Annotated in this window: 100 protein-coding genes and 6 tRNA genes (1 of these 106 running past the window's edge); 62 read left to right on the forward strand and 44 right to left on the reverse strand. The window is 34.6% G+C overall.

The window, feature by feature from the left end; genetic code table 11:
• Positions 1–84: 84 nt before the first annotated feature.
• The 9 genes from thrS (at position 85) to CGC48_RS08485 (ending at position 8424) form a co-directional block, all read left to right on the forward strand.
• A complete protein-coding gene (thrS, locus tag CGC48_RS08445; protein WP_098029227.1) occupies positions 85–2025 on the forward strand; it encodes a threonine--tRNA ligase in 1941 nt (646 codons plus the stop codon).
• Between the two features lie 122 nt (positions 2026–2147).
• Positions 2148–2645, forward strand: coding sequence for a translation initiation factor IF-3 (infC, locus tag CGC48_RS08450; RefSeq protein ID WP_111995082.1), 498 nt, complete (start codon positions 2148–2150; stop codon positions 2643–2645).
• A 72-nt stretch (positions 2646–2717) separates the two neighbouring features.
• Complete coding sequence (rpmI, locus tag CGC48_RS08455; protein ID WP_018279187.1) at positions 2718–2915, forward strand: 50S ribosomal protein L35; 198 nt, start codon at positions 2718–2720, stop codon at positions 2913–2915.
• A gap of 131 nt (positions 2916–3046) precedes the next feature.
• Positions 3047–3391, forward strand: a complete 345-nt coding sequence (rplT, locus tag CGC48_RS08460) for a 50S ribosomal protein L20 (RefSeq protein ID WP_018279186.1) — start codon at positions 3047–3049, stop codon at positions 3389–3391.
• A gap of 218 nt (positions 3392–3609) precedes the next feature.
• Positions 3610–3912, forward strand: a complete 303-nt coding sequence (locus CGC48_RS08465; protein ID WP_098029228.1) for a hypothetical protein — start codon at positions 3610–3612, stop codon at positions 3910–3912.
• Between the two features lie 106 nt (positions 3913–4018).
• The gene (locus CGC48_RS08470; RefSeq protein ID WP_098029229.1) at positions 4019–6304 is read left to right on the forward strand and encodes a TonB-dependent receptor; all 2286 of its coding nucleotides are present in this window, start codon (positions 4019–4021) and stop codon (positions 6302–6304) included.
• A 126-nt stretch (positions 6305–6430) separates the two neighbouring features.
• Positions 6431–6619 (forward strand): hypothetical protein, encoded by a 189-nt coding sequence (locus tag CGC48_RS08475; protein ID WP_157909895.1) that lies wholly within the window; start codon positions 6431–6433, stop codon positions 6617–6619.
• A 71-nt stretch (positions 6620–6690) separates the two neighbouring features.
• Positions 6691–7479 (forward strand): hypothetical protein, encoded by a 789-nt coding sequence (locus tag CGC48_RS08480; RefSeq protein WP_157909896.1) that lies wholly within the window; start codon positions 6691–6693, stop codon positions 7477–7479.
• A gap of 24 nt (positions 7480–7503) precedes the next feature.
• Positions 7504–8424: a hypothetical protein gene (locus CGC48_RS08485; protein WP_041989796.1), complete on the forward strand. Its 921-nt coding sequence runs from the start codon at positions 7504–7506 to the stop codon at positions 8422–8424.
• 82 nt (positions 8425–8506) lie between these two features.
• Here CGC48_RS08485 and CGC48_RS08490 read toward each other — a convergent pair whose 3' ends face one another.
• The 5 genes from CGC48_RS08490 to CGC48_RS08510 form a co-directional block, all read right to left on the reverse strand.
• Positions 8507–11362, reverse strand: coding sequence for a M16 family metallopeptidase (locus CGC48_RS08490; RefSeq protein WP_098029232.1), 2856 nt, complete (start codon positions 11360–11362; stop codon positions 8507–8509).
• 135 nt (positions 11363–11497) lie between these two features.
• On the reverse strand, positions 11498–13627 hold the full coding sequence (locus CGC48_RS08495) for a TonB-dependent receptor (RefSeq protein WP_098029233.1): 2130 nt from the start codon (positions 13625–13627) through the stop codon (positions 11498–11500).
• A 296-nt stretch (positions 13628–13923) separates the two neighbouring features.
• Entirely contained in the window at positions 13924–14637 is a 714-nt protein-coding gene (locus CGC48_RS08500) for a ZIP family metal transporter (RefSeq protein ID WP_098029234.1), read from the reverse strand.
• 34 nt (positions 14638–14671) lie between these two features.
• Positions 14672–15796: a GTP cyclohydrolase gene (locus CGC48_RS08505; protein WP_098029235.1), complete on the reverse strand. Its 1125-nt coding sequence runs from the start codon at positions 15794–15796 to the stop codon at positions 14672–14674.
• Positions 15781–16725, reverse strand: coding sequence for a transporter (locus CGC48_RS08510; protein ID WP_098029236.1), 945 nt, complete (start codon positions 16723–16725; stop codon positions 15781–15783). The genes CGC48_RS08505 and CGC48_RS08510 overlap by 16 nt, the downstream gene beginning before the upstream one ends.
• 621 nt (positions 16726–17346) lie before the next feature.
• Here CGC48_RS08510 and CGC48_RS08515 point away from each other — a divergent pair.
• Positions 17347–17886, forward strand: a complete 540-nt coding sequence (locus CGC48_RS08515; RefSeq protein WP_098029237.1) for a hypothetical protein — start codon at positions 17347–17349, stop codon at positions 17884–17886.
• 125 nt (positions 17887–18011) lie between these two features.
• Positions 18012–18290 carry a DUF4834 family protein gene (locus CGC48_RS08520; RefSeq protein ID WP_098029238.1) on the forward strand — a complete coding sequence of 93 codons (279 nt, stop codon included), beginning with the start codon at positions 18012–18014 and terminating at the stop codon, positions 18288–18290.
• Here the strand turns inward: CGC48_RS08520 and lipB are convergent.
• From lipB to ruvB, 3 genes are read right to left on the reverse strand one after another with little or no spacing between them, the layout of a single operon-like run.
• Positions 18287–18997, reverse strand: coding sequence for a lipoyl(octanoyl) transferase LipB (lipB, locus tag CGC48_RS08525; protein ID WP_098029239.1), 711 nt, complete (start codon positions 18995–18997; stop codon positions 18287–18289). The genes CGC48_RS08520 and lipB overlap by 4 nt on opposite strands.
• A 10-nt stretch (positions 18998–19007) precedes the next feature.
• Entirely contained in the window at positions 19008–20987 is a 1980-nt protein-coding gene (locus CGC48_RS08530; RefSeq protein WP_098029809.1) for a putative porin, read from the reverse strand.
• 51 nt (positions 20988–21038) lie between these two features.
• Positions 21039–22061 carry a Holliday junction branch migration DNA helicase RuvB gene (gene ruvB / locus CGC48_RS08535; RefSeq protein ID WP_018279172.1) on the reverse strand — a complete coding sequence of 341 codons (1023 nt, stop codon included), beginning with the start codon at positions 22059–22061 and terminating at the stop codon, positions 21039–21041.
• A 134-nt stretch (positions 22062–22195) separates the two neighbouring features.
• Between ruvB and CGC48_RS08540 the strand changes: the two genes are divergently transcribed.
• Positions 22196–22657 carry a GAF domain-containing protein gene (locus CGC48_RS08540; protein ID WP_098029240.1) on the forward strand — a complete coding sequence of 154 codons (462 nt, stop codon included), beginning with the start codon at positions 22196–22198 and terminating at the stop codon, positions 22655–22657.
• Positions 22658–22748: 91 nt separating this feature from the next.
• Here CGC48_RS08540 and CGC48_RS08545 read toward each other — a convergent pair whose 3' ends face one another.
• Complete coding sequence (locus CGC48_RS08545; protein ID WP_098029241.1) at positions 22749–24233, reverse strand: cellulose synthase family protein; 1485 nt, start codon at positions 24231–24233, stop codon at positions 22749–22751.
• Between the two features lie 328 nt (positions 24234–24561).
• On the opposite strand from CGC48_RS08545, the gene CGC48_RS08550 reads away from it, so the two are divergent.
• From CGC48_RS08550 to CGC48_RS08600, 11 genes are all read left to right on the forward strand, one after another.
• Complete coding sequence (locus tag CGC48_RS08550; protein WP_098029242.1) at positions 24562–26010, forward strand: SGNH/GDSL hydrolase family protein; 1449 nt, start codon at positions 24562–24564, stop codon at positions 26008–26010.
• A 60-nt stretch (positions 26011–26070) separates the two neighbouring features.
• Positions 26071–27597, forward strand: coding sequence for a LysM peptidoglycan-binding domain-containing protein (locus tag CGC48_RS08555; RefSeq protein ID WP_098029243.1), 1527 nt, complete (start codon positions 26071–26073; stop codon positions 27595–27597).
• Positions 27598–27618: 21 nt separating this feature from the next.
• A complete protein-coding gene (locus tag CGC48_RS08560; protein WP_098029244.1) occupies positions 27619–29304 on the forward strand; it encodes an MBOAT family O-acyltransferase in 1686 nt (561 codons plus the stop codon).
• Positions 29305–29396: 92 nt separating this feature from the next.
• Positions 29397–29888, forward strand: a complete 492-nt coding sequence (locus CGC48_RS08565; protein ID WP_098029245.1) for a lipocalin family protein — start codon at positions 29397–29399, stop codon at positions 29886–29888.
• Between the two features lie 125 nt (positions 29889–30013).
• Positions 30014–30220: a Sec-independent protein translocase subunit TatA/TatB gene (locus CGC48_RS08570; protein WP_018279166.1), complete on the forward strand. Its 207-nt coding sequence runs from the start codon at positions 30014–30016 to the stop codon at positions 30218–30220.
• 95 nt (positions 30221–30315) lie between these two features.
• Entirely contained in the window at positions 30316–31356 is a 1041-nt protein-coding gene (mutY, locus tag CGC48_RS08575) for an A/G-specific adenine glycosylase (protein WP_098029246.1), read from the forward strand.
• Between the two features lie 44 nt (positions 31357–31400).
• Positions 31401–31811: a single-stranded DNA-binding protein gene (locus tag CGC48_RS08580; protein WP_098029810.1), complete on the forward strand. Its 411-nt coding sequence runs from the start codon at positions 31401–31403 to the stop codon at positions 31809–31811.
• Positions 31812–31924: 113 nt separating this feature from the next.
• The gene (locus CGC48_RS08585) at positions 31925–33235 is read left to right on the forward strand and encodes a gliding motility-associated protein GldE (RefSeq protein ID WP_098029247.1); all 1311 of its coding nucleotides are present in this window, start codon (positions 31925–31927) and stop codon (positions 33233–33235) included.
• A 19-nt stretch (positions 33236–33254) separates the two neighbouring features.
• The gene (gldD, locus tag CGC48_RS08590; protein WP_098029811.1) at positions 33255–33821 is read left to right on the forward strand and encodes a gliding motility lipoprotein GldD; all 567 of its coding nucleotides are present in this window, start codon (positions 33255–33257) and stop codon (positions 33819–33821) included.
• A 40-nt stretch (positions 33822–33861) separates the two neighbouring features.
• Entirely contained in the window at positions 33862–36051 is a 2190-nt protein-coding gene (locus CGC48_RS08595) for a glycoside hydrolase family 97 protein (RefSeq protein WP_098029248.1), read from the forward strand.
• A gap of 219 nt (positions 36052–36270) precedes the next feature.
• On the forward strand, positions 36271–36525 hold the full coding sequence (locus CGC48_RS08600; protein ID WP_098029249.1) for a GlsB/YeaQ/YmgE family stress response membrane protein: 255 nt from the start codon (positions 36271–36273) through the stop codon (positions 36523–36525).
• A 95-nt stretch (positions 36526–36620) separates the two neighbouring features.
• Here the strand turns inward: CGC48_RS08600 and CGC48_RS08605 are convergent, their stop codons facing one another.
• Together CGC48_RS08605 and CGC48_RS08610 are read right to left on the reverse strand one after the other, a co-directional pair.
• Complete coding sequence (locus tag CGC48_RS08605; protein ID WP_098029250.1) at positions 36621–39041, reverse strand: YfhO family protein; 2421 nt, start codon at positions 39039–39041, stop codon at positions 36621–36623.
• Positions 39042–39126: 85 nt separating this feature from the next.
• Positions 39127–40287 (reverse strand): THUMP domain-containing class I SAM-dependent RNA methyltransferase, encoded by a 1161-nt coding sequence (locus CGC48_RS08610; RefSeq protein ID WP_098029251.1) that lies wholly within the window; start codon positions 40285–40287, stop codon positions 39127–39129.
• A gap of 513 nt (positions 40288–40800) precedes the next feature.
• Between CGC48_RS08610 and CGC48_RS08615 the strand changes: the two genes are divergently transcribed.
• From CGC48_RS08615 to thrA, 3 genes are all read left to right on the forward strand, one after another.
• Positions 40801–42075, forward strand: a complete 1275-nt coding sequence (locus tag CGC48_RS08615) for an O-acetylhomoserine aminocarboxypropyltransferase/cysteine synthase family protein (protein ID WP_098029252.1) — start codon at positions 40801–40803, stop codon at positions 42073–42075.
• 127 nt (positions 42076–42202) lie between these two features.
• Complete coding sequence (locus CGC48_RS08620) at positions 42203–43168, forward strand: alpha/beta fold hydrolase (RefSeq protein ID WP_098029253.1); 966 nt, start codon at positions 42203–42205, stop codon at positions 43166–43168.
• 11 nt (positions 43169–43179) lie between these two features.
• A complete protein-coding gene (gene thrA / locus CGC48_RS08625) occupies positions 43180–45597 on the forward strand; it encodes a bifunctional aspartate kinase/homoserine dehydrogenase I (RefSeq protein WP_098029254.1) in 2418 nt (805 codons plus the stop codon).
• 87 nt (positions 45598–45684) lie between these two features.
• On the opposite strand, the gene CGC48_RS08630 is transcribed toward thrA, so the two are convergent.
• From CGC48_RS08630 to CGC48_RS08650, 5 genes are all read right to left on the reverse strand, one after another.
• Positions 45685–46767, reverse strand: coding sequence for a bifunctional 3-deoxy-7-phosphoheptulonate synthase/chorismate mutase type II (locus CGC48_RS08630; protein ID WP_098029255.1), 1083 nt, complete (start codon positions 46765–46767; stop codon positions 45685–45687).
• Between the two features lie 83 nt (positions 46768–46850).
• Positions 46851–47690 carry a prephenate dehydrogenase gene (locus CGC48_RS08635; RefSeq protein ID WP_098029256.1) on the reverse strand — a complete coding sequence of 280 codons (840 nt, stop codon included), beginning with the start codon at positions 47688–47690 and terminating at the stop codon, positions 46851–46853.
• Between the two features lie 37 nt (positions 47691–47727).
• Positions 47728–48555, reverse strand: a complete 828-nt coding sequence (locus CGC48_RS08640; RefSeq protein WP_098029257.1) for a prephenate dehydratase — start codon at positions 48553–48555, stop codon at positions 47728–47730.
• A gap of 310 nt (positions 48556–48865) precedes the next feature.
• Positions 48866–49114 carry a hypothetical protein gene (locus tag CGC48_RS08645; protein ID WP_098029258.1) on the reverse strand — a complete coding sequence of 83 codons (249 nt, stop codon included), beginning with the start codon at positions 49112–49114 and terminating at the stop codon, positions 48866–48868.
• Positions 49115–49186: 72 nt separating this feature from the next.
• On the reverse strand, positions 49187–49879 hold the full coding sequence (locus tag CGC48_RS08650) for a ComF family protein (RefSeq protein WP_098029259.1): 693 nt from the start codon (positions 49877–49879) through the stop codon (positions 49187–49189).
• 145 nt (positions 49880–50024) lie between these two features.
• Between CGC48_RS08650 and CGC48_RS08655 the strand changes: the two genes are divergently transcribed.
• The gene (locus tag CGC48_RS08655; RefSeq protein ID WP_098029260.1) at positions 50025–51569 is read left to right on the forward strand and encodes a glycine--tRNA ligase; all 1545 of its coding nucleotides are present in this window, start codon (positions 50025–50027) and stop codon (positions 51567–51569) included.
• Positions 51570–51623: 54 nt separating this feature from the next.
• On the opposite strand, the gene CGC48_RS08660 is transcribed toward CGC48_RS08655, so the two are convergent.
• The 3 genes from CGC48_RS08660 to CGC48_RS08670 form a co-directional block, all read right to left on the reverse strand.
• Positions 51624–52049 carry a DUF2141 domain-containing protein gene (locus tag CGC48_RS08660; protein ID WP_098029261.1) on the reverse strand — a complete coding sequence of 142 codons (426 nt, stop codon included), beginning with the start codon at positions 52047–52049 and terminating at the stop codon, positions 51624–51626.
• 12 nt (positions 52050–52061) lie between these two features.
• Complete coding sequence (locus CGC48_RS08665) at positions 52062–53075, reverse strand: NAD-dependent epimerase/dehydratase family protein (RefSeq protein ID WP_098029262.1); 1014 nt, start codon at positions 53073–53075, stop codon at positions 52062–52064.
• A gap of 190 nt (positions 53076–53265) precedes the next feature.
• Complete coding sequence (locus CGC48_RS08670) at positions 53266–54414, reverse strand: serine hydrolase domain-containing protein (protein WP_098029263.1); 1149 nt, start codon at positions 54412–54414, stop codon at positions 53266–53268.
• A 222-nt stretch (positions 54415–54636) separates the two neighbouring features.
• Here CGC48_RS08670 and CGC48_RS08675 point away from each other — a divergent pair, with 222 nt between their 5' ends.
• The 5 genes from CGC48_RS08675 (at position 54637) to CGC48_RS08695 (ending at position 60181) form a co-directional block, all read left to right on the forward strand.
• Complete coding sequence (locus CGC48_RS08675; RefSeq protein WP_098029264.1) at positions 54637–55941, forward strand: anthranilate synthase component I family protein; 1305 nt, start codon at positions 54637–54639, stop codon at positions 55939–55941.
• Positions 55942–56061: 120 nt separating this feature from the next.
• Positions 56062–56994 carry a malate dehydrogenase gene (gene mdh, locus CGC48_RS08680; RefSeq protein WP_041989884.1) on the forward strand — a complete coding sequence of 311 codons (933 nt, stop codon included), beginning with the start codon at positions 56062–56064 and terminating at the stop codon, positions 56992–56994.
• A 182-nt stretch (positions 56995–57176) separates the two neighbouring features.
• On the forward strand, positions 57177–58943 hold the full coding sequence (gene sppA / locus CGC48_RS08685; protein ID WP_098029812.1) for a signal peptide peptidase SppA: 1767 nt from the start codon (positions 57177–57179) through the stop codon (positions 58941–58943).
• Between the two features lie 94 nt (positions 58944–59037).
• Complete coding sequence (locus CGC48_RS08690) at positions 59038–59235, forward strand: hypothetical protein (RefSeq protein ID WP_018280379.1); 198 nt, start codon at positions 59038–59040, stop codon at positions 59233–59235.
• Between the two features lie 130 nt (positions 59236–59365).
• Positions 59366–60181: a TrmH family RNA methyltransferase gene (locus CGC48_RS08695; RefSeq protein ID WP_098029265.1), complete on the forward strand. Its 816-nt coding sequence runs from the start codon at positions 59366–59368 to the stop codon at positions 60179–60181.
• Positions 60182–60199: 18 nt separating this feature from the next.
• Here the strand turns inward: CGC48_RS08695 and CGC48_RS08700 are convergent, their stop codons facing one another.
• Entirely contained in the window at positions 60200–61300 is a 1101-nt protein-coding gene (locus CGC48_RS08700) for a pseudouridine synthase (RefSeq protein ID WP_098029266.1), read from the reverse strand.
• A 180-nt stretch (positions 61301–61480) separates the two neighbouring features.
• Positions 61481–63970 carry a zinc-dependent metalloprotease gene (locus CGC48_RS08705; protein WP_098029267.1) on the reverse strand — a complete coding sequence of 830 codons (2490 nt, stop codon included), beginning with the start codon at positions 63968–63970 and terminating at the stop codon, positions 61481–61483.
• Positions 63971–64098: 128 nt separating this feature from the next.
• On the opposite strand from CGC48_RS08705, the gene hisS reads away from it, so the two are divergent.
• Entirely contained in the window at positions 64099–65475 is a 1377-nt protein-coding gene (gene hisS, locus CGC48_RS08710; protein ID WP_098029268.1) for a histidine--tRNA ligase, read from the forward strand.
• Between the two features lie 50 nt (positions 65476–65525).
• Here the strand turns inward: hisS and CGC48_RS08715 are convergent, their stop codons facing one another.
• Positions 65526–68255, reverse strand: a complete 2730-nt coding sequence (locus CGC48_RS08715; RefSeq protein ID WP_098029269.1) for a VPS10 domain-containing protein — start codon at positions 68253–68255, stop codon at positions 65526–65528.
• Between the two features lie 160 nt (positions 68256–68415).
• Between CGC48_RS08715 and CGC48_RS08720 the strand changes: the two genes are divergently transcribed.
• From CGC48_RS08720 to CGC48_RS08765, 10 genes are all read left to right on the forward strand, one after another.
• A tRNA-Arg gene (locus CGC48_RS08720) sits at positions 68416–68487 on the forward strand.
• Positions 68488–68642: 155 nt separating this feature from the next.
• Entirely contained in the window at positions 68643–69845 is a 1203-nt protein-coding gene (locus CGC48_RS08725) for an HU domain-containing protein (protein WP_098029270.1), read from the forward strand.
• 9 nt (positions 69846–69854) lie between these two features.
• On the forward strand, positions 69855–70379 hold the full coding sequence (locus CGC48_RS08730; protein WP_098029271.1) for an acyl-CoA thioesterase: 525 nt from the start codon (positions 69855–69857) through the stop codon (positions 70377–70379).
• A 90-nt stretch (positions 70380–70469) separates the two neighbouring features.
• Entirely contained in the window at positions 70470–71129 is a 660-nt protein-coding gene (locus CGC48_RS08735; RefSeq protein ID WP_018280387.1) for a metal-dependent transcriptional regulator, read from the forward strand.
• Between the two features lie 25 nt (positions 71130–71154).
• The gene (locus tag CGC48_RS08740) at positions 71155–71892 is read left to right on the forward strand and encodes a DUF3298 and DUF4163 domain-containing protein (RefSeq protein WP_018280388.1); all 738 of its coding nucleotides are present in this window, start codon (positions 71155–71157) and stop codon (positions 71890–71892) included.
• Between the two features lie 109 nt (positions 71893–72001).
• Positions 72002–72706 carry a phosphoadenylyl-sulfate reductase gene (locus CGC48_RS08745; RefSeq protein WP_098029272.1) on the forward strand — a complete coding sequence of 235 codons (705 nt, stop codon included), beginning with the start codon at positions 72002–72004 and terminating at the stop codon, positions 72704–72706.
• 24 nt (positions 72707–72730) lie between these two features.
• Positions 72731–73768 (forward strand): hypothetical protein, encoded by a 1038-nt coding sequence (locus CGC48_RS08750; protein WP_098029273.1) that lies wholly within the window; start codon positions 72731–72733, stop codon positions 73766–73768.
• Positions 73769–74199: 431 nt separating this feature from the next.
• Positions 74200–74880: a DUF6261 family protein gene (locus CGC48_RS08755; protein WP_157909897.1), complete on the forward strand. Its 681-nt coding sequence runs from the start codon at positions 74200–74202 to the stop codon at positions 74878–74880.
• A gap of 197 nt (positions 74881–75077) precedes the next feature.
• A complete protein-coding gene (cysD, locus tag CGC48_RS08760) occupies positions 75078–75986 on the forward strand; it encodes a sulfate adenylyltransferase subunit CysD (protein WP_338121104.1) in 909 nt (302 codons plus the stop codon).
• An 80-nt stretch (positions 75987–76066) separates the two neighbouring features.
• Entirely contained in the window at positions 76067–77308 is a 1242-nt protein-coding gene (locus tag CGC48_RS08765) for a sulfate adenylyltransferase subunit 1 (protein WP_098029275.1), read from the forward strand.
• 71 nt (positions 77309–77379) lie between these two features.
• On the opposite strand, the gene CGC48_RS08770 is transcribed toward CGC48_RS08765, so the two are convergent.
• Together CGC48_RS08770 and folK are read right to left on the reverse strand one after the other, a co-directional pair.
• Complete coding sequence (locus CGC48_RS08770; RefSeq protein WP_098029276.1) at positions 77380–78039, reverse strand: uroporphyrinogen-III synthase; 660 nt, start codon at positions 78037–78039, stop codon at positions 77380–77382.
• On the reverse strand, positions 78036–79184 hold the full coding sequence (gene folK, locus CGC48_RS08775) for a 2-amino-4-hydroxy-6-hydroxymethyldihydropteridine diphosphokinase (protein ID WP_098029813.1): 1149 nt from the start codon (positions 79182–79184) through the stop codon (positions 78036–78038). Before folK ends, CGC48_RS08770 begins: the two co-directional genes overlap by 4 nt.
• An 89-nt stretch (positions 79185–79273) precedes the next feature.
• Here folK and upp point away from each other — a divergent pair, with 89 nt between their 5' ends.
• The gene (gene upp, locus CGC48_RS08780) at positions 79274–79930 is read left to right on the forward strand and encodes a uracil phosphoribosyltransferase (protein WP_098029277.1); all 657 of its coding nucleotides are present in this window, start codon (positions 79274–79276) and stop codon (positions 79928–79930) included.
• Here the strand turns inward: upp and CGC48_RS08785 are convergent.
• The 7 genes from CGC48_RS08785 to CGC48_RS08815 form a co-directional block, all read right to left on the reverse strand.
• A complete protein-coding gene (locus tag CGC48_RS08785; RefSeq protein ID WP_098029278.1) occupies positions 79883–80812 on the reverse strand; it encodes a DUF6427 family protein in 930 nt (309 codons plus the stop codon). The genes upp and CGC48_RS08785 overlap by 48 nt on opposite strands.
• Before the next feature lie 47 nt (positions 80813–80859).
• Entirely contained in the window at positions 80860–81372 is a 513-nt protein-coding gene (locus CGC48_RS08790; protein ID WP_098029279.1) for a hypothetical protein, read from the reverse strand.
• Between the two features lie 22 nt (positions 81373–81394).
• A complete protein-coding gene (locus CGC48_RS08795) occupies positions 81395–82009 on the reverse strand; it encodes a porin family protein (protein ID WP_098029280.1) in 615 nt (204 codons plus the stop codon).
• A gap of 42 nt (positions 82010–82051) precedes the next feature.
• The gene (locus CGC48_RS08800; protein WP_018280400.1) at positions 82052–82282 is read right to left on the reverse strand and encodes a ferredoxin; all 231 of its coding nucleotides are present in this window, start codon (positions 82280–82282) and stop codon (positions 82052–82054) included.
• A gap of 179 nt (positions 82283–82461) precedes the next feature.
• Entirely contained in the window at positions 82462–83118 is a 657-nt protein-coding gene (locus CGC48_RS08805) for a hypothetical protein (protein WP_042345923.1), read from the reverse strand.
• A 218-nt stretch (positions 83119–83336) separates the two neighbouring features.
• Positions 83337–84593, reverse strand: a complete 1257-nt coding sequence (locus CGC48_RS08810; protein ID WP_098029281.1) for a peptidase U32 family protein — start codon at positions 84591–84593, stop codon at positions 83337–83339.
• A 111-nt stretch (positions 84594–84704) separates the two neighbouring features.
• Positions 84705–85169 (reverse strand): DUF6132 family protein, encoded by a 465-nt coding sequence (locus tag CGC48_RS08815; RefSeq protein ID WP_098029282.1) that lies wholly within the window; start codon positions 85167–85169, stop codon positions 84705–84707.
• 93 nt (positions 85170–85262) lie between these two features.
• Here CGC48_RS08815 and CGC48_RS08820 point away from each other — a divergent pair, with 93 nt between their 5' ends.
• On the forward strand, positions 85263–86507 hold the full coding sequence (locus CGC48_RS08820) for a type IX secretion system plug protein (protein WP_098029283.1): 1245 nt from the start codon (positions 85263–85265) through the stop codon (positions 86505–86507).
• Between the two features lie 178 nt (positions 86508–86685).
• Here the strand turns inward: CGC48_RS08820 and CGC48_RS08825 are convergent, their stop codons facing one another.
• Entirely contained in the window at positions 86686–87294 is a 609-nt protein-coding gene (locus CGC48_RS08825; RefSeq protein ID WP_098029284.1) for a DUF417 family protein, read from the reverse strand.
• A 110-nt stretch (positions 87295–87404) separates the two neighbouring features.
• Positions 87405–88220: a helix-turn-helix domain-containing protein gene (locus tag CGC48_RS08830; RefSeq protein ID WP_098029285.1), complete on the reverse strand. Its 816-nt coding sequence runs from the start codon at positions 88218–88220 to the stop codon at positions 87405–87407.
• Positions 88221–88359: 139 nt separating this feature from the next.
• On the opposite strand from CGC48_RS08830, the gene CGC48_RS08835 reads away from it, so the two are divergent.
• The 4 genes from CGC48_RS08835 (at position 88360) to CGC48_RS08850 (ending at position 92003) form a co-directional block, all read left to right on the forward strand.
• Positions 88360–90402: an HD family phosphohydrolase gene (locus CGC48_RS08835; RefSeq protein WP_098029286.1), complete on the forward strand. Its 2043-nt coding sequence runs from the start codon at positions 88360–88362 to the stop codon at positions 90400–90402.
• 33 nt (positions 90403–90435) lie between these two features.
• Positions 90436–91014 carry a Maf-like protein gene (locus CGC48_RS08840; protein ID WP_098029287.1) on the forward strand — a complete coding sequence of 193 codons (579 nt, stop codon included), beginning with the start codon at positions 90436–90438 and terminating at the stop codon, positions 91012–91014.
• 63 nt (positions 91015–91077) lie between these two features.
• A complete protein-coding gene (locus CGC48_RS08845; RefSeq protein WP_098029288.1) occupies positions 91078–91509 on the forward strand; it encodes a 2TM domain-containing protein in 432 nt (143 codons plus the stop codon).
• Complete coding sequence (locus CGC48_RS08850; protein WP_098029289.1) at positions 91506–92003, forward strand: dihydrofolate reductase; 498 nt, start codon at positions 91506–91508, stop codon at positions 92001–92003. The genes CGC48_RS08845 and CGC48_RS08850 overlap by 4 nt, the downstream gene beginning before the upstream one ends.
• A 31-nt stretch (positions 92004–92034) precedes the next feature.
• Here CGC48_RS08850 and CGC48_RS08855 read toward each other — a convergent pair whose 3' ends face one another.
• From CGC48_RS08855 to CGC48_RS08905, 11 genes are all read right to left on the reverse strand, one after another.
• Positions 92035–92631, reverse strand: a complete 597-nt coding sequence (locus CGC48_RS08855) for a DUF2911 domain-containing protein (RefSeq protein ID WP_198537135.1) — start codon at positions 92629–92631, stop codon at positions 92035–92037.
• Positions 92632–92659: 28 nt separating this feature from the next.
• Positions 92660–93376: a type IX secretion/gliding motility protein PorT/SprT gene (gene porT / locus CGC48_RS08860; RefSeq protein ID WP_098029290.1), complete on the reverse strand. Its 717-nt coding sequence runs from the start codon at positions 93374–93376 to the stop codon at positions 92660–92662.
• 1 nt (position 93377) lies between these two features.
• Positions 93378–94124 carry a bifunctional demethylmenaquinone methyltransferase/2-methoxy-6-polyprenyl-1,4-benzoquinol methylase UbiE gene (gene ubiE / locus CGC48_RS08865; protein ID WP_098029291.1) on the reverse strand — a complete coding sequence of 249 codons (747 nt, stop codon included), beginning with the start codon at positions 94122–94124 and terminating at the stop codon, positions 93378–93380.
• A gap of 123 nt (positions 94125–94247) precedes the next feature.
• Positions 94248–94946: a DUF3784 domain-containing protein gene (locus CGC48_RS08870; RefSeq protein ID WP_157909898.1), complete on the reverse strand. Its 699-nt coding sequence runs from the start codon at positions 94944–94946 to the stop codon at positions 94248–94250.
• Between the two features lie 16 nt (positions 94947–94962).
• Positions 94963–97236: a GH92 family glycosyl hydrolase gene (locus CGC48_RS08875; protein WP_098029293.1), complete on the reverse strand. Its 2274-nt coding sequence runs from the start codon at positions 97234–97236 to the stop codon at positions 94963–94965.
• A 19-nt stretch (positions 97237–97255) separates the two neighbouring features.
• Complete coding sequence (gene serC, locus CGC48_RS08880) at positions 97256–98317, reverse strand: 3-phosphoserine/phosphohydroxythreonine transaminase (RefSeq protein WP_098029294.1); 1062 nt, start codon at positions 98315–98317, stop codon at positions 97256–97258.
• 112 nt (positions 98318–98429) lie between these two features.
• Complete coding sequence (locus CGC48_RS08885) at positions 98430–99491, reverse strand: acyl-CoA reductase (protein ID WP_098029295.1); 1062 nt, start codon at positions 99489–99491, stop codon at positions 98430–98432.
• Between the two features lie 79 nt (positions 99492–99570).
• Positions 99571–100479 carry a hypothetical protein gene (locus CGC48_RS08890; protein ID WP_098029296.1) on the reverse strand — a complete coding sequence of 303 codons (909 nt, stop codon included), beginning with the start codon at positions 100477–100479 and terminating at the stop codon, positions 99571–99573.
• Positions 100480–100684: 205 nt separating this feature from the next.
• The gene (locus CGC48_RS08895; RefSeq protein WP_098029297.1) at positions 100685–103027 is read right to left on the reverse strand and encodes an oligopeptide:H+ symporter; all 2343 of its coding nucleotides are present in this window, start codon (positions 103025–103027) and stop codon (positions 100685–100687) included.
• A gap of 91 nt (positions 103028–103118) precedes the next feature.
• Positions 103119–103775 (reverse strand): hypothetical protein, encoded by a 657-nt coding sequence (locus CGC48_RS08900; RefSeq protein ID WP_098029298.1) that lies wholly within the window; start codon positions 103773–103775, stop codon positions 103119–103121.
• 536 nt (positions 103776–104311) lie between these two features.
• Positions 104312–106093 (reverse strand): glycoside hydrolase family 13 protein, encoded by a 1782-nt coding sequence (locus CGC48_RS08905; RefSeq protein ID WP_098029299.1) that lies wholly within the window; start codon positions 106091–106093, stop codon positions 104312–104314.
• Between the two features lie 421 nt (positions 106094–106514).
• Between CGC48_RS08905 and CGC48_RS08910 the strand changes: the two genes are divergently transcribed.
• The 13 genes from CGC48_RS08910 to rpoB all read left to right on the forward strand — a co-directional run.
• A tRNA-Thr gene (locus CGC48_RS08910) sits at positions 106515–106588 on the forward strand.
• A gap of 30 nt (positions 106589–106618) precedes the next feature.
• Positions 106619–106703: transfer RNA gene (locus tag CGC48_RS08915), tRNA-Tyr, on the forward strand.
• 8 nt (positions 106704–106711) lie between these two features.
• Positions 106712–106784 (forward strand) — tRNA-Gly (locus CGC48_RS08920).
• Positions 106785–106808: 24 nt separating this feature from the next.
• Positions 106809–106880 (forward strand) — tRNA-Thr (locus tag CGC48_RS08925).
• 59 nt (positions 106881–106939) lie between these two features.
• Positions 106940–108127 (forward strand): elongation factor Tu, encoded by a 1188-nt coding sequence (tuf, locus tag CGC48_RS08930; protein WP_041989985.1) that lies wholly within the window; start codon positions 106940–106942, stop codon positions 108125–108127.
• Positions 108128–108201: 74 nt separating this feature from the next.
• Positions 108202–108272, forward strand: a tRNA-Trp gene (locus CGC48_RS08935).
• 16 nt (positions 108273–108288) lie between these two features.
• Entirely contained in the window at positions 108289–108474 is a 186-nt protein-coding gene (gene secE / locus CGC48_RS08940) for a preprotein translocase subunit SecE (protein WP_018280432.1), read from the forward strand.
• A gap of 13 nt (positions 108475–108487) precedes the next feature.
• Positions 108488–109039, forward strand: a complete 552-nt coding sequence (nusG, locus tag CGC48_RS08945) for a transcription termination/antitermination protein NusG (RefSeq protein ID WP_098029300.1) — start codon at positions 108488–108490, stop codon at positions 109037–109039.
• 101 nt (positions 109040–109140) lie between these two features.
• A complete protein-coding gene (gene rplK / locus CGC48_RS08950) occupies positions 109141–109578 on the forward strand; it encodes a 50S ribosomal protein L11 (RefSeq protein ID WP_018280434.1) in 438 nt (145 codons plus the stop codon).
• A gap of 11 nt (positions 109579–109589) precedes the next feature.
• A complete protein-coding gene (gene rplA, locus CGC48_RS08955; RefSeq protein WP_018280435.1) occupies positions 109590–110279 on the forward strand; it encodes a 50S ribosomal protein L1 in 690 nt (229 codons plus the stop codon).
• 22 nt (positions 110280–110301) lie between these two features.
• A complete protein-coding gene (rplJ, locus tag CGC48_RS08960) occupies positions 110302–110817 on the forward strand; it encodes a 50S ribosomal protein L10 (protein ID WP_018280436.1) in 516 nt (171 codons plus the stop codon).
• Between the two features lie 50 nt (positions 110818–110867).
• Positions 110868–111242 (forward strand): 50S ribosomal protein L7/L12, encoded by a 375-nt coding sequence (rplL, locus tag CGC48_RS08965; RefSeq protein WP_018280437.1) that lies wholly within the window; start codon positions 110868–110870, stop codon positions 111240–111242.
• A 510-nt stretch (positions 111243–111752) separates the two neighbouring features.
• Positions 111753–115343, forward strand: the 5' portion of a protein-coding gene (gene rpoB, locus CGC48_RS08970) for a DNA-directed RNA polymerase subunit beta (RefSeq protein WP_098029301.1). 219 nt of this gene lie beyond the right edge of the window; only the first 3591 of its 3810 coding nucleotides appear in the window; its start codon is at positions 111753–111755; the stop codon falls past the right edge of the window.

Genomic DNA, 115343 nt, shown 5'->3' on the forward strand with positions numbered 1-115343 from the left:
AAGAGAGGTTTAAATTTCTTTTCGAAAATGATAAAAAAATTGATTTAATTTTAATACATTTGCTGTTTCAAAAACTATAAATATATGATTAAAATTACGCTACCAGATGGTTCGGTTAAGGAAGTTGTTAAAGGAACGACTCCTTATGAAGTTGCTTTGAGCATTAGTGAAGGGTTGGCAAGAAATATATTGTCAGCAAGTTACGATGGAAAAACGATTGAAACCACGACCCCCCTAACCACCGATGGAAGTTTAGTTTTATACACTTGGAATGATGCTGAGGGCAAAAAAGCATTTTGGCATTCGTCTGCCCATATTTTGGCTCAGGCTTTGGAAGAAACTTTTTCGGGTATCAAATTGACTATCGGTCCTGCTATTGATAACGGATTCTACTATGATGTAGACTTTGGGCAGCATAGTTTTTCTGAAAAAGATATTCCAGAAATTGAGAAGAAAATGCTTGAAATTGCCAAAGGGAAGCACACTTTTTCAATGCGTTCTGTAAGTAAAAAAGACGCATTAGAGCTTTACAAAGAAAATCCATATAAAACAGAATTGATTGAAAATCTGGAAGATGGCTCAATTACATTCTGTGATCATTCCACTTTTACAGATCTTTGTCGTGGAGGGCATTTGCCTAATACGGGTTTTGTAAAAGCGGTGAAAATATTGAGTATCGCAGGAGCGTATTGGCGTGGTGATGAAAAAAACAAGCAGTTAACGCGTGTTTACGGAATTTCGTTTCCAAAACAGAAAGATTTGACGGAATATTTAGCCCTTTTGGAAGAAGCTAAAAAGCGAGACCACAGAAAGTTAGGCAAAGAGTTAGAGTTGTTTACTTTTTCAAATAAGGTTGGGCAAGGACTTCCGTTGTGGTTACCCAAAGGAGCAGCACTTCGTGAGCGTTTAGAACAATTCTTGCGGAAAGCACAAAAACAAGCTGGATATGAGCAGGTTGTGTCTCCGCATATTGGACATAAAGATTTGTATGTAACTTCAGGGCATTGGGAAAAATATGGTAAAGATAGTTTTCAACCTATTGCGACGCCTAACGAAGGTGAAGAATATTTACTAAAACCGATGAACTGTCCGCATCACTGCGAAATTTACAATTCAAAACCTTGGAGTTATCGCGATTTGCCTAAGCGATTTGCCGAATTTGGAACGGTGTATCGTTACGAGCAAAGTGGTGAACTTCACGGACTTACTCGCGTACGTTGCTTCACTCAAGACGATGCCCACATTTTTTGTACGCCAGAACAATTGGACGAGGAATTCAAAAATGTGATTGATTTGGTGTTGTATGTATTTGGTTCGCTTGGTTTTGAAAATTTTACAGCGCAAGTTTCGTTGCGTGACCCCGAAAATCCAGTTAAATATATTGGTTCCGATGAAAATTGGCAAAAAGCAGAACAGGCAATTATCAACGCTGCCAAAGAAAAAGGGTTGAATTACGTGATTGAAACGGGCGAAGCGGCTTTTTATGGTCCTAAGTTAGACTTTATGGTCAAAGATGCTTTGGGAAGAAGTTGGCAGCTTGGAACAATCCAAGTAGATTATAACTTGCCAGAGCGTTTCGATTTGTGGTATAAAGGTTCTGATAATGAATTGCATAGACCTGTTATGATACACCGAGCACCTTTCGGAAGTATGGAGCGTTTTGTGGCGATTTTGTTGGAACATACGGCGGGTAATTTCCCGCTTTGGTTGATGCCAAATCAGGCGATAATTCTTTCTTTGAGTGAAAAATATGAAAAATATGCTCAAAAAGTTTTGAATTTGTTGGAAAATTTCGAAATTCGCACACTGATTGATAATCGTAATGAAACCATTGGCAAAAAAATCCGTGAGGCAGAAACTCAAAAAATTCCGTTTATGCTGATTGTGGGTGAAAATGAGGAAAAAGAAGCCACAGTTTCTGTCAGAAAACATGGGGGAGAAAGCTTGGGAAGTATTTCTGCTGAAGCATTTGTTAAAATTGTTCAAGCAGAGGTTGATAAAAGTATTAAGAAGTTTAAGGAATGAAATTAGAAAATCAGAATTTTGATGAATTTTGATTTTAGATTAATAGATTACTAATCAAAAAATAAATAGTTATTAATAAGAGAGTTAACACACAGGGTAGAGACGACAAACAACCTCATAGAATAAATCGTGATATTCGAGTTCCAGAGGTGCGTTTGGTAGGGGAGAATGTCGAGACAGGCATATATCCTACTCGTAAGGCATTGGAAATTGCTGAAGAATTAGAGTTAGATTTGGTTGAAATATCACCAAATGCAACACCTCCTGTTTGTAAGGTAATTGATTACAAAAAATTTCTTTACGAACAGAAAAAACGTGAAAAGGAAATTAAGGCAAAAGCTACAAAAGTAGTTATCAAAGAGATTCGTTTTGGGCCTCAAACTGATGAACACGATTATGAATTTAAGAAAAAACACGGCGAAAAGTTCTTGAAAGAGGGCTCAAAAGTGAAGGCGTATGTGTTTTTCAAAGGACGCTCAATCATTTATAAAGACCAAGGTGAAATTCTGTTGTTGCGTTTGGCAACTGACCTTGAAGAATTTGGAAAAGTTGAGCAAATGCCAAAGTTAGAAGGAAAAAGAATGACAATGTTTCTTGCTCCCTTGCCTAAAAAGAAATAATTTGTATATTTGCACCCGCTTAAAAAGCGATTAGTTAATAATGAGATAATATCTAAAAAAATCAAAAGCAAAATGCCAAAAATTAAAACCAAATCTGGGGCTAAGAAACGTTTTCAAGTTACAGGCTCAGGGAAAATTAAAAGAAAGCATGCTTACAAAAGTCACATTCTGACTAAAAAATCAACAAAACGTAAGCTAAAATTAACACACACCACATTGGTTCACGCCAATGATGAAGCAAGTATCAAGAGACAATTAGGTTTGAAATAAATCTTTTGTAAATGATGCTACGGGGTATTTCAAAGTAGAGATACTTTTAGCCCCAAAGGGAATTTAATAACCATGGAGTTAGGTAATAAAAGAGTTTGAAAAAACCACCTACTACAAAAATTTAAAATTTTATGCCAAGATCAGTAAATGCAGTAGCTCGTAGAGCTCGTAGAAAAAAAATAATGAAGCAAGCCAAAGGTTTCTTTGGTCGCAGAAAAAACGTTTGGACGGTAGCTAAGAATGCTGTTGAGAAAGCAATGCAATATGCTTACAGAGACCGCCGTAATAAAAAGAGAACATTCCGTGCTTTGTGGATTGTGCGTATCAACGCAGGAGCGAGACTTCACGGGTTGTCATACTCTCAATTTATGGGGAAATTGAAAGCTAATAATATTGAGCTTAATCGTAAGGTTCTTGCTGATTTAGCAATGAATCATCCGGAAGCTTTTAAAGCTATTGTTGAAAGAGTAAAATAAACGTTTAATTAAGATATTATTTCATTAAAAAAAGTCTGGTGGGATTTCCATCAGGCTTTTTTTATTTTACTGAATAAAATAATTTATTCGTGATAAATATATTTTTTATACCTTTGTGGGCTGTCTTATTGTTGATGAGCAAATTTAGAAGAGAGTTAACTTAATTGAAATTACAAAAATCATATAAGCATTTCATTACTTTCTGCTTACTTTTCAGTATGTTGAAGGTTGCTTTTCCGATTGGTGAGTTCTTTCACGAACATCATTGTCACCATTCGGCAGAGGAAATGTGTACTCTCGCAACAGGACAAGAATGTCATCACGAAGCACATTTTTCTCACTCACACAAGCATCATCACGATTGTATTTTTCATCAACTTCACACGTTTTTTATACAATCGTACTTTATTTATAGTATACCTAATGAAAATTCCGTTGTTGAGTTTTTTACCACAAAAGATGATACAACGAGTTTTGATGTCTATATTTCTACACGAGGTCCGCCTTCTCAAATTATTTAGTAATAAATAGATAAAAACTATGTCGTTATTCCGACATAACTTTTCGTGCCTTTGTGTTTCAACACATTGAGCATATGCTTCATTGTACTTTTAATAGAAATAATTTATGCAAAATATTTTTTGTCTTTTGATTTTCAGTTTGTGTTGTTGTATTTACGGACAACAAACACTTCGGCTGAAAATTGAAGATGAACAAAAACAACCACTTATCGGGGCAGTAATTCATTTTGCTGGGAAACACTATGTTTCAGATAGTCAGGGGAATGTTTCTATTTCGAATTTGAAAAAGCAAACATATTTTCTTAAAGTTACTTATCTGGGATTTGAGGATTATCAAACAAAAATAGAAATTCCTCAGAAAGAACAGTTGGTAATTCAATTGAAAGAAAGTGTTAATCAATTAGATGAAACTGTCATTTATCTGCAAAACCGAATGACATCTCGCAATAATGTTGCTTCTGTTTTGGGTAAAGATGACCTACAAAAGAAATCAGGGGAATCATTAGCCGAATTACTTGCTTCAGTTCGGGGAGTGTCGATGATACAAACCGGAGCCACTATCGCAAAACCCGTAATTCACGGGCTACATAGCAACCGAATTCTCATACTTAATAATGAAGTTCGGCAAGAAGGGCAACAGTGGGGAGCAGACCACGCGCCTGAAATCGACCCTGCGATGGCAAATCGCATTGCTGTGGTGAAAGGTGCCGATGCTGTCCGATATGGTTCCGATGCTTTGGGAGGCGTTGTTGTTATTTCGCCTGAAAAACTTCCGTATGGCGATGCTCTTCACGGAGAAGTTTCTCCTTCGTGGGCATCTAACGGACGAAAAATGGCAACTTCCTTGAAGCTCGAAACAGCTGTGCCAAGTCTTCCGCAATGGGCGTGGCGAGTTCAGGCAAGTGCGAAACGTTCTGGAGATGTTCAGACGGCAGATTATCATCTTAATAATACCGCTCAGCAAGAAAAAAACTTTTCTGTAGCAACTGGTGTGGAAAAGGAGCAATGGGGCGTGGAGGCTTTTTATAGTCGGTATTACAATGAAACGGGTGTTTTTTATGGTTCGCATATTGGGAATTTAGATGACCTACTTGCCCGATTTGAAATCGGACGTCCGCTAACGACTTATCCGTTTTCCTATCAGATAGAAGCTCCTAAGCAAGAAGTTACGCATCATTTGCTGAAAGTAAAAGGATTTGTGCGACTTCCTTTCGGAGGAAAGTTCACAGCTCAGTATGCTTTCCAAGATGATATCCGAAAAGAATTCAACGTTCGCCGATTGGAGCGAACACGTATCCCAGCGTTGAATATGGAACTTTCAACACATTTATTCGATGCTTCGTGGGAGAATCATTATGGCAAATGGAAGTCTCATCTTGGAGCAAGTGCCTCACAACAGGTCAATTATAATTCACCTGGTACGGGAGTTGTTCCAGTGATTCCGAATTTTGCCTCTTTCGGATACGGAGGTTTCGCCATTCAAAAGTATGATGGTGGAGCTTGGGAAATAGAAGGCGGACTTCGGTACGATTATAAATCATTCAATGCCGATGGTTACAACGCTTTTTCGCAACGTTACGGAGGAAATCATTCATTTCACAACATAACGTACTCTGTTGGAGGAAGCTATGCTCCAAGTGAACAATGGTCATTCACATCTAATGTAGGAGTGGCGTGGCGTTCGCCTCACGTGAGCGAATTGTATAGCAATGGGCTTCATCACGGGGTAGGAACGTACGATATTGGCGATGAAAATTTACAATCGGAGCGAGGCGTAAAATGGATTACTTCGGTAAAGTTCGAGCAGGAAAAATGGTCGCTTAATGTGGATTTCTTTGCACAACTTATCAGAAACTATATTTACGATGCACCGACTGGAGAGACCAAAACGCTTTTTTCAGGAGTATATCCGATTTTTCGTTACGCACAAGCCGATGCTTTCTTTCGCGGGGTGGATTTAGAGATGAGCTATCAGTTTTTACCTCAATGGAAGTATGGTTTGCAAGGTTCGGTGGTGTATGCTAATGAACTCAAAACGAAGCGGTATTTTCCTTTCATTCCTTCGGAGAGAATCCAACAGGAGTTGCATTGGGAATTACCGAAGATGGGAAGGCTTCATAATGTGTACATTTCGGCAAAGCATACGTTTGTTGCAAAACAACTGCGTTTCGACCCGAAACAAGAGTTGGTAAGCACAACCCCTGATGCGTATCATTTGCTCGATGTGGAGGGAGGTTTCCGCTTTCCGTTTGGACAAACGCAATCACTTGCGGTACATTTTTCCGTTGAGAATCTTTTTAATAAATTGTACAAGGAATACACCAACCGCTTCCGATATTATGCTCACGACTTAGGGCGAAACGTGCAACTTCGATTGACTTATAAGTTCTAAATGAAGAATGAAATAAACGATGTGGAGTGAATAATGAACGATGTCGGTCAGATTGTTTCTTATATCGGAAAGGAAGTTTTTCATCTTGCGGAAAAGATTTCTTAACTGCGGAAAGTGATTTCCGAAGTGAAGCAAACAGTTTCCGAAGTGAAGCAAGGAGTTTCTGAAGTGAAGCAAGGAGTTTCTGAAGTGAAGCAAGGAGTTTCTGAAGTGAAGCAGGTAATTCCCGATGTGGAGCAAATGGTTTTCTGTATGAAGCAAGTTGTTTCTTTTAAAAGAAAAGATGATTTTAATGTAAAAAGGAATGTTTTTTAACTGAAGAATACTATTTCGGTAATAGAAACTTTCAAAACAAATTTAATAACAAATAAAAGTAAAATTAAATAATGAAAAACATAGTTAGATTTAGCTTTGTAGTAGTAATGTTTGCTACTTTAATAATGAGCTGTAGCAAGGATAATTCTTCGGAAGTAGATAAGCCTTTTGTAAAAGAAAAAGAAGAGTTTACCTTTGATGCAACGGTTTATCCCTTGAATGTTTTGCAATTGAACATTTTGAATAATTATATAGGGAAACCAAAAATGGAATTTATCGATAAATTGAAAGCCGATAAAGTTGCTTTTGTAAAGAATGAAGATGAATTGGAAGAAGCCGATGAAGATATTACAGAATTGACCTTTATAGCTGAGGCAAAAGAATCTCCTTTCAATAAATATGAAGTTAAAGCACATTTTCAAAATGTAGCTGATTTGGATCAACTTCCATATACTTTGTACGATGGAGTTTCGTATTTTGAAATAACACCATTAGATGATGCTGGAATGAAAGCGACAAGTACCGAATTTAAAAAAGTTTTTGATTATTTTCACGTGCGTTTCAGTGCTTTACAACCTTCCAAAAAGGCGTTTCAGTATGTTCGTAAAAAGGCAGGAAATCCTCCCTATTTTGTGGAAAGAGATGATTATGCAGATTTTTTACAATCAATGGATAACCCTAATATTGAAGCAGATGGACTAATATTTTGGATAAATAATCCAAAACCTTTGGCAAGTAATAGCTCAAAGGCTAAGAATACTCCGAAAATATCAATGGAATACGATTATGAAAGTAAAACATACAGTATTGAAATAGCTTTCAATATGCCTAGTGATTTCTTCAAAAATATAAAAAGATAATAATATAATTAAAATTTTAAATCAATGAAAAAGTTTATAAAAACATTAAAAACAGGAATTTTAGCGTTTGTAACAGTGGCGCTTGTAAGTTGTGAAAAAGATGCACCAGCTCCAATCGATGAGCGAAATGATAAAGGACACGATGAGTGGAGTAAAGTAACTTTTACCATCCGAAGAGGACACTTACACGGGCAGAATTTTCACGCTAATCCTGAAAATTTGTTATATCCAACTCAGGAATTCATTTTTGAAACTGATGGAACAAATATTGTTCGTAAGAATAAAGCTGGGAAGGTGTTGGCACAAGGTGAAGAGCCAATATTGATGATTTCAGGGGGACAATATGCTATGGAAATAATCTACTATAATGCGAAAGGTGAGCGAATGAATAAAGAATTTACAAATTCTGAAATGTTGCCTATCCATCAACATTTCTTTACTGTAAAAGATTATTTAAATACTAAAACGAATCAAACTTCTTCTGAAACATCTGAATTAATAAGTTACGTATATCGTGATACTAATCCTGAAGATGTTATGTTGGGAAGCTTTATTGATAAGAGAAATAGTACTAAAAAATCAGAATTGTCAAATGATGCACTAGGATTAAAAGGATATTTCACACCTAACATTCCGTATGCAAAATTTGATTTGAGAGTTCGATTACTTCACGTTCAAAGGGGAACAAAATATATCAATAACGATAAAAGTAAAGGTAGTTATCCTTTTAATGCTCCATCAGATGATTTATTGGTTCGTAGTGGAACAGACTTTGATCAGTATTTGCCTGTGCATGTTTTAACATCACCTTCATCAGGTGAAGAGGGAGATTATGATCGTTTTGTGAAGGATTTGGCTGATTATTTCAAAAAAACAACAGATGAAATTAAACAAATTTTGAGAGAATCAAACGAACAACAGGAAAATTCTAATTATTGGATGTAAGATAAAAAGAAAGGTACAAACATGCTGTTTGTACCTTTCTTTTTACGTGAGATTTTTTTAATTTATTTATTGTTAAATGAAATTACTTCACGTTATCAGGAAGTAAAATGAATTCAAATAAACTATTTTCTTTAAGATACTTATTAGCAACTTTTTGTACAGATTTACTTGTAACTTTTTTCAGGTCTTCTAAGTATTTATTAGGTTCTCTTAGTGGTTTTTCTAATTGATACCCATCTAAAATATATCTACTCCAGAAAGAATTTTCTTTTACAATGAGCTCCATTTGGCGTTCTTGCTCAATTTTAAATTTATCCAAATCTTCCTGTGTTGGTCCGTTCTTTTTAATTTTTTCAATTTCTTCAAAAGCAGACTTGATTAAAGATTGATACTTATCAACTGCTGTACCGAAAGCAATTTCAACAGAATATCTATTTTTTGGAAATTTAGAATACGAAACGTTTGCTCCTGTACCATACACGCCGCCTTCTTCTTCACGCAGACGCTCCAATAATCTTAAAGTTAAAACGCTTTCTAATGCCTGCATATTGATATTTTCCATATCGTTGTATTTGTAATCTCCAATATATGAAAGAATTACAGATACTTTCTCCTCTTTTCCTTTTTTGGTAGTATGTTTGAAGCCTTTTTTAGGTTCGTAAAGCCCCAAATCTTTCCCTTTTTCGCTACGTTTTAGGTTAGGAAGAGCAGCTAAATAATCTTCTAAATAAGGTTTAATTTCCTCTTCAGTAAATGAACCTGTAATAACAAAAGTAAAGTCAGAAGCATCTGCAAAACGGTCTTTGAAAATGCTCAAAGCACGATTTTTATCAACTTTCTTCAGGTTGGCTTCTGTAATAGGGGTACGACGAATACTTCCGTTGTACAAACGTTTTAACATATCTCTTTGGAAAACAAAGTTAGGGTCATTTTCCTGATTTGCCATAGAAGAGATGCTTCGCGCAATAATACTTTGGAAAACATCATCATCAATTCGTGGTTCAGTAAAGAAAGCATAGATTAATTCAAAAGCTGTTTTAAGTCCTTCTTTATCACTTTGACCTGAAATACCTTCGCTAAGCTCCCCAATGTAGGCACTAACTGATACGTCTTTACCTGTCATATATTTTGTCAGCTCAACAGAGTTTAATTGACCTAATCCACTTGTATTTACCAAACTACTTGCATAAGAGGCAGAGAAATAATCATTATCTCCATATAGTGAAATTCCTCCTGGGCTATATGAACTAATCAATATTTGGTCATTTTTGAATGTTGTAGGCTTAAGAACAACTTTCACACCATTACTTAGAGTAAGCTCTTTAGCTTTAACTTCCGCTAGTTCTTTGCTAGAGATGATATTTCCTTTTTGAGGTTGTTTTGAAAGTAAAGGTAGGTCTGAAACTTTATCTTCGTAAGCAGCAATAGCTTCTGATTCAACCTCGGAAATCCACTTATTAACTTGACTTTCATTAGGTAATGAGTTTTTATCCTTCTCAGGAGCCATTATCAGAATGTCACGATTGATGTCTGCATAATAGTGTCTTCCCAAAGCTTCAACTTCTTTTAGTGTAAGTGTAGGAAGTAATTTTTTTGTAAGTTGATAGCTATCCTCATTACTCATAGCTGGTTGACCTTCAAGATAGTAATTTAAGTATCGGTCTACGTACTCTCCTGATGTTTTCTTATCACGTTCAGTATACGAAGTCTCGTTTGATTTTTGGATACTAGTGATAACTCTATCAAACTCTGTTTTTGTAAATCCGTGTTTTTTGATGCGTTCAAGTTCACGTACCAAAGATTTGAATCCCTTTTCAAGTTCGTTAGGTTTTGCCATCACGGTTGCCCCGTACATATCCAAACCTCCAAGGAAGCCACTAATGCTAACGTGTGCTCTTAAGAAAGGTGTATTTGCAGACTGAAGCAATTCTCCTAAACGAGCGTTTAACATTTGTCCGTAAACTGACCTCATAAGCAACTGACGATAATCTCCTATAGTTTTAGCTTTCATCTCAGGATGTTTTATCATAATTTGAGCCACAGTAGCAGTCATTTCAGGGTCAGTTACTACCATAAACTGATTTTTGTTCAACAAATCAACTTTGTAAACTTCTCTTTTAGGAGCATTTGAAGATGTTCTCATATCGGAAAACAAACGTTTAATTTCTTTTTCGATATAAGCCTCATCAATATCTCCAACTACAATAAGAGATTGTAAGTCAGGTCTATACCAGTCTCTATGAAATTTTCTTAATTCTTCATAAGGGAAATTACTAACAATAGGTTCTGTTCCTATAGGAAGACGATTAGCATAGCGAGAGCCATTGAAAACCATCGGGAAATATTGGTCGCGCATACGCTGATGAGCACCTCTTCCTCCTCGCATTTCTTCCAAGATTACACCTCTTTCTTTGTCAATTTCTTCAGAAGTAAGCAATGCATCTTGTGCCCAGTCTCGCATTACTTGCAATCCGTTTTTAAGTAACTCAGGATCATCAGAAGCTATGGGTAGCTGATACACTGTTTGGTCGAATCCAGTATAAGCGTTTAAGTCTCCACCGAATCGAACTCCTGCTTTTTGTAAGTAATTAACTAATTCATTTTTAGGGAAATGTTTTAGTCCGTTGAAATTCATATGCTCTAAAAAGTGGGCTAATCCTAATTGGGACTCTGTTTCCAAAATAGAACCTACTTTGAAAGCTAAATACATTGTAACCCGATTTTTAGGCTCTACATTTTTACGGATAAAATACTGGAAACCATTAGGTAATGTTCCTGTTTTTACCTCATTATCAAAAGGCAAAGCTTTTTCGAGAGATAAAGAATCTTTTGGCATAACATATGTGCCATTATTTTTTTCCAAAGAACTGGCTTCAGCACTCTGGAAAAGCATTGTGCCTAAAAAAGCCAACGCCGCCGATTTTACAAACTTCTGCATACAGTAAAATATTTAACTTAAATGTTTTGAGGCAAATGTATGCATATAAAACAGATAAAACAAATTTTTTTAAATATGAAAAAGTACCTCTTCTTTAACAGAAAAGGTACTTTGAGTCATGATTAAAATTATTTTCTAAAATGATAGCGTTAACCCTGCCAGATAATTGATTTCGGCTTGAGGGAAGTAAGCAGCTTGTCCATCTTCAAAAGTTCCGTTGGCTACATATTTTGCATTCAAAATGTTGTTTCCGGTAACTGAAATCACTATTGATTTACAGAATTTTAATGGATTTATTTCATACGATAAGTGCAAGTGGTTAACAAAGTAAGATTTCAATTTTGAATTTTCTTCGTTAATGTTGCTCATATATTGCTCTCCTACGTATTTGGTTAACAATGTTGCACCAAAGTTTGGTATAGGTTTGAAAGTTAATGAGCTTGAAGCCACAAATTCAGGAGAATATGATAGTTTGGTGTTTCCTATATTTACCGATTTCCCTTCTTTTATAGTATGAAAATCAATGTTTTTATTTCTGCTGACAGATACATTTGGTTGCCAAATCCATTTGTTGGAAAGTAGTAAAGTAGCATCTACTTCAAGTCCAGCTCTGTAGCTATCTCCGCTGTTATCACGAATAGGATACCCTTTGTCATTCAAACGCCCAGTTAGCACCAATTGGTCTTTATAAAGCATATAATATAAATTCGTATTGATTTTTACTTTTGGGGTGTTGTATCTCCAACCTAATTCAAAATCGTTCAATTTTTCAGGTCGAGGTTCTCTTATTGTTGCGGAAGGGTCTGTCTTTTTGGCTTTTTTATACTCTTTGTGTGCCGCTTTGTAGTCGCTACGATTCGGCTCCTTAGTGGCTTTGGCATATGATAAGTAAAAATAATTATTTTCGTTTAAGGAAAAACTTACTCCTATTTTAGGATTGATAAAATTAAATGCTTTGTCAGCTTTGTATTCATCGGCTTTGTAGTGAACGTATCTGTATTGAATATCAGCGAATAAATCCCACTGAGGAGCAAATTTCCAAGTCATTTTAGCAAAAGCGGAACCATCTTTTTTATATCCCCAATTTTCGTCTACAATTTCTTGATAAGGTTTTGAAGCTTCTTCCGACCATACTCTTTCATCGAAATGCAATCCGTCATATTTGTTGAAAGCACCTCCAAATATCAAATCAATAGTGTTTTTCTTGAAATTAGAAGATAATGTAGCTCCGTAGAAATCGTTATCTAAGGCGTATCGTGTGATTTGGTGTTTGTCATAGGTTGCACCTCCCCAAGTTTCGTACATTTCCCAATGACCACGACCTTTGGTGTAATGAAAAGCCAAGTTGGTTGTCCAAAAAGGAGACCATTTTTCTACCCAATGCAGTTGAGCGTGGTCTTGTTGGTAATTATCCGTTTCATTGTCGTAGAAACGAGTGTTGCCCTCTGCATCTTTGTATTTTCCAGCAGGATTGTATTTTCTGTTTTTGTTCAAAGTTACCTCGTCAATCCCCATCCAAGTGAGTTGTGTTTTTTCTTTTCCACCAAAAACTAGAGCTTTAATCAGCGTATTTTTGTAAGAATAAGCTCCTTGTAAGAAATAGGATTTCAAATCAGACGATGCTCTGTCTCTGTATCCGTTAGAATTGATTTTTGAAAAACGTCCCGAAAGCTCAAAACGCTCATTGATTTTTCCTGTCGAAAGTTTTACCATATGCTTATGCGTATTGTAACTTCCGTAGAAATTTGCAATTTCGGCATATGGATTCTCCGAAACGGCATCAGTAAGTACATTCAAACTTGCCCCAAAAGCTCCCGCACCATTAGTAGATGTACCTACACCACGTTGAAGTTGAATATTCTCTGCGGAAGAAGCAAAATCAGAAAGATTGTACCAAAAAGTTCCTTGTGATTCTGAGTCATTGTACGGAATACCATTGATAGTCACGTTGGTTCGGTAAAGGTCACTTCCACGGACAGAAAGGTAGGTCGCTCCGAAGCCTGTTCCGTCTTCCGAATATGAAACTACGTTAGGCAAGTTCCCTAAAAGCATCGGGATTTGTTGTCCTTGATTGCGTTTTGCGATGTCTGATTTCGATAAATTGGAGAAAGTTACTGGCAAAGTTTGTTTTGCCCTTACTGCCGAAACCAGTACTTCGTCTAATTTGATGGTTTTTAGTTCTGTAGAATCTTTTTCAGACTCGATTGTTTGAGCATAAGCCGAAGTAATAAGGCTCATCGCTCCCATAAAAAATAATTTTTTCATCAGTAAAATGAAATTTTTACAAAATAAAAGAGGTAATTATTTTATGGAATGAATAAAAAAGCCTGTTCCTGCTACCCAAAAAGCAAAAACAAGCCACTTATTATTGACTTCGTTTCCTTAGACTGCATTACCAGCCCAAGTTCTATGGGTATAATCTCAGCCGCAAACGCAGCACCCCTTTGAGACGAGTGCAAAAGTATAAAAAAAAGTTAAAATAGAAAATAATTCATTTCAAAATTTCTTAACGAAGAAAATACTGAAAATATTATTTTTATAATCAATTGTAAATCATTTGATTATGTGAAATACGCTGCTATAAATCCTAAAATGATTGTACCAAGTTTGATGTGGTTAAATTTATGATTTTCAGATGTTTCAAATAAAATGACTGATGAAATATGCAAGAAAATTCCTATAACAATTGCTGATACCTGAATATGATAACGTCCTAATTGTGGAATGAATTCAGCAAGTAATGTTCCAAAAGGAGTCATTAAAGCAAATAATATCAAGAAAATAAAAGTTTTCTTAAGTCCTATTCCAGAATCTAAAAAGAAGATAGTCAATACCATAGCAATAGGTAAGTGGTGTATGAAAATTCCATAAACCATATGATGGTGATGATGTAAAGGGAAACCTTCCAAAATAGAATGAATACTCAAACTAATAAACAGAGACCAAGGAAATGCATTTTTAAGCTCGGAATGGGGATGATGCATATGCCCGTGTTCCGCACCTTTTGAAAAGAACTCTAAAATAATTTGTAGTAAAATCCCTATTACAATCCAAAGTCCGATTTTTTTACCTGTATTATGGTCGTGAATATTGTGTTCGTGGGAGTGTTCTAAGGAGTGAAAAACTTCTGGAATGAGCGTAAAAACTGTCATTGCAAGTAAGAAAGCCCCACTGAAGGCTAATAATAATTTTATATTTCTTTGGTTTTTAGGCTTGAAGATAAGAACAGTTCCAAAACCTATTACGATAGATAAAAATGGAAGAATGTAATTCATTTTAATTTATTAATTTCTATATTTTTTTAGTTAATTAAATTTCTTTTTTGTAAGTAGCTCTTTTTGCGTATGTTACAGGGTTAAAGCTTTTCCAAAGTTGTTGAATGGCAAGGTTGTCTTCCAGCTCAGGAGTTATTATGCATTTATGGATTCCATTTCTTTGAAAAACAGGGTGATAGTAATCAAAAAGCAATGCAGGAATTCCTTTGCTTTGATACTCAGGAGCTACCCCAATTAGGAAAAACTCTACCATATCGTGATTTTTTTTTGCTTTTAGCAAATGCCAAAATCCGAAAGGGAATAAACTTCCTTTTGCTTTTTGTAAAGCCTTTGCAAAAGAGGGAAGAACAATAGCAAAACTGATTAATTTTCCTTCTTTATTTTCAATAAAACGAATATACTCAGGATTTATGAACGGAATATATTTCTTCTTAAAATAATTCTTTTGGCGTTCAGTAACAGGAACATATGACGATAATTTTGAATAACTTTCGTTGTATAAATCGAACATTGCGTCCACGTATTTCAGAACTTCCTCTTTTGTGTTCGTAGGAATAACACGAACTTGGTATCGTTTTCGGATTGCTTCAGCGGTTTTTTTAAATATCTCCGCATTTACACTACTCAATAAAAAGTAAGTTTCTACAAATCCCTTTTCTTTTATCATTCCCAACCTTTCCAAATGTTCTTTATAATATGGAAGATTGTACCAAGTTATTGTGCTGGCAATGTGGTCATAGCCCTCTGTCATAACACCTACTTTATCCATATTGGAAAAGCCCATAGGTCCTTCCATATATTTCAGTTGATGTTCCCTACCTTTTTCGGAAACTTTATCAAGTAAAGCTTTAGTTACATTTATATCATCAATCATATCAAGCCATCCAAAACGTATTTTGGCAATATTCTGGCTTATATCATACTGATTTATAATAGCAACAACACGACCTACAATTTCATTTTTCTGATTGTAAGCCAAATAGAAGAAGGCTTCTGCATTGTCAAAAGCAGGATTTTTAGTTTTATCGAAAGAAGCCAATTCTTCATCAATAAGAGGAGGAATCCAATATGGGTTATTTTTATATAGCGAGAAAGGGAATTTTACAAATTGTTTTAAATCTTTTTTAGAAAATATTTCTTTAACTAAAATATCAGCCATTTTTTCTCTTTTTTCGGTTTTCTCTGTCTTTTTATTTTGGTAGGTTTTAGTTTTTCTTCCTGATGTGATTTTACAAATTTTTTGTGATTATCAATACGATACGAAAAACCGAGTAAAGCTGAATATCGCGAAGGAGTATTTTTCCAACTTGCTCCTAAATCAACATTTACTTGAATATCTTTGGTAAATAAGTAAGCACCACCTAATCGTGTAATTTGGTCACTGTAGTAACCACTCTGGATACCTTCTGACTCTACAAAAATGCTAAACCGACCATTATCCAAATTGTGTGTCAAAGTCAAAATATAACCTAATTCAGGATATTTACTTAGAAAACGATTTGCTATTAAATTTCCGACCAAAACCACACGAGATGAAGGTTGACTTTGAAGCGAAACAACCACTTTTGGAGAAAGCCTGTCAACTTCTTCGTAAAAGTAACGTTTGTTTGGCAAAAAATTCATTCCAGCATAAATTCCCACTGCAGGAATTAATCTTCGCCAATGAAAAGAATTGTTTGCTTTCCAGCTGTAGATGTTGGGTTTGTCATCTGTATTTGGGGTATAAATTAAGTATTTAGCTCCGATAGTGTTATTTACAAAGCCAAAATTGTTAGTTCTTTCATTTATAAAACGATAATAGTGAACATTATCATAAGCGGCTGTACCATTGAACATTAACTCCAGTCTGTCTGACAGAATGCCATATCTCACGGAATAATTTACTCCCAAAATAGTCATATCGGTAAATATTTCCTTATGGTTACGCTGCTCAATCCACAAACCGCCCTCAAATTGCAAAACGCGTCCGCCAACCGAATAGGCACTTTGTGAGTTTCCTGGTAAGTTTGAATTAATGATATCTGTATATTGCCCCTGTACAGAAATGGGTAATATAATGATTAAGAGTGTTATAAATAGGCGAATCATATCACAACGAATTTCAGTAAAAAGAAAAATTATAACTAAATAACAATTAAATTTATTTATTATTTTCTTTTTTGAATTTGAACTGCAAAGATACTCTTATCTGTTTAAAAAACAATACATTTTGCTATAAAAACAGGATTAAATCATAAGAATAGGTCAAAAGATGTAATACACATATAGTAAGTGATTTAATTTATCATTGGGAAAATATTGAAAAGCAAATATAAGAAGACTTGATAAGTAAAAGGTAAGTTAGGTTAGTAAATTGTTGCTTAAGTGTTATTTTAAATAAAAATAGGTAACGATGATTTTTTTAAGGCTGACTTTTAAATTACGTTTTGAGAAGCTCAAAATATTTTCAGTATTTTGAACTCACTTGTCTTTATTATTACTGATTTTATGGCTTTTATTTTCAAAAGAATAAATTTCTTTTAAAATATTATCAATAATACAAAAAATAGCTTTAGTTTTGTTTTTGATTTTTTTCAGGCTATTGATTTTGTGTTTATTATGTAATTTAGAGATTTACCCCAAAATGTTGATTAGATTTTACGAAAAAAATCAATAATGATAGTTATTTGAAAAGTTAAAAGAGACTATTTTTTATAAAAGAATACTTTAATGGAAAACAATAAAAAAGAGAAAAAATATGTGCTAAGGCGATTTTTTATGTATTGTCATTTGTTTATCGCAATTTTAGCATTGTTGGTTGAATTTGCCAATGATTTTAGAGGTTTAAAATTGATTTTGTATTCAAGAAATTTTACTGATAATTTTGTTGTGAAAAAATATTATTATGTGGGGAATAATTCATACAGAAAATCAACAAGTAGTTATGTTTATGGTTTTTTGGAGGGAGATACAAAATATAATCAAAATAATACAAGGTCTTTTCTTATGAACAGATACAACATTGGTAGAAATTTTAAAGAAGACGAGCAAGGAGAAACATTTTTAGAGGTTTGGTATTGCCCTAAATTGGATTATGTAGTTTCATTTGCCAATCAAATAAAGTCCAGACCTACATTTTATGATGAATTTCTATCTTATACTCTCTTTATAATTTGGATAATCCCTGAAATTTGGTATTTAGTCATTTTAAGACGAAGAGAACGGCGAGAAAAATTATTGGAGAAAAATAATAGTAACTTAACTTGTTAGTTTATTTTTTTGTTATTTTCTAATAAAAATGATAATTCTATTTGAGGGAAGATTTTTATAAATTTTGTCATTGTATTGTCAATTGCTGATTATTTTTCCTATTTTTGCCCGAAACTTACAAAAAAATGATTGCAGAGGCTTCTTTTTCAGGGTTTATAAAAACCTTGTTTATTATTATTCTGATTATTTTTGGCTTACGTGTTCTGATGCGAGTTTTGGCTCCGTATATGATGAAGTATTTTCTAAAGAAAATAGGAGAGAAATTTGGAGGGCAATTCCAACAGGCTCAAAGTCAGTATCAACGGAAAACACAAGAAAGCCAAACGATAAATAACAATTCACAAACAAACCCACAATCTAAAAAGAAAGTGGGTGAGTATATTGATTATGAGGAAGTTGATTAGTTTTGTGTTCTAATAAATTCAGCTTCAAATAGTTGTTGAAAATATCTTGTGATTTTTTCTTTTACTTCACCTATGGGAATTTCGTTCTTACCAAGTTCTACATTAAGTGAGGTAACGGCTTTACCACGTATGCCGCAAGGAATAATATTGTCAAAATAACCCAAATCTGCATTGACATTAAAGGCAAATCCGTGCATTGTAACCCAGCGAGAACTTCTTACACCCATTGCACAAATTTTTCTTGCGAAAGGTGTTCCTACATCAATCCAAACGCCTGTTTCTCCTTCACTACGAGTAGCTTCTATGCCATAATCTTTCAAAGTTAGAATGATAGTTTCTTCTAAAAGACGAAGGTATTTGTGAATATCCGTGAAAAAATTGTCTAAATCCAGAATTGGATACCCAACAATTTGTCCTGGTCCGTGATAAGTAATATCGCCTCCTCTGTTTATTTTATAGAATTTAGCACCCTTTTTTTCAAGTGTTTTTTCATCTATTAGCAGGTTGGATATGTCTCCACTTTTTCCTAATGTGTACACGTGTGGATGTTCCACAAACAGAAAATAATTAGGAGTTGGGAGCTGAGTGTTTTCGGCTCTATTTTTTTGTTTCACCTCTATAATTGATTGAAAAAGAGATTCTTGGTAATCCCAAGTTTCTTTGTAATCTTTATTGCCTAAATCTTTAAATAGTATTTTTTTATTCATTTTTTTAATGTTAAGAAAATAAATTCCAAGAAATACCCAATCGCAGAATTAAATCACGATAAGGTTGCTGAGGTGCAGAGTAATAATTATAATATTGTTTTCCGAATATTGAATCCATTATAAATGGATTAAAATGTTCTACTGAGAAAAATATACGCATAGTTCGCACTTTTGCATTCAAAAAGAAATCAAACATTGGGAAACCTCCTGTTTTTTGTGTGTTTTGTACCTCAAATTCGGCTAATAACGGGTTATATCGATTTGAGTAATATTTGGTGAAATAATTAAAACCAATTCCCGTTTGCAAAAACATTGCTTTGTTAAATAAATCTGACTCAAAATAAAACGTATTTCGTGTGACAAGTGTGGGCACATTCAGTATTTGCTGCGCATCTTGTGCAATACGTTGTAATAGAAGAGTGTTATCCAATCGGAATTTCCCTAAAGCAAATTCTTTTTGGAATTTGAGTTTTATATACTGGATATTTCCTGAATATTGTGAAGGAATTGATTGTCCTCTTTCTTTATCATTGATAGGGTTTTGTACCTGAAAAAATGTGTAATTTTTTATGTTTGAAATACTTGCAGATACATTTCCCCATTGTGTTTTCAATTCTCCAAAAATTGTTTGAATTTGTTCCTTATCAAAGTGGTTGTAGTTGTTCCAATTGTAGTTTTTGTAATCACTTTGGTAAAGCAAAAAGTTGAAATTTGGCATAGAAGAACGTAAACTTACTCCTGCCAAAATGCTATTCTTTTCATTAAAATTATACGATAACTTTCCATTTAATTTTGTTCCAGTTATCTTTCCGATAAAGGTTTGTTCTCCTTCTGCATCAATTGAAAAACCACCTACTTTTTTGTTCCACTGGAGAGCTAAACTCAGGTCAGTATCCTTTATTTGATGTCGTTGTAACTCACCCGAAACGTAGAAAGCATTTCGGAAGAAATAATTATAAAAGTAAGCATTTCCGTATACGAATGTTTTTCCCAAATAAGGTAATTCAAGCTCAGCACCTACTGTGTTAATCATCTTTTGAAGTTGCATTCGGTCACTGATGTTTTTTGTGACAAAAGCATCTCCAAAGTATTGATTTATATTGCTTTGATTGAATTTATAATATTCAGTTTCATATAAGAATTTGTGGCGAAAACGTATTTGTTTGTAAGATGACAAAGTATCTTTATTTCGTAAAAAGGCATAATCGTGCTGAAGGAAATAGCGTTTGCTTTCACGGAGATTTTCAGCATCTTGAAGAAAAACATCAATTACAGCTCTGTTTTTGAATTGTTTGTCGCCTGTTTCAAATTGTTCTGTAGAAGTAATTCCTCCATTTTCTTGGCTCTCAATGTCGTGACCTGCATAGTGAGCAAAAAGAGTGTACTTTTTATTAGGAGAAACATATGATAATCCCAATCGCAAATTTCCGTTGCTTACTAAAATTCGCTGATATTTTCCTAACGAACGAAGCCCTTTATAGCCTATAAAAATATTTAGAGTTGGTTTTAAATTTACTGAAAATAAAACATTTACCATTTGTCCTTGCTCCACTCCTGTTTTATAGGTTATGTCGGTTAGGGGAGTTGGTGATTGATAATATTTGACTTCTTCAGGTGTTAGGTAAAGTTGTTTTTTAGCATCAGCCCCCATTGAAGGTAAATAATCTTTCTCCGAAAAGTCGAACATCATCGTGTTGTAAGGTTGCCCCATATTTGAAAAAGGCATCTTTCCGAACATATCTTTTTGCCAAGCATTACTTTTGTAGAATTTTTGAATGGTAAGCGAGGTGTCAACGGCTGTTGTATCACGCAGATAAGAGATTATTTTATAATCATTTGCTGTAAAAGTAATACTATCTTTCTTCTTTTTAGGACGTACTGATTTAAAAGAAATTCCTCCTTTTTTAGATGCTTTGTCTTCTTCCTGCCCCATCACTAATGCGGGGAGAAATAAGAACAAAAGGAAGAAATATTTTATGAGTTTTTTCATAACGTATTTACGATTCATTTGATTTAGAACGACTTTTAACTTATTACAATGTTAAAAGAGAGTTCCCTGAGTGTTCGGATTTATTTTACCTAAATGTTTGTAAGCCAGTTCTGTGGCTTCTCTCCCGCGTGGCGTTCTAACAACAAATCCTTCTTGAATTAAGAAAGGTTCATAGACTTCCTCAATGGTTTCTGCACTTTCTGAAACAGCAGTTGCAAGAGTGGTAATTCCCACAGGTCCACCTTTGAATTTATCAATAAGCGTTGTCAGAATTTTATTATCCATTTCATCTAACCCGTGTGCATCTACATTAAGGGCTTTCAAACCAAATTGTGTGATTTTTATGTCAATCTTTCCATTTCCTTTGATTTGAGCGAAGTCACGGATTCGTCGCAACAAAGCGTTGGCAATACGAGGTGTTCCTCTGCTACGACTGGCGAGTTCTATGGCGGCTTCCATTGAAATAGGAACTTTTAAGATAGAGGCACTCCGTTGCACGATGTCAGCAAGTAATTCTGTTGAATAGTATTGCAAACGACTTTGAATACCAAACCTTGCTCTCATTGGTGCGGTTAACAATCCTGAACGAGTCGTTGCTCCAACTAATGTAAACGGATTCAAATTGATTTGTACTGTTCGGGCATTTGGTCCTGATTCAATCATTATGTCAATTTTGTAATCCTCCATTGCTGAATACAAATATTCTTCAACTATTGGACTCAGACGATGAATTTCATCAATGAACAGAACATCTCTTTCTTGTAAATTAGTGAGTAAACCTGCCAAATCGCCTGGTTTGTCAAGCACTGGTCCTGAAGTTATTTTAATGCCAACCCCCAATTCGTTCGCTAAAATGTGAGCCAATGTTGTTTTTCCCAGTCCAGGAGGTCCGTGAAAAAGCGTGTGGTCAAGAGCCTCGCCACGCATATTTGCTGCCTTTACAAATATTTTCAGATTTTCCAAAACAGCCTCTTGTCCAGCAAAATCATCAAACGATAATGGACGTAAAGCTCTCTCTATATCAAGTTCTTGAGCAGAATAATTTTCTTTATTTGGGTCTAAATTTTTATTCACTTCTTTGTTAGTAATTCGAAAATTTGAATGCTATTTATTCGAAGCTACAAAGATATTATATATTATTGGGAAATACAAAATATCAATTATTATTATCTTTTTTATTATTTTTGCCAATAATTTTTAGAAAAAAGATGAGTATATTTAAAGATTTAGAGCCAAAAATTGTGTTTATCTGTGAAAATGAAACGGATTCACGAGATGTAAAAATGCAAAAAATTTGTGATTTGCTTCAGGCTGAAGTTTCTCATTATAACTGGGCAGGATTTTACTTTGCTAATCACGAAAGCAAAACATTACATTTAGGAGCTTTTGCAGGAGAACCAACCGACCACACTGTAATTCCTTTTGGTAAAGGTATTTGCGGACAAGTGGCTGTTTCAAATCAAAACTTCGTAGTTCCTGATGTAAAAGCTCAAGATAACTACATAGCTTGTAGCATTACTGTAAAATCAGAAATTGTTGTGCCTTTGTTCGTTAATGGAATAAATATTGGACAAATTGACATAGATTCACATACGTTAAATCCTTTTACTAAAGAAGATGAAACTTTTTTAGAATTTGTAAATAAGGAGGTTTCTAAATTGTTTAGCTAACAACAAAAAGGCCTTGAAAATTGACTTTCAAGGCTTTTTGTTGATTTTTAAATCTTAAAATAAGATATGATACAAATAATAATTAATCAAACTACGCTTTTGAAGTTAAGGATTTGAAAAACACAAAACCAAATCCCAAAGTTAGCATACAATGGAAAGGAAACATTCCAAAATCATTGAGCCTTACAGCACTATATAATCCAAAGATGAAATAAACCATCAACATAAATTCAAAAATCATATTTGGAGAAAGTTTTGTGTTGATGTATTTATTATTTTTCCAACTGTCTGATAATGTGCTGATATTGAATTTTGGAGTACGAACGAATTCACTTTTCTTACCTGTGTGTCCTTCTAAAACAGCAATCGTATTGTGGAAAGAAAAACCTAAAGCCACTGAAAAGAAAGTGAAAAATAGTTTTACGTAATCAAGAAAATCATCGAATGTTTTGCCTTGTAAATTTTTGTAAGTTACCCAGTAACAGATAAATAGGATGATGGTGCTTATTACAAAGAAGCTTGTTACTTCAAAAACCCAACCTAAATGTCCATACGTATTTTTGATATAAAGCATCGGGATACTTAATATGGAAACAACGAAAACCCATAAAAACATTGAGCTATTAAGAAGATGCATCACGCCGTGAAATTTCGTTTTCAAACCTATGTTTTTGGCTGAAAGCACTCTCGATACCGATTTTCTGAAGTTTTCAGCTCCACCTTTGTTCCAGCGGAATTGTTGTGAACGTGCAGCCGAAATCACTACGGGAAGTTCTGCTGGAGTTTCTACATCTTCTAAGTATTTGAATTTCCAGTTTTTAAGCTGAGCTCGATAACTCAAATCCAGATCTTCTGTTAAGGTATCGCCCTCCCAATTTCCTGCGTCGTAAATACATTCCTTACGCCAAATACCTGCAGTTCCGTTAAAATTAATGAAATGCCCCTTTGAGCTTCTTCCAACTTGTTCCAATGTGAAGTGAACATCTAAAGCAAGAGCTTGTATTTTTGTTAGAATGGAATAATCACGATTCAAATGTCCCCAACGAGTTTGAACAACACCAATTTCAGGATCTTTAAAGTATATCACTGTTTTTTTCAACCAATCGGGTTGTGGCATAAAATCCGCATCAAAAATGGCTATGAAATCTCCTTTTGCAATGGCAGTTCCTTCCTTCAAAGCTCCTGCTTTGAAGCCTTTACGATCTTCCCTGCGAATATGTTGTATGTCTAAACCTGTTTTTTGTAAATTCTGAATAATTTCGGCAGTTTCGGTAATAGATTCATCTGTAGAGTCATCTAAAACTTGAATTTCCAATTTATTCTTTGGATACTCCAATTTTGCAATATTCTCCAGTAAACGTTTAACTACATATTTCTCGTTGTAGAGAGGTAATTGAATAGTAACGTAAGGGATTTCTTTGGGGTCGAGCAAGTTGAACTTTGGTGCTTCACTGTTTTTCTTTCTGTGTTTTAGATAGTTATAAAGCAAGTTCAACATCGAAAGGCTGTACAAAAAAATGAGAAGTAGTGCTAAACAATAAATTGTGATAATAGTGTAGTTGATTATCATTCCCATACTAATTTTATCTGAAAAAGAATATTCGGCAAAGATATAGTATTTTTTTTAGCTCGGAATAAATTGGAGCCTATTTTTTGTGTTAAAAAAAGTATTTTGGTGTAATGGGTTTATTTTTAATGTTTTATGAAGAATGAATTTTAGTGAGTTATTTTCATAAAACTCCGAAAATAAAGATGTTTAAAGAAATAAGAGAGCTAAAAGCTGAATACAAATTTTATTGTACATTTCATAGAAATGATTACTTTTGCACCCCAAAAATAATTTTGAATATTAGGTGAACAAATCCTACTTCATACAAGCCTTTTTGATAATTTTATTCGCCGCTATGTTTTTCATAGGGTTTAAAGAAATATTACCCAAACGAATTTTTCCTGAAACTTCAAATCTCACAGAAAATGTGATTGTAGATAGCTTAATGTTGGAAGCAATATCTGATTCTGAGGTTGTTGAAAAAATAGAAGAACCTGTGTTGGATACTCTTGTTGTTGTGGAAGATAGTAATTTTCTTGGTGCATTTTTCAAAAAACTTCAGGAACTTGAGACCTCAGGAAAGGGAAGTGTGCGTATTGGCTATTTTGGAGATTCTATGACTGATGGAGATTTTATTGTACAAGATTTGCGACAACTTTTCCAAGATGTTTATGGAGGCTTAGGAGTCGGTTTTTTGTCAATTACTTCAGAATCAGCGGCTACAAGAGCAAGTGTTAGACATTCGTATTCTAATAATTGGAAAACTCAATCTTTTGTGAATGTGAAAAATCCCAAAAGTCCCTTTGGGGTAAGTGGAAGAGTTTCGTTCGTAAAAGATTCAACAGGAGTTTCTTGGCTTGAATACAAAGCTTCGGGACAAAAACATATTACAGAAATTTATTCACCTGTATTGTTCTATGGAAATTCAAAAAATAAAAATGCTTCCGTTGAAATTTCGTATACTGGTGATACGACTAAAGTGGTTAAACCTCTTACTACGGATAAAAAACTTAATGCCTTAAGCCTTTCAAATAACGATGTTAAGGGGTTGAAAATAAGGTTTATGGGGGCAGATTCCATTCCTTTTTATGGAATTAATTCGGATAACAAAAAAGGAATTCATATTGATAATTTTTCCAGTAGAGGAAATTCAGGATTACCACTATCGCTCCTGAATGCTTCCTTGATGCAAGAGTTTGAAAAATACTTAGGTAACTATGACTTAATAGTACTTCATTTTGGAGCTAATGTGTTGAATTATGGTAAGTTAGACTATTCTTGGTATGTAAAAGGAATGACAAAAGTGGTTAATCAAATTAAGACTTGTTTTCCTAAGGCTTCTGTATTAATTGTTTCTTCTGCCGATAAATCAACTAAATATGAAATGGAAATGAAAACTGACTTGGCAGTTGTTCCATTGGTTGAAGCACAGCAGAAATATGCTGAAGAAACACAATCAGGATTTATCAACTTATACGAGCTTATGGGAGGAGAAGGCTCAATGGTAAAATGGGTTGAAGCAGAGCCATCATTGGCAACGAAGGACTATACTCACTTCAACGCACGAGGTTCCAAAAAGGTGGCTCAACTGATTTATGATGAATTGATGAAGAAATATCAGCAATTTAAGGAGACCAAGACCTCAAGAAATATCAGTACAAACACAATTGAAGAGGTTATTGAAGAAAAGGAAATTGATACCACAGAAATTAAAGAAGATTTAACTATATCAAAAGATACAATTGAGATAAAAACAGATAGCATTTTCATTCCAAAAGAAAAAGAAGTTGAAAAAGTAGAATAGAAATTGCTATGGAACAATTCTTTTGGATTAAGAATTGTTTTTTCAATCAAAGATACAAAGATGAATATAGATATAAAAGGTATAAAAATAATTGGCTCAATAGTTTTACTAATTGTAACTATATCTCTGTATTTCAGAGTTTTTTATAAAGTTTTTTATATAGAAACAGAGGCATCGACTGAAATTAATTCTGTTGTGGATAATGCCATTCAAATGGATATGTCTTATCGTCAGTTGGCATTGCTCGATGAGAGTTTTATGAAGGAAGATACACTTCATTCTCCTTCCGAAAATCAGAATTTATACAATTTTGAAGTACTAAAACCATTCTTTGAAAAACTTGCTGCTTTAGAAACATTTAATGACCGTAAACTGAATATCGTACATATTGGAGATTCTCATATTCAGGCAGATGCAATGACCAATCTTATACGACAAAGATTTCAGCAACAATTTGGAAATGCAGGATTGGGTTTTGTTTTCCCTTATTCCTTGATGCGTACTAATGGAGGGCGTAATGTTCGTTTTTCATCAAACATATCTTGGGACAATAAAAAAATAACGGAAATTAAAAAAAATGGTGACGTAGGTCTTTCAGGATATTCTTTCACGACACAGAAAAATAACTTTTTGATTGAACTGGAGCTGAAAAACAAAGAGTACAGCTTTAATACGCTGAAAATCATTACTCCTTCAAATCAACAAATGTTTGAATTGGCAACCAATAAAGGTGAGGTGTCACTCAAACCAACTCAACCCAAAACGATTTCTCACAAAGTTAAGAAGGGAGAAACTCTTTATGCCATATCCAGAAAATATAAAACGACAGTGGCAAAAATTCAGTCCAATAACAAATTGAAAAACAATAAAATAAAAGTTGGTCAAATTTTGAAAATTCCAACTTCTCAAATGGAATCGAAGCCTGTTGATTTGTCAAACTTCAATATTTTAGCTAATACTTCTCCTCAATTGTTTAGCTATTATATGTACGAAAATTTAGACGTTTCAGATAAAATTTATTTAACTCCTAATCCTAAGGGTAATAATTTTACCCTCAGTGGAATTATATTGGAAAATGACCAGTGTGGAGTAATTTATCACAATATTGGTGTGAACGGAGCCCACATCTCGGACTATAATAAGTCTCAATTGTTTTTTGAACAGCTAAAAGCTCTAGAACCAGATTTAATCGTTATTTCTTTGGGAACCAATGAGAGTTTTGGGAAATTATCTGCTTCGGAGTTTTATGCTCAAACAGAACGTTTTATGAATTTAATTCGTACCAATTATGGGCAAACCCCAATGATTTTAACGTCACCTCCGCCATCACTTCTGAAAAAACAAAATCCGAATCCTCTGTTAATTGAATATACAGATGTCTTGATAAATAATTCTGTATCAAGAAATTATGCTGTTTTTGATTTGTATAAAGCTATTGGAGGGCAAAATTCGATGGAACGATTAATAAATCTCAATTTGATTGCCAAAGATAGAATTCACTACACAAAAAATGGCTATGAAGAGCAAGGTGCATTGTTTTTTCAATCACTGATGAGTAATTACGAAAAATCAAAAATTGCAAACTAAAGATAAAAGAAACTAAAAACATTGAATATAACAAATCTACAAAATTGGTTTTTTGAACATTTGAATTTCACTTCAGAACAGGTTAAAAGTTGGTTCATTTATGACCCAAATAATCCATTACTTTTCAATAGTGGTTTGTTTTTGGGAATGTTTTTGATATTTTATCTGGTTTACATTATTACCAAGAAGCACTCGCATTTTCGCACGACTTATGTTATTTTATTTTCATTATTTTTCTATTACAAAGCAGGAGGAAATTATTTTATTCTTCTGTTGATTTCTTCAGTTTTGGACTATTTTTTCGCAGGACAAATCTACAAAAGTGAAAATAACCAAAAGCGGAAATTGTTCCTGATAATCAGTATGGTAGTCAATCTTGGGTTGTTAGGATATTTTAAGTACACTAACTTCCTGATAGATAGTTTTAATAATCTGTTTGAGGGTAGTTTAGCTTTCCAAGATATTATTTTGCCTATAGGGATTTCGTTTTATACTTTTCAAACGATGAGTTATACAATTGATGTTTATCGAAGGGAAATTGAACCAGCAAAATCCTTTTTAGATTTTACTTTCTTCGTTTGTTTTTTTCCTCAACTTGTCGCTGGACCAATTGTACGTGCCAAAGATTTTATTCCTCAGATTTACAGAAAGATAGAACTTACAAAACAAGAAACTTCTTTGGCGTTGTTTCTCATAATTGGAGGATTGCTCAAAAAAGCTGTGATTTCGGATTATATCTCGTTAAATTTTGTTGATAGAGTTTTTGAATCTCCAAATAACTATACTTCGTTCGAAAACTTGATGGCTGTTTATGGATATTCCTTACAGATTTACTGCGATTTTTCAGGATATTCCGATATGGCTATAGGTTTGGCTTTACTTATGGGGTTTACTTTGCCTACCAATTTCCGAACACCTTATCAATCGCAGAATATTACAGAATTTTGGCGTAGATGGCATATTTCGCTCTCCACTTGGTTGAAGGATTATTTGTATATTTCAGTAGGAGGAAATAGAAAAGGTACTTTTTGGGGATACTTTTTCCCTATTTTGTTTTTTGCCTCTACGTTGATATGGGGATTTTCGCAACTTGAGCATAGTAAAATTCCGCTAGTTATTGCTGGTGGGAGCTTTCTTGTTTTTCTTCTTACTTTACTGATTTCCAAAAATAAGAAAAAAACAATGTACTCTAACTTTAATCAGATGACCACAATGTTGCTTGGAGGATTGTGGCACGGAGCAAGTTTACGTTTTATCGTTTGGGGAGCTTTGCACGGATTGGCTTTGGCAATACACAAAACGTTCGCTGAGTTTTTTCCAAACAAGAATTCAAATGATAAAAAAGGTTTTAGTTGGTTTTCGAAGATTCTTTTTACTTTCGTGACTTTCCATTTCGTAGCTTTTTGCTGGATATTTTTCCGTTCAAAAGACTTTGGAATAGCTATGGATGTGATTAATAACATAGGTAATCTTTCTTTTGAATGGCAGCAATGGTTGGTAATTGCAGAAGGTTACAGGAATGTATTTTTACTTTTGTTAATTGGTTTTGTATGGCATTTCTTCCCTCAAAGTCTGAATGAAAGATTGAAAAACTTCTTTGGTAAATTGCCTCTTTTGATAAAGGCTTTAGTTGTGGCATTCGTTTTTTGGATTGTTTATGCAACAGCTTCCAGCGGGGCACAACCTTTCATATATTTTCAATTTTAAGGTAAGTAGTTCTGTTAATATTTAGTTAATTAAGATTTTTCTTGAAACTATATTTGTAGATTTGCAATTGACATACTTTTTTGAAATTTAAGATGAGAAAAGTTATATTTTTTGTATTTGTTTCACTATTAGCTTCTTGTGCTGGTTTTTCGGTTGTTTCAAATCCAAAGCAAGATAAAACTAAGGTGACAAGTAAGATAATTGATGGAAATTGGATATTGGAGTCTGTTACTCATAATCAGAGAGGTGAGTTTGAAATTACATTGTTGAACGATACTTCTAAGGAATGTTTTGAGGGAAGCACTTGGGAGTTTACTCCGAGTAATAATCGTGGTGTATATAATATTGTTAAGGAAGATTGTTCAACGGGAGAGCGAAATTTTGTGTTTGTTATTCAACGAAAAGTAGAATCTTCAGGGTATTATGATTTTATGCTAAAACCAACAAACGAAAATTATCAATCTGAAATAAATAAAGGAATTACCTTACGTTTAGCCCATCTTTCCGAAAAAACAATGATTTGGGAACAAACGGTAAATGCTGATGGCAAAACATTTGTAATATCAATGAATTTTGTAAAATAGGTTTTTTTATCTTTCTGTAAATCAGGTTTTTGTGTTGATTTCTTAATTTAAAACGATTAATCTATACTTTTTAAGAAATAAAATTTATATATTTGCCTTTCAAAAGGGTATAAAAATTGAATATTATGACTTTATTGAATATATCTCTGTTTATTAGTAAATTAGGAGCTCCTGAAATTATTCTCATTATCGTTGCACTTCTGATACTTTTTGGAGGAAAGAAAATTCCTGAATTGATGAAAGGCTTGGGAAGTGGTATCAAAGAGTTTAAAAATGCCTCAAAGGAGGAGAATAAGAATGATTCTACTGCTATAGAAAAGAAAGAAGAGTAATAGTTTCAAAAATCTGGAAAAAATCTAAAGAGCCGAAGTTTTTTAATTTTGGCTTTTATTTTTGTGTTTAATTACGTTGTATTCTAATAATTATTTTGGATAACCAATTTTTTAAAAATCAGCTTGTTGAATGGTATAAAAACCAACGAAGAGATTTGCCTTGGCGTAAGACAAAAGAACCTTACAAAATTTGGCTGTCTGAAATTATCTTGCAACAAACTCGTGTAGTTCAAGGGCTTCCTTACTATGAGCGGTTCATTCAAAATTTTCCTACCATTTTTGATTTAGCAAAAGCTGATGAAGAGCAAGTTATGAAATTATGGCAAGGTTTGGGCTATTATTCCCGAGCCAAAAATTTGCATCATACAGCTAAAAAAATTGCATTTGAATTTGATGGAGTTTTCCCAAAATCATATAAAGAATTAATCAAACTAAAAGGCATTGGAGATTACACGGCAAGTGCGATTGCTTCTATCTGTTATTCAGAACCTTGTGCAGTTGTAGATGGAAATGTATATCGCGTTTTGGCTCGTGTGTTCAATATTGAAATTCCGATAAATACTTCTGAAGGAATTACTTACTTTAAAGATTTGGCAAACAATCTATTAGACAAAGAAGATGCAGGTACATACAATCAGGCATTAATGGATTTTGGTGCAATTCAATGTAAACCTCAATCTCCTGATTGTCAATCTTGTATATTTTTAGATAAATGTTTAGCAAATTCTCTGAAAAAAGTTAGTGAACTGCCTAAAAAAGCTGGAAAGATAAAAATTAAAAAAAGGTATTTCAACTATTTGGTTTTTATTGATAATAAAGGGTTTACGTCGTTAATCAAAAGAGTTGAAAGAGATATCTGGCAAGGACTTTATGAATTTCCTCTTATTGAAAGTAATACCGAAATATCTAAAGAAGAATTAATTGAGAAATTAAGTGATTTATCTATTTCTTTTTCAGATGTTTGTGTTTTGAGTGAAAAACTCATTGTTCATAAATTATCGCACCAACATATATATACTCAATTTTGGATAGTTCAAACTGAAGAAATTTTAAATTATCGTATTGATATTAAGGATGTAACATCTTATCCTGTGTCTGTATTAACTGCAAATTTCATTAAAGAATTTTGGTTTTAGAAAAATAAATTCTATTTTTGGAAAAAATTAAAGAACTGCTTGTTATGAATGGAACGCTAAATAAAGTAATGCTCATTGGTCGTTTGGGAGATAATATCAAACTAACCTATTTTGAAGGCGGAAACTGCATTGGGCGTTTCCCCCTGGCTACCAATGAGGAATATGTGAATAAGGTTACTAATGAAAAGGTTGTTGAAACGGATTGGCACACGATTGTTGTGCGAAACAAACTGGCTGAGGTTATCGAAAAATACACAACAAAAGGAGATTTAATTTATGTTGAAGGTAGATTAAAAACTCGCCAGTGGCAAGCAGAAGACGGTTCAATGCGTTATACTACTGAGGTTTATGTAACCGATATAAATTTATTACCCAATCGAAGGGAAAATCAAAATTCTCCGTCTTCTCCTTCTGAAGGTAATTTTAGCAAAGAGGATAATGGAATGCCTTTTTAAATGACATTTTTTAATTTTTGCTTCAAAAGTTGTTGATGAAGCTAAATATTGTTTAACTAATTTATATAAATTTGGACTTAGAGCCTCCCCTTAATTTATTTTTCACTTTTTTGATGCCCTTTAATCAAATCGTATTGTCACTTGGCGTTATTGATTTTTCGATTATCGTGCAATTTCTTGTTTTTCTGATACTTCTGTATTGTTCTGCCTTAATTTCGGGTTCGGAAGTGGCTCTTTTTTCGCTTTCTCCAACAGAAGTGAATAATGAAAAGGAAAGCAACTCTCCTTCAGGAAAAATCATCACAAAATTGCTTTCTGACCCTAAAAAATTATTAGCGACTATTCTGATAGCTAATAATTTAGTGAATATATCAATAGTTCTTCTTTTTGTGGATTTGGGTGACTTTATATTTGGAAGTATTGAAAGCGAATTGATTAGAGCTATTTTAGATGTAGGGCTTGTTACATTTATGATTTTGCTTTGTGGAGAAATTTTGCCTAAAATATATGCTAATCGCAATAATATTTCGTTTGCAAAAAAAGTAGCTTATCCGCTTTATGTGTTGGACGTGATTTTGACGCCATTAAGCATTCCTATGAAAAATTTCACAAGTTCAATTCAAAAACGATTCGGAAAGAAAACAACAAATTTCTCTGTAGGTCAATTATCTCAAGCTCTGGAGCTTACATCTTCTGATGATACAACACACGAAGAGAAAAAAATATTGGAAAGCATCGTTTCCTTTGGTAATACTGAAACTCGGGAAGTAATGGTGCCTCGCATAGATATTTTTGCTTTAAATGAGGAGATTTCTTACCAAGAAGTTCTCGCAGAAATTGTAAAAATTGGTTATTCTCGCATTCCTGTATACAAAGAAAGTTTAGATAATATTACTGGAATTGTTTACATTAAAGATTTACTTCCGCATTTAGAAAAGGCTGATTTTGATTGGAATAGTGTGAAAAGAAAGGCTTTTTTTGTTCCTGAAAATAAAAAATTAGACGATTTGTTGAGTGAATTTCAGGAGAAGAAAATACATTTGGCAGTGGTTGTCGATGAATATGGAGGAACTCGTGGTATTATCACTTTGGAGGATATTATTGAAGAAATTGTAGGAAATATTAATGACGAATTTGATGATGAAGATGTTACGTATTCAAAAATAGATAATAATACTTTCGTTTTTGAGGGGAAAACCACTTTGAAGGATTTTTATAGAATACTTCAACTAACTGATGAAGAAGAATTTATTTTTGAAGAAAAACGTGGAGAAGCAGAAACTTTGGCGGGATTTTTGTTGGAAGTTTCAGGGAATTTTCCACAGAAAAACATTCCTATTTCTTTTGAAAATTATGTTTTTACGGTGGAAGCTTTTGATAAAAAACGAATCAAACAAATTCGAGTTCGTAAAACAGATAAATAATTTTGTTCTATTCTGGAAAATGAAAAATATTCTATTTATATTATTGATATTCATTGGTTTGTTTCTTAGTTCCTGTGGTGGGGAGGCTTTTCCGAAACCCAAAGCAGCTCTTCGCTTGGAGTATCCAGAGGCTCAATACAAAATGTATTCTGGTAATTCTGATTGCTCCTTTACATTCGATGTGAATTCACTCTCAAACATAAAGCCTAAAGGAAAATCTTGTGACTTAGATATAGAATATCCAAAAATGAAAGCTACTATCTATTTGTCTTACAAGAAAGTAAATAATAATATTCGTAATTTGTTGCGTGATGCACAAAAATTTACATACGACCATACAATCAAGGCGGATAATATAGCCTCGAATGTTTTTGTGAACGATACTACTCGAGTTTATGGAATGTTTTATCAGGTTTACGGAAATGCGGCTTCCCAAGCTCAGTTTTATGTAACGGATAGTGTTTCAAATTTTATTTCAGGTTCGGTTTACTTTAAAGTCATACCCAATTATGATTCTATTCAACCAGCCAGTAATTATTTGGAAAAAGATGTCCGTCGAATTATGGAAAGTCTGAGATGGAATTAATTCAATTTTTGTTTTTGAGAAATATATAAAAATAGTATTTATGAAAAAATTATCCATTATTTTGGCGTTAATTACAACGATGTCAATTAATGCACAACAATCTTTAAAATCTCCTGACGGAAATTTGCTTCTGAATTTTTCCGTTCAAGGAGGAAAGCCTCAATATTCTCTTAATTACAAAGGGAAGGAAGTTATTAAACCAAGTTTTTTGGGATTAGAACTCAAGGGAGAGAATAAAATGGAGTTCGGTACAGAAATCAACAGAAATGATAACAATGCCGAAAATTCATTGTATGATAACTTTAAGTTGGTTTCAAGCAATACTTCTACTTTTGATGAAACTTGGGTGCCTGTTTGGGGTGAAGAAAAACAGATTCGTAATCATTATAATGAATTAGAAGTTTCTTTGAATCAGGAGGTTATAGATAGGAAATTGATTATTCGTTTTCGTTTGTTTAATGATGGATTGGGATTTCGGTATGAATTTCCTGAGCAAAAAAATCTAATTTATTTTGTTATTAAGGAAGAAAAAACGCAATTTGCGATGTCTGAAGACCTAACTGCTTTCTGGCTGGCAGGTGATTACGATACGCAGGAGTATGATTATACTACTTCTAAGTTGTCGGAAATCAGAGGTTTGCATAAAACTGCAGTGACTTCAAATGCTTCACAAAAAGTATTCTCCGAAACAGGTGTGCAAACTCCATTGATGCTGAAATCAAATCAAGGAAAATTGTACATTAATATTCACGAAGCAGCGTTGATTGATTATTCAGCTATGAATTTGGATTTAGATGACTCTAATTTTGTATTTCAAACTTGGCTTACACCTGATGCACAAGGAAATAAAGGGTATATTCAAGCTCCTTCTCAATCGCCTTGGAGAACAATTGTGGTAAGTGATGATGCACGTAATATATTGGCTTCTAAACTTATTTTGAATTTGAATGAACCTTGTGCAATTGAGGACACTTCTTGGATAAAGCCCGTTAAATATATGGGAGTTTGGTGGGAGATGATTACAGGAAAAAGTTCTTGGGCATATGCCGACGTGCCAAGTGTGCAGTTGGGAGTTACTGATTTTTCAAAATTAAAACCTAATGGAAAACACGCAGCTAATAATGAGAATGTAAAAAAATATATTGATTTTGCTTCAAAACACGGATTTGACCAGTTGTTGGTAGAAGGTTGGAACGTAGGTTGGGAAGATTGGTTTGGAAAGTCAAAAGATTATGTGTTTGATTTTGTAACTCCTTATCCTGATTTTGATGTAAAAATGTTAAATGAATACGCTCGAAGTAAAAATATGAGACTACAAATGCATCACGAAACTTCGAGTTCTATCCGAAATTATGAACGTCATTTGGATAAAGCCTATCAATTTATGGTAGATAATGGTTATAATTCTGTGAAAAGTGGTTATGTAGGTGATATTATTCCTCGTGGAGAACATCATTATGGGCAATGGATGGTAAATCACTATTTGTACGCCATTAAAAAAGCTGCTGAATACAAAATTATGGTCAATGCTCACGAATCAGTTCATATGACAGGATTACACAGAACCTATCCTAATCTATTAGCACAAGAATCGGCTCGTGGTACTGAATTTCAAGCCTTTGGAGGAAGTAAGCCTAATCATACTACCATTTTGCCTTTTACTCGATTGATGGGAGGTCCTATGGATTATACACCTGGTATTTTTGAAATGCAAATCAGTAAATTAAATCCAGAAAATAATTCGCACGTAAATACAACTTTATGTAACCAATTGGCTTTGTATGTAACAATGTACAGCCCTTTGCAAATGGCAGCAGATTTGCCTGAAAATTATGAACGTTTTTTAGATGCTTTCCAATTTATTAAAGACGTTGCAGTGGATTGGGATAGAAGTATTTACTTAGAAGCTGAACCAGGAAAATACATCACTGTTGCCCGAAAAGCAAAAGGTACAAATAATTGGTTTGTTGGAAATGTGGCAGGTTATGAGCGTTTTAATTCAAAAATAAAATTAGACTTTTTGGATTCAAATAAACAATATATTGCTACTATCTATAGTGATGCTCATAATGCAGACTATAAAACCAATCCACAAGCGTATACCATCCGTAAAGGAATTGTTACATCAAAAACGAAGTTAAATCTCACTTCTGTTCCAGCAGGAGGATATGCAATTAGTATCACTGAAGTAACTGATAAAAGTCAGTTGAAAGGGCTAAAAAAAATGTAATTTGCTTTGTAACTGCAATTTATAATTTTAAGAATGATTTTAGATTCAAAAGATATTGATTTTCAGTGTCTTTGTTTCTAAAATCATTTTTTATTGGAAGATAAGTAGTTGCCTAAAATTGACTTTTTTTACTGTTTTTAAATTGTTTTTTGTAATAAAATTTGTGTATTTCAATCATTTTTTTTATATTTGTAAAAATTAATAAAAAAAATAAAATTTATGGGCATTATTGCAACACTTGTTATTGGAGCCATCGCAGGATGGTTGGGAGGTACTATCTATAAGGGTAGTGGATTAGGACTTATCGGGAATATCATCGTTGGTATTCTTGGAAGTAGTGTAGGTTCTTGGCTTCTAGGAGGTGTATTTAACATTTCGCTCGGAGAGGGATGGATTGGTTCTATCTTAACAGGAGCTATCGGGGCTATTATTATCTTATTTTTAATAAATTTGATATTTAAAAAGAAGAAATAATTAGGAATTTATATTTGATATAAAGAGCGGATATTTTTAATATCCGCTCTTTATTTTTTATACTGAGGGTAAATAGAATGTGTACTCTTAATGATTTATTTCAAATTTTCCTTTTTTGCTTTAATTTCCCAAACAAGACCTCCTAAAAGTAGTAAAACGAGCAAAATATTTCCGATTAGTGAAATTTTACTTCCTGTTTTAACCACTTCAGGTTCAAATTCAAAAACAATTATATGTTTTCCGGCAGGAATAGGCATTCCACGCAATAGGTAATTTACGCGATAGTATTCGCTCTCTTTCCCGTCAATAGTTGCTTTCCAACCGTGAGGATAGTGCATTTCCGAGAAAACAGCAAATCCTGAGTTTTTGTTATCACTTTCATAAACCAATTTGTTTGGCTGATAGCTCTTTAGTGAAATTGTGGCTGTGCTATCAGTTACAAATTCAGGTTTTGTTTTGAAAGAAGATTCAACGTTGTCATCAGTCAAAATGATAGCCTCTTCTTTAGGATTAAATTTAGTGAGATTTGCCATCATTTCGTCATTAGTTTTGACAGTTTTCAACTTAGAGACAAACCAAGCATTTCCTAAAGCATCTTCATTTTGCATCGGACGTGTTTGTCCCTTTTCGTCTTTAAGCAATACATATTTTACATTGAGCATATTAAGAACTTCCATATTTCCTTTAGAAATCTGATAGTCAAAAAGTTCTTGCAATCTTTTCGGCTTGGCTGCGTGATATCCTCCGATAGAATGATGAAAATACGAAGTTCTGGCTCCATTAATGCCTACTTCGGGCTCGTAGACTCGGTAATAAGTTTCATCTTCAAGTATTTGAGTGTCTGCTTGTGTGGCTTGGAAAGGTTGAAGCATTTGTCGAGCTTGAACAAAATCGGAACTATTCACATATCGATTTGCGACTCCTCCCAAATCCAGAATGATGAGAAGCAGCAAAGTGAGTTGCATTCCCCATTTTGGTATTTTCGAATTTTGATATAAAAATAATGCTAATGCAGTTAATAAAATGAAGAAGAGAGTTCTTAAAATATCTGATGTATAGATAGCTTGACGGTCTTCCACAATCATTGCCATAACTTCTTTTCCGTAGTATTTTTCATAAATAGCGTCTGTCGTGGCTGTAAAATCGAAAAATCCTTTTGCTAAAAAAAGTAGTAATAAAATTCCCAAAGAAATATACAATGAATAAAGTAGAGGCTTTTTATTTTCTTCAGCCGTATTTTTTAAAAATTGATACAAACCGAGCATTGCCAAAATTGGTACACATAATTCTAAAATTACTTGAATGGACGATACCGCACGGAATTTATCATATAAAGGAAAATAATCAATCATAAAATTGGTTAAGAAACCGAAATTTTTTCCCCACGAAAGCAATAATGCCATAATAGTTCCACCCAAAAGCCACCATTTTTTGTGGTCTTTTACCAAAAATAAAGACAACACAAAAAGGAAAAAAATAACCGCTCCGATATAAGCAGGAGCAGCAACTATGGGTTGGCTACCCCAATAGGTAGGAAGTGCATTGGCAAAATCAAGAGCTTGTGAAGAAGGTACTCCTTGTTTACTTAAAAATTGATAGGTGTGTGAACTTTCTCCCAGAACCTCATTGTTAGAACCTCCAAATAATCTCGGAACAATTAAATTGAGTGATTCTGCAATTCCGTAGCTATATTCGGTTATGTATTCTTTTGATAATCCGCTATTTGCTTTAGGGTTTCCATCAGGGGTGATTGTTAGTTCAGATTTTCCTCTTGTACTCCATTGAGCATATTCTTGTGTAGCCAATAAAGAAGTAGCATTGGAAAGTAGGCTCAGAATTACTGCGACTAAGAGTACGCCTGATGATTTTAAAAAGTGAGGAATAGTTCTGTTTTTTATTGATTTATGTAGCATAAATCCGCCTAAAATAAGCACTAAAAGCATCAGATAATACGTCATCTGGAAGTGGTTGGCGTTAATTTCAAGAGCCAGAGCCAGAGCCGTGAGTAACCCTCCCCAGAAATATTTTTTGTTGAAAACGAGTAAAATACCTGCTAAAATAGGTGCAAAATAGCCAACTGCGTGTGCTTTGGCGTTATGCCCAACACCCAGAATAATAATTAGATAGGTAGAAAAACCAAAAGCAACGGCACCTAAAAAGGCAGTTCTTATATCAACTTTTAGAGTTAATAACAAAATGTAAAATCCTATGAAATAAAGGAATAAATAATCAGCTGGACGAGGTAAAAAACGAATGGATTTATCTACTTTTTTGATAAAGTCATACGGATAATTTGCTCCAAGCTGATATGTTGGCATTCCGCCGAAAGCACTATTTGTCCAGTATGATTCTTCTTTCTCGGAAGCTCGAAAATCATTACGTTCCTTTGCCATTCCCGTGTATTGTACAATATCACTTTGGAAGATGGCTTTTCCTTGTAAAACAGGATAAAAGAAAGCTAACGAAATAACAATAAATAGCCCAATGGCTACGAAATGAGGTATTAATTTCTTCATTTTTAAAAACTTTACCCTGCGAAAGTAATTAAAAAAAAGGAATCCTAAAAATTATTCTTTAGGATTCCAGAAAGTTCGTTTTATTTTACTGATTGTATTTTCCTTTTTTGCTTCCTTCGTACATTTTGTAGTTTAGGAGTCGGCTTTCTAATTTTCCATTGAATAATTTGATTTTCCTCGAAGGACGAAGTCCCACATATTTTAAAGATTCCAAGTTGGAAGTGATAAACCAAGCATCTGTATTTGGATAATTGTTTTTCAATGTATTACCGACAGATTTGTAAAATTTTGGAATATCAATTTGCAGTCGTTCATTATATGGTGGATTGAAAACCATATGCAAAGGAGAATTTTTGTTTTCTTTCTCGCTTTCAAAGAAATTTTTTTGTTTTACTTCAATATAGTCGGAAAGATTAGCGTTTTTTAGATTTTCCTTAGCTTTAGTCACTGCCGATGGAGCTTTGTCGTAACCCACAATAGAATGATGAAATTCACGAGTTTTTTTCAAACAGCTATCGAAAATTGTTTCAAACAAATCAGCATCGAAATCGTTCCATTTTTCAAAAGCAAATTCTTTACGATGAATATTTGCAGGAATGTTACAGGCAATCATTGCTGCTTCTATAAGAAAAGTACCACTCCCACACATCGGGTCGAGAAAGTCCGACTGACCATTCCAACCACTCAATAACAAAATACCTGCTGCCAACACTTCGTTGATAGGAGCAATGTTGGTGGCTGACCGATATCCTCTGTGATGTAATGAAGCTCCAGAGCTATCTAAAGAGACGATGACCTCATTTTTTTGGACGTGAATATGTAGTTGTAAATCAGGGTGTAGTGTATCCACATTAGGGCGTTTTCCTGTTGTGTTTCGAAATCTATCCACAATAGCATCTTTGGCACGTAAGGCTACATATTGTGAATGATTGAAAAGTTCTGTTTGCAGAGTTACAGAAATAGCAAAAGTTTGTTTTACATCAAAATATTTTTCCCACTGAAAATCATATAATTTTTGATAATAATCTTTTTCATTGCGAACGAAAAATTTATGAATTGGTTTTAGAATTTTTAACGCAGTTCGTAAACAAAGGTTTGCCTTGTACATAAAGCCTTTATCTCCTTCAAACGAAACATTTCTTACGCCTTTTTGTACATTTATAGCACCTAATTTTAGTAGTTCAGTAGCTAAAATGTCTTCAAAACCAAAAAAGGTTTTAGCTAACATTGGATAGTTTTTTTCCATAAGAATACAAATATGAGCGCAAAGATAAGTTAAAAAATTAATTGAGATACTTGGTGGGATATAATCTGTACAACGAATGTACATTTTTTGATACAAATATGCCGAAACTTAAAAGATATGAAGTGTCAGAATATTTTTTATAACTTCAGACTACAAAACAATTAATGTAAGTTTATCAAATTGATTTTTTAGCTGTGTGTTCAGGCGTATAGTTATTTTTTTAATTATGTTCTATTTGCAATAAAAATAACTTTAAAAAGTAAAAAATATAGAATTATTTTTTGTTTGATGCAAAAAAGTGTTTATATTTGCACCGTTAAAAACTGATGTAATGAAAAAATATACTTTTAAAATGATATCTATGATGATGTGCGGAGAAAATTCGGCAGAGCTATTCGTTTTGTAAAGTGAAATATAAAACTTGAATAAAACCTCTGCTTATGTAGAGGTTTTTTTGTATCAAAGAAATAAAAAAATCTTAGTTAATTATAAATTGTAAAAAAAGAAGAAATTATGAGTAAATTTAAACCAGCTACACAGGCACTACACGCAGGATATGATGTTAAACAACACGGTGGAAACAGAGCTATCCCGATTTATCAAACCGTTTCGTATGTTTTTGAAAATAGTGATCAAGCTGCTGCCCGATTCAACCTTTCGGAAAGCGGATACATCTACACCCGATTGAACAATCCTACTAACGATATTTTGGAACAACGTTTGGCAGCCTTAGAAGGCGGTGTTGGGGCGGTAGTTACCGCATCAGGAACGGCGGCTCTTTCTACCACATTTTTGACTCTATTACGGGCAGGTGACCATATTGTTTCGTCCAATAGTTTATACGGAGGAACCTACAATTTGTTGAATGTTACGTTGCCACGATTGGGTATCACAACTACTTTTGTTGACCCACAAAATCCGCAAAATTTTGAAAAAGCGATTCAAGAAAATACCAAATGTATTTTTATCGAAACTTTAGGCAACCCAAAATTAGATGTGCTTGATATTGAAGCTATTGCCAAAGTAGCACAAAAGCATAATATTCCGCTAATTGCTGATAATACAGTAGCATCTCCTGCTTTACTTAATCCGATTAAATATGGAGCGAATATTGTAATTCATTCATTAACAAAGTATATCGCTGGAAATGGAACAGCACTCGGAGGGGCTATCATTGATGGTGGAAATTTTGATTGGAGTAGCGGAAAATTTCCTGAATTCACTGAACCTTCAGCTGGTTATCACGGATTAGTTTTGCACGAAGCCTTAGGAAACTTGGCTTTCATCGCTAAGGTGAGAATTGAGGGGCTTCGCGATTTTGGAGCTGCACTTAGCCCGTTTAACGCTTTTCAAATTCTTCAAGGTTTGGAAACGCTGGAAATCAGAATAAAACGACATAGCGAAAATACTTTAGCTTTGGCAAAATGGCTTTCACAGCAACCCGAAGTAGCTTGGGTAAATTATCCAGGTTTGGAAAATAGTTCATATAAATCTTTAGCGGACAAGTATTTACCTAACGGACAAAGTGGTTTGCTAACTTTTGGATTGAAATCAGGGTATGAAGGAGCGAAAAAAGCGGTGGATAATGTTAAAATCATTTCTCTTTTGGCGAATTTAGGTGATACCAAATCGCTGATAATTCATCCTGCAAGTACTACACATCAGCAACTTAGCGAAGAATCACAACGATTAACGGGAGTAACCCCTGATTTGATTCGTCTTTCTGTAGGTTTGGAAGATATCGAAGATTTAAAAGCTGATTTAAAGGCTGCTTTCACAAGTAATTAGTGTTAGTTGTTGGTTATCAGTTGTATTTCTGATGTCAAAATATAGATTTTTTGTTTGAAAGTTTTGTAACTGCCAGAAATTCAGTTGAAAAAGTATCCATTAGTGTATGAAATCTAAAAATTAAAAAATGTCAAGCCTTCCTTACATAGAAATATCGAATTTTGAAACGCTTTCGGGAGGAAAATATCCAAAAATTCACTTGCAGTATCAAGTTTTTGGAAAAAAATTAGGAGATGTCCCTCTAATAGTAGTCAATCACGCACTTACAGGAAATTCGCAAGTTACGGGCGAAAATGGTTGGTGGAATGAAGCCGTAGGCAAGGGGAGACCTATTGATACTGAGCAGTATAGTGTTTTGGTTTTTGATATTCCAGGTAACGGGTATAAAAATTCATTTTTTATTGAAAATCCAAAAGAGTGGATAGCACGTGATGTGGCTCGGCTTTTTTTGCTGGGACTTAAAGCGTTGCATATTGAACAAGTTTTTGCTCTTGTCGGGAATTCAGTGGGTGGAGGTATCGCTTGGGAAATGATTGCCCTTGCCCCCAATTTGTTCAGTCATTTGATAGCAGTAGCAACCGACTGGAAATCATCGGATTGGATTATTGCAAATAGTCTCATTCAGGAGTCTATTTTACAAAATTCAGCCAACCCACTGCACGACGCTCGTTTACACGCAATGCTTTGTTATCGTTCTCCTCAATCCTTCAAAATGAAGTTTGAACGCAGTTTTAATCTTGAGAAACTACCGCTTCGTAATGTAGAAACTTGGCTTTTGCATCACGGCGAAAAATTGGAAAAACGTTTCACATTTTCCGCCTATAAGCTTATGAATCAGCTGGTAAAAACAATTGATATTGCTGAAGGAAGAACGAGTTTTGAAAGTGCAATGAAAGACGTTCAGACAGAAATTCACATCATTGGCACAAATTCAGATTTGTACTTTGTTCCTGAGGAAAATCGGCAGACTTACGCTGTTTTACAGAAAATGGGTAAGAAAGCCACCTATCACGAAATCGATTCCATTCACGGACACGATGCGTTTTTGATTGAATATCAGCAGTTAGATGAAATTTTAAGAACTATAATTTAAGAATCAATACAATGAAAATATTAAAATTTGGAGGAAAATCATTGGCTAACGGCAAGGGGCTGGAAACCGTGCTTGAAATCGTCGAACAAAAAATAAACAAAGGCGAACATATCGCTTTGGTAGTTTCAGCACGAGGAAATGCCACAGATGATTTGTTAGCGATATTGGAAAAAGCCACCTCAGGAGAGTCATATCTTCCTATTTTTGAAGATTTTAAAACCTATCAAAAAGCCTATGATTTGGATTTTCCAGAGGAGTTCGCCTTACTTGAAAAACTTTTTGAAGGGGTGTCACTTTTAGGAGATTACAGCGATAAAATCAAAGACCAAATCGTGGCTCAAGGCGAAATCATTTCGGCAAAATTGGTTACTTATCTTCTTGAAAAAAGAGGAATTAACGCTGTTTTTTTAGATAGTAGAAAACTTCTGGTAAGCGATGACCATTTTGGAAATGCCCAAGTAAAGGAGGCAATTTCTCAGCAGAAAACCCAAACTTTTTTTGAGCAACTTCCTAAGAGGGTAGTAGCGGTAGTCACTGGATTTATCGCAGCAACCGAAAAAGGCGAAACCACTACTTTAGGACGTAACGGAAGCAATTATTCAGCGGCTTTATTTGCGAATTTTCTCCAAGCGGAAGAATTACAGAACTTTACACACGTGAATGGGATATATACGGCTAATCCTGATTGGGTTTCGGAGGCTCAAATCATTCGTCATTTATCCTATCAGGAAGCTAATGAATTGGCAAATTTTGGTGCCACGATTCTACACGCCAAAACAATTATTCCGTTGATTTCCAAAGATATTTCACTTCGTATTCTCAACACGTTTAATGCCAATGATGCTGGAACATTGATTCATTCGCAAACTGCTGAAAAGGGTATACGTTCGTTATCGGTTTTGGAAGGAAATGCGTTGATAATTCTCGAAGGAAGAGGATTGCTGGGACAGGTTGGGGTTGATGCTCGGATTTTCAGAGCTTTAGCACAACGCAATATCAGTGTGAGCATCATTTCTCAGGGTTCGTCGGAGCGTGGAATTGGTTTTTTGGTAGCAAATCAAGATGCTGAAAAAGCTAAAAAAGCTTTGGAGGAAGAGTTTGAGTCCGACTTTTATACCAAAGACGTAAGTGAAGTTTCTGTGGTGAAAAATGTGGGAGTAATTTCTATCGTGGGGCAAGATATGGCAACTTTTCATAAGCCTTACAATGCGTTGATTCGCAATCAAATAACCCCACTCCTAATCAATAATGCCGTCACTGGAAATAATGTGAGCGTGGTAGTGTATAACCATCAGTTACAGAAGGCTTTAAATGTTATCCACGGCGAAATTTTTTCAATTTCAAAACGAGTGAATTTGGTAATTTTCGGAAGAGGAACCGTAGGCGGAACACTTGTGAAGCAAATATTTGACGCTCAAGAGTCTATATTGTCAAGAAAGAACATTAGTTTGCGAATTGTTGCGGTAGCAAATTCGAGCAAATGTCTTTTCAATCCGAAGGGAATTACTTCTGATGTATATCAAAATTTTGAAACTCTCGGTAAACAATATCAACTGGAAGACATCTTCAATTTTGTTAAAAAACATCATCTTGAAAATTTGATTGCAGTAGATGCAACTGCAAGTAAAACATTTGTAGAAAATTATATTCCGCTCATTGAGAATGGATTTGACTTAGTTTCAGCAAATAAAATAGCCAATACGGTTTCGTATGATTTCTATCAGAAATTAAGACAAGTACTTAAAGATAATCAAAAGCAATACTTGTATGAAACCAATGTTGGAGCAGGGCTTCCGTTGATTGACACCATTAAATTACTACACCTCTCAGGAGAAAACATTACACGTATTAAAGGGATATTTTCTGGAACGCTTAGCTATCTGTTCAATACATTTTCGGACAGCGACCAACCTTTCAGTCAGGTGCTTCAAACCGCCATCGATAGTGGCTATACCGAGCCTGACCCACGTGAAGACCTTTGCGGAAATGATGTTGGACGAAAATTACTTATTCTGGCACGTGAACTGGATTTGGAGAATGAATTTGATGAAATAGCTATCCAAAATTTAATTCCTGAGCATTTACGTCAAGGAAGTGTAGCCGATTTTTTATCTCGGTTGAATGAATTTGATGTTGAATTTCAGAATGTTAAACAGAATCAAGAACCTAATCACGTTTTGAGATATGTGGGTGACCTGCACGGAAATTTAAGTCAAACTCAAACTTCTCGTCTTGAAGTGAAGTTAGTTTCCGTTCCGAAAGAAAGTGCGTTGGGGCAGGTAAAGGGAGCCGATTCTATTTTTGAGATTTATACCGAATCATACGGAAATCACCCTATTGTAATTCAAGGAGCTGGAGCTGGAGCCGCCGTAACAGCACGAGGCATATTCGGAGATATATTACGACTGGTGGAAAGAGATAGAAATTAGAAGAAAATGTATTATAAAAAAACAAACTGCTTGAAAATACATATTTCAAGCAGTTTGTTTATGATAGAGTCAGATTACGAAAATAACTTACCCTTTTATAATTCTCTCTTGTCGGTTGATAGATTCTTGATGGATAGCTTTGAACAGATGTGTTATGAATTCTTCACTGAGTCCGCGTTGTTGTCCTTCCAAAATCATTTTTCCTAAAAGGGCATACCAACGTGAATTTTGAAGTACAGCAACGTTCTTCTCTTTTTTAAGTTTCCCAATATTGTCCGAAGCGGTCATTCTCTTTTTTAGTAAATCAAGAAGTTGGTCGTCCAAAACATCGATTTTTGAACGCAATTCGCTTAGCTGACTTTGGTAATCTTCTTCCGAGGTGGTTTGTTTACGAATTCGTAAATCTTTCATTATCTGAACCAAAGTTTCGGGGGTAACTTGCTGAGCAGCATCGCTCCACGCTTGGTCCGGCGAAATATGCGTTTCAATCATTAAGCCGTCAAAATTCAGGTCAAGGGCGGTTTGTGAAACGTCAAAAATCATATTACGTTTGCCTGTAATGTGTGAAGGGTCGCAGATGAGCGGTAATTCTGGAAATTTATTTTGAAGTTCGATAACTAACTGCCATTCAGGAATATTTCGGTATTTTGTTTTTTCATAAGTAGAAAAACCACGATGAATGACGCCCAGATTTTTGATTCCCGCTCGTTGCAGACGCTCCAAAGCTCCAATCCAAAGTGGTAAATCAGGGTTTACAGGATTTTTTACCAAAACGATTTTATCGGTATTTTCCAATTCGTCGGCAATTTCCTGAATAATAAACGGACTTACAGTAGAACGGGCTCCAATCCAAAGCATATCAATGTCGTGTTCTAACGCTAATTTTACGTGGTCTTTGTTGGCGACTTCGGTGGCAACTTTCATTCCTGTTTCTTCCTTTACGCGTTGTAACCACTTCAAACCCAAAGCTCCCACACCTTCAAACATTCCTGGACGTGTACGAGGTTTCCAGATTCCTGCCCGAAAATAATTCACATCGGTATCTTTCAATTGATGGGCAATTTTTAATACTTGTTCTTCGGTTTCGGCACTGCAAGGACCTGCAATCACCAGAGGATGTGATAATTGCAAATCAGTTAACCATTTTTTATTTTCTGCTGTTATTTCCATAGGTTTCAAATATATTGTTATTTTTTGAATATTTGTTTTATAGCTTGAAATTCAGTTATTTATGGGTGAAATAAAAGAAAAATCTATTTTAAAATTTTCTTGATATAATTGATTTCTTTGATTGTTTTTCGGATTTTTTTGTCTTCTTGGTTTTGAATAAGCGTTCTGAATTCTTCTAAATTTTTGATGTATTCATCAAGGGATTTTAGTACGTTCTCTCTGTTTTCCAGAAAGATAGGACACCACATTGCGGCATCGCTCTTGGCTAATCTTACGGTGGAGGCAAATCCTGTACTTGCCAAATCGAAAATGTTTTGTTCGTCTTTTTCTATTTCCAGAACGGTTTTTCCAAGCATAAACGAACTCACGTGTGATAGGTGCGACACGTAAGCCGTGTGGCGGTCGTGGGCTTCGGGCGATAGTATTTTGATTCGCATATTCAGCTTTTGAGCGAATTCAATTGCCTTTTCTACCAGATGTTTATCGCTTTTTTCTGTCTCACAAAAAACCATCACTTTGTGGTCAAACAGATTGTAAATTGCTGCTTCTGGACCTGAAAATTCTGTTCCTGCCATTGGATGACTTGCTACAAAATTTTTTCTGTTTGGGTGATTCTCAACAGATTTGCAAATACTTCCTTTTACTGACCCCATATCCATAACTACGGTCTGTTCTCCTGCGTAATTGAGGGCTTTTTGTAATACTTTGGGGATAATATCTACTGGCACAGCCACAATTGCCATATCCGCATTTGTGATGTGGTTGTAATCGACTATTTTATCTATGATGTTCAAAGCCAATGCTTTTTGTGCATTTTCGGCGTTGGCATCAATTCCCCAAATTTGGTATCCGCAACGTTTGCGAAGTTCAAGAGCCATTGACCCTCCGATAAGTCCTAAACCGATAATGACTGCTGTTTTCATATTTTGTAAATGGGTTGATTTTTCTACTTAAAATGAATTATATCAATGCATTTTTATAAATTCCTAAAACTTTAAAATCCTCTGCCATAATGGATAATAATTTCTGTGCTTTTTCAAAATCTTCATAATTTTCAAATACAATATCCACAAAAAAGGCGTATTTCCAAGGAGTTTCAATCACAGGAAGTGACTGAATTTTAGTCATATTGATTCGGCAATCGCTGATTACATTCAGAACGGTGGCGAGGCTTCCGCGTTTGTGGTGTACTTGAAATTTTAGAGAGGCTTTATTAACCTGATTTCGGTCGATTTTTTCCTCTTTTGTGGTCAGTATTACAAAGCGAGTGGCATTGACTTTCATCGTTTGGATACTATGGCGAATAATGTTCAAATTATACAATTCTGCTGCTGATTTTGAGCCGATTGCACCAATTCCTAAAAGTTGTTTTTGATGAATACGTTGGGCAGTACTTGCCGTATCAGTATCTTCAACCAATTTGATATGTGGGTAATTTTCAAAGAATTGTTTGCATTGTAGTAGAGCCATCGGGTGAGAGTGAACTTCTTTAAGGTCATTGAGGTCTTGCCCTGAAAGAGCCATCAAATTTTGCTGAATATCAATGTAATGCTCTCCAATAATATTGAGCTTCAATCGGTCAATGAGAGCATAATTAGGCAAAATGGAACCTGCTATGCTATTTTCGATAGCCATTACCCCCAAATCGGCTTCATTCTTAAGCAAACTTTGGGCTACTTTGTCAAAGGAGTTGCATTCAATAATCGTAATTTGATTGCCGAAATATTCCTGAGCAGCCTGATAATGAAACGACCCTTTTATTCCTTGAATTGCTATTTTTTGTTGCATATCTTAGTTGATGCTATCAAAACATAAAAAAAGCCCCGCTATTACCCGAGACTTTTCATTGTTTAACCTTAAAATTTATTTATATTACTATATTTACACAAAGCCTCGATTTTTATTTAGAAAAATAAAATAATAAAAACCGAAATATGTGTTGTTAATTGTCATTAAATTTGATATAAATGTTCCGCAAAGGTAAGAATTAAATTGTAAAACCAAAGTTTTTTAAAAAAAATATTAGATGTTAATGCAAAAAAGAATCTCGGCTACTTGCTGAGATTCCTTCATTAAATTTAAAAAATAAATGGAAAAGTTATTTTTTCTCTTTTTTATTTTTCTTACAACAAGATTTTTTACTTTCTTTTGAGCAAGATTTTTCGTCTTTGCTACATTCTTTTTTACCTTCCTTATTTTTGCAGCAAGATTTTTTCTCCTTTTCTTGTTTTATCCCGTCTTTCTCTTGTACAATTTGTACTTCTTGATTGAAACTTATCACTTGAGCATTTGCATTGAAAGCAAACATCAAAAAGGCAACCGCCATCATTTTTAAAGAGTTCTTCATCTTTTTTAAAATTAAATTAATATCAAAATTACCTATTATCTTTTTACTTAGATTTTATTTTTACTAAAAGGTTTAATTGTGTAATAAAGAATAAGCCATTGTTGCTAAGCCAATTTTTACATTTTTTATTTTAACTAATTGATTATAACAACTTTCAATGGTTGCTCCTGTGGTAATCAAATCATCTACGAGTAAGATGTTTTTTCCTTCTAGTTTTTGTGCATTTTGTATAGCAAAAATATCTTTACTATCATTAAAACGGGACCATAAATCTTTCTTAGTTTGTGTGGTGTTTGTTTTAATCTTTACAAGTACATCATCAACATATTCCACCCGCAAAATTCGAGCCAAAGTTTTTCCAAAGAGAGCAACTTGATTGTATCCACGTTTATTTAACTTGCTTTTATGTAGAGGGACAGGAACAACAACGTTGGCCTTTTGGAAATCTGGTATGTTTTTTATTTTTTCGCCGAGCCAATTTCCCAACCAAGTGCCAATTTCTTCTTTACCTTTGTATTTTAATTGATGGATTAAATTCTGTACGACGCTATCCTTGTGAAAATAGAAAAGTGAGGTAGCACAAAACAAATCACACTGACCGTAAAGGCGTTTCGTTATTCGATTCTCTTTTTGTAAATGCATCTGTGTTTCAATAAGTTCTCCTCTACAAGAAATGCATAAAAAAGATTCTTTACGATTCAATATACAGCCACATCCGATGCAATAGTCTGGCAATATTACGGAAAGTAAATCTGAAAAAATCATAGTAAATGATTTATTTTCAGCCAAAGGTAGATATTTTTTGAGATATTTCGTTACCTTTGCCGTTATAATCAGTGTGGTTGCTAAAAATAATCTGATATATATTTGAAAGTTAGATGATTAATTGAGTAATTTTGTTGTTAAAACTATGATAAATCAAGAGGATTTTTTTAAAAAAGTGATTTCTCACGCAAAAGAATACGGATATATATTCCAATCAAGTGAAATTTATGATGGGCTAAGTGCCGTTTATGATTACGGACAAAATGGTGTTGAGCTGAAAAAAAATATCCGTGAGTATTGGTGGAAAGCAATGGTGCAAATGAACGAAAACATTGTAGGAATTGATGCTGCCATCTTTATGCACCCCACCACGTGGAAAGCGTCAGGACACGTAGATGCATTCAATGACCCTTTAATCGATAATAAAGATTCTAAAAAGAGATACCGAGCCGATGTTTTGGTAGAAGATTATGTTGCCAAAATTGAAGCTAAAATTGAAAAAGAGGTAGCGAAAGCCGAAAAACGCTTCGGAGAAGCCTTTGATAAAGAACAGTTTATCACAACCAATGCTCGTGTAGTTGAATATAAAAACCAAGCCGATACCATTTTGAAACGTTTGGCAAAATCGCTTGAAAATGAAGATTTAGCGGATGTAAAAGCCTTAATTGAAGAACTGGAAATTGCTTGTCCTGAATCGGGTTCAAAAAATTGGACAGACGTAAAGCAATTCAACTTGATGTTCGGAACAAAACTGGGGGCAACTGCCGATACTGCAATGGATTTGTACCTTCGCCCTGAAACAGCACAAGGGATTTTTGTTAATTTCTTGAACGTACAAAAAACAGGACGTATGAAAATTCCGTTTGGAATTGCTCAAACTGGGAAAGCTTTTCGTAATGAGATAGTTGCACGTCAGTTTATTTTCCGTATGCGTGAGTTTGAACAAATGGAAATGCAGTTTTTCATCAAACCAGGAACTCAAAAAGAATGGTACGAACATTGGAAAGAAGCCCGACTCAAATGGCATTTGTCATTAGGAATGGGGAGCGAAAATTATCGTTTCCACGACCACGAAAAATTAGCACATTATGCCGATGCGGCTTGTGATATTGAATTCCGTTTTCCGTTTGGTTTCAAAGAGTTAGAAGGAATCCACTCACGTACTGATTTTGATTTAGGAAACCACGAAAAATATTCAGGAAAAAAATTACAATACTTTGACCCAGAGGAAAATAAAAGTTACGTTCCGTATGTGTTGGAAACCTCTATCGGACTGGATAGAATGTTCTTGGCGGTGCTTTCAAATTCTTTACAAGAAGAAACCTTGGAAGGTGGCGACACACGTACTGTACTTCGTCTTCCTTTTGTATTAGCACCGACGAAAGTAGCTGTACTTCCGTTACTTAAAAAAGACGGATTACCAGAAATCGCTCGTGAAATTATAGATGAACTAAAATTCGATTTTAGTGTTTCTTATGATGAGAAAGATGCTGTTGGGCGTCGTTATCGTAGGCAAGATGCGGCTGGAACGCCTTTCTGCGTAACAGTTGACCATCAAACTAAAGAAGACCAAACTGTTACTTTGCGTCATCGCGATACGATGGAGCAAGTTCGTATTCCAATATCAGAGCTAAGAAGTGTTATTTCTAAAGAAGTAGATATGCGGGATTGGTTACAGAAGATAAAATAGAAATCATAAAATAATTAAAAACGCTCAAAAAGTTATCTTTTGAGCGTTTTTTGTTTAAATTAGAGATATGTAAATATCTTCATCGCCTTTTATAAAAAATTTCACCTGTTCAAACGTTGGAGCAGAAAGTTTTGGACGAAAATTGTTCGAGAACCCATAACGCTCCTGTGGAATGCCCCAAAAGTTTTTATCGGTAATCCCGTTAGCGTTTTCGTCGTGATACACTGCGATAGCGTAATCTCCATTAGGAATATCAGTAAAGGTATAGGACATTTTCTTTTTTGTTACTTTTACTCGTTTTTTTCTGAAATGGTGATTTTCTTTCAGAAAACCTTTTGCTTTATTGAACAATCCTATTTCCACAAAACCAGTGTCTGTTTTTAGATTATTGAGATTTACTGTTAGACTGCTTTGAGCTGATAATTCAGAACAAAGTAAAATTAAAGGACTAGCAAGTAGGTAAATTAGTTTATTTTTCATAATTAAATTGTTTTAAAAATTAAAAAATCGTTTTATAAGTTTTTGATTCCCCTTTTTTATAGCTTCGTAAGGTTCTGATTTTTTCAGAAGTAGTTTTTTTATGATTGACCTGAATATTTTTGTTAAGAACTTAACGAAGGGATTTATTCTATCAGCAATCATTTTAAAATAGTCATCTAAATTGTCTTTTCTAAATTTTACGATGTTCTCTAAATCATCACCATCAGCGTAGTAACCACAATGGAAATTTTTTTCAGCAAAAGCTTTTTTGGGGAAGTTCAAATCTCCGAGTCCGAAAATATGAAATGATCTTTGCAGAAAATTCTCGTAGGTTGTCCGACATTCGATGCCTCCTCCCAGATTGAAAATTTTTTTATTAAGTTCAGATTGATGTTCTAGTCCGTTTACAAACGCTCGTGCTGTGTCACTAGGTGTAGCAATTTCCATAGCTGTATTCAAAGGCATATGAAACATAAGTTTTGACATTTTATGATTCCCCATAATTGCAGCTAACCGAAAGATTGTCCAAGATAATTTAGAGTTTTGAACCATTTTTTCGGATTTAATTTTCGTGACAGAATACTCATCACCTTCACTTGGTGTTAAAGGATCATTTATTGTTATGTAAGGGTCTTTGACTCGATCTCCATACACCGAAATAGAAGAACTATACATAAGAAATGCTTGTGGGGAGTATCGTTCTAAAGCTTTAATGAGATTTTCACTTCCTTTAACATTGACACGTTCGGCAAGTTGGGGATTGTCGTCAGCAAGTGGAGGAATAATAGCAGCCAAATGGATTACAGCATCAATATTTTGCGTGGCTTTTACTACATCTTCAAGGTTAGAAATATCTCCATAAACAATTTCAAAAGTTTGAGGTAAACTTGCAAATTTCTTTTCAGTTTGTGGAGTTTTGATATCAAAAACTCTTACTTTGTAGTGTTTTTTTTCAATGAGTTGTTTTAAAACTTCGTAGCCTAGGGTTCCAGAAGCTCCTGTTAATAATATGTTCTTAATTTGCATAATTTAGATTTTGATGAATAACACACAATAATTGTGCTAAATCTGTAAATTATACATTTATTTAACATATTTTATTTTTATTTTATGGATAAAATGCTTTTTTTGGTTCTAAAAATGAAGTTTGATAGTGCTGTAATTTTATTTTTCCAAAGGTTTTTCAATTATTTTTTTCTTAAGTTGAATATTTGTTTTAAAAACCAAAATCTAAATATTCTGCTCCTTCTAAAATAAAGTCAGTTATTCGTTGTAAGTAAATGTCAATCTGTGGATTAGTTACGTTAAAAAGCATTGTAACAACTACTTGTTCCTGCGGATAAACGTAAAACCAAGCATATCCTCCAACGCCATTTCCGATGTGTCCATAATAAGGACGTCCATTCCAGTCTTTACTTGACTGCCAACCAATGCTATATCCCGTTTCGTTATCGTCATCGATGCATAAAGATGTTAACATTTCACTTTCAGTTTCTTGTGAGAGAAAGTCGTGGCAAATAACAACATTTCCTAATTTGGCAATGTCTTCAGAAGTCGATAAGAATCCTCCACCAGCAAGTTTATAATAATTGTGAACCATAGCAGCAGGTTTAAATTCTTTTTTGGAACCTGAATAAGGAATAGCCTCATTTTTAATTATCTTACCCTTGTCGGGGAAAGTATTGTTCATATTCAAAGGTTTAAGAACTTCTTCTGAGGCAATATCTTCAAATTTTTTGTTTAAACAGCGTTCCATCGCTAAAGAAATTAAATTCCAGTTGAAACTGCTGTACAGATATTTTGTACCAGGAGCAAATTCCAAAATGTCATTTTTAAAGAAATTGATTCCTTCTTCAATAGATAGAGGTTTGTTATTAACCATTTCATTCCCTTTGTAACTGCGGATTCCTGCAATATGTCCTCCTAATTGTTTGATAGTGAAGTCGAAAGGTTTTTTAGGAAAATCAGGAATATATTCGTAAAGTGATAAATTCCAATCAAATTCTTTTTTATCTTGCAAACGAGCAAGAACCACCGCCGACAAGGGTTTGGAGACACTCGCTACTCGAAATAATGTTTTCTGCGGTTCGATGCCTTTTTTCTTCTCAATATCCGCATATCCATATCCTTTTTGCCAAATCATGTGATTTTGCTTAGTGATAGTTACAGAAACTCCTGGAATTCGTTTTTCTTGTAACAGGAAATGTATGATTTTCTCTGCAGACTCTCGAGCCTCTTCAAAAGAAGTTACTTCAGAAGGATTTTTTCTAAAAACTTCAATATCAGAAAGAGGTTTATTCTGCCCTAAAAGTGATTGAAAAAAAGATAAAATACTTGAAAACAAGAGAATATATTTTAAATTCATTGATAAAACTATGAAAACGCCGCAAAAGTAATAAAAATAAATTTCAATTTAAAACGTAATGTACTATGTTTGAAGCAATTTATTCATAAACACAAAGAATCAAAAAAAATACGTACTTTTGCGTAATCAATTTAAGAATCTCATTGTCAATATATAGCAGTTAATACATATATGCTGAAAAATATTGAAAAAAGCAGATTTTAAAAATCAAACTTTCAAAAAATGCGTGTTGAAAAGAAATTTCAGATAGATTCTTTAAAAAATATAAAAAAAAAGGCTTTATTTTGGGCAAATTCTTTACAAACTAATGTAATTTGGTTGGATTCCAATCAATATCCAGACAAGTATCGGCAGTTTGAAGCCGTTTTAGCATTTTTTCCTCATAAAATTTTGGAAAAATACGAAACCAAAGGAGCATTTGAGGCCTTGAAGTCTTTTATTGATGCTACAAACGACTATATTTTTGGCTATTTGTCTTATGATTTAAAAAATGATGTCGAGAATTTACAATCTGAGAATTTTGACGGACTTAAATTTCCTGAATTATATTTTTTTCAGCCTCAAAAAATAGTTTTTTTTCAGGAAGATTACCTTATTTTTAGTTATTTAGAAAACATTTCTGAAGAAATTGATAGTGATTTTGAGCAAATTTGTATATTTTCTGAAGAATCAATCCATAAGGATACGGATTTTTCACAAAAAAAACAGGTTTCTGCACGAATTTCAAAAGAAAATTATGTAGAACAGGTTGGGAAAATGCAAAAGCACATAGCTCGAGGTGATATTTACGAGGCTAATTTCTGTCAAGAGTATTACATACAAAATATTGATATTGAACCACTTTTTGTTTATGAGAAGCTCAATCATATTTCGGAGCCGCCTTTTGCAAGTTTTTTTAAATTCGACGGGAAATATGTGTTGTCAGCATCTCCTGAGCGTTATTTACAACGAAATGGGAATGTGGTTATTTCTCAACCTATTAAAGGAACTGCAAGGCGTTCTGAAAATCAGGAAGAAGATAGAAAACTTTGCTCAGATTTAGAGCGAAATCCGAAGGAACGTTCTGAAAATGTGATGATTGTTGATTTGGTCAGAAATGATTTATCACTTTATGCCGAAAAAGCAAGTGTGAAAGTTACAGAATTGTGTAAACCATACACTTTCAAGCAGGTACATCAACTTATTTCTACCATTGAAACGAGAGTAAAAGAAGGAACACACTCTGTTGACGTAATTCGTTCTACCTTTCCGATGGGAAGTATGACGGGAGCTCCCAAAATTTCGGCAATGCAAATCATTGAAAATCTTGAAGCGATTAAGCGTGGTGCATATAGTGGAGCTATAGGTTATTTCACTGCTAATAACGATTTTGATTTCAATGTGGTGATTCGTAGTATTTTGTATAATTCTGAAAATAAGTATCTTTCCTTTTCGGTGGGGAGTGCTATCACTGCCCAATCTGTTCCCCAAAAAGAATACGAAGAATGTTTGGTAAAAGCCAATGCAATGCGTAAGGTACTGGAATAGATTTGCTTTTGATTGATGATGTAAAAAATACTAAATTTCTGTTGTTTTGTTTATCAAAAAATTGTACCTTTGAAGCTCGTAAAGTGTAGAGAATATAACATAATAAAAAAAATATAAAATATGAAAGTAACAGTAGTAGGTGCAGGAGCCGTTGGAGCAAGTTGTGCTGAGTACATTGCAATTAAGAATTTTGCTTCAGAGGTAGTTTTAGTAGACATTAAAGAAGGTTTTGCTGAAGGTAAAGCAATGGATTTGATGCAAACAGCTCCTCTTAACGGGTTTGACACACGAATTGTAGGAGCAACAAACGATTATTCAAAAACAGCGGGAAGTGATGTTGCAGTTATCACTTCGGGAATTCCGAGAAAACCAGGTATGACTCGTGAAGAACTTATCGGTACAAACGCTAATATTGTAAAGTCGGTAGTAGAGCAATTGGTTAAACATTCACCAAATGTGATTGTGATTGTGGTAAGTAACCCGATGGATACTATGACATATTTGGTAAGAAAAGCTACCAATCTACCGAAAAATCGTATTATTGGAATGGGAGGAGCTTTGGATAGTGCTCGTTTCAAATATCGTTTGGCAGAGGCTTTGGAATGCCCACTTTCAGATGTAGACGGAATGGTAATTGCAGCTCATAGTGATACAGGAATGCTTCCTTTAACACGTTTGGCAACACGTAATGGAGTGCCAGTTTCAGAGTTTTTGAGCGAAGACAAATTAGCCAATGTAGCTCAAGAGACAAAAGTAGGAGGTGCTACTTTAACAAAATTGTTAGGAACTTCAGCTTGGTACGCTCCAGGTGCTGCAGTTTCAGCTTTAGTTCAGGCAATTGCGTGTGACCAGAAAAAAATGTTCCCTTGTTCAGTAGTTCTTGAAGGAGAATATGGGCAAAATGATATTTGCCTAGGAGTTCCTGTAATCATCGGTAGAAATGGAGTTGAAAAAATCGTTGAAATCAAATTGAACGATGCTGAAAAGGCTAAATTCCAAGAGAGTGCTAACGCTGTAAGAGAGGTTAATAAGGATTTGAATAGCGTTTTATAGTATAATCATACAAAAATAGATTGAAAAGTTAAGGCTGCCTTTTTGGTAGCCTTCTTTTTTTATAAGTAAAAGATAATTCTATTTCTAAGTTTGAAAAATGTAAAAAATGATAAAAAATATTATATTTGCCGAATATTAAGTTTCAACAAATTAGTATTGATATAAGAATTTATTTTGAAGTTATGAATTTTCTAAAAAATGTATTGGCAGCCATTTTAGGTTTTTTTATATCCATTGGGATATTTTTTATATTCTTTTTGATTTTCATCTCAATGATGGTTTCTTCCTTAGGAACAACCGATACGAATGTAATTGTAGAAAGCAATTCTGTTTTGGAATTGGACTTTAAAACCCCTTTGAAAGATTATGGAGAACGAGTTCATATTGAAGATTTTGATTACACGATAGAAGAATTCAACGGGTTAAATTCTATTTTACAAGCTATCGAACACGCTAAAACAGATGACAGAATAGAAGGAATAACCATTAAAAGCACTGGAAACGTGGGAGGACTTGTATTCGCACAGGAGTTGCGTAGAGCTTTACAAGATTTCAAAACCTCAGGAAAGTTTGTTTTGGCTTACAACGAGGAGATTCCACAAACTGATTATTATCTCCAAACAGTAGCTGATAGCATTTTTTTAAATCCGCTTGGGTATTTGAATTTCAGAGGATTATCGTCAGAAGTGTTGTTTTTTAAAGATATTCAGGAAAAAACAGGGGTGACGATGGAAGTAATCCGTCACGGAAAATACAAAAGTGCCGTAGAGCCTTTTCTTGATAATAAAATGAGTGAAGAAAATCGCTTACAAATTACGGAGTTACTCAATTCAATGTGGAATGTTATTGTGGAAGATATTTCGGAAGATAGAAAAATTTCAGTTGAAAAGCTTAATAAAATAGCAAATAACTTGGAGGCAAGAACTCCCAAATTGGCAAAGGATAATAATTTGATTGATGGTGTGATTTTCAAAGATGAATTTGAACAGATTTTGTGTGAGAAAACAGAGTCTTCACAAATTAATGAGGTGAATTTTATCAATATTGAGGAATATGCTGAAAATGTGGTAAATAAAGCTACTTTGAAAAAGCAAAAGGATAAAATTGCAGTAATCTATGCTGAGGGTGAAATTGTGTACGGAATGGGACAGCCTGGAATTATTGGAAATGAAACTATTACAGAGTCATTAAGAAAAGCCTCTGAGGATGAAAATGTTAAAGCCATTGTGTTACGAGTGAATTCCCCTGGAGGAAGTGCATTAGCTTCAGAGTTGATTCACAGAGAGATAGATCTTGCTAAAAAACATAAAAAAGTATATGTTTCAATGGCAAATTACGCAGCTTCAGGAGGTTATTATATTGCTTGTAACGCTGACAGAATATTTGCTGAAGAGGGTACAATTACTGGGTCTATCGGAGTTTTTGGGGCTTATCCTAACGTGAATAAACTGGCAGAAAAATGGGGAATTAATGCAGAACAAGTTACAACACATTCTAATTCATTGGAATATAGTTTGTTTGAAAAGCCGACAGAAAGTTTTATTAAAGAAGCTAAGGAATCAGTAGAAAATATTTATGATATATTTATTGATAGAGTTGCCAACGGACGCAATATGTCTGTAGAACAAGTAAATAACATTGCTCAAGGGCGTGTATGGAGCGGAAGAGAGGCACTACAAAATGGCTTGATAGATGAAATTGGAACGCTAAATGATGTTCTGTCTTTCGTTTCGAAAGAAAATGCTTTGGGAAGTTATGATGTAGAGTCATATCCAATTTATAAAACAAACCTCAAGGAGATTTTTCAGAAATATCCAATCTCTTTAAAAGCCACTACATTACAGGAAAAAATGGGAAAAGAAGCTTATAAAATGTACCAAAAAGTAAAAAATCTCTCTGAACAAGAAGGAATTCAAGCCCGAATGTGGTTTGATATTAATTTAGAATGATTCTATGTGTTAACTAAAAATTAACTATTCTTTATCATATTCTTTCGTTTTTATTTTCTATCTTTGCTATAGAGAAACTAAAAGGAATATTATTATGAAAAGACCTATGATTGAGTACACTAAAACAATTTTATCAAAGGTAAGTTTTGACCCAGGACTATTTCGTAAGGAACTCAATAAAGCAATGGATAGGTTATTGCCTTACGAGGTAGAGGAGTTGAAAGTTTGGTTAGATACTTATACCAAAAATAAGCCAGAGTTAATAGAATGTGTGGCTTACATAGAAAAATAAATAGTATTGATTTTATTCATAACTTGATTAGAACGGTAGTGTTGAAGCTACCGTTTTTTTATGCTCATTCTAAAAATGAAATTATGAAATATCTTTTTTTGTAAATTTGCAATTCGATTTTTGATAGAAAATGAAAGAAATTACAAGTATTCAGAATCCGTTTATTAAACAATTAATTTTACTTAGAGAAAAGTCTCGAAACAGAAAAAAAGAAGGAGTTTTTATCGTTGAAGGTGAACGTGAGATAAAATTGGCAATTCAAGGGAATTATATTTTTGAAACTATATTATTTCAAAAAGAAATTTTTTCTCAAGATAAGGTAAAACTCTTATTATCAAAGGTAAATAAAGAAGCTCAAATTATTTCTATTTCAAAGGAAGTATATGAAAAATTAACCTATCGTTCATCTACTGAAGGGGTTATCGCCGTGGTGAAAACTAAATCTCATTCGTTAAAAGATATTGAATTTAAGAAAAATACTCCCCTTATTTTGGTAGCAGAAGCTCCTGAAAAGCCAGGTAATATAGGAGCATTGTTACGTACTGCTGATGCAGCTGGTGTTGATATTGTTCTGATAGCCAATCCAAAAACAGATTTGTACAATCCTAATATTATTCGTTCGAGTGTTGGGTGTGTTTTTACTACTTCTGTAGGAATGGGCAGTACCACTGAAATTATTTCTTTTCTGAAGGAGAGAAATGTAAAAATATTTTGTGCGGCTCTTTCAGCTTCAAAACCTTATACGGAAGTGTCTTTCAAGGAGGCTTCGGCAATTGTAGTAGGAACTGAAGATGAAGGTCTTACAGACGAGTGGCTTCAAAATTCAAATCAAAATATTATTATCCCAATGGAAGGTGTAATCGACTCAATGAATGTGTCGGTTGCTGCTGCAGTTCTGATTTTTGAGGCAAAGAGACAACGTGGAAATAATAAAAAGAGTTGCTAATCAGCAACTCTTTTTAATTTACTTTATATTTTTCAAATTTATGATTTCCTGTTGGGTGAGTCTTCTCCAATGTCCGCGAGGTAAATCTTTTTTTGTTAATCCAGCAAAAACAACCCTATCCAGTTTTTCAACATTGTAGCCTAAATGTTCAAAAATACGACGAACGATACGATTTCTCCCACTATGAATTTTTATTCCAACTTCATTTTTGGGCTTATCATTAACATAACTGATTTCGTCAACTTGAATAAATCCATCTTCTAGCTCAATTCCTTCCTCAATTTTTATAAAATCTTTGTAATCAAGTTTTCTATCAAGTACAACGTGATATATTTTTCTAACTCCATGAGTTGGGTGTGTCAATTTCTTTGCCAATTCTCCATCGTTAGTAAGAAGCAAAAGCCCTGTTGTGGGTCTGTCCAAACGCCCCACAGGCAGAATACGAGCCGTTGTAGCATTGGCAACCAAGTCCATTACTGTTTTTCGTCCTTTTTCATCATTTGTAGTGGTAATGAATCCTTTAGGCTTATTCAACAAGATGTATTCTTTCTTTTCTGAAGTAATAACTTTTCCATCAAACTTCACAACATCTGTAGGTTTTACACGATAGCCCAAAGTTGTCATTACTTCCCCGTTTACTTCAACATTTCCTGAAGAAATGTAAATATCGGCATTTCTTCGAGAGCAAATTCCTGCATCTGCAATGAATTTATTTAATCGAATCTCGGTATTTATAGGTTTTGGAGCTTCGTTTTCAGTATTATAGGTGTAATTTTTCTTTACAAAAGGCTTTTTATAATCGTTATTCTTTTTAAAATTAGGATTATACGTTTTTTTTCGTCCAGAATCTTCTTTAAAATTAGGATTATACGTTTTTTTTCGTCCAGAATCTTCTTTGAAGTTTGGATTATATGTCTTTTTGTAAGAATTCGTTTCAGATTTTTCCGAAAAACGATTGCTTGTATTTTTCTTAAAACTGTTTGATTTCGGTTTTTTATCAGAATTTTCAGCTGAATTGCTATTGTATTCTTTTTTAAAATTGGTTGAATACGTTTTTTTCTTGTAATTGTTACGTTGTGTGTTTGAATTTTCTCTGTTGGAATAATTTCTATTTTCCATAATTTTCTCTTCTATTATAATATTTTTGAAATTGATGTTTTAAGCAAATGTTTCTAAAGGGTGCAAATATACCACTTTGAAATGAGAAAAAGTTACTTTCAGAAAGAAAAAAATAAAAAAGGAATTATCAATCCAATTTTTAAGAGATTAATAATTCCTTTTGAAAAAAATAAAAAGATTTTATTTCGTTTCGAATAGCTTGTCGATACGAGCAACGATGTCTTTCAAGTGGTTTTGGGTCATAGCATCTGCAGAAGAAGCTGAACGAGCCATTGTTCGAATTTGTGAAAGTTCAGCACGAACAGCCGCTTTAATGTCCGAGGTGTGAGCATTAGCACTCGTTCCTTTAAAATACGGACTTGGTGGAGCAGGAGGCAATGCTTTGGTTTCGAGCAATATTTTTCCTAAAATTTCAACGTGTGAACGTTGTAAGTTTCTGCGGTAAGCATCAATTTTTGCTCCCATTGTAAGTTCTGTCCATACGCCTTTTCGGATGTCACTCATCAATTCGGTAATTTTGTATGCTTTCTCTCCATTAAGAGCTTCATTTTCAATTACTCTGTGCAATCGTGCGATGTCTAACAAATGTGATAAACCAATAGCTTGTGTATTTTTAATACGTTCCAATGTTCCTGCATATTCAATACGTTTGATGATGGCATTATCAATGAGCCAAGATGGCGTTTTAAATACCTCTTTATTAAGGAATTGAACGGCTCTTTTTTGAATATCTTTTGGAACATAAACATACACTTCGCCCGATTGGTCAGCGGTTTTGTAATATTCGTAAACACCTCCAACGTTAGCCGAAACGTGTCCGATATAAAGACGATATTGCCCTAAAACCTGACCGTAAAGGCTTTTTAAATCCTCATACGTTTCTCCTTCTTTGGTTGTCCATTTTATCAAATTTGGTACAATACGTTTAAGGTTAGCAATTCCGTAGGCACTTGCTTTCATCGCATCGTCTCCTAAATCTTCCGATTGTGAACTTGGGTCAACAATGTGTCCTGCCTGTTGATGTCCAAAGCGGTAGAGAGGGTCACCCGCGTGTTTTAAAATCCACTGATTTAGCGTTTCTTTCTCTTCTTCTGCAGATTTATCCAAAATAGGGCGATATCCCCAAGCGATGGCATATTTGTCATAAATCCCGATTTCAGGCATCAAAGCCACACCTTTATCCTCAGGTTGAGCGATGTAGTTAAATCGGGCATAATCCATAATGGAAGGAGCTGTTCCGTGTTTTTTGGTGAAAGAAGCCACACGCAACGAATCTACAGGATACGCGTGGCTACTTCCCATATTATGAGGCAATCCGAGAGTGTGACCCACTTCGTGTGAAGACACAAATCGAATCAAACGTCCCATAATTTCGGTTTTAAATTCCGGTTTTTGAGCATCGGGATTGATGGCTGCCGTTTGTACAAAAAACCAATTGCGAAGCAAGGTCATAACATTGTGATACCAATTGATATTGGCATTTAGAATTTCACCTGTGCGTGGGTCGCTAATGTGTGGGCCATTGGCATTTGGTATGGGAGACGCCAAGTAACGCACCACCGAGTATCGCATATCGTCAGGATCCCAATCAGGGGCTTCTTCTTTTGTTGGCGGGTCTTTCGCGATGATGGCATTTTTGAATCCCGCAGCTTCAAAGGCTTTTTGCCAATCTTCAATACCTTGTTTTATGTACGGAGCCCACTCTTTGGGTGTAGCTCGGTCGATGTAATAAACGATAGGTTTTTTAGGTTCAACAAGTTCGCCTCGTTTGAATTTTTCGATGTCTTCATCTTTTACTTCCAATCGCCATCTGTCAAGATAAGTTACTGATTTTGTTCTTTGTACAGAAAGTCCGTAATCAGTTTGACTGGTCGTGAACCAACCTACACGCTCATCGAAATACCTACGTTTCATAGGATTTTCAGGAAGTAAAATCATTGAATTATTGATTTCCACAGTGATAATTCCCGCAATGCGACTGGTATAAGAAGGTGGCTCAGAAGCGTTGTACGTTTTTATACTACGCACTTCAATATTTTTTGGGAAAGTTTTTATTCGCTCGATAAAACTTCGTTTAGTGTCTATTCCGCCAATTTTGTATTGTTTTCTGTAATGTTCTGATAATCCGAAAGGTTTGGTATCTCTTTCAAAAAGCTCATTGACTTCAATCACTGATGAAATGCTGTCTTTTCCTCGTGTTTTAATATCGAAACTGGCTAAAATAGGTTCGACGTTCGAGTTGATAACTGCTTCATAAATAGGCAAACTATCATTGGCAATGATGCTATGTGAGACCATTCTCACTAATATTTTTTTATCTTTCTTTTCCCATCGAATTACTTGATTGTTAGCCTCTTCTCCCCCAAAACCGATACCTGTTGCTGTTTTAGAAATACGAGTAACCATCAGCATTTCTTTCCCTAAAAGCGAATCGGGAATCTGATAAAAATACTTGTCGTTCACCTTATGAATGGTAAACAACCCCTGTGTAGTTTTTGCCGTTTTTGGGATAACAGCATCAAATCCCTTAGGTTTGGCGGCTTCAGCTTTTTTCTTTGCCTCAGCCTCAATTTGGGCTTTTTTCTTCTTACTTTTGAAAAGCTGTGCATTTGCTTCATTTACAGAGAGTAATAAAAGCAATGCTGAAAAGTATAATGTTAATTTACGCATAAATAATATGTTTGGTTGTATAAAATGAATTTTTTCAAATCTGGGCAAAAGTAATGAAAAATTAACCAATTCGGGGTGATTCAAATTAAATTCTTACCTTTGCTCTCTGTTTTTTTAATAGAAAGTTTATGGCAGTACAAAAAACCAGTTTACCTAAAGGAACGAGGGATTTTTCCCCAACAGAATTGGCAAAACGCAATTATATTACAGATAAAATACGAGCTGAATTTATCAAATTTGGATTTCAACCTATTGAAACTCCGAGTTTTGAGAATTATGAAACCCTGATGGGGAAATACGGAGAAGAAGGCGACCGACTGATTTTCAAAATTCTAAATTCTGGAAATTTTGCCGAGAAGGTAAATTCAACCGATTGGGAAACAAAAAACGTAAGCAAACTCACCCCGCAAATCTGTGAAAAAGCGTTGCGCTACGACCTTACTGTGCCTTTTGCTCGGTATGTGGTTCAACATCAGAATGATATTACATTTCCGTTCAAACGTTTTCAAATTCAACCTGTTTGGCGTGCCGATCGTCCGCAAAAAGGGCGTTTTCGTGAATTTTACCAATGCGATGCCGATGTGGTGGGAAGCAATAGCCTTTGGCAAGAAGTAGAATTTGTACAATTGTATGATGCGGTTTTTACTTCATTGAATTTGAAAGGAGTAACCATAAAAATCAACAACCGAAAAATATTGAGTGGTTTTGCGGAGGTTATTGGCGAAAGCGAAAAGCTGATTGATTTTACAGTGGCTTTGGATAAATTGGACAAAATTGGGCAAGAAGGTGTTATCAATGAAATGCTTTCCAAAGGGATTTCCAATCAGGCAATTGAAAAAATAAGTCCAATTTTTGGTCTTCGAGGTACTTTTTCTGAAAAAATAAATCTTCTGAAAGAAATTTTAAAAGACTCTGAAACAGGCAAAAAAGGCATTGAAGAGTTGGAATTCATCGAAAAAGCTATAACACATTTGTCACTACAAACTGCTATTTTGGATTTGGACGTAACCCTTGCTCGGGGGCTGAATTACTATACAGGAGCTATTTTTGAAGTAGCTGCTCCTGAAGGAGTTGCAATGGGTTCGATAGGTGGGGGCGGACGATATGATGACCTCACCAGTATTTTCGGACTTAAAGGTATCAGCGGCGTGGGAATTTCCTTTGGGTTAGACCGAATTTCCTTGGTTATGGAGGAATTAAATCTGTTTCCGCAAGAAATTGGAGATACTTTGGACGTTTTGTGCATCAATTTTGGAGAAAAAGAAGCCTTACAAAGTCTAAAACTGATTCAAAAATTGCGTTCTTTGGGTAAAAAAGTAGAATTGTATCCTGAATCGGCAAAAATGAAAAAACAAATGGCATATGCCGACAAACGAAACATTCCTTTTGTGGTTTTGATTGGTGAATCGGAATGCGAAAAGGAAAGTTTCATTCTAAAAAATATGAAAACTGGAGAGCAAAAAGAATATTTCATAACACAAGTGGAAAAAGAAATTTTCCAATAAAAAGAAAAAAGGCAAGATTAAAAGTTTGATTAATCTTGCCTTTGTGCTTCTTAGTAAATTTCAAGTTCTCTTTCCTCTTCAAAACCATCTCCAATATTGAAAACTACTTTGTATTTTCCTTTTGGAAGGTAGTATTTTTTATCAACAGAAGCGGTTAAAATCAATCTTTGTATACTTTTTTCATACATCAATTTTCCCACATCAGAAATGGTTAAATCGTAAGGTATGTAATTGAATCCCTTGTTGGTTTTGTAAGTGAAAGATTGTAAAGTTACTTTCCCTTTCATTATTTTAACATTTACAGATAAGTTTTCTTTAGCAGCAAATCCATAAAAATGAATTTCAGGAGAGTTCGTTTTTTCCCATTCATTCCAAGTGTTTCCCCAAAGAGGTGAATGTTCAACACGAATTTTTTCTTGTAATGGGTAAAAATCTTGTGCTATGATTGCGGCACGAAGGTCTTGTAAAATATCAACAGAAGTTCTGTAAATTCCACTTCCTTCAGTAGAAACAATCATTTTTCCATTGTTTTCATTTATAAAAATATCCAGAATTCCCGTTTCAGGTAAATTTTTAGAGAAAGGTTGCCAACTTTCACCTAAATTGAATGAGACATAAAGTCCGTTATCCGTACCAACATATAAAATTTGCTCATTTTTAGGGTCTTCCTTAATGACATTGATTCTGCTTTCGGGTAAATCGGAACGAATTTCAGTCCAATTTTTTCCCAAATCATTACTCAAGAAGATAAAAGGTTCGCGATTATTGTTATCAGTGCTTTTGAGAGTGGCAATTACTCGGTTTCGATTGTGTTTTGAAGCTATTAAGTTATTTACATTTAGTGGTTTAGGAAATGCGTTGTAAATCATTTGCCAAGAAACACCTCCGTTGTTTGAAAAGTGAATCATTCCATCATCACTTCCTGTGTAAATTAAACCAAAAAGAAAAGGAGATTCCGCTATGGAAGAAATTGTTCCATAGGTTTTGTTTCCCTTTTTATCACCATTCGTCAAATCTTCAGATATGGTACGCCAGTTTTTCCCCTTATCCATTGAGATGTGTAATTTATTACTTCCTGCATACAAAATATCATTATTTTGAGGAGAAATAAATAGAGGAGCTTTTTTACCAAATCGTAAAGGAGCTTTGTTTTCTGAAAAATACATTGAACCTAACGAGGTTAATGAATTTTTTTCATTGTTGAAGTCGTAAAAACTACCATTTTCACTTCCTACGTATAATTTATTTCCTGAAATAATTTGTGACTGAGGCAGAATTTTGTTCCATTGTGAGTTGGTTTTCATTAAAATACCTTGTTCTCCTGCCAGATAAAAAGTATTTTTATGCTTATCGTACACAATTTTCTCGAAAGATGCTGACTGAGGGGCATTTTTGTAAGACCAATTTTTACCATTATCGTATGAAATTGAGAAACCATTTTTGGTTGTGGCGAAAAGAGTATTCATTTGATAATGAATTTTATAAAATCCGTTTTGAAGAGAAATGGAACATTTATTCCTCCAAGATTTTCCACCATCAATTGATTCTAAAAGAGGAAAACCTCCTATAAAAATATGATTTTTATTTGTAGGATTAACTGTAATGTTCGCAAAATCATTACCATTTTGATAAAAAGTATCGTTTAGGGGAGTCGAATGTGTTTTATTCCAAGATGTCCCACCATCATTACTTACATACACTTCAGCTCCTATAACTTCTTGATGTTTAGCTCCTAAGAAGGAAAGAAGTTTTGCAGGAGAAGTGATGTCTGCTGAAATCATATTTTTCAGATTTGTAGCTGTATATTTTTCGTTCAAACCTATGTTATGCAAGAAAGCATTGAGTTGATTGTCATCTAAATTTAGAAAATCAGACTTGCTCATAGACTCAAAATCTTGGCTAGATAGGTGGATTTTAGTGGTTTTATCAACACTTTTTGAAACAGCACTTCTTGTTTTTACAGAACGATTGTCCACAACAGCATAAATAGTGTTTTGGTCAAAAACGGCCAATCCAATTTTGCCTACGAAATTTCCGTTCAAAAATCCATTGGATTGCGTGATTTTATTCCAAGTTTCTCCTCCATTGCTACTTTTATAAATACAACTTAGATTTCCATAAGGTTTTGATTCCCAGTAAGAATCTTCAGAATGCCAAACAGAAGCAAAAAGCGTATTCCCATTATTTGTTTCCTTAATTTGCCAAACCCCAGCACGTGTGCCAATGAAAAGCTTATGTTGCCACGTTTTTCCTCCATCATTAGTTTTGAAAATTCCTCTTTTTTCATCAGCATTGTATTGATTTCCAAGTACTCCTACTATAACTTCTTCTGTGTTTTTAGGATTGATTGTGATGGAATTGATATTTTGTGAAGAAGCTAATCCTTTGAATTCCCAGCTTTTACCTTTATCAAGAGACGCGAATATTCCGTAAGGTGTCCCTGCCCAAATTACTCCTGTTTTCCAATCTACAGCTAAAGCACTAACTTGTTGTGTAGGTTGATTTTCAAAAATAAATTCAAAAGTTTCCCCGCCATTTTGGCTATACCAAAGTCCACCAGAACTTGGAGCAATAACCACTTCGTTAACATTGTATTTATTTACGCTAAAAGTGTTGATTTTGTTACCAATATTAGTGACGGGAATTCTCTCAAAGGGAGTTTCTCTCACCCACGATTTTTCTTTTAATTCCGCTTTTTGGCGAATTGAAAGAGGAAGCGTTTCTTGTGCATAAATGGTAAGAAAAAATATTGTAAAAAATACTGAAAAAAGGTGCTTCATAATATTGAAAATAAATTAATAAAAGAGTTAAAAAGATTGAGATATAATGTGTTTCACGCCAATTCGCAAAGGTAAGGAAAATATATTTATTGAAAAGTTCAAGAAATCTTAAAACTTTCAAAAAAAAAGATTATTTTTGTCTCTCAAATTCAGAAATGAAGGCCTCGTAGTTCAACGGATAGAATAGAAGTTTCCTAAACTTTTGATCCAAGTTCGATTCTTGGCGAGGTCACAAAAGGATATAAATTTTTAATCTAAAAAATTGTTATTAAGCTATTTAAGTTGAAATTTAAAAATAAATTTGTTGGAGATAAAAAAAATATATATCTTTGACTCTCCATATGATTATGGAGTTTTGATTTGTAGTAACATAAAATTTATGTAGTTATGAAAGAACTTAACGAATATGTTGAAGAGCTACTTTATAAGCATCAATGTGTTATAATACCAAAGTTTGGAGCGTTTATCTCAAACAGAAAGTCAGCAAGAATGTTTGAGGATAAGACTTTTGTTCCACCAAAACGTGAGCTAACTTTCAATGCAAGTTTGCACTCGAACGATGGGTTGTTGATTAAACACGTTTCTGAGAATTCAGGAATTGACTATAATCTCGTTGAAGATTATGTCAATACAACTGTTGAAGGCTGGAAAAAGATTTTACAAAAAGGGGAAACTCTCACACTTAATAATATTGGGGTTTTGAAACAGACTCCAGAAGGAAGGCTCTCTTTTGAGGTTTTTGAAGATGTCAATTATCTTACAGATTCCTTTGGAATGTCAGCTTTTGTTCCTCACGAAATTGCTGAGGTAGAGGAAGTTATTAAGCCTGTTGAGAAACAAGTTACTCCAACATTAGATTTACCTATTGAAAAAGAGGTGAAAACAGAGAATGCTTTTGTAAATCGTCAGCGAAGAGAAGAACCAAAAAGGAATAAGAAACGTCCGTTTTTGGCATATACGGCAATAGCAGTCGTAGGTTTGGGTCTTCTTGCTTTTGCGGCAGTTAAACTTTTTGGAGAAGATATTGTTACAGATGATGCTAATAATGAGATAGTTATTTCTGAAAGTCAGATAGAGCAGCAAGTGCAACAAAAGTTAAGTGAGGCTACTTTCACAATTCCTTTGTCTTTACCTACAATTTCACTAAATGCAGTGAAAGTTAAGGAGTTGTCAAAATCAAAGGCTGAAGCAAAACAAGAAATAGAAAATCCTCAAAAAACAGAAGTTGTTACGCCTGAAGTTAAGGAAGTTAAAAAAGAGGTTGTTGTATCGAAAGAAGTTCCTGCAAAAGAATCTAAGAAAGAGGTAATTTCTTCAACTACAAAAGCGACGTCTTCTACAAAAAATAAAAAGTTCCAAGTTATTGCGGGTGCTTTCAAAGAGGAAAAAAATGCAAGAACAAGAGTGGAACAGCTTAAAAAGTTAGGATACAAAAATGCTTCTGTGATAGGAAAGAATGCAAAAGGTCTTTATCAAGTGAGCTATGCTGGATTTGATAATATGGCAGAGGCAGAGGCTTTGAAAAAAGAAGTAAAAGAAGCAAAAGACCGGAAAAAATTAGACGGAGGTTGGATTTTAGTTAATCCATAGTTGATTGATATGCAGAAAAAAACACCCTCCGAGTCACGTACGATTTTAACAGATTTGGTGTTAACTGGTGAGACCAATCATCTTCATAATATGTTTGGAGGTGAGCTTTTGGCTCGTATGGATAGAGCTGCTAGTATTGCGGCTCAAAGGCACTCTCATCACCCAACGGTGACTGCTTCTGTAAATCACGTAGCGTTCAATCATAGTATTCCATTGGGGAGTATTGTAACGGTAGAGGCTTCAATTTCAAGAGCTTTTTCTACTTCTATGGAAGTTTTTTTGGATGTTTGGGTGGAGGATCCAGTAACAGGAGAAAGGATTAAAGCGAACGAAGCAATTTACACCTTTGTTGCTGTTGATGAAAATAAATGTCCAGTTAAAGTTCCTGAAATTCAGCCAGAAACGGAGCTTGAGAAAGTACGTTATGAAGGAGCTTTACGCAGAAGACAGTTGAGCTTGGTAATTGCAGGAAAAATGAAGCCGCACGATGCTACTGAGCTGAAGGCTTTGTTCATTGAATTGGAAAACGAATAGATTACGTTAATAAGGGAGTCCGTCCGTGTGGTCTTTATCTCTGATAGACAGCATATGGACGGCTTTTTTGTTTACATAAACACATAATAAATGACTTTATCCGAAGAAAATTACCTGAAAACAATTTTTCATCTTTTTAATGAAGCAGAAGAAGAGGTGAATACCAATGCTATTGCAGAGGCAATGAACACAAAGGCTTCTTCTGTGACAGATATGCTTAAAAAGTTATCTGATAAGAAATTGATTAATTATGTTAAGTATCAAGGGGTTACGCTAACTTCTTTAGGCAGAAAAAAAGCGATTTCAATTGTTAGGAAACATCGTTTGTGGGAAGTTTTCTTGGTGGAAAAACTAAATTTTTCTTGGGACGAAGTACACGAAATTGCTGAAGAATTGGAGCATATAGAATCTGAAAAACTCATCGAAAGACTAGATGCTTTCTTAGGATTTCCTGAAACGGATCCTCACGGAGACCCAATCCCAAACAGAGAAGGAGTTTTTGAAAAAACAATCAAGATTTTACTTAGCGAATTTGAGGAGAATGAAACGGGCATTTGTGTCGCTGTGAAAAATACATCAAAGGAATTTTTACTTTATTTGAATAAAGTTTCAATTGCTTTGGGAGACGAAATAACCATTCTAAGTAAAGAGAAATTTGATAATTCGATGGTTGTTTTAGTTAACAATAAGGAAGTAACACTTTCATCGATGGTTTGCAGAAATATTTATGCTCAGAAGATAGCTCCTTGATAAATTTTATTAAAATAATAGTGTTATGAGAAAACTTTTACTTGTTTTTCTTTTGATTTTTGTTGTGGCTTGTTCCGACAAACCTAAATTTACTGAAAAAATAATTGAAAAAAGTGAAGAAAATTGTGAGGATGATTGTTCTTCAATAAATTTGAATTATTTGATTTGTAAAAGACCCAATAAGTTTGCGGAAAACTTTAATAGAGAAATTGAGTCACAAGTTGTGAACTTTTTGTTGAGCAACCAGATTGATTCGCTAAGAAATATTGAGATGACCATCGATGAAAGTTTAGAAGCTTTTGTGAAGGACTACGATAATCTGCATCAGCATTTTCCGAATATTTCTGCTTATGAGCTGATTTTAAACGATAGTATTTCCTTTCAGAATGAAAAAATGCTTTCGTTGGTTTCAAATCGGTATTCGTATGTGGGCGGGGCCCACGGAATTTCATCAAAAATATTTTTAAACTTTGATATTTCCAACGGGGAGATAATAGAGAAAGAGGAATTATTCACAAACTTTTCGGAAGTACTCAAAATAGCCGAAAATTACTTCAAGAAAGAACAAAATATCTTGGCAGACAGCCTTAATGAAAAGGGATTTTGGTTCGAAGATGATAAATTCCATTTTCCTGAAAATGTCGGAATTGTGGGCGAACATTTAGTGTTGTATTACAACCCTTATGAAATTGCTCCTTATGTTGAGGGAGTTTTTGAGGTGAAAATTCCTATCAAGGAAATAAAAGAATATCTGAAATATTAAAAAAGTATTCAGAAGGAAAATTAATTGTTTGGAACTTCGTATCTCATAGGTTTCAAACAATTTTTTATTTGAAAAATAATCAGTATTTTTGCTCTCTAAAAAATTTAAAATGAGTAAGCAAACAGAATTACTTCAACAGCAACTTTTAGGGAAAAATGAGATAGAATCTTTACAATTTTTAGCTTCCTATTTCCCTGATAAAGTCGTTTTTTCTACCAGCTTCGGAATGGAAGACCAAGTAATCACCCATCTGATACGAAACAACCATATTCCAATAAAAATCTTTACACTCGATACAGGGCGAATGTTTCCCGAGACGTATGCCACGTGGGACAAAACCGATATGAGCTATCAAACCACTACAATTCCGTATTATCCTGATGCGGCATCTGTGGAAAGCTATGTGAAAGCACACGGCATCAATGCGTTTTACAATTCTCCCGAACTACGGAAAGAATGCTGCCATATTCGGAAGGTTGAACCTTTAAAAAGGGCTCTGGCAGGAAATAAAGTGTGGATTACAGGGCTTCGAGCAGAGCAATCTCCTAATCGGGAACAAATGCCACAAGTGGAATGGGACGAGGGCAACCAGATTATTAAATTCCACCCGATTTTACATTGGAAAACCACTGAAGTTCTGGATTTTTTACGTACCAACGGAGTACCGTACAATCCGCTACACGATAAAGGTTTCATAAGTATTGGCTGTCAGCCTTGTACACGAGCCGTTAAAGAAGGAGAAGACTTCCGTGCGGGTCGCTGGTGGTGGGAAGATAAAAGTAAAAAAGAGTGCGGATTGCATTCCACAAAGTAAATCAGTAAACGTCAGTGCAGAAAAATGATGAGAAAGTTTATTTCACTATTACTACTTCTCCCTTTGGTGGGTTGTCAATTTTTTGAAAAGAAAAATGCCTCGCAGAAAAGCGACAAGCCAGAAGTTGTCACAGATACAATCCTTAAGAATGGAGAGAGCAATTCTTCCAAAATAGTAAAATACGTCATCGACCGACAGGGAACTTGGTTCAAAGAAAAGCCTGAAGAAAGTTCTGAAAACCAAAATTCGATGCAATATGGTTACAGGATTGAAGTCGAGGGCGAACAAGGCGACTATTACAAAGCAATAAACTACGAAACGGGAAATTATGCCTACGTACTGAAGAGCAAAGTAGGAGATTTGAGCCAAATTTCACTCATTGCTTCCGATTTGGATAAAATTTCACTTATCCAGAAAGGAGAACAACACGAACCCATTTTATTTGAAGCCCCCATTGCTTTAGATACGCTCATTAGCTTTGAATTGATTGATAAATCTTTGTATGAAAAAACAAAGAAATCGGCGGTTGATTTTCTTTTGCGAGATACGCTATCAGTCGTGAAGAAAAACAATGTAATTACGCTTCCGTGCTTGGATTCCATAGTGACTTTTAAGGATATTAACCCTAATTCGGACTTGGACAATCAGCAGGTGTATGAATATAAAGGGCAAATTGAGTTTATGAATCAGTTTGTAGTTTTGGGTAGCTATTGGGAGGCTTACGATTATAAATGGATTGATAAAAAGACAGGAAAGGAAATTTCTTTTTCGGATTTTCCTTATATCTCTCCCGATAAGAAGCACATAATTTCCGTATATACAAATCCGTACGATGATGTTGTAGAATTGAGTCTGTACACTATTGATGACAATTTACAAGTCAAGGAAATTCTTTTGGCACATTTTACAAACTGGATGGCGTATAATCACGAAGAGGATTCTATTTTTTGGAGTAGTGATGGATATTTCTACATTCCGATAAATCATAGGGTTAAGTTTTGGAATGAAGGCGGCAATTTTAACGAGAAATGTCAGTATATAAGAATTAAAATCCGAAAGTAATTCTCTTTTTTGTTCTTTTACTGGCAGAGAATTAGTAACTTTGCGAGTAGTTTGTTAGAAATTATTTGAAGCGAGTTTTCTGCAAATTTTTAATGAAAAAAAAGTGTTATTGATTTTTATCGAGCATATTTTTATCTGGTAGAAAGCTCATAGGAAGAAAACGAGAAACTTTTTACTCACCGGAAGGCTAAAAATGATAAAGAAATGGGCTTTTTACTCAGTGAAAAATCAAAATCTGTAGAGAAATGTATTTTCTACTGAGTGAAAAATATAAAATCTGCAATTCGGTTAATTTTTTTACTGAATTATTTGTCTGAAAGAATATAGTAATATACAAAACTTTCAAAAAAATCTTTCTTGAAGATAAAAAGGGAAAATTATTAATACTAAATACATAAAAAAACAAAGTAGTAATCCAAAAAATAACAATTATGATTAAAAGAACTAATTTATCCCCACTTCGTTTGATGGCTTTTGCCCAAACGATGAAGAATGTGAAAACATTTTTGGAAAATGAATCTGACCTTTCTGGTTTAGGGCTTTCGGGAGTGAAAACAGAATTCGACGATGCTTTCGATGCTTTAGAAAATGCAATGAAGCCCGTACGAAAAAATGAACACACCAAAACATTGGCTGAATTGGATTCGGAACGCGATGCGATTTTTACAGGACTGAAACAGTACGCTCTTTCATTTTTGAATTTTCCTGATGAGGCAAAAAAGAAGTCGGCACAGCGTATTGAAGCTATTTTTGAGTCTTACGGAAAGGACGTTACCAAACGAGCCTATCGCGATGCAACAGCAATTATCCGCAACTTGCTTTCGGACTTCGAAAAATCGGAAAATCAATCCCACGTCACTGCTCTTGGCATCACACAATGGGTAGCACCGCTCAAAGAAGCTAACGAACAATTCGATGTATTGCACAGTAACCGAACGATGGAGCAATCTAAAAAAGAATTAGGCAAAACGCAGGAAGCTCGTGACGTGATGCAAGGAATGTTCGACAAACTCGGAAAAGCTATCTCGGCAATGGCGTTCGTTAACGGAGAAGAAAAGTATCGAAACTTAGCCAATGCTATTAATGAGGAAGTAAAACGAGCGTTACTGTAGTACTGCAATACGGATTTCATTTTTCATATAGGCAACTTGCAAAGTGTTTTTCAAGTTGCAAAAAGTTTTATGTGTCTTCTTCTGATGTTTTTCATTAGTTGAACAAACAGAAACAGAAATTCAGTAAAGAAAAATAATAATGATAGGTTTACTTTACTAAGAGATAGAAAAATTAAAAGGAAAAAAATATAAATAATATTGAACATTCAGATATGGATTATTTAGAACAATTGGAGGCAGAAGCCATACATATATTCCGCGAGGTTGGTGGTCAGTTCGAGAAACCAGCGTTGCTTTTTAGTGGTGGGAAAGACTCCATCGTGTTGGTACACTTGGCTCTGAAGGCGTTTCGTCCGTGTAAGTTTCCGTTTCCGCTTGTGCATATCGATACGGGGCATAATTTCCAAGAAGCGTTGGACTTTCGCGATAATTTAGTGAAGAAACTCGGTGAGCGACTCATCGTCCGCAAGGTAGAAGACACCATTAAAGCAAAGGGCTTGACCGAACCCAAAGGAAAGTTTGCAAGTCGTAATGCCTTACAATCTTACACTTTGTTGGATACCATCGAAGAATTTGAGTTTGATGCTTGTATTGGTGGAGCGAGACGCGATGAGGAGAAAGCTCGTGCTAAGGAACGAATTTTTTCCGTGCGTGACGACTTCGGCGGTTGGGACCCGAAATTACAACGCCCCGAGCTTTGGCACACCTATAATGGGAAAATACATAAAGGCGAAAACGTGCGTGTGTTTCCTATTAGCAATTGGACGGAGTTGGACGTTTGGAACTACATTCGTCGTGAAAAAATAGAGCTGCCGAGTGTATATTTCTCGCACGAACGCGAAGTAATTGACCACAACGGACAGCTTATTGCTGTTTCGCCATATATTCAGATTGATGAAAATGACGTGATAGTAAAACGCAAAGTACGTTACCGAACCGTTGGGGATATGACCTGTACGGCAGCGGTAGAGTCCGAAGCCTATCAGATTGATGATATTATCAACGAAATTACCGCCACCCGAACCAGTGAGCGAGGAGAAACCCGAATTGACGACCGCATCTCCGAAGCCGCAATGGAAGACAGAAAAAAAAGCGGATATTTTTAATAAAAAATAGTGATTTTTTCTTCAGAATTTATCAAGAAGAAAAGAAGTAACATATAAACAAATTAAATCGTTAAAAATAAATGGATATATTACGATTTTTAACAGCAGGAAGCGTAGACGACGGGAAAAGCACACTTATTGGACGACTTTTGTACGACAGCAAAAACATTTTGATTGACCAAATGGAGGCTTTGGAACGCAGCTCCAAGAATCGAGAAGACGGAAGTGTGGATTTGGCACTGCTAACCGACGGACTTCGGGCTGAGCGAGAGCAAGGTATCACGATTGATGTCGCTTATAAATATTTTTCAACTCCAAAGCGAAAATTTATCATCGCTGACGCTCCAGGGCATATTCAGTACACCCGAAATATGGTTACGGGAGCCTCGAACGCAGATTTGATAATTATTCTCATCGACGCTCGAAATGGGGTGATTGAACAAACAAAGAGGCATTCCATCATTGCATCGCTCTTGAATATTCCGCACGTATTGGTTGCGATTAATAAAATGGACTTAGTTGACTTCTCTCAACAAAGATTTGAAGAGATTAAAACCGAATATCAGAAGGTTGCAAAAGCTCTTGAGCTTAAAAATGTTGAATTTATCCCTATAAGTGCTTTGAAAGGCGATAATATCGTAGATAAATCAACACAGATGGATTGGTACAAAGGAGATTCTTTGTTAGAAAGGTTGGAAACGGTGGAATTGCAATCGTCCGTTAATTTGACAAATGCTCGTTTTCCGGTGCAGTTGGTTCTTCGCCCACAAACAGAGCAATACCACGATTACAGAGGGTATGCAGGGAAAGTAGAGAGTGGTACTTTCCAAAAAGGTGATAAAGTGAAGATATATCCTTCCCAAATTGAAGCTACTGTAGCATTTGTTGAGGTAGGAAACCAAGAAGTAGAACAGATTTATGCTCCTCAGAGTGCTGTAATTCATCTCGAAGAGGATGTAGACATTAGTCGAGGGTCATTAATTGCTAAGGAAGATGATTTGATAAAATTTTCTAACGAAATTGATGCTACGATTTGTTGGATGGACGAACGCCCAATGAATGTAGGCGGACGCTATTTGCTGCAACACAATACTCGCGTGGTAAACGCAATCGTAAAAGAGATTAAGGAAAGAATTGACGTAAATACGCTCGAAAGATTTGCCGACGTTACGTCAGTTGCATTAAATGAAGTAGTTACAGTGAAATTGAAAACTTCAGCTCCGTTAGCGTACGATAGCTACAAAGAACTTCGCGAAACAGGAAGTGCAATATTAATCGACCAGACGAGTTTAGTAACCGTTGCGGCTGTTCTCTTTAAATAAAAACGAATTCGATATAAAAAAGCTGTCTTTTTTAGGCAGCTTTTTTGTTTTTGAGTAAAAAATGAATAAAATTATTCAGTAAAGTGTGCGATAACACATTCTATGAGGCTATCGATAGTAGGTTTTTCTGAAATAATATAATTTTTCGTATGTTTTGATACTTCTTCTGCGGTTGTTCTGCCAATACAAAATATAATTTCATTGGAAAAACTATTTTGTTGTAAAAAACTTTGAATTCCAGATGGGCTGAAAAATAATATCGCTTTTTGCGGAGAATTTACTTTCTCGGAAAGCAGAATGGTTTTGTAAACTTGTATTTCATTATGTGGTATTTGGTTGTTTCTTAATACATTTGGTAAAATATCACGTCGTAAATTTCCTGAGAAGAAAGTTATTCTATTTTTTGCACAATGCTGTTTGATGTAGTTACCTAAATCGGTTGCATATTCTTCATAATGAAGTACTTTCCAATTATTTTCGGACAGAAGTTTAGCCGTTTTTTCTCCTACGCATATACAAGGTATTGATTTTAAAGAATCCTTTTTGGGGTGTAGCAAAACGCTTTTTATGGCATTCTGGCTGGTAAAAAGTAGTAAATCGCCTATGTTTTTAAGCTCAAATTCAATGGAATGAGTCTGAATGAAGTCAATTTCGGTAACAGAAAAACCTTGTTTCAGTAATTTGCTCTTCTGTTGGTCAGATAATATTCTGGTTGATAATATGGGTGTCATTTTAGGGGTGTTTCTCTGGAAAAATTGCTTATTTTCTCAATAATAAACTCGTAATCGGACTGATTTTTTACAAAATCTAGTTCGGTAACATCAATAATTAGAGAATTTACATCATTATTCTTCTGAATGAAGTCCAAATATCCGTGGTGAATTTGATTTAAGTATTCTTTTGAGATATTTTGTTCGTACGTTCTTCCTCTTTTCTTGATATTCTCAATCAATCTGTCAGTGCTTTGATATAGAAAGATGTACAAATCAGGCTTTACGATTTGGTTGTATAAAATGTAAAAAAGTTTTCGATATAGTACGAATTCATCTTCTGTCAGGGTTACTTGCGAAAATATCAACGATTTGAAAATATCATAATCCGAGACGATAAAAGGCTTGAAGAGATTGGTTTGTGCCAATTGCTCTGACATTTGCTGATAGCGTTCGGTAAGGAAAGACATCTCCAAAGTAAAGCCATACTGCTTTGGATTTTCGTAAAACTTCGGTAAAAATGGATTATCTGAGAAGCGTTCTAATATAAGACGTGCATTAAAATCTTCTGCTATTTTGGTGGATAATGTCGTTTTTCCTGAGCCAATATTTCCTTCGATTGCAATATAATTATAATGCCTGAAAGGACAATTTTGGTTAGGAATACTGATTTTATCATTAATTTTTGTTATTTGTGAGGTATCGTTTGTGTTTTTAATGAGTTCTTTGACAGATTGTTGCAAAGTAGGGTGTTTTTTTTCTGGTGCAATATCTGCCAGAGGAAATAAAACGAACTTTCGGTTTTGAATTTGAGGGTGTGGAATTTGTAAATCTTCAGTTTTTATGATTTTATCATCAAAGAAAAGAATATCCAAATCAATACTTCGGGGTTGATAGCCTTCTGTATTGGCATTCCTTACTCGTCCTAATTCTTTTTCAATGTTCAAAAGTTTTTGAAGTGTTTTTTCAGGAGAAAGAGTGGTTTCGGTAAGCAAACAAATATTGTAAAAGTTGTTACTTGTAAATCCCCAAGCGGGTGTTTCATAAATGGGAGAAACTTTAATGATACTTCCAATTTGTTGATTTATAGCGTTTGTAGCAGACTGCAAGTAGGATTTTCTATCTCCAATATTGCTTCCTAATGATATGTATACTTGATGCTTCATATTGTTGGCAAAAATAAATATTAAAGTGAAAAATGTAAAACGAAAAGTGAAAAGTTTTTCGTAATTTTGCGGGAACAAAAACCAAAATTATGATTATACATCATTTAGGGGAAAAGCCCTCAATTTTGAACCAATTTATCGCTGAACTAAGAGATGTAAAAGTTCAGAAAGATCGTATGCGTTTTCGAAAAAATTTGGAACGCATTGGTGAAGTACTTTGTTATGAAATGAGTAAAACGATTGATTATCAAAGTGAAAATATAACAACACCATTAGGTGAAAAAGAAGTTTTGTTACCTAAAGATGAAATTGTAATATGTTCTATACTTCGTGCTGGATTGGCATTACATCAAGGATTGATAAACTTTTTTGATTGTGCGGATAACGCATTCATTTCGGCTTATCGCAAACACACATCTGAAACAGAGTTTGATATATCAGTAGAATATTTGGCTTCACCCTCATTGGAAGGGAAAATTTTGTTCCTTGCCGACCCAATGTTGGCAACAGGGCGTTCGTTTGTGAATGTTTACGAAGCATTGGACGGACTCGGAAAGCCTAAACAAGTACATTTGTTTGCTGTAATAGGAGCAGAGCAAGGTATTGAATACGTGAAAGATAAATTTCCAGGAGATACACATCTTTGGATAGCAACTATCGACCCTAAACTGAATGAAAAAGGCTATATTGTTCCTGGTTTAGGAGATGCTGGCGATTTGGCCTTTGGAGATAAAATGCAACAGTAGGATTGCTAATGGAATAGTTAAAAAAATCCACAGAATAGTCTCTTTTAACCAATTTCGTTCTATATTTTCGATATAAAGAGCAAATAGAATGGAAAGAGGAGCGAATATAAAAATGATTTGGTTGGAGAAAAAGGCTACCATCAACCCAACCAACAGAAATTGTATGATTACTTGGCTACTTCCTCTGTGATAATAACTTTTAAAGAAATAAACAACAATAGAAACTAAAAGCATAATTGCTGTAATTACAAGAGGAACAAGATTGGGCAAGAATATTATTTTATTATAATCGTGTGACCATAGTTTGTTGATTTCAGGTAAATTAAAAGGAATATTAAGTAATATTAATCCCGTAGAAAACAAAATTCCTATACAAAAAAGTGCTACAAATGGGATTAACCAATATTTTCTCTTTTTTGAACCATAAAAGAGCAATGATATCCAAACATTCAACAGAAATATGAACGCCCAAGTGTGAAGCAATCCCGCACAAATGATTAAAAAAGAAGCATCAAAGATTTTTTGAGGAATATTTTCTTCCGTTTTTAAAGTCATAACTCTCCAGATGGCAATTACAATCAGTAAATTAGAAAGACAGAGAAAGAAATTGTTGTACACATCTGGAAAAATCGTTGAAAAGAAGCCAAAAAAGAAAATAGAATAAGAGTTATTCTCCGTGAGTTCATTCCATTGGTCGATTACGTTTAGGAAGAAGACCGAAACAAATAAAGCTAAGAAAGCACTTACTCTCAGTAGTAAATTACTTGGATTCCACGAATCTTCAAAAATAAAAACATCATACAAGAAAAATCCAGCAAATAGTGCAAAGAAAATAATGAGCAAACTTACAGATTTTTTATTTTCGAATTGATTTGAAATCATAAACTATATGAAATAATTTGAGAATAGATGTGTAAAATGTTTCTTGTTTAATTGCTGATAGTCAAAGAGTTTCCTGCTACTGAAATAGCGTAATTTAACAAAGGATATTGTTGTTCTGGGCTATTCGTTTTGATGATGCTTCCGTTTACTAAGTTGTAAACATTTCCATCGCAAGGACAGATTACAAATATGTAAGATTTTGTGTCACTATCGCAAGATGTAAAGTCGTTTTCACCTTTTGAAGCACATTTCAGCCTTTCGCAATTTGACGGATTCTGGTTAGGACAAGCAGCCTCCCAAGCTACAAATCGATTGTTCCCTAAACTGCTAACAAAAACGCCTTTGATGCCTATGTTAGGAATATAAATCGTGTTTTGAGGATATTTCAAAGCGTTGTAAGCTGGTAAATCAATATTTATTGTGTAAGAAAAACGAACTTCTCTTAAATGCGGATTCCTTTCAATTTTTGATTTAGAGCAAGACGTTAATGCAAATACTATGAAAAGAAAAGCAAAAACAGCCCTCTTCAACCTTACTTCAAACCTCTTTTGGCAACTCATACAAGTCATTTACTATTAGTTTTTAAAAAACATAGCCCACTCCTAAGGATAGAACCGTATTTTTGAAATTGTAATCAGGACTGAAGCCTGTATTTATCAGCGAACTTTCTTTTGATTCAAGAATGTTTGTTAAACCTTGACTGAATCGAGCTTCAAAGCACCACCCGAAACTTGTTCTGTAATTTACACCAACTATCAACGACATATCAAAGGAATCCACAGCCCTGCTACTAACTTCAGTAAACGTTTCATTTTTCTCGAAGGAAAAATCATTGTTGTTAATCAAGAAATTAAATTGAGGTCCGGTGTGTAAACTTAGTCCTTCGTAGATGTTTATTTTAGCCAACGCTGGGGCAGATAAATAGTCCAGAGTAAGATTTGCGTTTCCAATGCCTTGCGAACTGATTTTTGCTCCTATTCGAGAATAGGTAGCTTCTGTTTGAAATGAGAAAAACCTTGATAAAGGAAATTCCAAGGTTACTCCAGCGTAAATGCCGTGTTTGCTTGATACTGAAGAACCATTTGTAGTTTTTCCGCTTAGTGTAGCGTTGTTATATCCTGCTCTAACTCCAATATATTGAGCTTGTAGGTTGGAAAATAAAGCGATTGCGAAAATTAAGAATAGATTTTTTTTCATCGGTTAATATTTTTAGTATGCATAGTTTTTTAAACATTATGTTTATATCTTCTTGGTTGAAATAATTTTAACGGGACACGCTTTTTGGGCGGCTTCACAAGGCTCTAAAATGTTATCATCGTGCGATTTGAGTGTAAAAAAACCCTTCTTCTCCGTAGAGCGAAGCAAAACACTTTTTCCGTCTTTCTTCGACATTTGGAACTGCTCCGGAGCTACTTCCACACAATAATTACACCCAATGCATTTATCACGCTGTAAGGTTACTACTACCATTATTTATTTGTCTTTAAATTGTGTTATAAAAGTACGATGATATTTTTTCGTGTCAGGCTGTTATTTTCATCATACTTTATTCATTTTCCAATTTTATAAATCAACTTATTTAGGAAATTTCTTTAAGAAAACAAATTATCTTCTATTTGAACCCGTATTTTGTCTTTTCTAAAAATACATTAGCTTCTTACAAATTTCCCGAGAGCTTCCAAAAGTTGTGGGCGGTCTTCAAGGGCAATTTTAGCCACTTTATGGAACTTCGATACCCATTTATCGAGGGTTTCAAAGGCTTTGTTTTTGTCTCGGGTGGCTTGTTGGCTTTCTCCTTTTTCTTGCAGATAGGTAGCGTAGGCTTTTTCTACTTCGGGGAGTTCTTGAAGCTGATTTTTGACATCTTGTTCGTTGATTTTTAGTTGTTTTAGTGGCGTAAGAAGATTGGGAGTGGTATCCAAAAGCTGATAAAATGCTCTCATTTCTTCCATAGCTGCGGCGATGGCTCGGGCAGCACTTCCTTTGAGTTTGAGCTGACGAAGAGCTTCTTCGTTGTCCTCAAAAACGATACGTGCCTTTTTGCGATGTGTACTATATTTTTTCTGTACGTTTTGATATTTTTCCTGAAAAGCCAATGACGCCGATGTCTCTTCGCGTGTTTCTTTTATGTTGGCATCGAATGTTTTACGAGCTTCATCGTAAAGGGCTTTTCCTTCAGCGATTTTGGCATCGTCGTAGCCGTATTCTGCTAATTCTGTTTTCAAATCGCCCTCTTTGGACAGATTTTCAAACATCGCTCCAAAATTCTGAAGCATTTGCTCGTTAGATAGATAATATGTTTTCATTTTTTAGCGTTTTTACAATTATTTTCCTATTCTTTGAATTCTTTTTATGTTTTGGTGTCTCCCTTTGTTATTTTAATACTTCGGAAGGTTTTTTGGTCGTACATTTGTTTATTTTAGTTCTACATCGGCTTATTAAAATGCTTCGGAGTGTTTTTTAGTGGTGTATTAGCTTATTTGAACGCTCCGAAGGGTGTTCTTGGTGTTTATTATCTATTCGGTTATGATTTAGCAAACTCCGTAGCTACAATCTTATATAATTTATCCGACAGACGAATTCTGAAATCGGTTTTGATGGTGCAAGAATCGCCTTTCGTTGCCGTTTGTGCAGGAGCGTCATTGACCATCATATTTTCCAAAACGAACTCCTGTACGCCTGTGGTAGGCCCTGTAATGAGGAGTTTGTCGCCCACTTTAATATCGTAGGCTTCGATGAGAAATTCCGCAATCCCCGATTTTGGAAAATAGTGCTTTCCTTGCCCCACATACACTTTTTTCTGTGTGGCGTTTGACCCCGGATTCTCGCTCCATTCTCCCAATTTCTGTCCCAAATAATATCCACTCCAAAATCCTCTGTTGTAAACGGTTGAAAGAGCTCCCATCCATTTTTCAACCTTTTCTTTTGAATATGTCCCCTCGTAATACGCATCGATGGCTTCACGATAGGTTTTTATGACAGTCGCCACGTATTCGGGAGCTCTTCCGCGTCCTTCAATTTTGAGTACTTTGGCTCCTGCGTCAATCACTTGGTCGAGAAAGTCAATCGTACACAAATCTTTGGGCGACATCATATATTCATTATCGATTTCGATTTCAAAACCGCTTTCTTGGTCAATTACGGTGTATTTTTTTCGGCAATTTTGCTTACACGCCCCTCGATTTGCTGATGAATTATGCGAATGCAAACTCAAATAGCATTTTCCTGAAACCGCCATACACAACGCTCCGTGACCGAAGATTTCTATCTCGACCAAATTCCCTGACGGACCTTTAATTTGCTCCCTTTGGATTTGCTCAGCGATTTTCTTTACCTGCCTAAGGCTCAATTCACGACTCATTACCATTGTATCGGCAAACATTGCATAAAAACGCACCGTTTCGATGTTTGTAATATTGATTTGGGTAGAAATATGCACTTCCATACCAATTTGACGAGCATATGCAATAACTGCTTGATCCATAGCAATCACTGCGGTTAAGTTTGCCTTCTTTGCAGCGTCGAGCAAGGTTTTTATGATGGATAAATCGTGGTCGTATATGATTGTATTTAAGGTAAGATAGGTACGGATGCCTTTTGGGTGGCAACGTTTTGCAATTTCGTCCAAATCGTCAATGGTGAAATTGATACTTGCTCTTGCCCTCATATTCAGCTGGTCAACTCCAAAATATACCGAATCAGCACCATTATCAATAGCTGCTTGTAACGATTCGAAATTTCCTGCGGGAGCCATCAGCTCTATTTTTCCTGAATTTGTCATAAATGTGATTGAAAGTTAGCGGGTGCAAAGATATGAAATTTTACCATATACATTGCGAATGAGTTAGTAATGTAATTTTCCTCAGAAAAAACTTTATGAAGAGAAAAAATATCAATACAAATCGCTTACTTCTTGCCACGAGCCGCCGTTGTAGCATTCAATTCCCTGACCTTTTAAAATTTTTGTTGCTTTTCGGCTTCTAAACCCTGAACGACAACAACAAATGATAGGTTTGTTAAAGGATTTTATTTCAGCTATTTTGTTTGGAATATCATTAAGCGGAATGTTTATAGATTTTTCAAAATGTGCCGATTGAAATTCTGATGGAGTTCGTACATCAATAATTACAGCATTTGGTGCGATTTCTTTTAATATTTTTGTGTTTTTCTTTGTTGGAACGATGATGCTTAACAATAATCCGCCCATTACAGCCCCATAAAGTGTGCTATTCAGAGGATTGGAGGTAATGGCACAGGTTCCTGATACACAGCCGACGTAATAGTAGTACAAATATCCTGCAATAGCTCCTAAAAACACACCTACAATCACCCATTTATTTTTAATAAGATACTTCATTTCTTTAAATTAATAGAAAATTAATGAAGCACAAAGATAAAAATTTTTATTTACATTATTTTTTCCTACATTTGATTTTTAAAAATTGATTTTATGAAACGATTATTATATTTTCTGTTTGCACTTCTTTCTATGAGTTTGGAGGCTCAAATTTTGACGGAAAAGAATCCTCCTGAGTACATCAAAACGATTGTTTTTAAAGCATCTGAAAATGATAGAAGCCAGTTTCCAGTGGTGCGAATTAACGAACGTTTCACATTGGAATTTGATGATTTGCGAGGCTCGGAGGAAATCTACTACTATAAAATTACACATTGCAATGCCGATTGGTCGCCTTCCACGTTGCTGAAAAGTCAATATATCAAAGGATTAGACGAACAATCTTTTAAGCCAGAGAGTAGTTCTTATGCAACGTTGCAGATTTATTCACATTATCGTTTAACACTTCCGAATGAACTGACAAAAATAACCTTAACAGGAAACTATATACTTTCGATAACAGATAGTTACGGCGAAGTGCTATTTTCTCGTAGGTTTGTGGTTTACAATCCGTTGGTAAATGTTTTGGCTGAAGTAAAGCGTTCTCGTGATTTACAATTTTTTGATACAAAGCAAGTAGTTCAATTTTCTGTAAAAGAGAAAGATTTGCATCTGCAAGATCCAAAATCAACAGTTAAGGTGGCGATTCTGCAAAATTATCGTTGGGATAATGCGATAACGAAATTAAAACCGCAATACGTAATGGGTAATGAATTGATTTATAGATACGATTCGGAAAGTGCTTTTTGGGCTGGAAATGAGTTTTTGAATTTTGATAGTAAGGATTTACGAGTTGCTTCTGCTGGGATTTTTCGTGTAGAACAAAACGAATTGTTTGAGCATTATCTGTTTGGAAATGAAAGTCGTGTAAATCGAGTTTATACATATTATCCTGATATTAATGGTGATTTTTTGGTAAATACAATCAATGGAAGAAATCCTGATAATGAGGCGGATTATGTTTGGGTGAATTTTTCTTTACAAGGGCAGCCCTCTTTTTGGGGAAAAGAAGTGTATGTCTACGGAAAATTTTCTAATTATCAGATTTCTGACGAATATAAGCTTGTTTATGACGAAAAAACAGGTTATTTCACAGGTAAAGTACTTCTAAAACAAGGATTTTACAATTATAAATATGCTACGAAAGATAAAAACGAGATAAATTTTAATGAAATAGGAGGAAACTTTCAACAGACAGAAAATAACTATCTGATTTTAATTTATTACAGAGCTCCAGGTGCTTTATACGATGAAGTTGTTGGAGTGGGAAGTGCCAGTGGAGCAAATATTTCAAGATAATTTTATATTCTTATTCGATGAATAACAAATGTTTATAAAAAATATCTTTCAGTTTTGTAACATTTTTGGATTTGAATCGTCTAATTATAAAAATATTTCTTTTATCTTTTTTAATTGGTACAAAACAAATAAGCCGTTTCAAACAGAAACGGCTTATTTATAATATGTTAGTGTAGTATTAATTATTTCTTTTGAGTAAACGTTGTGCTGCCTCAGAAGCTGCAATCAATCCTCCTGCTGACATAATGATATCTTTCAATACCAAACGTCCTGCTCCTGAAAGGTAAGGAAAACCGAAGTTAGGTGTAGGCATATCTCCTCCCAGATTAGGAACATATACTTCAGGCGTTGTTATTAAAAATGAGAGTGTTACGATAGACATTCCGAAAGTTAACAGTCCTCCAATTACACCAATTTTAGGTAACCAAATTCCTAAAAGCACAAGTAAACCAATTATGCAAATTACGGTTCCTAATCCGTATGAAAACCAGTATGTTCCATTCTGTTTGTGCCATTCAATGTTTTTGGCTACCATTTTTCCTTCTGGATTTTTGTGAAGTGTGTATTCGGCAACGGTGTCACCTTTTTCATTTGTAGCTGTTTTTCCTGTATTGTTGTAGAAAAAGCTCATAAAAGGGCTGTTAATCACGAAAGGAACAATACCGTCAGCTTCATACTGAAAAGCCTTTAAGCCACCAATCCAAGCCATTACGATGAAAATTGCTACTCGTATAAAGTTTACAAAAGCACGTTGGCTATCTGCTAAAAATGTAAGTAATTTCTCCATTGTTATCTGATTTTTAGTGTTTTATAATTAAAATGAAGTTTCTTGTATCTGTTTGCAAAGGTATAGAAAAATGATTAATCAAAAATGGACAAAAAAGGAAATAACATAGATTATTTTGCTACAATTGAAATTCCTACAGTTTCTCTAAAATGTTTAGGAGACTGACCTACAAGCTTTTTGAAAAAACGACTAAAATAAAACTCATCTTTAAAATCCATATCAAAAGCAATTTCTTTAACAGACTTATGGGTCAGATGAAGTTGTTTCTTTGCCTCTAAAATGACTCTTTCTTGTATTAATTTTGTAGGAGATTTTCCTAATAAGTATTTGATTTTCTTGCTAAAAGTATCAGGAGACATATGAGCCAAATCGGCATAAAATTGCAAACTTCGCTCGGTTAAAAAATATTTTTCTAATGATTTTTGAAAATCTATTGCCAAATTGTGTTCAATATTCTGTTCTGTTTTTTCTAAAATATTGCTTTTTTCCTTACTTGAAAGAGCTAAAATGAGTTGTAAGTATGATTTAAGAATCGCTTGAGAATAAGTTGATTCAGATAATAGTTCATTTTCAATTCGAGAGAAAATATGTAAGATTTCCTCAAAACATTTTTCAGAAACTTTAATATGAGGTAAAAGGAATATGTTGTTGAATAATAATCCGTTACAAGCCACTTCTTTTTTGTGATATTCAATACAATAGAAATCTCCGTGAAACTGAAGTAAACTTATTTTTTCCATATTTCCTTTATTTTTTTGAAAATTCTGGAAGGGAGAAAGAAATAATAACGTATTGCCATCATATTCATAATCAACAAAATCAACCGAGAAATTTCCACTTCCACAAAAAGCAAAAATACAATAGTTTTCCACACTAAAATTTGTAGTAAGTTGTGTGTGAGAAATATTTTTTATTGAAATAGACATTTTTTAAAGAATCTTTTTTAACACAAAGATGTGAAGCAAAAATAATTATTTTCTGGACTTTCTACAAACAATTGATATTTAAATATTTTCCGTACATTTGTAAATTAAAGTTTTTTTACTTTTCCAATTGATTTTGACAATGAAAAAATTTCGTTATACTTTGTACCTGAGGGAATCAATGATTTTCAAGTTGATAGCCTTTTTAGTGGCTTTAATCCTTATCGTTCAGGTGTTTCCTAAAAAGGCAAAATTTAAGTATGAGTTCCAAAAAGGGAAGTTGTGGCAGCACGAAACGCTTTATGCTCCATTTGATTTTCCATTGAAAAAAACTGCTGAACAAATCGAAACAGAAAAGGAAGAAATAAAAGAAAATTCAATTGTTTATTACCAGAAAGACCCTTCTGTTTATCAGTCTGTTATCTCTAATTTTAATAACAAAAAAAATACTCATTTTAACGGTGTTTCGGAACAGAAAAAACAAGAATTGTTAGCAAAAGGAGAAGAATTTTTGAAGAAAATTTATCAAGAAGGCGTAATTCTTTCAGTGGAAAATACTGGAGAAGGAGAAATAAATCTTATCCGAAATGGCAACGAATTTTATGAAGTTTCACTTAATAATATTTTGAAATTAAATGAATTAAGCTCAGAAATTGCAAAATATTTTTCCGATGCTCCATACAATAAATACAAAAAGAATTATTACGATTTGTTTTTCGAGATTTTGCAGCCTGATATAACCATTGAACAAAATTTTACAAAAAAGACACTTGAAGAAAGCCTGAAAGAAATTGTATACACACGAGGTTGGGTGAAAAAAGGGCAACTTATCATTGCCAGAGGAGAAATGGTTGAAGGAGAAAGATTTAACACCTTGTTGTCTTTACAATCTGAATATGAAGAAGAAACGTGGAATCATCAAAATTATGTGTGGTCATTAACGGGGTATTATGTTTTGGTAAGTATAGTACTTCTGGTTATAGGATTGTACTTGAAAATTTATGAGAAAGAGATTTATAAGAATAATGTAAAAATAGCTGTTATTCTGATTAATATGCTTACAATAATTGCTTTTGTAGGAATTATTACGCAAACTTTTCCTCAGTATATTTATATTGTACCCGTTGGTATGATGGCTCTGATTCTCAAGTCGTTTTTTGATTTAAGAACGGTAATTTTTGTTTTCATAGCCACGATTTTAATAGTAGGATTTATCGTTCCGAATAGTTTTCAATTTGTTTTTATTCAGGTAGTTGCGGTACTGGCTATTATTATTGCTCCCAGAGATTTACATTACAGATTGAATAGTTTTGTTTCAGCGGCATTAATTACGGGAGCTTATTTTGTGATTTACACAGCATTTCACGCGATAACCGAAGGCACAATTTCTGGATTAAACATTTCATTATTCACACTTTTTTTCCTTAATGGTGTGGGAATGCTTTTCTCTCAGCCTTTTACATATATTTACGAGAAGACTTTTGGATTAGTTTCCGATGTTTCACTTCTTGAGCTGAGTGATACGAACTCTAAGCTTTTACGTGAACTTTCCGAAAAAGCTCCTGGAACATTTCAGCATTCGATGCAAGTAGCTAATTTGGCAGAAGCAGCAGCATCAGAAATTGGAGCAAATGCTTTGCTAGTTAGGGTGGGAGCTTTATATCACGATATAGGCAAAATGTTGAATCCTGTATATTTTATTGAAAACCAAAAAACTACAACGAATCCTCACGATTCCTTGACTCCTACACAAAGTGCCAAAATTATAATAGGACACGTTACCGATGGTATTGAACTTGCACGTAAAAATAAATTACCTCAACGCATTATTGATTTCATTCGTACGCATCACGGAACCAGTTTAGCGTATTATTTTTACAGAAAGGAGTTTGAACAAAATTCTAATTGTCAGGAATTTAATTTTCGATATCCTGGTCCTAAGCCTTTTTCCAAAGAAACTGCGATTTTGATGATGGCAGACTCGGTGGAAGCAGCAACCAAAAGCCTGAAAAATCCTACATATGAAATGCTTGATGAGTTTGTAGAGAAAATAATTAAAAAGCAATTAGATGATAATCAGTTTATGAATGCAGATATTACGCTCAAAGAAATTGAAAAAATAAAAAAGGTTTTTAAAGACAAATTGACAAACATTTATCACATTCGGATAGCATATCCAGAGTAGAATGACTAATAAATATTGTTTAGTTACTAAACTATGAAAAACATCAATATCATTTTGGCATCAGCATCGCTTCGCAGACAACAATTTTTCAAAGAATTACACTTAAATTATGAGGTAATTTTAAAACCCATTGATGAAACTTATCCAGAAAATTTGCGAAAAGAAGAAATAACGGATTACCTGTCTGTACAAAAGGCTAAACCTTTTTACGGGACACTAAAAAATAATGATATGCTGATTACATCTGATACTATTGTATGGCACGAGGGAAAAGCTCTTGGAAAACCAAAAGACTACAATGAAGGTTTTGAGATGCTTAAATCCTTGTCGGGGAAACAACACGAGGTAATTACTTCAGTTTGTTTTACAACATTAACAAAACAAAAGTTGGTTAATTGCGTAACAAAAGTGACTTTTAAGCAATTTACAGATAATGAAATTGATTTTTATTTAACGGAATACAAGCCTTATGATAAAGCTGGAGCCTATGGTATTCAGGAATGGATTGGTTATGTGGGAGTTACAGCAATAGAAGGGTCTTACAATAATGTAATTGGTCTTCCTACTCATTTAGTTTACAATGTTTTGAAAGAATTTGAAGAAGTAGATTAAAATATTTTTGGGAGTAACAATAAAAATTGTACTTTTGACATTATTAATATAAACCGAAATATAATGGAAGAAAATAGAAAAACAATCGAACCAGCTCAGTACGAGCTATTTGAAAATGCACAAAGAAGAATAAAACAGAAAAAACGTTTGTTTTTACATCTCTGGGTATTTGTTTTGGGATGTATTTTTATGGTAGTAATCAATAAGTTACTTTATACTGAAACTACTTATAACTGGTATATTTGGGGAATTCTTGTTTGGACATTTCTTTTTCTATTACACGTTATAAATGTGTTTGTTATAGAGCGTTTTATGGGAAAGGAATGGGAAAGAAAAGAACGTCAACGTTTAGTTGAATTGCAACAGAAAAAAATTCTGAAGATGGAAGTTAGTGTAGAAAATGAACTTCAAAAAGAAAGGGAAAAAGCTCAAAAAGAGTTATTGAAAGAGCAAACAAATGTAGCTAATCAACAACAAGATTTTCTAAATCAATGATTACACTAATTGCTGCTGCCTCCGAAAATAATGCTCTGGGAAAAAACGGAGAATTGCTTTGGCATCTTCCTGAGGATTTCAAAAGATTTAAACGTTTGACCACAGGACATTGTATCATAATGGGGCGAAAAACATTTGAAACTTTTCCAAAATTATTACCTAACAGAATTCATATTGTAATTACACGACAGGCAAATTGTGTGGCAGAGGGTTGCATTGTGGTAAATTCACTTGCTGAAGCAATAAAAGAAGCAAAACAAATAGATGAAAATCCGTATGTTATAGGAGGCGGAGAAATTTACCATTTGGCGTTGGGTATCGCTGACAAAATTGAATTGACACGAGTACACGCCACATTCAATGAAGCAGATGCTTTCTTCCCAGAAATTTCCAAAGATGAATGGAAATTAGAAAAATCGCGTTATGTTCCAAAAGATGAAAAACATCAGTATGATTTTACGTTTGAAACTTATATAAAAAAGGCTCGAGTTTAGAAAACTGAGCCTTTTTATATCATAAACTATTCTAAACACCCATATCCCTTTCTACTTGTTTGATTTCTTTTAGATGTTCAATAATTTTGTTAATATCTTCTTTATTGTCGACCTCAATGGGAATTTCAGCTTTCAAATATTCCCATCGGATAACTAAACTAATCTTTCCTTCACTGATATTTTCGAAAGAAATTTCCAACGATTCTTGTAATTCTTTTTGAACTTGTACAGGAATTTTTATTTCAATAGCATTTTCATTAGGGTCATAACTATAAGCACCCCAGGCATCAGCATCGTAGTTTAATGCTACAGTCCATTCGCGTTCTTCGGGAGTGATGAAAATAGCATATCTGCCTAATTTTGTGGGCTTACCACCAAAAAGAACACTCTGTTCAAAGGTAATGTTTGTAGCTTCATTAGCTCCCACACGCCAAATTTTTCCATACGGAACTAACTCACCAAAGATTTTACGTCCACGTACACTTGGTCGTCCATAATCAACAGATATTTTTGTAACAGAAAATTGTTGAGAAATCACCTGTCTTGGACTTGCCATCGGATATTTATAATTTTGCGAAAAACCTACATAGGCACTTAATAGTAACACAAAAGTGATAAATTTTTTCATAGATTGTTGTTTTTTTATCGTTGTAGGGCTATTCAAAAGTGAGATTAATTAAAAATCCACGTGATTTTATTTTTCCTAAATTTCCAGTCCAAGGGCTTGAAGCATTACCATCTGGTATAAGTTCGTTATTTATTGAAAATAAACCTCTTATGGAAGGTGAGAGACGGAAAAAAGGTGTGTAAAGATCAATTCCTATTCCCATTTCATAGAAGAAAACACTTCGCTGAGTACGGAAAATACGTTCGTAATTATCTATATTCAAATTATAATTACTACTTAAGTTGATAGCCATTGAAGCTCCTGCAGTAAGATAAGGCTTAACATTATACCAACGTTCTGAACTGAATTTCACCAGTAGAGGAATATAAATGTAAGTAGACTTCACTTCCCTAAGATAATCTCTTTTTTCATTCATACCAGGGAAATGGAGGTCACGTTTATTATAAACCAAGCCAGGTTCAAGCCTAAGATCAAGATATTTCATCAGTCGCATTGAGCCTGATAGTCCTACATTGAATCCCCAGTTTCTAACAGTTCTAATCTCACGTATTGTAGGAGTTCCATAATTTAAGTCATTGTAATTGAACTTGAAATCGAACGTATTTGAACCAAAATAATACCCCCATTGCAGTGGTTTTTCATCAAAATGCTCTAGATTCATAAGTGGACCTCTTCGTTGCCCCCAAATAGAAAAATTTCCAATGAAAATCAGGGCAAAAAAACAGAATATACAGATTTTTTTCATTTTAAAGTGTATTAGGTTTATTTCCCACGTAGATAGTAGCTACTCCACCTAGCGTTTTTGGATAGTATTTAGTTTCGCTATATCCAATTTTATCTAAAATGGCTTTAAATTTTTTTCCATAAGGAAATGCCGAAGCCGATTTTGATAAATAAGTGTATGCAGAACGATCTTTAGAAAATATTTTACCAATCAAAGGCATAATAAATTTAGTATAAGCAAAGTATCCCTGACGAAATGGGAACTTTTCAGGTACAGAAGTTTCCAAAACAACCAACCTGCCACCAGGGCGGATAACTCGGTAAATTTCAGAAAGCCCTTTTTCTAAATTTTCAAAATTCCGTACACCAAACGCCACAGTTACCGCATCAAAATAACCATCAGCAAAAGGTAAATTTTCACTATCACCAGACACTAATTCAATACGCTCAGAGAGATTTTTCTTCTGTATTTTATCTCGTCCTACCGAAAGCATTCCTTCAGAAATGTCAAGCCCCACAATTTTCAAGCCATCAATCTCACTAAGAGCAATTGCCAAATCACCCGTACCTGTTGCCACATCAAGAACCTTCTTTGGAGCAATTTCAGATACTTTTTTAACAACAAATTTTCGCCATTTGATGTCCGAACCCAATGAAATTACGCGGTTAAGCCCGTCGTAAGTGCCTGATATGGAATCAAACATTTGTGCGACTTGTTGTTTCTTCCCTTCAGTAGAATTTTTATATGGAGTGATTGTTTTTTCTGACATTTACCTTATTGCAGTTTTTTTGCAAAGATAGAGAAAAAGTTGAAAGTTTAAAGTTGAAGTACAAAAAATACGCTTCGTTCCATTCTTTTTTGCTTTAAGATGGTTGCAGATAAAAATTATAGTTTATTCCATTATATGTTGATATGTTTGCTGAGTTTTTTCAGGATTTTTGTCATTGTAGAATATTTTTTCTCCATTCTTCCTGATAAGCATAATGTAAGGAGAATTCTTTGATTGTAGGTATAAAAAGACTTCTTCCTTGTCTTTTGTTTCGAATTTACCTTTCTTCACTCCACCTAATTCGAAACCTCCTCTCCGAATAGCTATTTTAGGTAACTCTGATACTAATTTTATTTCTTGAATCTCCGAAAAAAATATTTCATTTTCTGAAGTATCTGTAATTCTGATAGCATCTCCTTCTTTTTTGATTTCCATAGAAGACATTCCTGAAAAAATTATCGTTAAACAAAATAAGAAGATAATAATCAGAATAATATAAGCTAGTGTGAGATTTCTTTTTTTGTTATGTAGGAATTTTTCAGAGCTTTTCAGTGTATAACCAATCCCGATGAACATAACTAAAAGTATCCATATACTAACATATTCCTCCCAATCTAAAAAAAACATTATAGGGAATCCCATAATTAATAGGATTCCCATTGTAACAAATGCTTTTTTGATGTGTTTTGCTATTTTTTTGATGTCCAGATTACTTCTCTTTTCTTCTGACATTCTGTTATAACCAGCCAGTATCGTGGGGTTGCTTTGTACAAAGTAACCAATTCCGATGAAAAGTAGCCCGACGAATATACTGATTATCATTGCTATACCAAAAACACTATTTATCAAACTCCAAAGTTCCGTTATTTTTAAAACTATCAAATGGAAGTTTAAAGCCATCTATTTTTTTGTTATTAAGATATACTGAAGTACCTTTTCCATTCTCTGGAGTATCTTTTGAGTTTTTTTGGGTATCTTCGAGATGATTTTTACCTTTGGTGATGACAAATTTTTTGTTATCAGGAAGTTGTAATGTAGCTTTATCAAAAAGAGGGCTTCCTAAAACATAGTAATCATCTACGGGGCTTACAGGATAAAAGCCTAACGCACTAAACACATACCAAGCCGAAGTCTGTCCGTTATCCTCATCACCGCAATAACCATCGGGGGTAGGTGCGTAGAGCTTTGTCATTACTTTGTGGAGTTTTTCTTTTGCTTTTTCAGGTTTGTTTATATAATTGTATAGATAAATCATATGCTGAATAGGCTGATTTCCGTGTGCGTAATTACCCATATCCATAATTTGCATTTCACGAATTTCGTGTATTGTAAATCCGTAATATGAATCATCAAATAAAGGAGGCATCTCAAAAACCTCATCAAGTTTCTGTTCAAATTTGTTAGCTCCTCCCATAAGTTCGATAAGTCCTTCAACATCGTGAAAAACCGACCAAGTGTAATGCAAACTATTTCCTTCGGTAAAAGCATCACCCCATTTTAGCGGATTGAAAGGCGATTGGAACGTACCATCTTCATTGCGTCCTCGCATCCAACCAGTTTCTTTATCGAAAACATTACGATAGTTTTGAGCTTTCTTTTTGTATGCATCAACAATGTATTTACGATTCATTTTTTCTGCCATTTTATAAATTGCATAATCGGCATAGGCATATTCTAACGTACGAGCTACATTTTCATTAATCCCAACATTGTAAGGTACATATCCTAATTTGTTGTAATAATCTACACCCTCTCTGCCTACTGATTTTACAGGTCTGCCCTCATTTTGAGTTGCATTTTTGAGCATCGCTTCGAGCAGAATTTTAGCATCTTCTTCATTAATATTTCCTTTCAGATATGCATCAGCAATGATAGGAGCTGAATTAGAGCCTATCATACAATCACGATGCCCAGGACTTGCCCATTCAGGTAACCAACCTGATTGCTGATATGTATTTACCAATCCTTTCATAAATTTTTGATTCATTTCAGGATACATCAAATTAAAGAAAGGAAATACAGCACGGAATGTATCCCAAAAACCATTGTCAGTGAACATATAACCCTTTTCTACATTTCCGTTATAAGGGCTATAGTGTACAATCTCGCCTTTGGCATCAAATTCATAAAACGTACGAGGGAACAAAAGCACACGATACAAACAGGAATAAAATGTACGGATATTATCAATATTACTATCTTGAATTTCAATGCGTGAAAGTTCTTTTTCCCAGCGATTGAAGGCTTTTTCCTTTGTCTGTTCAAAAGTATCTGAGCCAATTTCATTTTTCAGATTAAGCATTGCTTGTTCACCACTTATAAAAGAGGAAGCAACTTTTACATTCACTTGTTCGCCACGTTTGGTAGCAAAACCAATCACCGCTCCCACGTGTTCTCCCTGATTTTCGGTAGTGTCTGAAAGTTTCCAACCATCACCCCACGTATTGTAAACCTGAAAATCCTTATCAAATTCAAGTACAAAATAGTTGTGGAAATTCTCCGGAACACCTCCGTTATGGTTTCGAGCATATCCGACAATCTTTCGTTCATTAGGCAGAATTTTTACCATCGAACCTTTAAAGTACGCATCGAGCAAAATATATGATTTTTCAGCCTTTGGAAATGTAAAACGGAATTGAGCAGCTCTTTCTGTTGGCGTAATTTCAACCGTAGTATCATAATCTGCCAAGTAAACTTTGTAATAGTGTGGTTTTACCTCTTCGGCTTTATGCGAAAACCACGAAGCACGTTCGTTTTCTTCAATTTTAAGTTCGCCAGTGATGGGCATTATGGCAAAAGCACCATAATCATTAATCCAAGGGCTGGGCTGATGTGTTTGTTTAAATCCGCGAATTTTATTAGCTTGATACTGATATGCCCAACCATCGCCCATTTTGTTAGTCTGTGGTGTCCAGAAGTTCATTCCCCAAGGAGTAGCAATGGCAGGGTAGGTATTTCCGTTGGAAAGTTCAAATTTGGAATCTGTACCCATTAGCGGATTTACAAAATCAGTGTAAATTATTGTATTTATTTGCTGAGTTTCTTCTTTAGAATTACAAGAAGATAAGAAAATACACGATACGACTAATAAAAAATATTTCATAATATTCATTTTAGGTTTGACAATTTTTTCAATATTTTTTTTCCAGTTCCTTTAAAACGTCTACCAACACTTGTACACTTTCAATGGGCATAGCATTGTAAATGGAGGCTCGATATCCGCCAAGATTTCGATGTCCTTTTAGTCCACTAATATCTGCATTTTGCCAGAGAGTATCAAATTTTTGTTGCATTGATTGGTCTTTCAAAAAGAAAGAAACATTCATAAGTGAGCGGTCTTCTTTTGTAGCATATCCTTCCACAAGTGGGTTACGGTCTATTTCATTGTAAAGAAGTTCGGCTTTGTCTTTATTGAGCTTTTCAAGAGCTTTTACACCTCCTTTTTCTTGTATCCATTGTAAAACCAACAGATTTACATAAATAGAAAACGTGGTAGGAGTGTTGAACATACTCTCATTTTTGATTTGGTTTTGATAATCCAAAATGGAAGGAATTTTACGAGAAACTTTACCCAGAATAGCTTTCTTTACAAGTACCATTGTACTACCTGAAGCTCCCAAATTTTTCTGTGAACCTGCATAAATAAGGCTGAACTTTGAGTAATCTATATCTCGTGAAAAAATATCTGAACTCATATCGGCTACCAGCGGAATGTTAGTTTCTGGAATATGATGAAATTGAGTTCCGTAAATAGTGTTATTTGTTGTAACATGTAGATAATCAGCATCAGAAGGGATACTGAAATTTTTGGGGATATACTTATATCCATCTGCTTTCGACGAAGCTATAATTTCTACATTGCCAAAAAGTTGTGCTTCTTTCAAAGCCTTGTTCGACCAAGTTCCTGTATCAATATAGGCTGCTTTTTTTTCTAATAGATTATACGGAACGGACAAAAATTGAGTACTTGCTCCCCCGTGAAGAAACAGAACCTCATACGAATCATCTAAACCTGCTATTTCCAAAGCCAAAGCACGTGCTTTTTCAATAACATTGAGGAACTCTTTGCTTCGGTGTGAAATTTCAAGAATTGATAAACCCGAATCTTCAAAATTAAGAACTGCTTTTGACGCTTTTTCAAAAACCGCTTGTGGCAGGATAGAAGGACCTGCACTAAAATTATGCTTTTTCATCTCCTTATGTAAAAAAACAAACAGAAAATTTGTGTGATATTTCTGTTTGTGTGTGAAATTTTTGCAAAATTCCTAAATTATTTTCTTGCAGAAACTAAAAAGGATTGTTTTTTTACTGCAAATTTGTTAGGAATTTAACAGTATCTACGTTATCAGCGTAATCCCAAAGTTGTGGTTGTTGTGTTTTCCCAAACGGAATTTCGTTGGTAATAAATCCATTAGCAACGATACATTGTATCTTTTCAGTATCATTTAACAGCTGTTCTTTCAGGCTATCCAAATCGCTATAATATTCATAAAAAAGCGTTGCGATAGGGGAGGCGTAGCTAGTGTCTTCTTTCAGAATTAAAAAACCATTCTCACGAAGTTTAAACAAGCTCATCAGATAAACAGCCTTATTGTAATCATAGTTATTAGCGTACTTCTGACCATTAATTATATCCTTAAAAGGATAAATAGCCTTAAAAATATGGTCAAAATTATATCCTTTAGGAACAAAAACTTTCGAAACACTTCGACAACCCAGTCCAAAATAGGTAAAAATATCTTTTCCAAGTTCAAAAAGTTCCTTTTCGGTTTCTTTTCCTGTGAGAATTGCAACGGAATTACGATTTTTACGGATAATGTGTGGTTTCTTCCCGAAATAATATTCAAAATAACGTGCTGTGTTATCACTTCCTGTGGCAATTACAGCATCAAAATATATGATTTTTTCGTCTGTAAATACAAAACAATCTTTCCAAATGGGATTGATTTGCTGTAAATAATTAGCGATGAAAGGCAAAATGATTTTATCATCTGATGATAACTTCACGATGGCTTTATGCCCAGCGATTAACACTGATAAAAAATCGTGAAAGCCCACCAAAGGAATGTTTCCCGCCATAATAATAGCTACTTTTTTGGGAGTTACCTTGCTGAAATCATATTTTTCGAGCCATTTTTTTAAATTTTCTTCCGTCAGAGCTTCTGCCCACGATTTACAAGCGAATTGCAAGTTTTCCAGAGTAAACCAACCATTTTGCTGTTCTGCTAATTTGAGAGTTTCCTTGAATTTTTCAAATTGGAAATCATTTCCAGAAGGCATATTTTTATCTTCCTTGTATGGAAAAGATGCAAACTGAGCCAGAAACTTCCCCAAAGTTACCAAACTATTATATTTTTGGGTATTCATATACTATTATTCTGCTAATTATTCTGCAAAAATACGTATTATTTCTAAAAAAATGAAATACATCTGGATTGCCCTTTTATTAAAAGCGAACTCTATACTCTAGATTAACAATGAAATGTCTCGTTAGTCCATCAGGGCGAGATTTTCTTGCTATAAAAGGCATTCCTGTATTAAGTTGTAAACTATTTTTTGTGTTAATTTGATAATCTAGATAAATATTTCCGTTTACAGTTAGTCCTTTTGAGCCTTCAATGTGTTTTTTGCTCCCTGAAATGTCTGTAAATTGATCATTTGTTAAGTGATAAATAGGTAAAATACTCGGTGTCAGACTGATTTTATCTGTTATAGTAACAGGATAGGAAGCCCGTAGCAGAATATCTCCTCCTCGTTGATAATTTTGAGTAGATTGAAATTTCTTTAGAATCTCATTTGTTTGATTTTCCGCCAAAAACTCATTCTTATTTTGTAAAATAGGTTGTTGCCAAGCAAAAACAAAATGTAATTTATTAATTTGATAACTCAGAGCCATAATTGCATCAAGTGTTCCTAAACTGGATTGATAATCCATAGGTAATGAAAGCCCTTCTTGCTTTTTGTTACCATCGGAAAGAAGAATTTTAGTCCCTAATGTAATGCTCAGTTTTTCATTAACTTTGTAATTGCCAGAAAGTAATATATCAGAAAGCCCCAAAGAATGAATTCTATTTCCGCTTTGAGCAATGGACGTTACTCGTGTATCAAAACTGATTGCATCTGAAATTTGTCGGTTGTATTCTAAATAATTTCCCCAAACATTTACATTATTATCTCCTGTTCCGAAGAAAAATCCTGCTTTTATTTGGTTTTTAACAGGCTCACTACGTTCCCAAAAATTTACAGGTTTTACATTATTAATTGTACAAAAACCTGCATCGCTACAACCTTGACTAAAAATAGTTTCACAAAATAATATTGAAGCTGTTAGAGAATAAAAAATAACTTTACGCATAATTTTAATAACATTTATATATCTGTTTAGTCGTGATTTTTTTCAAATCCTGACAACTTATAGATAAAAAATAAATCATTAAAGAATTATCAAACCTGTAGAATAAATATTTTATAAAGAAGTTGGGATAAATAGAGATGATTTGATTTCTTTTATCATATCTTTTCTCTATTTATCCCAAGTAAATTGCTAATTTAAACTTCCTTTATTTCACTCCGTGCATTAATTTCTTAACTAAAGGACTGATGAAAATAATAATCAATCCGGCGACAATAGGCACAATGGTGAATATCAAGAAAAATGTGGATAAGTTATATTTTTCAGTGATGTTTTCAATCTGCCCACCCAAGATGGCTGCTAATTTATTACCGATAGCGATTGCTAAGTACCACACTCCGAACATAAAGGCTATCATTCGGGCTGGGACGAGCTTCGATACGTAAGATAAGCCCACTGGTGCCATACACAGCTCTCCCATTGTATGGAAAAGATACGCAACTACCAGCCAAAGCATACTTACCTTCACCCCAGAGCCTACGCCATTTGCCCCAAAGGCGAGTAAACCAAAACCAATAGCCATTATGATAAGCCCCATTCCGTATTTCACTGCCGCAGGAGGGTTGTAACGACTATCCCAAATGCGTGAAAATACATTTGCCAAGGCGATGATAAAAAATGAATTGAGTATCGAAAACCAAGAGGTGGTAATCTCTACCCAATTGGCTTTTTCTTCCTTTATGGTGGCTTTTATCAATCCATTGTTGGTGTTGAGCTGTTCCGCACGTTCTCTTGCCCACGCTGCTTTCTTCATATCGGCATATCCGAAGGAGGAAAACTTATTATCTTTAGTCAAAATGAGAATTTCTTCCCCTTTGTTAAAGTGATTGTCGCCTTCACCGATAATTGTCTCTCGATTTACAACCGAAAGTTCGTTGTTTTTACTTGGAACATAAAAGTCGAAAAGCATATTTCCGTCTTTGTCTGTTGCTTGTTTCCCTGTTTTGTTATCCACTCGAGGTAAAGCAATAGTTTGAATAGTGTTTTCAATAATTTCGAAGTTTTCTTTTGGTTTTTTATGCTCGTTGTAAGGCAAATACTTTACGATACTTTTTCCTTCAGCATTGTTTTCTGTTATTTTGAAGACTTTTTCTGTTTTTTGAATGCTGTTTTCTTCTGTAACTGAAATGGAATTATCAATAGTTATAGGGATATACTTTACAGCATAGCTTCCGTCCTCTTTTACTTTGAGGTTTTTGCCATCACTCTCATATACTTCAAATGCTTCATAGCTTACATTGTATGCTACTGTTTTGAAATCACGTTGTAGCATCCATCCGACAATCACCCATACAAGTCCGAAACAAATAAGTAAGACGATATTCGATGCTAATATCTTTGAAAACGTTTTTTTAGCTAGTATGAATAGTACATAAGTGATTAATGCTAATGGAATAATAGTGAGTAAAGCATTTACAATGTTGAAAATGATTGCTTGATTGTCTAAAAGCTCTCTTTGAACGTTGTCTCTTGCAAAAAGAATCAAGGAGGAAGCTCCCTGCTCAAAGGAAAGCCAGAAAAACACGGTGAAGAAGGCAAAAATGATAACGGTTATCATACGCTCACGCACGATTTTCGTGTATCGAGTAAGCCTTGAGATAATAACAAAGAAGAAAGCTATTAGCCCAAAGATGACTGCGATATATTGCCCTTTGATGTTGCTTGTTTCTAAGAAGGAGAATAAGTCAATTCCCCCGATGCGTGATAATGGGTCGTTGATGGCATATCCCAGACCAATGATAGCTGCTATTCCTATCAATATTTTATCTAATAATGTAAATGGATTAGGCTTATCTTCATCGGATATGGGTTTATTTTGATTTGTTTTGGTAATTTCTTGCTTGTTTTTGGAAGGTACGTCACCTATAGAGCCAAAAAGAGGACGCGCTAACCAAAATTGAAGTGTACCGATAAGCATAAATATTCCCGCTAATCCAAATCCCCAACTCCAGCCTACTTTTTCAGCCATATATCCACAAAGCATCATTCCGAAGAAAGCTCCGGCATTTACTCCCATATAAAAGATGGTGTATGCTCCATCTTTTTTCTCCGGAAGGTCTTTATACATATGGGAAATGATAGAAGTCATATTGGGTTTGAAAAAACCTGTCCCGATTACTAACAGTCCAAGCCCTACGTAAAGCCAAAATTCGGTTTCGAGAGCCATTGCTGCGTGTCCGAGTGTCATAATGATAGCTCCGATAACTATTGCCCATCGGTAGCCTATAAATCTATCAGCGATGGTTCCTCCTACAATGGGTGTGAGGTATAAAAGCATCACGTATGTTCCAAATAATGCCCCTGCGTTCTCTGTTGTCCACTCCCAACCAGGGTTATACCCTATGAGAGCCATTGTTAGGAAGTTGACTAAAAGCACTCGCATTCCGTAGAAAGAAAAACGCTCCCACATTTCTGTAAAAAATAAAACGAATAATCCTGCTGGGTGCCCGAGTACTTGTGTATCGAAAAAGTTGGTTTTCTGTTGTGACATTTTCTTTGTTAATCTATTATTAGTATTCATTGAAAAAACTTTGCCAAAGTAGTAAACTCTGACAAAGTTATGATAAAATAAGTTGTTTTTATTAACTTCGCATTGATATTCCTATTCCTTCAAGTAGCTGAGGTTTGTCTTCTAAGGCGATTTTGGCAACGGCGTAAAACTCACGTATCCATTTGTCTATCTCAGCAAAAGCCCTGTTCTTATCTTGTGTAGCCTGTTGGCTTTCTCCAGATAATTTCTCATACTTAGCTCTTAAAGAGATAATATTTTCAATAGCTGATAGCTGTTCTTGTGCGATAGTTTCCGTTATTTTAAATTTTTCAAGTAACGGACGTGCTTCTTGATGCGTAATAGCTTGATTATAGAATATCTTAGCTCCCTTTATAAAAAGAAGATAAGCTCTTGGGGTTTCTCCTTTGATAGAAAAGGTTTCCCATACTTCCATTTTGTGCATTAGTGCTACTTTTGCTGCCTTTCGGTGCTTTCCATAGGTTTTAACTAATTGTTCATAGGCTTGTTCAAAGATAGCATAGGCTTCCTTTGCTTCTGATGTTTCTTGTACGTTTTTATCATAAAGGTCTTGAGCTTTTGTATAAAGCTGTTTTCCTTCATTCATACGATTAGCATCATAGCCGTACTCTTCCAATTCAGATTTTAATTCTGATATTTCGTCATAATTTGCGAATACTAATCTATATTTTTCAAGATATAGTAATTCTGAAGTTCGTTTTGATTTCATATTTTAATTATTTTGTGTTATTACTGCTTACAATTTAGATTATTTGTGTTGTTTTTGTTTAAATACTGATTTCTCTTCTAAAGCCCTTTGTTTATTTTTGATTATTTTTCAATTATTTGTATTGCTCTTAATTGATTCTGTATTTTTATGTATTACTTATCAATTATTTTTAGTTGATTTTGTGTAGCCCCTAATTGAAAATGTATTATTTGTATAAGTTTTTGTGTTTTTAAATATTATTTTTTGATTTTTACTTATTGAATTTTTAATATTTTATGAGTTACATTTATTTTTACTAATATTTTATGGATAAAATACCTATGATTGTTATTTAAAAATGTATGTATGTGTCTAAAAATGTTTTTATTATGTATTAATAAAGGCAAAAGTAAAAATTATTTTTAAGTATTAAAATAATGTTGTATAATTATTTCATATAAAATGAATTGTTGTTGCTTAAAAATAGAATAAGGCAATATATATTCAATTTTAAAATTGATATATTGCCTTATTTTTATGAATTTATGGACTTGATTTTATTTCAATTCAATAATCATAGAAGTTTTTCCTTCTATCTCTAAAGGTTTCTGAAGTTGAAGTTCTTTTCCTGATATAATATCTTTTCCGTTGGTGTATCCTTTTAAGCTCTCAGCAAATCGCGATAGGTCGATATTTTGTTTTTCTTTATTGTTATTGAGGATTATCATAACTGCCTCTTGTTGATTATATCTGAAATATACATACACTTCGTTATTAGGTAGATATTGTTTGGTTTTTCCGTAGTGTATTACAGGCTTTTCTTTCCTCCAATTGAATACTTTGGCTGTAAAATTGAAATATTCCTTTTGTAATTCAGTTCTTTCTTCGGGATTGAAAGCATTTTGCTTGTCATCTTTCCAACCTCCTGGGAAATCTTGCCTGATATAAGCATCACCTTTACTCTTATCACCTCGCATTCCTATTTCGCTTCCATAATATAGCTGGGGAATACCTCGTGCAGTAGCTAAAAGTGTCATTATTAACTTATAATCTTCTGTATTTTGGTAGATTTCATTAATACGAGAAGTATCGTGGTTTTCTGCAAAGATTAAAATGTTATTAATATCTTTGTAAAGGAAGTCATTTACGAAATTATCATACATCTGAATCATTCCCTTATCCCACGAAGAGGTTGCTTTGAGAGCCTCTCCGATAGCATCGTGTAGCGTGAAGTCCATAACAGAAGGGAGATGTGTGTTATAGCTTTGAATGGCGCTAATTGGGCTGTCCTTTTGCCAATATGATATTTGAGCTTGGTCGTGTAACCACACCTCTCCAACAATATTGAAGTTCGGGTACTCATTCATAATAGCCTTTGTCCATTTTGCAATTCCCTCTTTGTCATTGTATGAGTACGTGTCTACTCTGAGTCCGTCAAGGTTAGCATATTCTATCCACCAAATAGCATTTTGTGTCAGATATTTCAGAACTAATGGATTACTTTGGTTTAAATCAGGCATAGATTGCACAAACCAACCGTCTACACAATATTTTTTATCTATCTCTGAAGTGTTATTATCCATTTGTGTGCTCATTCGATAGTTACTTTGTGCATATCCAGGGAACTGATGAATCCAATCATATGTAGGGAGGTCATTTATCATCCAATGTTTCCAGCCCCAATGGTTTGTTACATAATCTTTGATAAGTTTCATTCCTCTTTTATGCATCTCTTCAGCAAGTTGCTTGTACTCTTGGTTAGTTCCATATCGAGGGTCAATTTTGTAGACATCACTTTGCCCATAAGTGTGGTAGGAATAGGTTTCATCATTGTCTTCGCACATTGGTGTACTCCAGATGGCAGTAGCCCCCAAGGATTTTATGTAATTTAATTGCTTGATGATGCCCTGAATGTCGCCTCCGTGTCGTCCTCCAGGTAGGTTTCTGTTTGCTTTCTCGTTGAGTTCCTTATGCGAATCATTGTTGGGATTTCCATTAGCAAATCTGTCAGGCATTAACAAGTAAATTACATCTGAACTATCAAATCCCTTACGCAATGCAGACTTGTCTCTGCGTTTTTTTAACTCGTAATTGATTGTTTTTAGCTTTCTCTTTTGATTAATTAAGGTTATTTTGTAATTTCCTTCAGATTTGTTTTTGGTGTTTACCGTAAGAAATAAGTAATTTGGGTTTTCTGTTTTTGTTATGTTTGTAATAGGAAGGTCGCTTTCTACTGAAAAATTAGCAATTTTGTTGCCGTAAAGCATTATTTGTAATTCAGTATTTTTCATATCTGCCCACCAAAAAGGAGGCTCAATCTTTTGGATTTGCGCATTCATTTTTGTCAATAAAGTCAAATAGAACGCGAAAAATACAAACTTAAAATTTAAAAAGTATCTGATCTTTAACATAATGTGAAAAATTATAAAAAATTGACGGCTAAGTTACAAAAAAGTTTAGAACCTGAAAAATTAAATGTTTTCTAACTTATTTTGGAATAATCTGAATTGTTCAAATTTGTGTACTTAAAGAAAATTTAGAAGATAAAGTTATTTTTATGAAGTGACTAAGGTTGAGTCTGATTTTTGAATAAAATTTTTCACTTCTATTTTTATTTTAATTTGTTGATATATATGTAGTTGTGTATTGTTATTTTAAAATTATATAAAAAAGATTGTTTTTTTTTTTGCTATGTGAAAATATATCTATACATTTGCACTCCGTTAGAAATAGGGTTGTTATCAATCTTTTTTAATACTTGCCGATATAGCTCAGTTGGCCAGAGCACGTGATTTGTAATCTCGGGGTCGTGGGTTCGAATCCCTCTATCGGCTCAAAAGTTCATAAAATACTGTTTAAATTATGGGAAGATACTCAAGCGGCCAACGAGGGCAGACTGTAAATCTGCTGACTATGTCTTCGCAGGTTCGAATCCTGCTCTTCCCACCAAAAAAAATGCGGGAGTAGCTCAGTTGGTAGAGCGTCAGCCTTCCAAGCTGAATGTCGCGAGTTCGAACCTCGTCTCCCGCTCAATGAAGGCTTTGTGAAGTAAAAGCCGGTGTAGCTCAGGGGTAGAGCGCTTCCTTGGTAAGGAAGAGGTCACGAGTTCAAATCTCGTCATTGGCTCTTGGTTTGCACACATTAGACACTAATTTATATAACTAAGATTTAAAAATTTATTTAAAATGGCAAAAGAAACATTTGATCGTTCCAAACCTCACTTGAATATTGGTACTATTGGACACGTAGATCACGGTAAAACAACTTTGACTGCTGCTATTACTAAAGTATTGGCTGATGCTGGTCTTTCTGAGCAAAGAAGTTTTGATTCGATTGATAATGCTCCTGAGGAGAAAGAAAGAGGTATTACTATTAATACATCTCACGTAGAGTATCAAACAGCAACTCGTCACTATGCGCACGTTGATTGTCCTGGTCACGCCGATTACGTAAAGAATATGATTACTGGTGCTGCTCAAATGGATGGAGCTATCCTTGTAGTGGCTGCTACAGATGGTCCGATGCCGCAAACTCGTGAGCATATTCTTTTGGGACGTCAGGTAGGTATTCCTCGCATTGTTGTGTTTATGAACAAAGTGGATATGGTTGACGATCCAGAGTTGTTAGAGCTTGTTGAGCTTGAAATGAGAGATCTTTTGAGTTCTTACGATTACGATGGTGATAATGGACCTATCGTTCAAGGATCTGCTCTAGGTGCATTGAATGGTGAGCCTAAATGGGTTGATACGGTGATGAAATTAATGGACGCTGTTGATAGTTGGATTGAGTTGCCAACACGTGACATTGATAAACCATTCTTGATGCCAATTGAAGATGTATTTACAATTACAGGTCGTGGAACAGTAGCTACAGGACGTATTGAGACAGGGGTTGCTAAAACTGGTGAGCCTGTTGAGATTATTGGTATGGGAGCTGAGAAATTGACTTCTACAATTACAGGGGTTGAGATGTTCCGTAAAATTCTTGATAGAGGTGAAGCTGGTGATAACGTAGGTTTATTGCTTCGTGGTATTGATAAGAAAGATATCAAGCGTGGTATGGTTATCTGTAAACCAGGTTCTGTTAAGCCTCACGCTAAATTTAAAGCAGAAGTTTATATCTTGAGTAAAGAAGAGGGTGGACGTCACACTCCATTTAAAGATAAATACCGTCCTCAGTTCTACGTTCGTACAACTGACGTAACTGGTACGATTTCTTTGCCAGAAGGAGTTGAGATGGTTATGCCTGGTGATAACTTAACAATTACTGTTGAGTTGTTGCAGCCAATCGCACTTAACGTAGGTCTTCGTTTCGCTATTCGTGAAGGAGGTAGAACAGTAGGTGCTGGTCAGGTAACAGAAATTCTTGACTAATTGATTGATGTAAAATAATATATCAGAAATAATAAAAGAAGTTTTGAGATCTTCTCAAAACTTCTTTATGAAAGACGGGTGTAGTTCAAGGGTAGAATAGCGGTCTCCAAAACCGTTGATGGGGGTTCGAATCCCTCCACCCGTGCAAAAAAAATAATGTGATGATAAACTATATTAAGGAATCTTACGAAGAATTGAAAAATCATGTTACTTGGCCAACGTTAGCAGATGCACAACGAGAAATGGTTATAGTAGTTGTGTTTTCGGTTCTGTTTTCGCTTCTCATTTGGGGAATGGATTCTTTTTTTGAGTGGTTGATGGCTTTGTATTTTAACTTTATGAAGTAAAAAAATAACAGTGATGTCGGTAGTATTAGAGAAGAAATGGTATGTAGTTAAGGCTGTTACAGGACAAGAAAATAAAGTTAAGAACTACATAGAAAGTGAAACCTCTCGGTTAGGTTATGCTGATTATGTAGAAGAAGTTTTGGTACCTACAGAGAAGATTGTTCAAATTCGTAATGGGAAGAAAATAAATAAGGAAAGAGTACATATGCCTGGCTATGTGATGGTGAAGGCAAGTCTCGTAGGTGAAGTTATACACATTATTAAATCAATACCTGGCGTTGTTGGATTTCTGAGCGAAACAAAGGGAGGAGATCCTCTTCCATTACGTAAGTCAGATGTGAATCGGATGTTAGGGCAGGTAGATGAGCTCTCTGAAAATATAGAGGTAATGGCTATACCCTTCGTTGTTGGAGAAACAGTTAGGGTTGTTGATGGGCCTTTTAATGGATTTAATGGCTCAGTAGAGAAAGTAAATGAGGAGAAGCGTAAACTTGAGGTGATGGTTAAAATTTTTGGAAGAAAGACACCATTGGAGTTGAGTTATATGCAAGTTGAGAAAGTTTAAAAATATTGAAGGAACTAAAAAGTTAGAAGTCCTTAAAGAAATAGTAAAGCAGGACTTTTAGCTTTTGTTTTTTAGTGTAAAATAATTATTAATAATAAACAATGGCAAAAGAAATTAGTAAAGTAGTTAAGCTACAAGCTCGGGGAGGTCAAGCGAATCCATCGCCACCAATTGGACCCGCTTTAGGTGCTGCCGGTGTTAACATTATGGAGTTCTGTAAGCAATTTAATGCTCGTACACAGGACAAACAGGGTAAGGTTGTCCCTGTAGTTATCACGGTCTATAAGGACAAGTCGTTTGATTTTGTTGTTAAAACCGCACCTACTGCAGTTCAGCTATTGGAAGCCGCTAAGGCTAAAGGTGGATCTGGTCAGCCAAATCGTAAAAAGGTAGCAAGTATCACTTGGGAACAGGTGAAAGCTATTGCAGAGGATAAAATGCCTGATTTGAATGCATTTACAATTGAGTCTGCAATGAGTATGGTTGCTGGTACAGCACGTTCAATGGGAATAACAATAACTGGAGATAAACCTTTTTAATTTGAGAAATTATGGCAAAATTGACAAAAAAACACAAAGAGGCTTTATCTAAGGTTGATTACAATAAATTGTATTCGTTGAATGAAGCTTCTGAATTATTGAAACAAATAACTTACACAAAATTTGATGCATCTGTGGATATTGCTGTACGTTTGGGAGTTGACCCTCGTAAAGCAAACCAAATGGTGAGAGGTGTTGTAACGCTTCCTCACGGAACAGGTAAAGATGTAAAAGTACTTGCTTTAGTAACTCCTGATAAGGAAGCTGAGGCAAAAGCTGCAGGTGCTGATTACGTAGGGTTAGATGAATATTTGCAGAAGATTAAAGATGGTTGGACAGATGTAGATGTTATTGTTACAATGCCGAGTGTTATGGGAAAATTGGGACCATTAGGACGTGTGTTAGGTCCACGTGGTTTGATGCCAAATCCTAAGACAGGTACAGTAACGATGGAAATAGGTAAAGCTGTTCAAGAGGTAAAGTCAGGTAAAATTGATTTCCGTGTTGATAAAACAGGAATCGTTCATGCCGCAATAGGAAAAATCTCTTTTACAGCTGATAAAATTGTTGAAAATGCAAGTGAATTGATTCAAACACTAATAAAATTGAAACCTACAGCTGCTAAGGGAACGTATGTGAAATCTATCTATATTTCAACTACTATGAGTCCTAGTGTGCCTGTTGATACTAAGTCAGTTTAATTTGTAGTTAAAAAAAGAAATTATGACAAGAGAAGAAAAATCATTAGTGATAGAGAATTTAACTGCACAGTTAACTGAAAATAATATTATTTACGTAACTGACCTAACAGGTTTAAATGCAGAAGAAACAACAAACTTGCGTAGAGCTTGTTTCAAAGCTAATATTAAATTGGCTGTTGTAAAGAATTCATTGTTAGCAAAAGCGATGGAGGCTTCTGATAAAGAATTTGGTGATTTACCATCAGTTCTTAAAGGCAATAGTACTTTGATGTTTTCTGAAGTAGGAAATGCTCCAGCAAAACTTATTAAAGAATTCAGAAAAAAATCAGATAAGTTGGTTTTGAAAGGTGCTTTCATTGAAGAAGCAATTTTTATTGGAGCAAATCAGTTAGAAGCCTTATCTTCTATAAAATCAAAAGAAGAAGTTATTGGAGATATCATTGGATTGTTACAATCTCCTGCTAAGAATGTTATTTCCGCTCTTAAATCAGGTGGAGGTAAGTTGGCAGGAATTATCAAAACTTTATCAGAAAAGTAGTAGAAAACGCACAAATTATAATTTAATAAATTAAAAAAAACGATAGAAAAATGGCAGATTTAAAAAATTTCGCAGAACAATTGGTTAACTTAACAGTTAAAGAAGTAAACGAACTTGCTCAAATTTTGAAAGATGAGTATGGAATTGAACCAGCAGCAGCGGCAGTAGCAGTAGCAGCAGGTCCAGCAGCAGGAGGAGAGGCTGCAGCTGAGAAAACTGAGTTCGATGTATTCTTGAAATCAGCAGGTGCTAATAAATTAGCTGTTGTTAAGTTAGTTAAAGAATTAACTGGTCTTGGGCTTAAAGAAGCTAAAGAAGTAGTTGATGGAGCTCCTTCAAAAATTAAAGAAGCAGTATCTAAAGATGAGGCAGAAGGTCTTAAAAAATCTTTAGAAGAAGCTGGAGCTGAAGTAGAATTGAAATAATTTTACATTGCTTAAAATATAAGGTTTAGGTCTTTTCTTGCATAGGAATAGGCCTAAACCATTTTGCATATTATATCTAAAACCTTATTGTTCAGATGTTTACTAAATATTAGTTTGTGTTTATTTCATTGATTTTCATAGCTTTATGTCTGTGTTTCAAAGTAATATTCTGAACTTAAGTTTGTGGACTTTGATAAATTTGAGAAAAATATACAATAAACTAGTTTTTTGACTCGGGTATGCAGAAAATTATTTATTGCTAACGTAAAATATAGCTTCTTAAAGTTTTTAATTTGAAAATTTGAGATGTTTTCGTTGCATTTTTGGAAGTCATATCTCACAATTAGAAGTGATGTTGTCAAGATTAATCTTGAATTTTTTAGAAAGCTAAAGATGTGATGTATTGTAATTTAAAACGTACTATTTTGTAAGTGCTTTGCGTTTTAAAAAAATAAAGCACAAAGATACATTCTTTTTAAGGAATGATTTAAAATTTAAAAACAGAAGTAAATGTCAACAAATCAAACTGCAAGAATCAATTTTGCTTCGGTAAAACACACACCAGATTATCCTGATTTTTTGGATATTCAGATTAAATCGTTTCAGGATTTTTTTCAGCTGGAAACCAAATCAGAAGAAAGAGGCAATGAAGGTTTATATAACACATTCAAGGAAAACTTCCCTATAACTGATACACGTAATCAGTTCGTACTTGAGTTTTTAGACTATTTCATTGACCCGCCACGCTATACTATTCAGGAATGTATTGAGAGAGGGCTCACATATAGCGTACCCTTAAAGGCAAGGTTGAAATTATACTGCACTGATCCTGAACACGAAGATTTTGAAACTATCGTACAAGATGTGTATCTGGGAACGATGCCTTATATGACGGCTAGTGGTACTTTTGTTATAAATGGTGCTGAGCGTGTAATCGTTTCGCAATTGCACCGTTCGCCGGGAGTTTTCTTTGGACAATCTTTTCACGCAAATGGAACGAAATTGTATTCGGCAAGGATTATCCCTTTCAAAGGCTCGTGGATTGAGTTCGCAACAGACATCAACAATGTGATGTATGCGTATATTGACAGAAAGAAAAAATTGCCTGTAACTACACTTTTTCGTGCTATTGGTTTTGAGCGTGATAAAGATATTTTAGAAATATTTGACTTAGCAGAAGAAATCAAGGTTTCTAAAACAGGATTAAAGAAATATATTGGTCGTCGCTTAGCTGCTCGTGTGTTAAATACTTGGCACGAGGACTTCGTTGATGAAGATACAGGAGAGGTAGTTTCTATTGAACGTAATGAAATCATTCTTGATAGAGACACAGTCCTTGACAAAGATAATATTGAAGAAATTCTAGAGGCTGATGTGAAAACTATCCTTTTACATAAGGAGGATAGCCAAGCAACGGACTATACAATTATTCACAACACACTACAAAAAGACCCTACAAACTCTGAAAAGGAAGCGGTAGAGCATATTTATCGTCAGTTACGTAATGCAGAGCCACCTGATGAGGAAACAGCTCGTGGTATTATTGATAAATTGTTCTTTTCAGACCAAAGATACAACTTGGGTGATGTAGGGCGATACAGAATCAATAAAAAATTAGGAATTGATATTCCTGAGGATAAACAAGTTCTAACAAAGGAAGATATCATAACAATTGTTAAGTACTTAATTGAGCTTATCAATTCAAAAGCGGAAGTTGATGATATTGACCACCTTTCAAATCGTCGTGTGCGTACGGTAGGTGAGCAACTTTCGGCTCAGTTTGGCGTTGGGCTTTCTCGTATGGCTCGTACGATTCGTGAACGTATGAATGTACGTGACAATGAGGTGTTTACCCCTATTGACTTGATTAATGCCAAAACACTTTCTTCTGTAATCAATTCATTCTTCGGAACAAACCAGCTTTCTCAGTTTATGGATCAAACCAATCCGCTTGCTGAGATTACACACAAACGAAGATTGTCTGCCTTAGGACCTGGAGGACTTTCACGCGAACGTGCAGGTTTTGAGGTTCGTGACGTTCACTATACACACTATGGTCGTCTATGTCCGATTGAAACTCCAGAAGGACCGAATATCGGTTTGATTTCATCTTTAGCTGTGTTTTCCAAAGTAAATGCGATGGGATTCATCGAAACGCCTTACCACAAAGTAACTAAAGGCAAGGTTGATTTGAAAGATATGACTTACTTGAGTGCAGAAGAGGAGGAAGGTTTGAAAATTGGTATGGCGAATATCAGTTTAGATGCAGAAGGAAACATAACTGAAGAGCGAGTAGTTGTTAAAGAAGATGGAGATTTCCCTGTAATTGAGCCTAATCAAGTTGAGTTCATTGACGTAGCTCCAAATCAAATTGCTTCAATTTCAGCTTCATTGATTCCTTTCTTGGAGCACGATGATGCGAACCGTGCTTTGATGGGGTCGAATATGATGCGTCAGGCAGTACCTTTGTTGAAACCAGAATCTCCAATTGTAGGTACAGGTTTGGAACGCAGAGTTGCTTCTGATTCACGTGTTTTGATGAATGCGGAAGGAGATGGAACAGTTGAATATGTTGATGCAGAGAAGATTATAATTACATATGACCGTACTGAAAATCAAAAGCTTGTAAGTTTTGATGAAGATGAAACGGTTTATAATTTGATAAAATTCCAAAAAACCAATCAAGGGACTTGTATTAACTTAAAACCAATTGTACGTAAAGGGGATAGAGTTACGAAAGGACAAGTTCTTTGTGAAGGATATGCTACTCAGCAGGGAGAGTTAGCTTTAGGGCGCAATATGAAAGTAGCATTTATGCCTTGGAAAGGGTATAACTTCGAAGATGCAATAGTAATTTCAGAACGTGTAGTTCGTGAGGATATTTTCACGTCGATTCATATTGATGAGTATTCGTTGGAAGTTCGTGATACCAAGTTAGGAGCGGAAGAACTTACTAATGACATACCTAACGTGTCTGAAGAAGCTACGAAAGATTTGGATGAGAATGGTATGATTCGTATTGGGGCAGAAATTGGACCAGGGGATATCCTCATTGGTAAAATTACGCCTAAAGGAGAGTCTGACCCAACGCCAGAAGAGAAACTACTCCGTGCTATTTTTGGAGATAAAGCTGGAGATGTAAAAGATGCTTCTCTGAAAGCTTCTCCTTCACTTTATGGTGTGGTTATTGATAAAAAATTATTCTCACGAGTAGTTAAAGATAAAAGAAAAAGAGGTAAAGATAAAGAGGATATAGCGGTTGTTGAAGCTAATTTCAATTCTAATTTTCAATCTCTTAAAGATAAGCTAGTTAAGAAGTTATTCTCCTTAGTTGATGGAAAGACTTCACAAGGAGTTTTAAATGACTTAGGTGAAGAAATCATTGCCAAAGGAAGAAAATTCACTACCAAAATGCTTGATTCAATTGAGGACTATGCACATTTGGTATCAGATGGTTGGACAGATGAGAAGGAAACCAACTCTTTGATTGATGATTTGTTGCACAATTACAGAATTAAGTTAAATGACTTGCAAGGAGCTTTACGTCGTGAGAAATTTACAATTTCAGTAGGTGATGAACTTCCTGCGGGAATTCTGAAACTTGCAAAAGTATATATTGCTAAAAAACGTAAGTTAAAAGTAGGTGATAAGATGGCCGGTCGTCACGGGAATAAAGGTATTGTTGCCCGAATTGTACGCGATGAAGATATGCCTTTCTTGGAAGATGGAACACCTGTGGATATTGTGTTGAACCCTCTTGGGGTGCCTTCACGTATGAACATCGGTCAGATTTACGAAACAGTGCTTGGTTGGGCAGGTCAGAAATTAGGTCAAAAATATGCTACTCCAATTTTTGATGGAGCTTCTTTAGAGCAAATTAATGAACTTACTGACAGAGCGGGTATTCCTCGTTTTGGACACACTTACTTGTACGATGGTGGAACAGGTGAGCGTTTTGACCAACCAGCAACTGTTGGGGTTATCTATATGATTAAACTCGGACATATGATTGATGACAAGATGCACGCGCGTTCTATCGGACCTTATTCACTTATTACACAGCAGCCACTTGGAGGTAAAGCTCAGTTCGGAGGCCAACGT

This window comes from Capnocytophaga cynodegmi, from assembly GCF_002302475.1.
Lineage (GTDB): Bacteria > Bacteroidota > Bacteroidia > Flavobacteriales > Flavobacteriaceae > Capnocytophaga > Capnocytophaga cynodegmi.

Excerpts from the sequence above, each read along its gene's own strand:
- thrS (WP_098029227.1), top strand. The coding sequence starts at position 85 with ATGATTAAAATTACGCTACCAGATGGTTCGGTTAAGGAAGTTGTTAAA.
- rpmI (WP_018279187.1), top strand. The coding sequence starts at position 2,718 with ATGCCAAAAATTAAAACCAAATCTGGGGCTAAGAAACGTTTTCAAGTT.
- rplT (WP_018279186.1), top strand. The coding sequence starts at position 3,047 with ATGCCAAGATCAGTAAATGCAGTAGCTCGTAGAGCTCGTAGAAAAAAA.
- CGC48_RS08465 (WP_098029228.1), top strand. The coding sequence starts at position 3,610 with ATGTTGAAGGTTGCTTTTCCGATTGGTGAGTTCTTTCACGAACATCAT.
- CGC48_RS08470 (WP_098029229.1), top strand. The coding sequence starts at position 4,019 with ATGCAAAATATTTTTTGTCTTTTGATTTTCAGTTTGTGTTGTTGTATT.
- CGC48_RS08480 (WP_157909896.1), top strand. The coding sequence starts at position 6,691 with ATGAAAAACATAGTTAGATTTAGCTTTGTAGTAGTAATGTTTGCTACT.
- CGC48_RS08485 (WP_041989796.1), top strand. The coding sequence starts at position 7,504 with ATGAAAAAGTTTATAAAAACATTAAAAACAGGAATTTTAGCGTTTGTA.
- CGC48_RS08490 (WP_098029232.1), bottom strand. The coding sequence starts at position 11,362 with ATGCAGAAGTTTGTAAAATCGGCGGCGTTGGCTTTTTTAGGCACAATG.
- CGC48_RS08495 (WP_098029233.1), bottom strand. The coding sequence starts at position 13,627 with ATGAAAAAATTATTTTTTATGGGAGCGATGAGCCTTATTACTTCGGCT.
- CGC48_RS08500 (WP_098029234.1), bottom strand. The coding sequence starts at position 14,637 with ATGAATTACATTCTTCCATTTTTATCTATCGTAATAGGTTTTGGAACT.
- CGC48_RS08505 (WP_098029235.1), bottom strand. The coding sequence starts at position 15,796 with ATGGCTGATATTTTAGTTAAAGAAATATTTTCTAAAAAAGATTTAAAA.
- CGC48_RS08510 (WP_098029236.1), bottom strand. The coding sequence starts at position 16,725 with ATGATTCGCCTATTTATAACACTCTTAATCATTATATTACCCATTTCT.
- CGC48_RS08515 (WP_098029237.1), top strand. The coding sequence starts at position 17,347 with ATGGAAAACAATAAAAAAGAGAAAAAATATGTGCTAAGGCGATTTTTT.
- CGC48_RS08520 (WP_098029238.1), top strand. The coding sequence starts at position 18,012 with ATGATTGCAGAGGCTTCTTTTTCAGGGTTTATAAAAACCTTGTTTATT.
- lipB (WP_098029239.1), bottom strand. The coding sequence starts at position 18,997 with ATGAATAAAAAAATACTATTTAAAGATTTAGGCAATAAAGATTACAAA.
- CGC48_RS08530 (WP_098029809.1), bottom strand. The coding sequence starts at position 20,987 with ATGAAAAAACTCATAAAATATTTCTTCCTTTTGTTCTTATTTCTCCCC.
- CGC48_RS08540 (WP_098029240.1), top strand. The coding sequence starts at position 22,196 with ATGAGTATATTTAAAGATTTAGAGCCAAAAATTGTGTTTATCTGTGAA.
- CGC48_RS08545 (WP_098029241.1), bottom strand. The coding sequence starts at position 24,233 with ATGGGAATGATAATCAACTACACTATTATCACAATTTATTGTTTAGCA.
- CGC48_RS08550 (WP_098029242.1), top strand. The coding sequence starts at position 24,562 with ATGTTTTTCATAGGGTTTAAAGAAATATTACCCAAACGAATTTTTCCT.
- CGC48_RS08555 (WP_098029243.1), top strand. The coding sequence starts at position 26,071 with ATGAATATAGATATAAAAGGTATAAAAATAATTGGCTCAATAGTTTTA.
- CGC48_RS08565 (WP_098029245.1), top strand. The coding sequence starts at position 29,397 with ATGAGAAAAGTTATATTTTTTGTATTTGTTTCACTATTAGCTTCTTGT.
- CGC48_RS08570 (WP_018279166.1), top strand. The coding sequence starts at position 30,014 with ATGACTTTATTGAATATATCTCTGTTTATTAGTAAATTAGGAGCTCCT.
- CGC48_RS08580 (WP_098029810.1), top strand. The coding sequence starts at position 31,401 with ATGAATGGAACGCTAAATAAAGTAATGCTCATTGGTCGTTTGGGAGAT.
- CGC48_RS08585 (WP_098029247.1), top strand. The coding sequence starts at position 31,925 with ATGCCCTTTAATCAAATCGTATTGTCACTTGGCGTTATTGATTTTTCG.
- gldD (WP_098029811.1), top strand. The coding sequence starts at position 33,255 with ATGAAAAATATTCTATTTATATTATTGATATTCATTGGTTTGTTTCTT.
- CGC48_RS08595 (WP_098029248.1), top strand. The coding sequence starts at position 33,862 with ATGAAAAAATTATCCATTATTTTGGCGTTAATTACAACGATGTCAATT.
- CGC48_RS08600 (WP_098029249.1), top strand. The coding sequence starts at position 36,271 with ATGGGCATTATTGCAACACTTGTTATTGGAGCCATCGCAGGATGGTTG.
- CGC48_RS08605 (WP_098029250.1), bottom strand. The coding sequence starts at position 39,041 with ATGAAGAAATTAATACCTCATTTCGTAGCCATTGGGCTATTTATTGTT.
- CGC48_RS08610 (WP_098029251.1), bottom strand. The coding sequence starts at position 40,287 with ATGGAAAAAAACTATCCAATGTTAGCTAAAACCTTTTTTGGTTTTGAA.
- CGC48_RS08615 (WP_098029252.1), top strand. The coding sequence starts at position 40,801 with ATGAGTAAATTTAAACCAGCTACACAGGCACTACACGCAGGATATGAT.
- CGC48_RS08620 (WP_098029253.1), top strand. The coding sequence starts at position 42,203 with ATGTCAAGCCTTCCTTACATAGAAATATCGAATTTTGAAACGCTTTCG.
- thrA (WP_098029254.1), top strand. The coding sequence starts at position 43,180 with ATGAAAATATTAAAATTTGGAGGAAAATCATTGGCTAACGGCAAGGGG.
- CGC48_RS08630 (WP_098029255.1), bottom strand. The coding sequence starts at position 46,767 with ATGGAAATAACAGCAGAAAATAAAAAATGGTTAACTGATTTGCAATTA.
- CGC48_RS08635 (WP_098029256.1), bottom strand. The coding sequence starts at position 47,690 with ATGAAAACAGCAGTCATTATCGGTTTAGGACTTATCGGAGGGTCAATG.
- CGC48_RS08640 (WP_098029257.1), bottom strand. The coding sequence starts at position 48,555 with ATGCAACAAAAAATAGCAATTCAAGGAATAAAAGGGTCGTTTCATTAT.
- CGC48_RS08645 (WP_098029258.1), bottom strand. The coding sequence starts at position 49,114 with ATGAAGAACTCTTTAAAAATGATGGCGGTTGCCTTTTTGATGTTTGCT.
- CGC48_RS08650 (WP_098029259.1), bottom strand. The coding sequence starts at position 49,879 with ATGATTTTTTCAGATTTACTTTCCGTAATATTGCCAGACTATTGCATC.
- CGC48_RS08655 (WP_098029260.1), top strand. The coding sequence starts at position 50,025 with ATGATAAATCAAGAGGATTTTTTTAAAAAAGTGATTTCTCACGCAAAA.
- CGC48_RS08660 (WP_098029261.1), bottom strand. The coding sequence starts at position 52,049 with ATGAAAAATAAACTAATTTACCTACTTGCTAGTCCTTTAATTTTACTT.
- CGC48_RS08665 (WP_098029262.1), bottom strand. The coding sequence starts at position 53,075 with ATGCAAATTAAGAACATATTATTAACAGGAGCTTCTGGAACCCTAGGC.
- CGC48_RS08670 (WP_098029263.1), bottom strand. The coding sequence starts at position 54,414 with ATGAATTTAAAATATATTCTCTTGTTTTCAAGTATTTTATCTTTTTTT.
- CGC48_RS08675 (WP_098029264.1), top strand. The coding sequence starts at position 54,637 with ATGCGTGTTGAAAAGAAATTTCAGATAGATTCTTTAAAAAATATAAAA.
- mdh (WP_041989884.1), top strand. The coding sequence starts at position 56,062 with ATGAAAGTAACAGTAGTAGGTGCAGGAGCCGTTGGAGCAAGTTGTGCT.
- sppA (WP_098029812.1), top strand. The coding sequence starts at position 57,177 with ATGAATTTTCTAAAAAATGTATTGGCAGCCATTTTAGGTTTTTTTATA.
- CGC48_RS08690 (WP_018280379.1), top strand. The coding sequence starts at position 59,038 with ATGAAAAGACCTATGATTGAGTACACTAAAACAATTTTATCAAAGGTA.
- CGC48_RS08695 (WP_098029265.1), top strand. The coding sequence starts at position 59,366 with ATGAAAGAAATTACAAGTATTCAGAATCCGTTTATTAAACAATTAATT.
- CGC48_RS08700 (WP_098029266.1), bottom strand. The coding sequence starts at position 61,300 with ATGGAAAATAGAAATTATTCCAACAGAGAAAATTCAAACACACAACGT.
- CGC48_RS08705 (WP_098029267.1), bottom strand. The coding sequence starts at position 63,970 with ATGCGTAAATTAACATTATACTTTTCAGCATTGCTTTTATTACTCTCT.
- hisS (WP_098029268.1), top strand. The coding sequence starts at position 64,099 with ATGGCAGTACAAAAAACCAGTTTACCTAAAGGAACGAGGGATTTTTCC.
- CGC48_RS08715 (WP_098029269.1), bottom strand. The coding sequence starts at position 68,255 with ATGAAGCACCTTTTTTCAGTATTTTTTACAATATTTTTTCTTACCATT.
- CGC48_RS08725 (WP_098029270.1), top strand. The coding sequence starts at position 68,643 with ATGAAAGAACTTAACGAATATGTTGAAGAGCTACTTTATAAGCATCAA.
- CGC48_RS08730 (WP_098029271.1), top strand. The coding sequence starts at position 69,855 with ATGCAGAAAAAAACACCCTCCGAGTCACGTACGATTTTAACAGATTTG.
- CGC48_RS08735 (WP_018280387.1), top strand. The coding sequence starts at position 70,470 with ATGACTTTATCCGAAGAAAATTACCTGAAAACAATTTTTCATCTTTTT.
- CGC48_RS08740 (WP_018280388.1), top strand. The coding sequence starts at position 71,155 with ATGAGAAAACTTTTACTTGTTTTTCTTTTGATTTTTGTTGTGGCTTGT.
- CGC48_RS08745 (WP_098029272.1), top strand. The coding sequence starts at position 72,002 with ATGAGTAAGCAAACAGAATTACTTCAACAGCAACTTTTAGGGAAAAAT.
- CGC48_RS08750 (WP_098029273.1), top strand. The coding sequence starts at position 72,731 with ATGATGAGAAAGTTTATTTCACTATTACTACTTCTCCCTTTGGTGGGT.
- CGC48_RS08755 (WP_157909897.1), top strand. The coding sequence starts at position 74,200 with ATGATTAAAAGAACTAATTTATCCCCACTTCGTTTGATGGCTTTTGCC.
- CGC48_RS08765 (WP_098029275.1), top strand. The coding sequence starts at position 76,067 with ATGGATATATTACGATTTTTAACAGCAGGAAGCGTAGACGACGGGAAA.
- CGC48_RS08770 (WP_098029276.1), bottom strand. The coding sequence starts at position 78,039 with ATGACACCCATATTATCAACCAGAATATTATCTGACCAACAGAAGAGC.
- folK (WP_098029813.1), bottom strand. The coding sequence starts at position 79,184 with ATGAAGCATCAAGTATACATATCATTAGGAAGCAATATTGGAGATAGA.
- upp (WP_098029277.1), top strand. The coding sequence starts at position 79,274 with ATGATTATACATCATTTAGGGGAAAAGCCCTCAATTTTGAACCAATTT.
- CGC48_RS08785 (WP_098029278.1), bottom strand. The coding sequence starts at position 80,812 with ATGATTTCAAATCAATTCGAAAATAAAAAATCTGTAAGTTTGCTCATT.
- CGC48_RS08790 (WP_098029279.1), bottom strand. The coding sequence starts at position 81,372 with ATGAGTTGCCAAAAGAGGTTTGAAGTAAGGTTGAAGAGGGCTGTTTTT.
- CGC48_RS08795 (WP_098029280.1), bottom strand. The coding sequence starts at position 82,009 with ATGAAAAAAAATCTATTCTTAATTTTCGCAATCGCTTTATTTTCCAAC.
- CGC48_RS08800 (WP_018280400.1), bottom strand. The coding sequence starts at position 82,282 with ATGGTAGTAGTAACCTTACAGCGTGATAAATGCATTGGGTGTAATTAT.
- CGC48_RS08805 (WP_042345923.1), bottom strand. The coding sequence starts at position 83,118 with ATGAAAACATATTATCTATCTAACGAGCAAATGCTTCAGAATTTTGGA.
- CGC48_RS08810 (WP_098029281.1), bottom strand. The coding sequence starts at position 84,593 with ATGACAAATTCAGGAAAAATAGAGCTGATGGCTCCCGCAGGAAATTTC.
- CGC48_RS08815 (WP_098029282.1), bottom strand. The coding sequence starts at position 85,169 with ATGAAGTATCTTATTAAAAATAAATGGGTGATTGTAGGTGTGTTTTTA.
- CGC48_RS08820 (WP_098029283.1), top strand. The coding sequence starts at position 85,263 with ATGAAACGATTATTATATTTTCTGTTTGCACTTCTTTCTATGAGTTTG.
- CGC48_RS08825 (WP_098029284.1), bottom strand. The coding sequence starts at position 87,294 with ATGGAGAAATTACTTACATTTTTAGCAGATAGCCAACGTGCTTTTGTA.
- CGC48_RS08830 (WP_098029285.1), bottom strand. The coding sequence starts at position 88,220 with ATGTCTATTTCAATAAAAAATATTTCTCACACACAACTTACTACAAAT.
- CGC48_RS08835 (WP_098029286.1), top strand. The coding sequence starts at position 88,360 with ATGAAAAAATTTCGTTATACTTTGTACCTGAGGGAATCAATGATTTTC.
- CGC48_RS08840 (WP_098029287.1), top strand. The coding sequence starts at position 90,436 with ATGAAAAACATCAATATCATTTTGGCATCAGCATCGCTTCGCAGACAA.
- CGC48_RS08845 (WP_098029288.1), top strand. The coding sequence starts at position 91,078 with ATGGAAGAAAATAGAAAAACAATCGAACCAGCTCAGTACGAGCTATTT.
- CGC48_RS08850 (WP_098029289.1), top strand. The coding sequence starts at position 91,506 with ATGATTACACTAATTGCTGCTGCCTCCGAAAATAATGCTCTGGGAAAA.
- CGC48_RS08855 (WP_198537135.1), bottom strand. The coding sequence starts at position 92,631 with ATGAAAAAATTTATCACTTTTGTGTTACTATTAAGTGCCTATGTAGGT.
- porT (WP_098029290.1), bottom strand. The coding sequence starts at position 93,376 with ATGAAAAAAATCTGTATATTCTGTTTTTTTGCCCTGATTTTCATTGGA.
- ubiE (WP_098029291.1), bottom strand. The coding sequence starts at position 94,124 with ATGTCAGAAAAAACAATCACTCCATATAAAAATTCTACTGAAGGGAAG.
- CGC48_RS08870 (WP_157909898.1), bottom strand. The coding sequence starts at position 94,946 with ATGATAATCAGTATATTCGTCGGGCTACTTTTCATCGGAATTGGTTAC.
- CGC48_RS08875 (WP_098029293.1), bottom strand. The coding sequence starts at position 97,236 with ATGAATATTATGAAATATTTTTTATTAGTCGTATCGTGTATTTTCTTA.
- serC (WP_098029294.1), bottom strand. The coding sequence starts at position 98,317 with ATGAAAAAGCATAATTTTAGTGCAGGTCCTTCTATCCTGCCACAAGCG.
- CGC48_RS08885 (WP_098029295.1), bottom strand. The coding sequence starts at position 99,491 with ATGAATACCCAAAAATATAATAGTTTGGTAACTTTGGGGAAGTTTCTG.
- CGC48_RS08890 (WP_098029296.1), bottom strand. The coding sequence starts at position 100,479 with ATGCGTAAAGTTATTTTTTATTCTCTAACAGCTTCAATATTATTTTGT.
- CGC48_RS08895 (WP_098029297.1), bottom strand. The coding sequence starts at position 103,027 with ATGTCACAACAGAAAACCAACTTTTTCGATACACAAGTACTCGGGCAC.
- CGC48_RS08900 (WP_098029298.1), bottom strand. The coding sequence starts at position 103,775 with ATGAAATCAAAACGAACTTCAGAATTACTATATCTTGAAAAATATAGA.
- CGC48_RS08905 (WP_098029299.1), bottom strand. The coding sequence starts at position 106,093 with ATGAATGCGCAAATCCAAAAGATTGAGCCTCCTTTTTGGTGGGCAGAT.
- tuf (WP_041989985.1), top strand. The coding sequence starts at position 106,940 with ATGGCAAAAGAAACATTTGATCGTTCCAAACCTCACTTGAATATTGGT.
- secE (WP_018280432.1), top strand. The coding sequence starts at position 108,289 with ATGATAAACTATATTAAGGAATCTTACGAAGAATTGAAAAATCATGTT.
- nusG (WP_098029300.1), top strand. The coding sequence starts at position 108,488 with ATGTCGGTAGTATTAGAGAAGAAATGGTATGTAGTTAAGGCTGTTACA.
- rplK (WP_018280434.1), top strand. The coding sequence starts at position 109,141 with ATGGCAAAAGAAATTAGTAAAGTAGTTAAGCTACAAGCTCGGGGAGGT.
- rplA (WP_018280435.1), top strand. The coding sequence starts at position 109,590 with ATGGCAAAATTGACAAAAAAACACAAAGAGGCTTTATCTAAGGTTGAT.
- rplJ (WP_018280436.1), top strand. The coding sequence starts at position 110,302 with ATGACAAGAGAAGAAAAATCATTAGTGATAGAGAATTTAACTGCACAG.
- rplL (WP_018280437.1), top strand. The coding sequence starts at position 110,868 with ATGGCAGATTTAAAAAATTTCGCAGAACAATTGGTTAACTTAACAGTT.